The sequence below is a fragment of the Ideonella alba genome (assembly GCF_018069845.1).
Classification (GTDB): Bacteria; Pseudomonadota; Gammaproteobacteria; order Burkholderiales; family Burkholderiaceae_C; genus Ideonella; species Ideonella alba.
The window spans coordinates 227,834-339,652 of sequence record NZ_JAGQDD010000001.1 but is presented as its reverse complement, the minus strand read 5'-3'; the positions used below and the strand labels follow the sequence as shown (position 1 = coordinate 339,652).

Genomic DNA, 111,819 nt, shown 5'->3' with positions numbered 1-111,819 from the left:
GGCGCTCAACAGCACCGGCGACGGCGTCTGGGACTGGAACCTGCAGACCGGCGAGGAGACCTACTCCGAGCAGTTCCTGGCGATGTACGGCTACACCGAAGCCGACCTGGCGCACAACCCGCGGGTGCTCGACAGCCTGACCCACCCCGACGACGTGCCGGCGATGCTGCGCGACCGCGAGGCCCATTTCAGCGGCCGCGCGCCCACCTACGTCAACGAGCACCGGGTGCGCTGCCGCGACGGCCAGTGGAAATGGGTGCTGTCGCGCGGCCTGGTGATCGAGCGCGACGCCGAGGGCCGCCCGGCCCGCATGATCGGCACCCACACCGACATCACCGCACGCCGCCAGGCCGACGCGCTGCGCATGGAACGCGACCGCGCCGAGGCCGCCAACCAGGCCAAGACCCAGCTGCTCTCGCGCGTCAGCCACGAGCTGCGCACGCCGCTCAACGCGGTGCTGGGTTTCGCCCAGCTGCTGCAGCGCGACCTGCCGGCCGGCAGCACCGCCACCGAATGGACCGGCCACATCCTGCAGGCCGGCCGCCACCTGCTGGACCTGGTGGACGAGGTGCTGGACCTGTCGGCCGCCCAGAGCGGCCAGCTGCAGCTGAGCCTGAGCGACCTGTCGGCCGAGCCCCTGCTGGAGGAGGCCTGGTCCATGGTGCAGGCCGCCCCGCTGGCTGGCCGGCCGCCCTGCTCCCTGGTGCGCGACATCCCGCCGGCGCTGCCGCCGGTGCGCGCCGACCGCCGCCGCCTGCTGCAGGTGCTGGTCAACCTGCTGAGCAATGCGGTCAAGTACAACCGCCCGGGCGGTGCGGTGCACGTGACGCTGCGCGCCGACGGCCCGGCCATCGTCTTCGAGGTGCGCGACGAGGGCCAGGGCCTGACCCCCGAACAGATCGCCCGCCTCTTCAGCCCCTTCGAGCGCCTGGACGCCGCGCGCCGCGGCATCGAGGGCACGGGGCTGGGCCTGTCGCTGTCACAGCAGCTGGCGCAGGCGATGGGCGGCACGCTGAGTGCGCACAGCGCGCCGGGCGAGGGCGCCACCTTCTCCTTGCGGCTGCCCTGGGCCTGAGCACGCCGCCCAGCGGGCCCCTCAGTGCGCTTCCAGGTGGCGCAGCAGCGGCGACGCCGCGCGCGCCAGGCGGCGGGCGTTGAGCAGCGCGCGGTGCAGCGCCGGCTGCGGCGCGCGGGCAGCGGCAGCGATCAGGGTCAGCTCGAGCAGGTCGCGCTGCAACCGGCTGCCGCCCAGGCGCGGCCAGTGCGGGCGGCTGGCGCGCAGCGCGCTGCAGGCGGCGCCGGCGTCACCGCGGGCCATCGACAGCAGCGCGCGCATCACCGGCAGGGCCACCTCGCGGGTCACCGCGTGGTTGCTGCGCCGGGCGTCCTCGGCCTGCATCGCGCGGGCGGCGACGCGCGCCACCCAGCGCTCGGCCCGCACCAGCTCGTCGGCGCCCAGCAGGCACAGCAGCACGTGCAGGTCGTGGAAGGCGCACAGCCCGGCCTCGCCCTCGTCGGCCGGCCAGGCCGCCAGCAGCTGCACCAGGCGCGCGCCGACGTCCTCGCCCAGCAGATGCAGACGCCACAGCAGGGCGACGGCATCGCGGTGGTCGGCATCGCCAACCAGGGCGGTGCCGCTGAGGTGGGCGTCGATCAGGCGGTGCACGCCGGACAGGTCCAGCGCCTCCAGCCGGAACAGGCCCATGTGCCACCACAGGTGGGCGGCCAGCGCGGAGTCGTCGGCCCAGCCGGCCTGGTGCTGGCGCAGCCAGGCGGTGCCGTCGTCGAAGCGGCCCTGGCTCTCCATCACATGGGCCACCGCCAGCACCGCGCGCGGCACCTGGGGCTCGCGGGCCAGCGCCCGCCGGGCCACTTCCTCGGCCTGGGCATCGCGCTGGTTCTCCTGCAGGCCGAAGGCGTACAGGCCCAGCAGGTGGGGGTGCAGCGGGTCCTCGGGCGACCACTCGGGCAGCACCTCGGCAGGGCGCGTCTGCAGGGGCGGCAGCTCGCCGCGGCGCAGGTCCCAGGCCTGCGCCCACAGCAGGGCCAGCGCATCGTGCGGGTGGTCCAGCAGCAGGTCGTCCCAGACCTGGCAGGCCGCTGCGCAGCGGCCCTCGGCCAAGGCCTGCAGCGCGGCCAGGTGACGCTGCTCGCGCGGCGGCGCGGCGTCGATGCCGCGGCTGGCGGCCACCAGCGCCGCGCGCGTGCTGTCGTCCAGGCGGCCGTCGGCCTGCAGCAGGCGCTGGCCGGCGCGCATCAGCGGCGGCCAGGCCCAGGCCGGGTCGGCCGCACAGGCCTGGTCCAGCGCCTCCTCGGGCGAGCCGATCTGGCTGACCAGGCGCCACAGCGCGGTCTCGGCCGCGTCGGCGGCAGCGCGCGAGGCCGTGCCCAGCCGCTGGTCGCGCTGGTCGCGCAACTGGGCCGGGTCCGCGGGCGCGCTCATGGCGTGATCTTAAGCCGCGGGCAGCTCGGGCCAGTCGCGCAGCGGCGGGCGGATCTGCTCCCAGGCGCGGGCCAGGCGCAGCACACCGATGTCGTCATGGCGCCGTCCGGCGATCTGCAGTCCGATCGGCAGGCCGCGGCGGTCATGGCCCGCGGGCACCGAGATCGCCGGCTGCTCGCTCATGTTGTAGGGCAGCGTGTAGGCGATGTGCTCGAAGGGCCGCTCGGGGTCGTTCAGCGGGCTGGCTTTGGTAGCCCCAAAGGCGACGTCGGGGCTGACCGGTGAGAGCACATAGTCCACACCGTGCGTGGCGGCGATCGCCGCGTCGCGCAGCGCAGCGATCTGGCTGAAGCCGCGGAAGACCTCCTCGCCGCTCATCTGCGCGCCGCGCTCGATCCAGCGGCGGATGTAGGGCAGCACCTTGGCCTGGCGCTCGGGCGGCAACGCGGCGTAGTCCAGCCACGAGCGCATGCGCCAGAAGCGGTCCAGGCCGTCGACCATGGCGCGGGTGGACATGGGTTTGAGCTCCACCAGCTCGGCGCCCTCGGCGGCGAACAGCAGCGCGGCCAGCATCACCGCGTCGCGCACCTCGGGCTGCAGCGGGTCGCCCCAGCCGGCATCGAGCAGCACGCCCAGGCGCAGGCCCTTGAGCGGGCGCTGCAGGTCCAGCCAGTCGATGTCGGCGGGCGGCAGGCTGCTGGCATCGCGCCAGTCGGGGCGGCTGAGCACGCTCATCGCCAGCGCGCAGTCGGTGACGGTGCGCGTCAGCGGGCCGGCCACGCGGCCGATGTACGGCGGCTTGATCGGGATGCGGCCCAGGCTGGGCTTGAGGCCCACCACGCCGCACCAGCCGGCGGGCAGGCGGATCGAGCCGCCGATGTCGGTGCCCAGGTGGATCGGTCCGTAGCCCATCGCGGCGGCAGCGCCCGCGCCGGCGCTGGAGCCGCCCGGGTTGCGGCGCAGGTCCCAGGGGTTGCGGGTCAGGCGGTGAAAGCTGGACAGGCCCGAGCTGAGCATGCCCCAGTCGGGCATGGTGGTGCGGGCCACGAAGACCGCGCCGGCCTCACGCAGGCGCGCGGTGGGCGGGGCGTCTTCGCGGGCGGGGTTGAGCAGCGAGGCGGCGCAGCCCAGCGGCTGCGGCACACCGCGCGAGGCGATGTTTTCCTTCAGCGTGACCGGCACGCCGTCCAGCGGCCCCAGCGGCGCGCGGCGCGCCCAGCGCAACTCGCTGGCGCGGGCCTGCGTCAGCGCGGCCTCGGGGTCCAGCGCCCAGGTGGCGGCGATGCGCCGATCACAGGCGGCGATGCGGTCCAGCACCGCCTGGGTGACCTCCACCGGCGACAAGGTGCGCCGGCGGTACAGCGGCGCCAGTTCGGCCGCGGGAATCGCGTGCAGTGCGGTCATCGGCCCCATCGGAGCGCCCGTCAGGGCGACAGGCCCGATGGTGCCTCAAAAACGCGGCCGGCCGTCAGTGCGGCGCGGCGACCGGACGATCAGTCGTCCAGGCCCTCGTGGCGGGCGGCGGCGGCGTACAGGTCGGCGGCGAAGCCGGGGTCGGAATGTTCCCAGTGACGGGCCATTTCGCGCACCTCGGCGGCTTCGTCCGAGCGGCTGCGGCGGCGCGGCGCGGTGACCTGGTGGGCCAGGTGACGCGAGATGCCCGACAGCAGCGCCAGGAAGGCGGTGGCGGCGATGCGCGCGCCGCGCGGCATGCCCAGGGTGGGGGCGGGATGGAAGGTCTGGGAGGTGATGGCAGCCATGGAATGCTCCTTCGGGGTGTCCGATCAAGCGGCTCGCCGCGTCCCGCGAGCCAGGGGAATGGGTCAGCGGTAACCGACCGGCGCACTGCGCAGTCGCCACGGCCAGCCGCGCAGCCACGCGGCGATGACTTGTCGCAGCGACGCGGCGCGGGGGCGGGCCAGAGGGGACGGGTGCAGGCTCATGGGGTGCAATCCTAGGGTTACCACCAGTGTTTGTCGACTGAATATTCTTCAAGTCAGATATAAATTTCAGGCATGTCTCGTCCCCAGGCCAATTTCCGCACGCTGGACCTGAACCTCTTGCGTGTGTTCGACACCCTGATGGCCGAGGGCAGCCTGACCCGCGCCGCCAGCCGCCTGGCGATGACCCAGCCCGCCGCCAGCCACGCGCTGCGCCGCCTGCACGACGCCCTGGGCGAGACCCTGTTCGAGCGCGGTGCGCGCGGCATGCAGCCCACGGCGCGCGCCCAGGCCCTGTGGCCACAGGTGCGCGCGGCGCTGGCGGGGCTGCAGCAGGCGCTGGCGCCGCAGGACTTCGACCCGGTGGCCGACCCGGTCAACTTCCGCCTGGCGATGGTCGACGCCACCGCGGTGCTGCTGATGCCGCACCTGATCGCCACCGTCGAGCGCAGCGGCGCGGCGGTCAACTTCCGCGTGCTGCCGCTGACCACGCGCGACCCGCGGGCGCTGCTGGCGCGCGGCGACGCCGACCTGGCGGTGGGCCATTTCCCCGACGCGATCACCGGCCTGGTGGCCGAGGGCGACACCGCCACGCTGCGCCACCAGCAGCTCTACGAGAGCCGCTATGTGTGCGTGATGCGCCGCGGCCACCCGCTGGCCGGGCGGCCGCTGGACCTGGACGCCTACTGCGCCGCGCAGCACCTGCTGGTGAGTTTCTCGGGCCGGCCGCACGGCTTCGTCGACCAGGCGCTGCTGGCGTTGGGCCGGCGTCGGCGCATCGTGCTGACGGTCAACCAGTTCTACACCGCCGGCCAGGTGGTGGCCGGCTCCGACCTGCTGACGGTGCTGCCGGTGTCCTTCCTGGGTGCCACCGGCGTGCCGGACGAATTGCTGACCTGCGAGCTGCCGTTCTCGCTGCAACCGATCCAGGTGGCGATGCTGTGGCACATGCGGCTGGACGCGGTGCCCGCCCAGGCCTGGCTGCGCCAGCAGGTGGCGCAGGCGCCGGGCCCGCAGTGATCAGGCCGCGGGCGGCCAGGCCACCTGCACCGACAACCCGCCCAGCCGCGCCGAGCGGCCCAGCGTGATGCCCAGCCCGCCCGCCTGGGCGATGCGCCGCACGATCGACCAGCCCAGGCCGCTGCCCGCCTGGTCCTGGGTGGCGCCAGCACGGAAGAAGCGCTCGCCCAGCCGCGCCTGGTCGGCCTCGGACAGGCCCGGGCCGCTGTCCTCCACGGTCCAGCGTGCGCCGTCCGGGCCGGCCTGGATCGTCACCTGCACGGTGGCGCCATCGGGGCTGTAGCGCAGCGCGTTGTCGACCAGGTTGCGCAGCAGCATCGCCGCCAGGGCCTCGTCCATCGCCAGCGCGCAGTGATCGGGGGCGTCCAGTTCCAGCGTCTGGCCCCGCGCCAGCGCCTGCGGCGCCAGCTCGCCCAGCAGCCGCCGCGCCATCACCGCGCCGTCGTGCACGCTGGCGGCGCGCTGGCCGGCGCTGCCGTCCAGGCGCGCCAGCGTCAGCAACTGCTGCACCAGGTGGACCGCGCGGTCGCAACCGGCGATCGTGGACTGCAGCGCGTGGCGGCGCTCGGCGTCGTCGGTGGCGCCCAGCGCCACCTGGGCCTGGGTGCGGACGATGGCGATCGGCGTGCGCAGCTCATGGGCCGCGTCGGCGGTGAAGCGGCGCTCGCCATCGATCAGCCGGCCGGTGCGCTCCAGCAGCGCGTTGAGCGCGTCCAGCGGCGCCTGCAGCTCGGTCGGTGCCGGATCGGACAGGGCCACCGGCGAGAGCTGCTGCGGCGCGCGCTGCCGCAGCACCTCGCCCAGCTCGCGCAGCGGCGCCAGGCCCTGGCGCACCGACCACCACACCGACAGCGCCACCAGCGGCAGCACCAGCAGCAGCGGCCCGAAGGTGCCCTGCAGCACCGGCCACAGCACGTCCAGCCGCACCTCCTCCTGCTCGGCCACGTAGACCTGCACGTCGTCCTCGGCGCCGTTGGCGGCAAACAGGCGCCAGGTGGCGCCGCGGTACTGGATGGTCTCGAAGCCTTCGCTCAGCGTGGACAGCGGCGCCCCGTCGGCGTTCGGCGAATGGGCGCCCAGGCGGCCCTCGTGCCAGACCTGGAAGGCGACCTTGCGCTCGTAGGGGTGGCCCTTGCGGCCCCCACCCAGTGCGTGTTCGATGGCCTCGCCGTCGTCATCGCCGTGTCCGCCCGACTGCTGTGCCACCAGCAGCGCGGCCGATTGCGACAGGTGGGCGTCGAACAGCTCGTCCAATTCGTGGCGTGCGTCCCAGGCGGTCCACAGCGCGGCCAGCAGCCACAGCCCGCCGACCATGGCCAGCGTGCGCAGCGCCAGGCGCAGCTGCAGCGAACGTGCCGTCATGCCGGCGGCGTGCGGGTGATGGTGTAGCCCACGCCGCGCACGGTGGTGATCAGCTCCGGGCGCAGCTTCTTGCGCAGGTGGTGGATGTGCACCTCCACCGCGTTGCTCTCCACCTCCTGGCCCCAGCTGTACAGGCTCTGCTCGAGCTGCTCGCGCGAGAGCACGCGCCCGGCGCCCAGCATCAGCGCCTGCAGCAGGTCGAACTCGCGCATCGACAGCGCCACCGGCTCGCCGTCCAGCGTCACCGTGCGCGCCGCCGGGTCCAGCGCCACGCCCTGGGCCTGCAGCTGTTCCTGCACCTGGCCGTGGGCGCGGCGCACCAGCGCGCGCAGGCGCGCGCCGAGTTCGTGCAGGTCGACCGGCTTGACGACGTAGTCGTCGGCACCGCCGTCGAGGCCGCGGATGCGGTCGTCGATGGCGTCGCGCGCGGTCAGCACCAGCACCGGCAGGTGGCCGCCGGCGGCGCGGGTCTGGCGCAGCACCTCCATGCCGTCCAGGCCGGGCAGGCCCAGGTCCAGCACGGCGGCGGTGTAGGCGCCGCTGCGCAGCTCGCGCTCGCCGGCCAGGCCGTCGCGCACCCAATCGACCTGGAAGCCCTGCTGGCGCAGGCCGGCGCGCAGGCCGTCGCCCAGCAGGGGGTCATCCTCGACCAGCAGGATGCGCATCAGTGACCTTCCTCGTCATCGTCGTCATCGTCGCCCAGCAGGGACTTCAAGGCCGCCAGCGGACCGGTGGCCGCGGGCGCGCCGACCGACGCAGTCTGCCACGACGCCCCCGGCTGCGGGGCGCTGTTCCACTGCCAGGTCCAGAAGCCCAGCACCGCCACCAGCAGGACAGCCCCCAGCGGCGCCCAGGCACGTTGCGCCGCCTCTTCAGGCCGGCCGTTCTTGCGGCCGGTGAACATCGCGCGCACCAGGTTCTCGCGGTGCGCCAGGCTGCCCACCAGCACACCCAGCAGGTGCACGCCCACCAGCAGCAGCATCAGGTTGGCGGCCAGTTCGTGGCCCTCTTCGGCCACATCGCCGCCCAGTTCGTTGTAGGTGGCCCAGCCCAGCGCGGTGGTCAGTACGGCCAGCGCCAGCAGGCCGACGATGGCCAGCGCCCCCGCCGGGTTGTGGCCGGTGGTGTGCGGCGCGCGGCCGGCCAGCAGGCCTTTCAGGTAGGCCAGCACCGCCGCCGGCCCACGCACGAAGCTGGCAAAGCGCGCCGGCTTGGTGCCCACCAGGCCCCACACCACGCGGAAGGCCACCAGCCCGGCCACGGTGTAGCCCAGCGTCACATGCAGCAGGCGCCAGCGCTCGCTCTCGGCGCTGAGCCAGGCGCCGGCGAAGCTCAGCACCAGCAGCCAGTGGAAGACGCGCACCGGCACGTCCCAGACGCGCACGCGGCTCATGGAGGTGTCCATCGCAGGCTCCTTATTTCGGGATGCGGATCTCGCGCTCGCGGAAGCTGCCTTCGGCGGCGCGGGTGTGGCAGGCGGCGCAGTTGCTGGCCGATTTGATCGAGGCGCGCTGGAACACGCCGGGGCCGGCCTCGTCGTGCTCGCGCACGAACCAGCGGCTGCGGGTCATGCGGTCCTCGGGCGGCGGATCGCCGCGGCCGGCGTTGGCCTGCAGCCAGTCGCCGATCGCCTTGGCGGTGGGCGCGTCCAGCGACGCATCGGTGCCGTAGTGCTTGCCCAGGCCACCCATCAGGTGCTGCCAGGACGAGGCCGGCAGGCCGCGCGCCGGGAAGGCCACGTGGCAGCTGCCGCACTCGGACTGGTAGGCCGGCAGCGGCGGGGTGCGGGAGCCGTGCTCGTCGGCCAGCGCCGACAGGGCGCTCAGGGCCAGCGCGGCGGTGGTGATCCAGGTCTTGATCATGGCCGGGCTCCTCACTTCAGCGTCAGCAGCCAGGCCAGCACGTCGGCCTTCTCACCGGCGGTGCACTCGCGGCCGACCACGTCGTTGCAGTTGCGGCGGAACCACTTCTCGGACTTGGCCAGCTCGGTGAAGCGCTCGGCATTGGCCGACGGCGCCAGCGGCTTGATCGCCTTGGAGGTGCTGGCGTGCTGGCCGGTGCCGGTGGGCGTGGCGCCATGGCAGCTGCTGCACGACCATTCCTTGCCGTGCTTGCTGGTGAAGAAGGCCTGGCCGCGCGCGGCCTGGGCCGGCGTGCCGGCCTGGGCGGTGTAGCCGGCCAGCAGCTCGGCGGGGGTGGCGGCCTGGGCCGCCAGGGCGCCGCCCAGCAGGGCGGCAAGGATCAGGGGCTTGAACATGGGCACTCCATCGGGAAGCGATGGTGCCCATGGTGGCCAAGGGGGCTTAGGCCCCTCTTAACGCCGGTCTGACGCGGATCAAACCGCCAGCACCGCCGCCATCGCCTGGGCCGTGCGCTCGACGTTGCCGGTGTTCAGCCCCGCCACGCACATGCGGCCCGAGCGCACCAGGTAGACGCCGAACTCCTCGCGCAGGCGGTCGACCTGGGCCGCGCTCAGGCCGGTGTAGCTGAACATGCCGCGCTGGGTCAGGAAGTAGCTGAAGTCGCGGCCCGGCACCTTGGAGCTGACCACCGCGTGCAGGCGCTCACGCATGGTCTTGATGCGTGCGCGCATGCCATCCAGTTCGGCCACCCACATCGCGTGCAGCTCCGGCGTGTTCAGGATGCTGGCCACCAGCAGGCCGGCGTGCAGCGGCGGGTTGGAGTAGTTGCGGCGGACCGTGGCCTTGAGCTGGCCCAGCACCAGCTCGGCCTGGGCCGCATCGGGGCAGACCACGCTGAGGGCGCCGCAGCGCTCGCCATAGACCGACAGGCTCTTGCTGAACGAGTTGGCCACGAAGAAGGACAGGCCCGAGGCGGCCAGCGCGCGCACCGCGTAGGCGTCGTCATCGACGCTGTCGCCAAAGCCCTGGTAGGCCAGGTCCAGGAAGGCGATCAGGCCGCGCTCCCTGAGCAGCGGGATCAGCGCGTCCCACTGCGCGGCGGTGAGGTCGACGCCGGTGGGGTTGTGGCAGCAGGCGTGCAGCAGCACCACGCTCTTCGCGGGCAGTGCACGCAGCGCTTCGCACATCGCCTCGAAGCGCAGACCGCCGGTGGCGGCGTCGTAGTAGGGGTAGGTGCCCACTGTCAGGCCGGCCCCCTCGAAGACCGCCTTGTGGTTGTCCCAGGTGGGGTCGCTGACCCAGATGCCGCTGCCGGGGAACCAGCGGGCGATGAAGTCGGCGCCCACCTTCAGACCACCGGACGAGCCCACGGTCTGGATGGTGGTGACGTGCCGCTCGGCCAGCGCCGGGTGGCCGGCGCCGAACAGCAGCGTCTGCACGCCCGAGCGGAAGGCCGCCAGGCCTTCCATCGGCAGGTAGGGCTTGGGGCCGACCTGGGCGGCAATGCGCGCCTCGGCCTCCTTCACGCAGGCCATCACCGGGATGCGACCGGCATCGTCGAAGTAGATGCCGATCGACAGGTTGATCTTGCCCTCGCGCGGGTCCTTCTGGAAGTTCTCGTTGAGGGTGAGGATCGGGTCGCCGCCGTAGGGCTCGATGTGCGCGAACATGGTGGGCTCGAAGAGAGGAAGGGGGCCCGGATTATCGCCGCCAGCGGCGTTTCGTCCCGCCGGGACCGCCCTTCGTCGCCCGGGGCTGGCGCCGCCGCCGCGACAGGCGCACAGTGCAGTCATCGAGTGATGGACCACCCCAAGGAGAACGCAATGTCCCTGCCCGACGACCTGGAACGCCTGGCCCGCCTGCATGCCGAGGGCCAGCTGAGTGACGACGAGTACGCCCGCGCCAAGGCGCAGCTGATCGCCGGCCCCTCGGTGGCCGGCCAGGTCAGCCGCGGCCTCAATGGCCTGCGCCGCCACCGCGATGACCGCTGGCTGGGCGGCGTCTGCGGCGGGCTGGCGGTGGCCACCGGCCTGGCCTCGTGGATCTGGCGTCTGGTCTTCCTGGGCCTGGCGCTGTGCGGCGGTACCGGCTTCGTGCTCTACCTGCTGGCCTGGTTCCTGGTGCCGCTGGCGGAGCGCCCGCTGCCGCCGTCGGCACAGATCGCCTGAGGAGCGCGGCCATGCTGAGCTTTCTGCTGTGGTGCCTGCTGTTCGTGCTGTGCTGGCCGCTGGCCCTGCTGGCGCTGGTGCTGTGGCCGCTGGTGTGGCTGATCACGCTGCCGTTTCGGCTGCTGGGGATGCTGATCTCCTGGCCCTTCGTCTGGCTGGCGGCGCTGATCTGGCTGCCGTGGCGCCTGATGCGCCACTGAGGCACGACCGAATGCGTACGATGGGCGGATGACTCCGCCCATCGCCGTTTCCGGCCCATGAGCCGCGCCGCACGCCTGCTGGATCTGCTGCAGCTGCTGCGCCGCCACCGCCGCCCGCTGACCGGCTTGGCCATCGCCGCCGAGCTGGGCATCAGCCTGCGCACGCTGTACCGCGACATCGCCACGCTGCAGGCGCAGGGCGCGGCCATCGACGGCGCGCCCGGCCTGGGCTACCAGCTGCGCGACGGCTTCCTGCTGCCGCCGCTGATGTTTGGTGCCGATGAGCTGGACGCCCTGGTGCTGGGCTGCCGCTGGGTGGCCGACCGGGCCGATCCGGCACTGGCCGCCGCCGCGCGTGACGCGCTGGCCAAGATCAGCGCCGTGCTGCCGCCCGAGCGGCGCATGGCGGTGGAGCACAGCGGCCTGCTGGTGGGCCCGGCCACGCCCGCCGAGCAGGACCCTGAGGCCCTGGCCACGCTGCGCCGCGCGATCCGCGCCGAGCACCGGCTGCGCATCGGCTACCGCGATGTCCACGGCGAGACCAGCCAGCGCGTGGTCTGGCCGCTGGCGCTGGGCTTCTTCGACCGCGTGCAGGTGCTGGTCGCCTGGTGCGAGCTGCGTGGCGCGCTGCGCCATTTCCGCACCGACCGCATCAGCACCGTGGACGACTTGACCGAACGCTACCCGCGCCGCCGCGCCACGCTGCTGGCCGAGTGGCGCGCCGAGCAGGGCATCACTGCTGACGGAATCTGACACGGCCCGGCGCGAGCATGGTGGCTCTTCAACGGAGATCCCCATGACCCACCCGAGCACCACCATCCTCTATGTCGCCGATCCGCTGGCCAGCGCCCGCTGGTGGGGCGAGCGACTCGCGCTGAAGCCGGTCGAGGCCTCGCCCGGTTTCGCGATGTTCGTGCTGCCCGGCGGCCTGCAGATCGGCCTGTGGAAGGCGCCCGACGTGCAGCCCGCCGCCGCTGCCCCCGGCGGCAGCGAGCTGACGATCACGCTGGCCAGCCGCGCCGAGGTGGGCGCGCTGCATGCCCAGTGGGCCGCGCAGGGCCTGCAGGTGCTGCAGCCGCCCACCGACATGGACTTCGGCCACACCTGCACCGTGGCCGACCCGGATGGGCACCGGCTGCGCGCGTTTGCGCCGCACGAGGCCTGATCAGCCCTGGGCGAGCCAGGCGTGCAACTGCGCCGGCTCCAGCGCCTTGGGCTGGCCCTTCCAGCGCACCACCTGGCCGCGATCCAGCAGCATCGCGTAAGGCAGCGCGCGGATGCCCAGCGGGCCCAGCAGGGCGCGCTGGGGGTCCAGCGCCACCGCCATCTGCAGCGGCACGCGTTCGGCGAAGCTGCGCACGGTGGCCGCCGGCTCGTCGGTCACCGCAACGATGCGCAGCGCCGGATAGCGCGTCAGCCAGGTGTTGAGCAGCGGCAGCGTCTGACGGCAGGGCTCGCACCATGTGGCCCAGAAGTACCACAGCGTCATCGTGCCGCCGGGTGGAGGCGGCGCCGCCAACCAGTCCAGCGGCGGCAGGTCGATGCGCGCATCGACACGCACGCCGTTGAACCAGTCCACCAGGCCCGCCTGCGCGGACACGGCACCCAGGCTGGCCAGGGTGGCCAGCGACGCCCTGCGTGTGATTGTCATCCAGGGCCAACGGCCTGGCTGGCGGGCGGGTTGACCGCCCACCACTGCAGCCACGCGCCATGCGGATGGCTGCGCGCGAGCAACGCCGTCTGCTGGCCCCAGCGCAGGCGCCAGAAAGTCTGCGCCGCCGGGTCGGCGCGGGCCTCGCCGGGCACCGGGTCGGTGGGCAGCGTGATGCCGCCAAGCGCCTGCGTGCAGCGCGCATCCTCGGCCGACAGCCAGGCCAGGCCGCGCTGGCGAACCAGCGTCTCGGCCTGCGCCGCAAAGCGGGCCAGTGCCGGGGCGTCGAAGTAGGCCAGCACCCAGCTGTGCAGCAGCACCGGCTGCACGCCGGGCGGCAGCGTGTCCAGCCAGCGGTTCAGCCGGGCCAGGCCGTCGTCGCAGCGCTCAACCGGGAACGGCCGCCGCCGCGCCAGTGCGGCGGCGGCCTGCAGACGGGTGTCGCGGTCGCGGTCGCGCGGCCACAGGCAGGCGCGCAGCCAGCGCAGCGCGTGGGGGTCGGCCAGGTCCACCGGCTGCAGGTCCACGCCCAGGCGGGCGTCGAGCTGCCAGGCCGGCGCGGTGGGCGGCACGGGGCCGTGGTGGCGGGCATCCAGGCGCAGCACGCCGTCGGCGGTGCTGCCGCACTCGTGCACGCCGTCGACGCCCTGGTAGCGGATGTGGCAGGCATCGACCTGCAGGTTCAGGCCGGCGCTGCAGCCGAAGTCGAACAGCGCCAGCCGCGTGCGGCCGCTGAGCGCCGCCACCTGCGCCAGGGCCGGCCACAGCACGCTGCAGCGGCCGACCTCGTTGGTCTGCGTGTGGCGGCGCGCCAGGGTGTCGGTCAGCGCGTGGTGGTGCTGCCGCACAAAGACATCGAGCGCCGCGCCCAGCGCCGGGTCCTCGGGCGAACGCGTGCCACCCACGCTGGCGTACCAGGCCCCCAGGCCCAGCGGCCGGCCATCGGCCAGCACGCGCTCGTGCAGCGCGGCCAGCAGCAGCGTGGCGCGGCGCTGGGTGGGTGGCGCAGCGTCATGCAGCGCGAGCAGCGCGGGCCGGCGCGCCACACGTCGGCACAGCTGCTGGTACAGCGGCTCTTCCTGGAATTCGTCGAAGCCGCAGCGCTCGTACAGCGCGGCGTCGGGGTGGTCAGCCAGGGGGCGGTGGAGGTCGTCGTCGTGCATGGTTCACAAGGCTAGCGGCCAGCGTCCCACCAGATTGTCCAACGTTGGACAATTGAGCACGATGGACGACGACGCCCGCCGCTTCCTGGACAGCCACTTCCCCGGCCTGCGCTGGCCGGCCGCGCTGGCGCCGCTGCTGCGCAGCCGCCGGGTGGCGCGCGGCGCGGTGATCGTGCCGCAGGGCGCCAGCGGCCACCCGCTGTACGGCGTGCTGTCGGGGGCGCTGGAGATCCGCCTGCTGGCGGCGGATGGCGGGGTGTCGGTGATCGAGCATGTCGGGGCCGGCCAGCTCTTCGGCCTGACCAGCCTGGCCACCGGCGCGCCGTCCAGCTACGAGGCGGTGGCCGCCGCAGCCACGCGGCTGCTGTGCATCGACGCCGCCGTCTACGCGCTGCTGATGGACACGGTGCCCGGTTTCGGCCGCGCACTGCTGCGCGAGTTTGCGCGGCGCCACGACGGCACGGTGCAGCAGCTGGCCGCCGCCCGGCTGCAGGGCGGCATGGAGCGGCTGACGCTGGCCCTGGCCCAGCTGCGCCGCGAGCAGGCGCCCGCCCCCGACGGGCACGGCGCGGTGCCGCTGCGCACCACCCAGCAGGCACTGGCCGAGCTGGCCGGGCTCTCGCGCCAGCGCGTCAACACCCTGCTGTCTCAGTTGGAATCCCAGGGCCGCGTGCAGCGCCGCTATGGCACGCTCTGGCTGCTGCCCGACTGACCGCCCCATGCGCCGCCACTTCCTCACCAGCCTGCTCGCGATGAGCCTGCCCGCCCTGGCCCAGCCTGCCCCTGCACCCGCCCTGCCCCGCCCCAGCCACGGCCGGCTGGAGCGCCTGCCCACCATTGCCTCGCGCCACGTGGATGCGCGCCCGGTCGACGTCTGGCTGCCCGACGACTACGACGCCCGTGTCGCCCGCGGTGAGCGCTTCGCGGTGCTCTACCTGCACGACGGCCAGATGCAGTTCGACGCCGCCACCACCTGGAACCACCAGGCCTGGGCGATCGACCGCGCCGTCACCCGTCTGGTGGCCGAGGGCCAGATGCCGCCGGTGATCCTGGTGGCGGTGTGGAACAACGGCCGCTGGCGCCACAGCGAGTACCTGCCGCAGAAGTTCCTGCCGCACCTGCCCGAGGCCTTCCGCGCGCGCTTCGTCGCCGAGGCGCTGCACGGCCAGCCGCAGTCCGACGCCTACCTGCGCTTCCTGGTCGAGGAGCTCAAGCCGCTGATCGACGCCCGCTACGCCACCCACACCGGCCCTGCGCATACCGCGGTGATGGGCTCCAGCATGGGCGGGCTGATCTCGGTCTATGCGCTGTGCGAGTACCCCCAGGTCTTCGGCGCCGCGGCAGGCCTGTCCACCCACTGGATCGGCATCTTCCAGCCCAACGAGGACCTGCCCGGCGCGGCCCGTGCCTACCTGCGCGAGCACCTGCCCGACCCGGCCACGCACCGGCTGTACCAGGACCACGGCACGACCGAGCTGGACGCGCTGTACCCACCCTACCAGCCGCCGGTGGATGCGCTGGTGCGCGCGCGCGGCTACACCGACGCCAACTACCTGAGCCGGGTCTTCCCCGGCACCGGCCACAACGAAACCGCCTGGGCCGAGCGGGTGCACATCCCGTTGGCCTTCCTGTTCAGGCGCTGAGCGCCAGGCCCTGCCCCGCCGCCATCCGCCCCACCACCGCGGCCTGCGCAAAGCCGTGGCGGGCGAACACCGCCTGCACCGCGTCCAGCGCCTCCGGGGCGCAGGCCACCAGCAGGCCGCCGCTGGTCTGCGGGTCGGTCAGCAGCGCGCGGTCGACCTCGGCAAAGTTGGCGGGCAGGCTCACCTCGGCGCCGTAGCCGGCCCAGTTGCGGCCCGACGCGCCGGTGACGAAGCCCTGCTCAGCCAGCGCCCGCACGCCCGGGTGCAGCGGCACCGCGCGCCAGTCGATCTGCGCCTGCAGGCCGGCGCCGCGCGCCATCTCCAGGCCGTGGCCGGCCAGGCCGAAGCCGGTGACGTCGGTGATCGCGTGCACGCCGTCGATCTGCGCCAGGTCGGGGCCCGGGGTGTTCAGCGCGGTGGTGCTGGCGATCATGCGGGCGTAGCCCTCGGCGTCGAGCGCGCCCTTCTTCAGCGCCGCGCTCATCACGCCCACGCCCAGCGGCTTGCCCAGCACCAGCAGGTCGCCCTCGCGCGCGTCGGCGTTGCGCTTGACGCGCGCCGGGTGCACCAGGCCCAGCGCCACCAGGCCGTAGATGGCCTCGACCGAGTCGATCGTGTGGCCGCCGGCCACCGGAATGCCGGCGGCACGGCAGACGCTGGCGCCGCCTTCCAGGATGCGGCCGATGGTGGCGGTGCTGAGGCGGCCGATCGGCATGCCCACCAGCGCCAGCGCCAGGATCGGCCGGCCGCCCATCGCGTACACATCGCTGATCGCGTTGGTGGCGGCAATGCGGCCAAAGTCGAACGGGTCGTCGACGATGGGCATGAAGAAGTCGGTGGTGGCAATCAGCGCCTGCTCGTCGTTCAGGCGGTAGACGGCGGCGTCGTCCGCGGTCTCGATGCCCACCAGCAGCTCGGGCGGCAGCGGCATCGCTGCGGTGCCGCGCAGGATCTCGGACAGCACACCCGGAGCGATCTTGCAGCCGCAGCCCCCGCCGTGCGAGAGCGAGGTCAGGCGGGGTTCTTCCAGGGAGGTCGGGAGCATGTCGGTCATCGCGCGATTGTCCCGGATGGGCGTCAGCGCAGGTCGCGCGCCAGCCGCAGGCCGGTGAACTGCCAGCGCGCCTCGGCCGGGAAGAAGTTGCGGTAGCTGGCGCGGCCGTGGCCCCCGGGCGTGGCGAACGAGGCGCCGCGCAGCACCGACTGGTTGGCCATGAACTTGCCGTTGTATTCGCCCACCGCGCCGCCCCAAGGCCGGTAGCCGGGGTAGGCGGCATAGGCGCTGGCGGTCCATTGCCAGGCCTCGCCGAAGGCCTGGCGCAGGCCACCGTCGGCCCCGGCCGCACTGGCATGCAGCCACTGCGCAGCGGGGTCGCGCAGCGCGCGGCGTTCGGGGTCGGCGTGCAGGCGGCGCGCGGCGTGCTCCCACTCCTGCTCGGTGGGCAGGCGCAGCGGCAGGCCGGTCTGCGCGGCGGCCCAGCGGGTATAGGCATCGGCCTCAAACAGGTTCAGGTGCAGCACCGGCTCGGCGGGGTCGGGCTGCTGCACGCCATGCAGCGTGAACAGGCCGTCGCCGGGCGCCGGGCCCTCCCAGTACAGCGGGGCCTGGGCACCGCTGCGCTGCACCCAGGCCCAGCCGTCGGACAGCCACCAGCGCGGGCTGCGGTAGCCGCCATCGGTGATGAAGGCGGCGTACTCGGCCACGCTGACCAGGCGGTCGGCCAGCGCGTGCGGCGCCAGCCAGTGCGGGTGGCGCGGGTCCTCGTTGTCGAAGCCGAAGCCGGTGCCGTCGTGGCCGATGTCCACCCGGCCGCCGTCGCAGACCAGCCAGCCCATCGCCTGCTCGGCCGCCGTCGCGGGCCGCGGCGGCGCATCACGGTACGCCGGGCGCAGCGGGTTGGCCGACAGCAGGTGCTTCAGGTCGGTCAGCAGCAGTTCCTGGTGCTGCTGTTCGTGGTGCAGGCCCAGCTCGACCAGGCCGGCGCTGACGCGCTCGGGCTGCTGCAGCAGCAGCCGCGCCAGGCGCTCGTCCACCGCCGCGCGGTAGGCCCGCACCTCGGCCAGCCCGGGGCGGGTGATCAGGCCGCGCTCGGCGCGCGCATGCTGCGGGCCGATGGCCTGGTAGTAGCTGTTGAACAGCACGCGGTAGGCCGGGTGGTGGGGCCGGAAGCCAGGCTCGGCGGCTTCCAGCACCAGGGTCTCGAAGAACCAGGTGGTGTGCGCCAGGTGCCACTTGGCCGGGCTGGCGTCGGGCATGCTCTGCGCCTGCGCATCGGCCTCGCTGAGCGGCGCGGCCAGCGCCTCGGTCTGCGCGCGCACGGCGCGCAGGCGCTGCAGCAGCGTGGCGGCGTCGGCGGGAGACGGCGGTTCGGTGGACAGCGGCGGCACGCTCGGCCCGGTGGAAGCTCGATCGGCGGCCAGTATCACCGAAGCGCCTCGCCCAGCTGTAAGGAATCGCCCCGCTCGTGCGACAGAGGGGAATCACCGGCCGTCGGCCGGAGCTGTGTCCACCGATCGAAGGAGTCCCCATGATGAACCGCCGCTGGCTGCTGGGCAGCCTGTTCGCTGCCGCCCTGTCCACCCTGGCCCCGCTGGCCCAGGCGCTGGAGACCCTGCCCTACACCGCCCAGGCCCTGGCCGCGGCCCAGCAGGCCGGCCAGCCGGTGGCCCTGCACTTCCATGCCGACTGGTGCCCCACCTGCCGCCAGCAGACCACGGTGCTGAAGCAGCTGAAGGCCGACCCGGCGCTGAAGCTGACCGTGCTGGTCGTCAACTACGACAACGAGAAGGACCTGCGCAAGGCGCTGCAGGTGCGCACCCAGTCCACCGTCATCGTCTACCGCGGTGCCACCGAAAAGGCCCGCATCGCCGGCGAGACCGCGCCCGACAAGATCCGCGCCGCGCTGCAGGCCGCGCTCTGATTGGTCAGCGATGCTGTCCTTGCCTGAACTCGGCCTGAGCCTGGCCGCCGGCAGCCTGACCACACTCAGCCCCTGCGTGTTCCCACTGTTGCCCTTGGTGCTGGGCGGCGCGCTGCAGGCCAGTCGGCTGGCGCCGGTGGCGCTGGGCCTGGGCATGGCCAGCGCCTTTGCCGGCATCGGCATGCTGCTGGGCGCCGCGGGCCCGGCCCTGGGCCTGGATGGCGATGTGGTGCGGGTGGCCGGCGCCTGGCTGCTGATCGGCTTCGCGCTGGTGATGCTGATCCCCGCCTGGAACGAGCGCTTCACGCAGCTGATGGCGCCGCTGGCCAGTGGCGCCAATGCGGCTTCATCGCGCCTGTCGGGCGGCTCGCTGGCCAGCGCCTTCGGCCTGGGCGCCGTGCTGGGCCTGGTCTGGAGCCCCTGCTCCGGCCCGCTGCTGGCCTCGGCGCTGACGCTGGTGGCCAGCGAGGGCGGTGTGGCGCGCGGCGGCCTGATCCTGGGTGCCTTCGGCCTGGGGGCGGCGATCCCGCTGGTGGCGGTGGCTTATGCCTCGCGGGCCGGCTTCCAGCGCGTGCGCGGCTGGGTGCTGGGGCGCATCGGCCTGGTCAAGAACGCCTTTGCACTGCTGCTGGGCGGCATGGGCGTGCTGATCCTGACCGGCGGCGACAAGTGGCTGGAAGCCCGCGTCAACGCCTGGTTGCCCGAGGGCTGGCTGGCGCTGACGACGCTGTTCTGATCAAGCCGCCAGCACCACCGAGAACCAGCCTGCGTCGTCGCTACAGTGCTGGCAGCTGCGGTAGCCCGCGTCGTGCAGCAGCGCGTCGAACGCCTCGGGCGTCCACTTGTAGGAATGCTCGGTCAGCAGGCGCTCGCCGGCGGCGAAGCGGCGCTCGCCGCCGGGCCAGTGCACGGTGGTGGCGAGGCGGGCCTCGAGGTGCATCTCGATGCGCGAGGCGGCCGCGTCGTAGAAGGCCACGTGGCGCCAGTCGTCCAGCCGGAAGTTGCTGCCCAGCACCCGGTTCAGGTGGCGCAGCAGGTTCAGGTTGAAGGCCGCGGTCACGCCCAGCGCGTCGTCGTAGGCCGCTTCCAGCACCGGGATGGCCTTGACGCGGTCGACGCCGATCAGCAGCGCCCCGCCCTGGCTGAGCGCACGCGCCTCGCGCAGCAGGCGCAGCGCCTGCTCGGGCGCGAAGTTGCCGATGCTCGATCCTGGGTAGAAGACCAGCGACGGCCCGGCATCGGTGCCCAGCGCCTCGGGCGGCAGCGCCAGGCGGGCCGAGAAGTCCAGGCCCACGCCCACCAGTGCCAGCGCCGGGTGGGCCGGCTGCAGCGCCCGCAGCGCCTCGCGCAGGTAGTCGACCGAGATGTCCAGCGCCACAAAGCGCCGCGGCCGCAGCACCCCGAACAGCGACGCGGCCTTGCGGCAGCTGCCGGCGCCGGGCTCGATGATCACCGGCCGCGGGCCCAGGCGCGCGTGCACCGCCGCCGCGATCGCGGCGCCGTGGCGCTCGAAGATCGCCGCCTCGGTGCGGGTGGGGTAGTACTCGTCGAGCGCGGTGATCGCCTCGAAGAGGCGCGAGCCCAGCGCGTCGTAGAAGAACTTGGGCGACACCGCCGCCGGCTGCGCCAGCAGGCCCAGCGCGGCCTCGCGGGCCAGTGCGCCGGGATCGATCCGGTGCAGCTCCAGGAACAGCGGGCTCATCGGGCCGAGTCGCTGTCCGGGCGGTCCGCTCAGAGCGCCGCTTCGATGTCGGTGGCGATCTTCTCGGGGGTGTCCTGCGGCGCGTAGCGCGCCAGCACCGCGCCGTCCCGGCCGATCAGGAACTTGGTGAAGTTCCACTTGATGGCCTCGCTGCCCAGCAGGCCCGGCTTGGCCTTCTTCAGGTACTGCCACAGCGGGTGCGCGCCGCTGCCGTTGACCTCGACCTTGGCCATCATCGGGAAGCTGACACCGTAGTTCAGCTCGCAGAAGGACGAGATCTCGTCATTGCTGCCCGGGTCCTGACCGCCGAACTCGTTGCTGGGAAAGCCCAGCACCGTCAGGCCCCGCTCGCCGTAGCGCTCCCACAGCGCCTGCAGGCCCTTGAACTGCGGCGTGAAGCCGCAGGCGCTGGCGGTGTTGACGATCAGCAGCACGCGGCCGCGGTAGTCGGCCAGCTTCACCGGCTTGCCGTTGATGTCGGTGGCGTCGAAGTCGTAGAGGCTGGGCATGTCGCGCTCCGCAGGGCAGGGCCCCGATGCTAGCGCCGAAGCCAAATCCCCGTCAGGGCCGCAGCGCCGCCAGCGCCGCCGCGCCCAGGATCAGGCCACCGCCGATCAGCAGTTGCGGCGTCAGCACGCCGGCGCCCAGCAGCAGCGCCGAGCCGCTGGCCCACAGCACCTCGGTCAGCATGATCACCGCGGTCACGTTGGCCTTCAGGCGCGACACGCCGTACTGCAGCGCCAGGTTGCTGGCCAGGAAAACGCCGCCCATCGCCACCGCGCCAGCCAGCCAGGGGCCCGGCGGCGGCGGCGGCGGGGCCTGCAGCGTCAGCGCCAGCACGGTGGAGACCAGGCAGCCGCCGACGAACATCGCCAGGCCGCGGCCGCCGCCACTGCGGTGCGCCTCGCGCCGCAGCAGGATGTTGTTGACCGCGAAACTGAAGCCGCCCAGCAGACCCAGCAGGTCGACCGGCGCCACCGCCAGCGCGCGGCCGGGCTCGGTGGGCCACAGCACGGTGGCCGCGCCGGCCAGCCCCAGGGCCACGCGCAGCACTGCGCTGCGCGTGATCGGCTCATGCAGCACCAGGCGCGCCAGCACCACCGCCCACAGCGGCATCACGTAGAACAGCAGGATCACCCGCACCACGTCGCCCGCGGTGACGCCCCAGTTGAAGCTGGCGTTGGTGGTGCCGGCCGCCAGCAGGATGCCCCACAGCGGCGGCGAGCCGGCCAGCTCGCGCCAGGCCCCGGGGCTGCGCCAGCTGATCGCGGCCGACGCGACGGCAAAGATGATGGCGGTGGCCCACAGCGGGTGCAGACCGGCGTCGTGCAGCTGGCGCATCGGCCACCACGACAGGCCCCAGGTCATGGCATTGAACAGCAGCCCGCCGACGGCGGCGGGCTGGAGCGCACCGTGCGGCACTGTCAGAGCTGCCGCTCGCGCTGGCGGCGGCGCCACCAGACCACGCCCACGACCACGAGCACCACGCCCAGCAGACCGAAGATGCCGTACTGGAAGTTGTGCACCATGCGCCACATCCAGTCCCAGTTGCGCGCCCCGAAATAGCCCAGGTAGACCCAGATCGGCACGCTGATCAGCGCGGCCAGGCCGTCCATCAGGAACCAGGTGCCGAAGCCCACGCGGTGGCTCATGCCGGCGGTGAAGAACACCGGCGTGCGCAGCCCGGGCAGGAAGCGGGCGACGAACATCACCCAGCGGCCGTACTTGGCGAAGGCGCGCTGCGCCAGCTCGAAGCGCTCGGGCGTCAGCACGCGGCGGAAGAAGGGCCAGCGCATCACCTTGGCGCCCTGGAAGCGGCCGACGGTGAAGACCAGGCCGTCGCCGATCAGCACGCCGGCCATGCCCACCGCGAACATCGTGTGGGGGTCGGCATAGCCCAGGCCGGCGATCACGCCGCCGGTCACCAGGGTCACGTCCTCAGGCACGGGAACACCGAAGCCGCAGATCAGCAGCATGGTGAAAACCGCCAGGTAGCCGTATTCGGTGAAGAGGGGAAGCAGCGCGTTGAAGACGTCCATGGCGGCGGTGGCGTCGACCCCGCGCGGGCGGCCGCTGCAAGACGGCCAGCGGCCCGGCAGGCGGGCCGGAAACCGCGAATTTACCCCAGCCGGGGCACCAGCCGGGTGCGCCAGACCCGCACCGAACCGAGGAAATCACGCCCCACCCTCTGGCACACTGCCCGGCGCCCCCCTGTCCCGACACCCCTTTTTTCCCCGCCCGGCCATGCCCCGCCCGATCGAAGCCCTCGTCCACACCGCCGCCCTGGCCCACAACCTGGCCCGCGCCCGCGAACAGGCCGGCGATGCCCGCGTCTGGGCGGTGGTCAAGGCCAATGCCTACGGTCACGGCATCGAGCGCGCCTTCGAGGGCCTGCGCGCCGCCGACGGTTTCGCGCTGCTGGATCTGGCCGAGGCCGAGCGCCTGCGCGCGCTGGACTGGCGCGGCCCGATCCTGCTGCTCGAAGGCGTGTTCGAGCCGCGCGACCTGGAGCTGTGCTCGCGCCTGAACCTGTGGCATGCGGTGCACTGCGAGCAGCAGATCGACTGGCTGGCCGCGCACAAGACCCACCAGCCGCACCGGGTGTTCCTGAAGCTCAACAGCGGCATGAACCGCCTGGGCTTCACGCCGCGCGCCTTCCGCGCCGCCTGGGCGCGCCTGAATGCGCTGCCGCAGGTGGACGAGGTCTCGCTGATGACCCACTTCTCGGACGCCGATGCCAGCCGCCACGGCGGCGACGGCATCGCCCACCAGCTGGCCGCCTGGGACGAGGCCACCCATGACCTGCCCGGCGAGCGCAGCCTGGCCAACAGCGCCGCCACGCTGCGCCACCTGGAACGTGCCGGCGTGCGCGCCGACTGGGTGCGCGCCGGCATCATGAGCTACGGCGGCGTGCCCGATTACCCCGAGCACGACGCCGCCCACTGGCGCCTGCAGCCGGCGATGACGCTGCGCTCGCGCCTGATCGGCATCCAGCACCTGCAGCCGGGCGACACGGTGGGCTACGGCAGCGCCTTCACCGCCGAGGTGCCGATGCGCATCGGCATCGTCGCCTGCGGCTACGCCGACGGCTACCCGCGCCATGCCGGCACCGGCACGCCGGTGCTGGTCGACGGGCTGCGCACCCGCAGCATCGGCCGGGTGTCGATGGACATGCTGGCGGTGGACCTGGAGCCGGTGCCGGCGGCGCAGCTCGGCAGCGAAGTGACGCTGTGGGGCCAGGGCCCGCGCGGCACGCGGCTGGACATCGACGAGGTGGCGCGCGCCGCCGGCACCATCGGCTACGAGCTGATGTGCGCAGTCGCGCCGCGCGTGCCCATCCACGCCGAGCCGCTCTGAGGCGCGCGCAGCGATGGCGCGCCGGCCCTGGCACCGCGACCCCGACGGCTTCGAGCAGGCCACCCGCGCCGACCTGCAGCAGCGCCGCTGGCTGCGCCTGCATGTGCTGCTGCTGGCGGCGCTGACCACCGCGCTGTGCTGGGGCGTGTCGGCGCTGCTGCGGCGCGCCGGGGTCGAGTCGCTGGCCTGGCGGCCGCTGGCCGCGGTGCTGCTGACCTGGCCGCTGTACCTGGGGCTGCTGTGGGCCTGGGGGCGCTGGCTGCTGTCGCGCGACAGCGCCGACCTGGGCGATCTGGTGGACGGCGCCGACCTGGTCGATGGTGCCGCCGACCTGGTGGCTGCGGGCGCCCGTGCGGCCGGCCGCGGCCTGCCGCGGGTACCGGGCAGCGCGGTGTCCGAAGCGGCCGACGACGCGGCCTCCGGCGCCCTCGATGCGCTGGGCACGCTGGGCGAGGCCGACGAGGCCGTGCCGCTGCTGGTGGTCGTCGGCGTGGCGCTGTCACTGGCCGCAGCGCTGGGCTTCGCGGTCTTCGGCCTGTTCGGCGTGGACGTGCTGCTGGGCGTGGCGGTGGAGCTGGCCTTCGCCTCGATGGGGGGTGCGCTGGCCTGGCGCGCCCGGCGCGAGGGCTGGCTGATGCACGCGCTGCGCCGCACCACCGCCCCGATGCTGGGCCTGGCCGGGGGTGTGGCCGTGGCCGGCGCCCTGCTGCATCACTGGCTGCCCCAGGCGCGCACGCTGCCCGAGGCGCTGCGCCTGCTGCTGGGCTGAGCAGGATTTGGCGCCCCAGTCGCCCTGGCGCCACTGCCGCGCCGGGTCTGCCGCAAGGCGATGTCGATCGTTTTCACGCCGCTCGCCCGGCCCGCTAGGGTGTCGGGTTGAACATCGCAAGGCGAGGACAACACGATGACGAACATCCTGATGACGCTGCTGGTGGGGCTGGTGGTGGGCGCGGTGGCGCGCCTGCTGCTGCCCGGCGACCAGCGCATGGGCTGGATCATGACCAGCCTGCTGGGCGTGGCGGGCTCCTTCCTGGCCAGCTTTGCCGGTCAGGTGGCGGGCTTTTACGTGGCCGGGGACAAGGCCGGCTGGATCGCTTCGGTGCTGGGCGCGATGGTGCTGCTGTTCGTGGTCTCGCGGCTGCAGGGCGCCGGCAACGACCAGGCCTGACACTTACCGCTGGCCGGCGCGGCCAGGTCAGACGCTCAGCGCGGCAGTTGCGCCGCGTGGTCCAGCCACTGCCCCAGTGCCTGCACCAGGTCGGAGCGGCTGAAGGAGCAGCTCTCCTCGCCCAGCATCACCGCGGTGTCCAGCGGCTGCAGCAGCCGCTCCAGCACCTGCGCATAGCGCTGCGGCAGGCCGTTCCACTGCAGCGCCGCCAGCCGAAAGCGTGCGCACACGGCCTCGGGGCTGATCTCGCCGGCGTCCAGCTGACTCAGCGTCAGGCGCAGGTGGTGGATGGTGGCGTCAAGGTCGTTCATCGGTGTGGCGCGCGAAACAGGCGCCCCAGGGCAGCGCACTTCCGGCCATTGTGCCGCGCCCGGGCGCGCTGAAATAGCGCCGGGTGCAGCCCCCGCCGGGGGACCGGGCACCCACCCTACCCGGAGCATCCGATGAGCATCAGCAGCATCCAGGGCGGCCGCACCGCCATGATCACCGAAGGCGACCGCGTCAAGCCCGGCCGCCAGCAGGCCCGCGAGGCCCTGGCCGAGGCGCTGGCCAGCGGCAACCTCGACGCCGCGCGCAGCGCCTTCGGGCAGCTCAGCGAGGCCGCCGCCGACGACCGCGTTCGGCGCACCGATGGCCCCTTCGCCCGCCTGCAGGCCGCGCTGGCTGGTGGCGACCTGCAGGCCGCCAGCACGGCCTTCGAGCAGATGGTCACCAAGCAGCGCAAGGACCCGGGCACCGAGAAGGCCACCAGCCGCCCGCTGGCCCAGGAGGGCACGCTGGGCCGCCACATCGACCTCAGCGCCTGACCCCCCCACGCCGGTCACGGAACCGGCGGCGCAGGACGGGATCCATCCGGGTCGGCCGCGCGGGCGTATGCTCGCCGGCACCGATCAGGAGACCCCACCCATGCCTTGTTTCGATCGCCGCCAGCTCCTCGCGGGCCTGGCCGGCGCCCCGCTGGCCAGCCTGGCCGGCGGCTCCGCCCTGGCGGCCACCCCGCTGGCCGTGCCCCCCCTGCCTCTGCGACAGCGCCGCCTGGCCAATGGCCTGCAGGTCATCAGCCTGCGCGCCGGTGGCGTGGGCACGGTGGCGATCAATGTCTGGTACCGCGTCGGCGGCAAGGACGACCCCGAGGGCCGCTCGGGCTTCGCCCACCTGTTCGAGCACCTGATGTTCAAGGGCTCGGCGCACATGCTGCCCGAGCAGTTCGACCGCCTGACCGAGGACGTCGGCGGCGAGAACAACGCCTTCACCGCCGAGGACGTCACCGCCTACCACGCGGTCGTGCCCTCGCACCACCTGGAGCGCATCTTGTGGGCCGAGGCCGACCGCCTGGCCAGCCTGCGCCTGGACGAGGCCAACTTCCGCAGCGAGCGCGCGGTGGTGCAGGAGGAGTTCCGCCAGCGCGTGCTGGCCGAGCCCTACGGCCGGCTGTTCAACGCGATCCCGGCTGCGGCCTACCAGCGCCACCCCTACCGGCGCCCGGTGATCGGCAGCATCGAGGACCTGGACGCCGCCACGCTGGACGACGTGCGCCGCTTCCACGCCACCTACTACCGGCCGGACAACGCGGTGCTGATCGTCACCGGCGACTTCGATCCGGCGCAGCTCGATGCCTGGGTCGACCGCTACTTCGCCCCGATCGCCCGTCCCGCCACCCCGGTGCCGCGCGTCGACGTGGCCGAGCCGGTCTGGCGCAGCAGCCGCCGCCAGGCCGTCACCGGCCCCAGCGTGCCGCTGCCGGCGGTGGTGGCGATCTGGCAGGGCCCGAAGGCCGGCCACCCGGACGTGGCGGCACTGTCGGTGACCCAGGCGCTGCTGTCCTCGGGTGAATCGTCGCGGCTGAACCAGTCGCTGGTCTACCGCCAGCGCATCGCCCAGGCCGCCGCCTTCCAGGCCGACCCGCACACCGACGCCGGCGCGATCTTCGCCTACGCCATTGCCGCCGGCCGCAGCACGCCGCAGCAGCTGCTGCCGCCGCTGCTGGCCGAGCTGCGCCGCCTGGCCCAGGGCCCGATCCCGGCCGAGGAGCTCGACAAGGTCAAGACGCAGATGCTCACCGCCTCGCTCGGCGCGCGCCAGAGCGCCCAGGGCCTGGCCGAAGCCATCGGCTGGGCGGTGATCCACCGCAACGACCCCGAGGCCATCAACCGCGAGCTGGCCGAACTGCAGGCCGTCACCGCGGCCGATGTGCAGCGCGTGCTGCGCCAGTACGTGCTGGGCCGCCCCAGCACGGTGCTGCACTACACCCAGGGCCGCAGCGCGCGGCCCCGCACCCCGACCCGCCAGGAGAGCCGCTGATGTCCCCCGCCTTGCCACAGCGCCTGCCCCAGCGTCTGCGCCGCGCCACGCTGCTGGCCAGCCTGGTGCTGGCCACCCTGCCCGCCGCCGCCACCCCGGGGGTCGACGAGCCCCCGGTGCCCGGCACGCCCCCGGTGCTGGCCCTGCCCGACATCCATGAAGACCGCCTGCCCAACGGCCTGCGCCTGGTGGTGGTGCCGCGCCACTCGGTGCCGCTGGTCAGCGTGGTGCTGCACCTGGCGCCCGGCAGCAGCGCCGAGCCCGCTGGCCGCGCCGGCCTGAGCAGCCTGACCGCGCAGCTGCGCCTGAAGGGCGCGCGTGTCGGCGGCCAGGCCCTGGGCGCCAGCGCGCTGGCGCAGCGCGCCGAGGCGCTGGGTGGCGCGCTGGAGGCCGGTGCCGGCCGCGGCGGCCTGAGCACCAGCATGACCGTGGTCACGCCCCACCTGCCCGAGGCGCTGACCCTGGTGGCCGCGGTGGTGCGCGAGCCGCTGCTGGCCGCCGACGAGCTCGAACGCCTGAAGGCCCAGACCCTGGACGGTCTGAAGATCCCGCTGGCCGATCCGATGCAGCTGGCCAACCTGGCCGCCACCCAGGGCGCCTGGGGCGCGTCGGTGTTCGGCAGCCAGGCCACGCCGGCCAGTGTCGGCCGCATCACGCTGGACGACATCCGCGAGCTGCAGCGCCGACTGGCCCAGCCGCAGCAGGCCACGCTGGTGATGGTGGGCGACATCACGCCCGAGCAGGCGCGCCGCCTGGCCCAGCAGACGCTGGGCGACTGGCGCGGCACCGACACGGCGCCGCCGCAGGCCCGGCGCGAGCCGCCTGCGCCGCAGACGCCGCGCACCGTGCTGGTCAACCTGCCCGGCGCCGGGCAGAGCGGCGTGGTGGTCACCGCGCCCGGCGTGGCCGTCGATGCCCCCGATCGCCGCGCGGCCCAGCTGGCCACCGCGGTGCTGGGCGGCGGCTACTCGGCCCGGCTGGGCGCCGAGCTGCGCATCAAGCGTGGCCTGACCTACGGCGCCACCGCCATGCACGACAGCCAGGCCAGCGGCGGCATCCTCAAGGCCGCCGCGCAGACCAAGCCCACCACCGCCGCCGAGCTGGCCCAGGTGACGATGGACGAGATGCAGCGCCTGGGCCGCGAAGCCCCCGCTGCCGACGAGCTGGCGGCGCGCAAGGCCTCGCTGATCGGCGGCTTCTCGCGCCAGTTCGACACCACCGGCGGCATCGCCGGCATCGTCCTGGGCGAGATCGAGCGCGGCCGCCCGCTGGCCCAGCTGCGCCAGGTGGTGCCCGAGATCGAGGCCGTCAGCGCCGAGCAGGTGCGCGACTACGCCGCCCGCCACTGGCGCGCCGATCAGCTGCGCACCGTGATCGTCGGCGACGTGGCCGCCAGCGGCCCCACGCTGAAGGCGCTGGATCCGCAGGCGCTGAGCATCGAGGCCAGCGCGCTGGACCTGGAGTCGCCCACGCTCAAGCGTTGACGCCGCCGTCGGGGCCGCTATCATCGCGGCCCCGGTCGGCAGTTCACCGAGGCGTTGCCGCGCAGCCCGTCTGCGAGCTGAACCTGCCCTGATTCCACCGCCTGTTGTTCACCCCTTGTCTGGTGTGCACCGCGGCTGCAAGTCGGCAACCCCAGCCGGCGCGGGCCTGACTCGCGCCACTCCCCGGTGCATGCAGGAGACATGCATGAACACGGACACCTCCCTTCCCGCGCGGCGAACTGAGCGCCAGCGCGTGCCCCTGCACAGCCCCGACCTGTCGGGCTTTGCCAAGGCGCTGCGGCGCCAGCTGGTCGGCCACCACGCCGAGCACGCCGAGCCGCCCAGCCACACCCAGCTGCTGCAGATGCTGGCCCACGCCGCCGGCCACCGCAACTGGCAGGCGATGCGCGCGCTGGCGCCGATGCTGGCCCCCGAGCCGCCCGCCGAGGCGCCGCCGGTGGTGGACGACGCGCCCGATACCCCGGCCGCGCCGCTCAGCGCCGCCGCGGCCAAGGCCCTGACCCAGTTCGACGACTGGGGCCGGCTGACCCGCTGGCCGCACAAGCACAGCGTGCAGCGGCTGGCGATGTGGGTGCTGTGGACCCGCTTCGACACCGGCCGGCGCTACACCGAGCGCGAGGTCAACGAACTGCTCAAGGCCTGGACCATCTACGGCGACCACGTCACCCCGCGGCGCGAGCTGATCAACATGGGCCTGCTGGCGCGTGAGGACGACTGCTCGGCCTACTGGAAGCAGCCGCAGCGCCCCGGCGACGAGGTGCAGGCGCTGCTGCAGGCGCTGCGCGAGCGCAGCCGGCGCGGCCTGCGCCTGCCGCGCTGAGCGACCGGCCTGGCGGGAGCGGCGACAATCGCCGCTCCCGTCGTTCCACCGCTGCACTGCGCCACCATGCCCGTCACCCGCGTCCTCACCGGCATCACCACCACCGGCACCCTGCACCTGGGCAACTATGTGGGCGCCGTGCGTCCCTGCATCGAGGCCAGCCGGCGCGCCGACGTCGACAGCTTCTTCTTCATGGCCGACTACCATGCGCTGATCAAGTGCGACGAGCCGGCCCGCATCGAGGCCAGCCGCCTGCAGATCGCCGCCACCTGGATCGCCGCCGGCCTGGACACCGACCGCGCCACCTTCTACCGCCAGAGCGACATCCCCGAGATCCCCGAGCTGACCTGGCTGCTGACCTGCGTCACCGGCAAGGGCCAGATGAACCGCGCCCACGCCTACAAGGCCGCCACCGACGCCAACACCGCCGCCGGCGAGGACGCCGACGCCGGCATCACGATGGGCCTGTACTGCTACCCCATCCTGATGGCTGCCGACATCCTGATGTTCAACGCCCATGTGGTGCCGGTGGGCAAGGACCAGGTCCAGCACATCGAGATGGCGCGCGACGTGGCGCAGCGCTTCAACCACCTCTACGGCGCCGCCATCGGGCGCGAGTTCTTCGTGCTGCCCGAGGCGCAGATCGACGCCGAGATGGAGCTGCTGCCCGGCCTGGACGGCCGCAAGATGAGCAAGAGCTACGACAACGTCATCCCGCTGTTCGAGGGCGGCGAGAAGGCGCTGCGCGACGCCATTGCCCGCATCGTCACCGACAGCCGCCTGCCCGGCGAGCCCAAGGAGCCCGAGGGCACCGCGCTGATCCAGATCTTCGACGCCTTCGCCACGCCCGAGGAGCGCGCCGCCTTCCGCGCCGAGCTGCGCGCCGGCCTGGCCTGGGGCGAGGCCAAGCAGCGCCTGTTCGAGCAGATCAACCGCCAGATTGCGCCGATGCGCGCCCGCTACGACGCGCTGATGGCCGAGCCCGAGAAGATCGAGGCCATCCTGCAGGCCGGCGCCGCCAAGGCGCGCGCCATCGCCCGCCCGCTGCTGGACGAGCTGCGCCACGCGGTGGGCCTGCGCCGCTTCCAGGCGCTGGCCGCGCCGGTGGACACCGCGGCCAAGCCCAAGGTCCAGCTGCCGGTGTTCAAGCAGTACCGCGAGGCCGACAACCGCTTCTACTTCAAGCTCAGCGCCCACGACGGCCGGGTGCTGCTGCAGAGCCAGGGCTTTGACGGCGGCCGCGACGCCGGCGCCTGGGTCAAGCGCCTGAAGACCGAGGGCGCCGCCGCGCTGGACGGCGCGCCGGTGGCGCTGGGCGAGGGCGTGTCGCCCGACGAGGTGGCCCAGGCGCTGGCCGCGCTGGTCGCCGCCGAGCAGGCCTGAGGGCCCGGCCGCCGGCAGGCGGCGTGAAGCAGTTCACGGTCGAGGGACCGCCGGCTTATTCGCTGCGCTGCGGCGCCGATAGCCCATAGGCCCCCAGGCGGGGGTGCGCCTGCGCGCGTCCGCGCAGGCGCCTGTCCAGCCCGAAAGACCTGCCGTGACGACCAGCACCGCCTTCACCACCCCGGAAGACACCCCGTTCGTGCTCGATGCCAGCCTGCTGGGCTGGCCGCAGACCGAGGACGCGATCACCCTGCACATCGCCGCGCTGAACCTGCGCGGCGAGCTCTACAACGGCGACGAGTTCCTGCAACCGGGCTCGGACATCCCGCTGGCCGACGTGCTGGCCGGGCGCGTGCGCTTCGTGCCCGAGGCGAACGACAACGGTGACCGCCTGTCGCTGACCCTGCAGTGGCTGGATGCCAGCGGCACCGCGGTGGCCGACGGCACGGTGCAAGGCACCGTCACCCCGGTGGACGACGCGCCCGCGTTTGGCGAGTTCGGCGGCCAGGGCGTGCTGATGCTGGCCCAGCATGGCCACGATGAATGGGCCACCGGTGCCCAGCTGCTGAGCGACGGCTCGCTGGTGCTGGGTGGCCACCAGCGCAACCTGGCCGGCTTTGACTTCCGCGCCTGGCGGGTGGACGCCGACGGCCGCCCTGCCGCCGACTGGGCCGATCGCGGCACCACCACCGTGGACGCGCTGCCCTTCTCGGTCGACCAGGCCAATGCGGTACTGGTGCTGGACGACGGCCGCACCCTGCTGGGCGGCTTCGTGGGCGACGGCTGGCGCTACGAGTTCGCGGTGCTGTGCCTGAACGCCGATGGCAGCCGCGACAGCAGCTTCGGCGACAACGGTCTGGTGCGCGTGCCCCTGGGCGCGGGCGACGCCTACGGCAGCAACCTGGTGCAACTGGCCGACGGCCGCATCGTGCTGGGCGGCTGGTCGGCCGACCACAACGGCGCCAGCCTGCTGTGCCTGAACGCCGATGGCAGCATCGCCACCGGGTTCGGCGGCAACGGCAACGGCACGCTGGACGTGCCGCGCATCGACACCGCCGAGGGCCTGCGCGGCCTGGTGGCCAGCGCCGACGGCGGCCTGATCCTCGACTGCAGCGGCTGGACCGAAGGCATGCAGGGCACCCACCGCGTGCTGACCAAGCTGGACGCCAGCGGCGCGCTCGACCTGACCTGGGGCATCGACGGCAAGGTGGTCCTGCCGCTGCGGATGCCGCAGCCCGGCGACCACAGCCTGGTGCAGATGGCCGACGGCTCGCTGCTGATGTGCGGCTTCACGATGGTCGATGGCCATCCCCGCGGCACCGTGCTGCGCCTGCATGCCGACGGCAGCCTCGACACCAGCTTCGGCCAGGACGGCATGGTCGTGCTCGACACCGGCCTGACCGAATCCACCGCCATGCACCTGGCCGTGCTGGCCGACGGCGGCGTCGTGGTGGTGGGCCACGGCGGCACGCTGCTGGACGGCGCCGACGCCGACAGCTTCGCCATCCGGCTGGGCGCGGACGGCAGCCTGGACACCCAGTTCGGCAACGGCGGCGTGGCGCTGCTGCCGGTCAGCAGCGGCCAGGACATCGCCCGCCAGGTGCTGGTGGATGCGCAGGGCCGGGTGCTGATCGTCGGCGACGCGGTCAATGGCGACAACCGCGACAGCTTCGTCGTGCGCCTGCTGGCCGACGGCCAGCTTGACGCCAGCTTTGCCGACACCACCGCCCACTGGCATGTCGGCGACGCGCCGGTGGCCATCGGCCGCTTCGTCGCGCTGCACGACGCCGACCTGGCGGCCCTCAATGGCGAGCAGGGCAACTACGGCGGCTGCACCCTGACCCTGAGCCGCCTGGGCGGCGCCGACCCCGGCGACCAGTTCGCCGTGGCCGCCAACGACGCCGGCCTGCCGGTGGTGGACCTGAGCGGCTGCACCTGGACCCAGGGCGGCGGCACCGTGCAGATCACGCTGGCGCCCGGCTTCACGCAGGCCCAGCTCGATGCGCTGCTGGCCGCGCTGACCTTCCAGCCGGCCGATGGCACGGCTGCCGGCCAGATCGGCCTGCAGTGGAGTTTCAGCGGCGCCGAGCCGGACGCGGTGCCGGTGACCCATGTGACGATGGTGGACGTCCAGCCCTCGCTGACCGCCGGCCTGGGCGTGGACCTCAACGGCCAGAACCCGGGCACGCTGTCCTACTACGACTTCGGGCCGCACCTGGCCTGGGCGGTGGACGGCGGCTTCGTGCCAGGCCAGCCCAACCCCTTCTGGAACGCGCACATCGGCCTGGACGCCGGCATCTCGTCGATCCTGATCCACACCGACCGCGCCGCCACCAACCTGGACGTGTCGCTGCAATGGCGCCTGGGCTGGGACTCGGTGGACCCCGTCACCGGTGAGCTGCAGCACGACGCCCCCACGCTGGCCTATGCCAGCGCCCAGGACCCGGTGGACTTCACGCTGTGGATCGACGGCCAGAGCGTGGCCCTGCGCGCCAGCAGCGTCGAGGGCGTGGCCGAGGACGGCCAGCCGACCTGGGACCTGCGCATCGACAGCGCCGACGGCAGCGCGCTGGACAGCGCCACGATGCAGGCGGTGCTGCAGCAGATCGGCGTGTCCTATGTGCCGGGGGTGGACCAGCCCTCGCACGCCAGCGTGATCCGCTGGACGGTGTCGATCTCGGCCGACGGCCAGACCTGGGTGGGCGCCGCGGGCGACCAGGCCGGCACGGTGCAGATCGGCATGACCGACCAGGCACCCACACTGATCGCCGCCTTCCACCAGGGCGACCAGGTCAACCTGCACTTCGACACGCCCAACTGGCAGGGCCTGGACAGCCTGCCCAACACCGCGTCCAACGGCTGGCGCGCCGACATGGGCCAGCCCGACCCCTCGCTGTTCACCGTCAGCGTCACGGTGAACGGCCAGACCGAGACCTACGGCGTGCTCAAGGCCGAGATGAACCGCGGCGTGCTGCTGACACTGGACCGCAGCATCCCCGACAACGCCCAGGTCAGCGTCAGCTACCACCCGCCGGCCACCGACCAGGGTGGTCAGGTGGTGCAGGACTGGGTGGGCAACGACGCGCCCGCGGGTGAGGTGGCCTCGCAGCACTACACTGGTCTGCAGTTCGAGGCGCTGGACGGCGCCGCGCGCGGCCTGTCCGGCGGCATGCTCGATGCGCTGCGCGGCTACGCCAGCGCCGATCCGGCCTTCGCCAATTTCGACCAGGCCGGCCAGGTGGTGGCCGAGGCCGACGGTACGCTGACCATCCAGTTCCGCCCCTCGACGCTGGTGGCCAATCCGAACTTCGATGCCAACGCCACCGAAGGGCTGGACAGCCACGCCTTCATGAATGCCCAACTGACGGTGCAGATCGTGCAGTGGGAAGGCATGGGTTGGCACCTGGGCGACTCGGTGATGATGTCCGACCTGTTCTCGCCGGCCCTGGGCATCCAGGCGCTGTCGAACACCGTGTCCTGGCTGGTCGGCGACAGCGCCGACAACGCCACCGACACCCTCGACTTCCTGCGCATCAGCAGCCCCGAGGGCGGCAGCTTCTCGCTGTGGGCCTCGATGAACGAAGCCACCTTCTGGGGCAATGACGTGATGGCCGGCAGCACCGGCAACGACAGCCTGATGGGCTACCAGGGCCAGGACACGATCGACGGCGGGGCTGGCCGCGACTCGATCGACGGCGGCCTGGGCCACGACCAGATTGACGGCGGCGCCGACAACGACCTGCTGATCGGCAACGCCGGCGACGACGTGCTGCAGGGCGGCGCCGGCGGCGACACCCTGCTGGGCGGCGCGGGCGACGACTACATCGACGGCGGCGTGGTCAGCGACCGCATCAACTACACCGACGGCAACGCGCTGAGCTATTCGGGCGTCAACGCCGCGCTGACGATCGACCTCAGCGGCCTGACCGGCAACGGCAGCACCGGCAGCGGCACGGTGACCAGCGCCGACGGCAGCGTCGGCACCGACACCGTGGTGAACGTCAACTTCATCACCGCCGGCAACGGCAACGACGTGATGATCGGCAGCGCCGCCGAGCAGTTCGAGATGTTCTACGGCGGCGTCGGCAACGACACCATCGATGGCGGCCAGGTCAGCGATTTCGGCAACAACCGCCTGAACTACCTCGGCGCCCGCGCCGGTGTCACCGTGGACCTGGCCACCGGCCGCGCCGACACCCGGGATGACACGGTGAGCGGCAACGCCGGCCACGACCAGTTCACCAACATCAACCAGGTGCGCGCCTCGGCCTACGCCGACGTGCTGCTGGGCAGCGACGCCACCGCCTACACCGAGTCCTTCGAGGGGATGCAGGGCGACGACACGATCGACGGCCGCGGTGGCTTCGACATCGTCAGGTACGACGCCCCATCGACCACCAGCGCGGTCACGGTGGATCTGGCGGCGGGCACGGCCCAGGGCAGCTTCATGGGCACCGACACGCTGCTCAACATCGAGGGCGCCTTCGGCACCAGCTTCGATGATGTGCTGCTCGGCGGCGCCACGGCCAACGGCACCGACTACAGCAACAGCGGCAAGAAGGAGGTGCTGCGCGGCGGCGCCGGCAACGACACGATCGACGGTGGCGCCGGTTTCGACCGCGCCGACTACGCCAGCAGCACCAGCGGCGTCGAGGTCCACCTCAGCTGGGATGCGCAGACGGCCACGCTGGGTGGCTGGGCCCAGGACGGCCTGGGCGGCACGGATGAGCTGCGCAACATCGAGCAGGTGCGCGGCTCCGACTTCAACGACCTGATCGTCGGCTCCGACCGCGACACCAAGGCGGTGGATGGCCACTTCGAGCTGCTGGAAGGCCGCGCCGGCAACGACACGATCGACGGCGGCGCCGGCTTCGACATCGCCGACTACGGCACCGCCCGCCAGGGCGTGGTGGCCAGCCTGGCCACCGGCCGCGTCAGCCAGGACGGCTACGGAAACCAGGACCAGTTGCTGCGCATCGAGGGCCTGCGCGGCTCCAACTACGCTGACCTGCTGACCGGCAGCCTGCGCTCGGGCGAGTACCTCGAAGGCGGGGCCGGCAACGACACGCTGGATGGTGGCGCCGGCAGCGACCGCCTGAACGGCGGCATTGGCGACGACACCTATGTGGTCGACCAGGCCGGCGACATCGTCACCGAAGCCGCCAGCCAGGGCACCGACACCGTGCGCAGCGCGGTCAACTACACGCTGGGCGCCAACCTGGAGCGGCTGCAGCTGGCCTCGGGCACGCTGGCGCTCAGCGGCACCGGCAACAGCCTGGCCAACACGCTGCTGGGCAACAGCGGCGCCAACCTGCTGGACGGCAGCACCGGCGCCGACACCATGAGCGGCTACGCCGGCGACGACATCTACGTGGTTGACCAGGCCGGCGACGTCGTCACCGAAAGCGTCAGCCAGGGCACCGACACCGTGCGCAGCGCGATCAGCTACACGCTGGGCAGCAACCTGGAGAACCTGGCGCTGCTGGGCAGCGCCGCGATCAACGCCACCGGCAACAGCGCGGCCAACCTGCTGAGTGGCAACAGCGGCGCCAACCTGCTGGACGGCAAGGCCGGTGCCGACACCCTGGACGGCGGTGCCGGCGACGACACCTACGTCGTCGATCAGGTCGGTGACGTGGTCACCGAAGGCAGCGCCACCTACGGCATCGACACCGTGCAGTCCAGCGTCAGCTGGACCCTGGGCAACCACCTGGAGAACCTGGTGCTGCTGGGCAGCGCGGTGATCGACGGCACCGGCAATGCGCTGGCCAACCAGATCACCGGCAATGCCGCGGCCAACCTCCTGGACGGCGGTCTGGGCGCCGACACGCTGAACGGTGGCGCGGGCGACGACTGCTACATCGTCGACCACGTCGGCGACGTCGTCGTCGAGAGCAGCGCCAGCGGCGGCATCGACACGGTGCAGTCCGGCGTCAGCTACACGCTGGGCGCCAACCTGGAGCACCTGGTGCTGGGCGGCAGCGGCGCGATCAACGGCACCGGCAATGCGCTGGGCAACCAGATCACCGGCAACGCTGCGGCCAACACGCTGGACGGCGGCCTGGGCAACGACACGCTCAATGGCGGCGCCGGCAACGACACGTACATCGTCGACAGCACCGCCGACGTGGTGGTCGAGAGCAGCAGCAGCGGCGGCCTCGACACCGTGCGCGCCTCGGTCAGCGTGACGCTGGGCGCCAACGTCGAGAACCTGGCGCTCACCGGCAGCGCGGCGATCAACGGCACCGGCAATGCGCTGGCCAACCAGCTCACCGGCAACGCCGCCGCGAACACGCTGGACGGTGGCATCGGCGCCGACACGATGGCCGGCGGCGCGGGCGACGACACCTACCTGGTCGACCACCTGGGCGATGTCGTGACCGAACTGGCCGGCGAAGGCACCGACACCGTGGCCTCGCTGCTCAGCAGCTACACGCTCGGCACCACCATCGAGAACGGCCGCATCGCCAGCACCGGCAGCGCCAACCTGACCGGCAATGCCGGCGCCAACCTGCTGGGTGCCGGCGCCGGCAACAACACCATCGACGGCCTGACCGGCTTCGACACGGTGGACTACGGCAACGCCACCGGCGCGGTCACGGTCAACCTGGCCAGCACCAGCGCGCAGCTGACCGGCGGCAGCGGCACCGACACGCTGCGCAACATCGAGGCGGTGCTGGGCAGCGGCTTCTCGGACCGCCTGAGCGGCACCTCGGGCGACAACCTGCTGAGCGGCGGCGCCGGCCACGACACGCTGGCCGGCGGGCTGGGCAACGACACCCTCACCGGCGGCCTGGGCTCCGACACCTTCCGCTTCGACACCGCCCCCTCCGCCACGCTGAACGCCGATACCATCACCGACTACAACGTGGCCGACGACAGCTTCTCGCTGGAGAACGGCGTGTTCACCAAGCTGGTCACCACCGGCACGCTGTCGGCGGCCTACTTCGCCGCCAACACCGCCGGCGTGGCGATGGACGCCAACGACTACCTGGTCTACGACAGCGACGGCGGCCAGCTCTACTACGACGCCGACGGCAACGGCGCCGGCGCCGCGGTGCTGGTGGCCAAGCTGGGGCCCGGACTGGCGCTGAGCGCGCTGGACTTCATCATCACCTGACCCAGGGCCCGGGATCGGGCGGCTGGCGGGCCGCTTTTCCGGGCATTGGCGGGGGGGCAGGCGGCCTAGGATGGCCCAGCCTGGTGCTGCGGCCTGCCCGCGCGCCGCTGTCCCCTGCCCCGACATGCCCGCCCACGACCGCCCCCCGATGCCCCTGCGCGCCTTTCTGGCGCGGCCGATCGGCGCCGTGCTGGGCCTGAGCCTGGCCGTCAACATCGCGCTGCTGGCGCCGTCGATCTACATGCTGCAGGTCTACGACCGCGTGCTGGTCACCCACAGCGTCGAGACCCTGGCCATGCTGGCCATCGCCGCGCTGCTCACGCTGGTGGCGATGGGCGCGCTGGAGCAGTTGCGCTCACGCATGCTGGCGCTGACCGGCCATGCGCTGGAACGCCAGGTGGGCCCCGGCGTGCTCAGCCGCCTGATCACCGCCAGCGCCCGCCAGGAACCCGGTGCCCCCACCGACGGCCTGCGCGATCTGGGCACGCTGCGTGCCTTCATCGGCGGACCCGCGGTGGTGGCGCTGTGCGACGCCCCCTGGGCCCCCGTCTACCTGGCGCTGATCGCCGCCTTCGACCTGCGGCTGGGCGGCCTGGCGCTGCTGTGCGCCGCCGCACTGCTGGGCCTGAGCTGGGCCCAGGACCGCAGCCTGCGCGGCCATCAGGCGCGCGTGCAGGCCCAGGCCCGGGCCACGCAGCGGGTGGCCGAACGCAGCCTGCACAACGCCGAGGTGGTCACCGCGCTGGGCATGGGCGACGCCCTGGCAGCGCAGTGGTTGCGCCAGCTCGACCAGCAACAGCAGACCGCCGAAGACGGCGGCCGCCTGGCCGCGCGTCTGGGCAGCCTCACCCGCACGCTGCGCCAGGCGGTGCAGATCCTGATGCTGGGCCTGGGTGCCTGGCTGGTGATCCGCGGCGGCGCCACGCCGGGTCTGATGATCGCCTGCACCGTGCTGCTGGCCCGCGCGCTGGCGCCGGTGGAGCAGCTGATGGCGCAGTGGCGCCTGCTGGCCGATGCCCGCGCCGCCTACCGTCGCCTGGACCAGTTGCTGCAACAGCCGCTGGAGGCCACCGCCGCCACCGCGCTGCCGCGCCCCAGCGGCGCGCTCACCGTGGAACAGCTCAGCGCCAGCGTGCCCGGCGGCCAGCGCCTGCTGCTGCGCCAGGTCAGCCTGTCGGCGCGTCCGGGCGAGGTGCTGGCGGTGATCGGCGGCAGCGGCGCCGGCAAGACCACGCTGGCCCGCCTGCTGGTGGGCGTGCTGCGCCCGGCCGCCGGGGCGGTGCGTCTGGATGGCGCCGATATCCGCCACTGGGACCCGGCCCGCCTGGGCCCGGCCCTGGGCTACCTGCCGCAGGACGTGGAGCTGTTCGCCGGCACCGTGGCCGAGAACATCGCCCGCTTCGGCAACGCCCAGGCCGAGGCGGTGATCGCCGCCGCGCAGGCGGCCCAGGTGCATGACTTCATCCTTCGCCTGCCGCAGGGCTACGACACGCCGGTGGGCGAGCGTGGCATGGCCTTGTCGGGCGGCCAGCGCCAGCGCATCGCGCTGGCCCGCGCGCTGTACGGCGAGCCCGCGCTGGTGGTGCTGGACGAGCCCGACGCCAGCCTGGACGGCGAGGGCGAAGACGCGCTGGTGGCCGCCATCGCCGGCCTGAAGGCCCGCGGCGCCACCGTGGTGGCGGTGACCCAGCGCCGGCGCCTGCTGTCGGTGGCCGACCAGGTGGTGGTGCTGAAGGAGGGCAGCGTGGAGCGCACTGTCGCCCGCAACGAGGCCCCCCAGAACCCGCCCGGCGACGTGCCGCGCGACCCGGCGCAGAGCGCGCCGCACAACGCGCCGCGCGACACACCCCAAGACACCCCGAACAACGCCGCCACCCCGGCGGTGCCCGCATGACCGCCGCCGTCGCTCCCCTGCCCGCCGACCCGGTGCCCGGCCTGCGCCCGCTGCAGCGCCAGGCGCTGTGGATCATCGGCGCCTGGCTGGCGCTGATGACGGCCTGGTTGACCCTGGCCCCGATCGCCGGTGGCGTGGTGGCCCAGGGCGTGGTGAAGGTGGACGCCAACCGCCGCACCGTCACCCACCGCGACGGCGGCACCGTCGCCCGCATCGCGGTGAGTGAAGGTCAGCTGGTGCGCCGCGGCGAGCTGCTGGTGGAGCTGGAGGACGTGCGCGTGGACGCGTCGCAGGACCAGCTGCGCGCCGCCTTCGCCGCCGACCGGCTGCGCCAGTCGCGGCTACAGGCCGAGGTGGCCCAGGCCGCGCAGTGGCAGCCGCCAGCGGCCCTGCTGCGCGAGTTCGCCGATGTGAAGCGCCTGCCCGAACTGGCCGCCCAGGAACGCGCCGCCTTCGCGGCGCGCCGCGCCAACCTGGTGGCCCAGACCGACGGCCAGTCGCAGCAGATCCGCGACACCCGCACCGAGATCGAGGTGCGCGAGCGCGAGCGGGTCAACTCGCAGCGCGCGCTGGCCCTGATGACCGAGGAGTTGCGCGCCAACCAGGCGCTGGAGGCACAGAACTTCGTCGGCCGCGCCCGCGTGCTGGGGCTGGAGCGCAACGCCAGCGAATACCAGTCGCGCCACCTGGCCAACGAGGCCGAGCTGGCCCAGGCCCGCCAGCGCCTGGGCGCGCTGGACGCGCGCAGCCGCAGCCTGCGCGACAGCTATGTGCAGACCGCCAGCGACGAGCTGCGCGAGCTGGGCCCGCGCCTGGCCGAGACCGAGCAGCGCCTGCGCGCCAGCAGCGACGACCAGAGCCGCCAGCGCGTGCTGGCGCCGGTGGACGGCCGGCTGCTGAACCTGCGCGTCAACACCCCCGGCTCGGCGCTGGGCCCGCGCGAGCCGGTGGTCGACATCGTGCCGGCCGATGCGCCGCTGTTCGTCGAAGCCCGCCTGCCGCTGGACGCCGGCGCCGACGTGCGCGAAGGCATGGCCGCCGAGCTGAAGCTGCTGACCGGCGCGCAGCGCTTCGAGCGGCTGCTGGCGGCGCGCGTGCAGCGCGTCTCGGCCGATGCGCTGACCGACGAGCGCAACGGGAGCGCCTACTTCACCGTGCTGCTGCAGGTGGACGCCGACGAGGCCCGCCGCGCCGCGGTGCCGCTGCGCCCCGGCATGGCCGCCGAGGTCTACATCCGGGTGACCGAGCGCAGCGCGCTGGACTTCCTGCTGGAACCGGTGGCCGGCTTCTTCCGCCAGGGCTTCCGCGAACGCTGATCAGCCGGGCGGTGCGCGCCGCCGTGTCAGTCCGGACACCGCCGCGGCCACGGGCACCATGGCGCGGGCGGCTCGGCACCCGCGCCCGGCAGGTCCAGCGCCGCGCCAGGATCTTCTTCACCCGCCACCGACGAGTCGGACTCATCGGGCACGTCGGGTCGATCGGGCTGGTTGGATGGGATCGTGGCGGCGGCGGCGGGCCGCCCGGCGCGGTGCGCCAGCGTCTCAGCAGGACCAGCCACGCTCGTCTCCACCGGCCTGGATCATGGCCGGACGTTGACCTGCCCGCGGGCCTCCCCGTTCGGGTGGGCGGTCGTGTGCAGGTTCAGGTACCACTTGCCGGCGATGAGGTCTGCGGCCTGGCTCGGCGTCAGCGTGGCACGGCCCATGATGGGGCTCAGCAGCGGGCCGCCGATCGGGACGACCGGCGCCGCGTTCTGGCCAGCCATCGCCGGTCCATGGAAGTGTGCGGCCGTGACCGGTCCGCTCAGGCCCGAGTAGCTGATCCGCCAGGTCAGGACCCGGCTGTCAGGTTCGAGGCTGGCGTCGACCGTGCCGGTCGCGTCCGACATGACGTTGGGCACCTCACTGGCGCCGGACAGCCTGGCCGACAGCATCGTGGACATCGGCGCCATCGGGGGCGCGCTGCAGGCACCGACCAGCAGCAGGGCGCCCATCGAGGCAACGGTCATGGCAAGGCGGTGGTGCGTCATGAGGAACTCCTGTGGGGGCATGGGCCTGTCGAAGGCGACACAGGCGCGATCGTGCACGCGGGCCGTGGGACCGTCGGTGCGCTGCCGCACCCTTCAAGGCAGCCGGCGCTCAGGTCCGCAGGAACGACAGCAGGGCCTCGTTGAAGGCCTGCGCAGGAGGCACGCACCTCCAGCGACGGCCTCACCCTGGGCCCGCCAGCGGGACCGGGTCTGTGCGGCAGCCGACACCGAGGGCCCGACGGTCACCGATGGCTGACGGCGTCGCCCACCGGTCGCCAGCCACGGCTGGCGCCTGCTGCGGCGTCAACCCGCCAGCGCCGCCTTCGCCGCCCGTGTCACCGCCCGCGTCAACCCATCCAGCAGCCCCGACGCCGCCCGCGCCTGGTGCCAGAACAAGGGCACCTCCAGCACCGTCCCCGACACCAGCTCCACCAGCGTGCCGCGCCGCAACGCGTCGGCCACCAGCGGCAGCGGGTGCATGCCCCAGCCCATGCCGGCCAGCGCGGCAGTGACAAAGGCCTGGGACGAGGGCAGGGTGTGGCGCGGCAGCTCCACGTGGCGGTGGCAGACGCGGCGGGCCCAGCGCTGCTGCAACTCGTCCTTGGTGCTGAAGACCAGGCTGGGCGCGCGGGCCAGGCTGCCGGCGCCCACGCCGTCGGCGAAGTGGCGCGCCATGAAGGCGGGGCTGGCGGCGGCCAGGTAGCGCATCGCACCCAGCGGCTGGCTGTTGCAGCCGGCGGGCGCGCGCGGCGCCGACGACACCGCCGCCAGCACGGCGCCGCTGCGCAGCCAGCCGGCGGTGTGCTCCTCGTCGTCCACCGCCACCTGCATCAGCACCGGGGCGTCGGCCGCGAAGGCCGCCAGCGCAGGGGCGAACCAGGTGGCCAGGCTGTCGGCATTGACGGCCACCGGCAGCGGCACGCGCACGCCGTCCTGCGGCGCCAGCGTGGGCAGCGCGCCCTGCAGCTCCTGCTCCAGCAGGCGCACGCGGTCGACGTGCTGGCACAGGCGGCGGCCGGCCTCGGTGGCGGTGCAGGGCTGGCCGCGCAGCACCAGCGCGCAGCCGCTGCGCTCCTCCAGCCAGCGGATGCGCTGCGACACCGCCGAGGGCGTGACATGCAGTGCGCGCGCGGCGCGCTCGAAGCTGCCTTCGCGCACCACGGCGGCCAGCGCGGCGAGTGCGGCGTAGTCCAACATGGATTCAGTTTTCCTTATGTTCGGTTAGCGGATTGAGTTTGTCTTCATCGACGGTCGCTGGCAAGCTGTCCCCATGAATGACGACTTCCCGGCCGCAGCGCCGGTCTTCCTGCAGGGTCTGGCGCTGGGCGGCAGCCTGATCGTGGCGATCGGCGCGCAGAACGCCTTCGTGCTGCGCCAGGGCCTGCGGCGCGAGCATGTGGGGCCGATCGTTGCGTTCTGCGCGCTGGCCGATGTGGCGCTGATCGCCGCCGGCGTGCTGGGCCTGGGCCAGGCACTGGGCGATCGGCCGGGGCTGGCGCGCGCGCTGGCGCTGGGCGGCGCGCTGTTCCTGGCGGGGTACGCCTGGCGTGCGCTGCGCCGGGCGCTGCACACCGAATCACTGCAGGCCGCACCCGGCGGCGCGCCGATGGCGCTGGGCGCGGCGCTGGCCCAGGCCGCCGCCTTCACGCTGCTCAATCCGCATGTCTACCTGGACACGGTGCTGCTGGTGGGCAGCATCGGGGCGCAGCAGCCGCCGGCACTGCGCGGCGCCTTCATTGGCGGCGCCGGCAGCGCCAGCGCACTGTGGTTCGGCGCGCTGGGCTACGGCGCGCGCTGGCTGGCACCGGTGTTTGCGCGGCCGCGCGCCTGGCAGTGGCTGGACGGTCTGATCGGTGCCACGATGGCGCTGCTGGCCGCGCTGCTGCTGCGCGAAGCCCTGGCCTGAAGGACCGCCGCCGATGTACATCCCCCGCCTGCATGCGATGCCCGAGCGCGCCGACGCGCTGGCGCTGGTCGACGCCCACCCGCTGGGCACCTGGGTCACGGCCGCTGGCGGTGAACTGCAGGCGCACCACCTGCCCAGCCTGCTGGAGCCCGACCACGGAGCGCACGGTCGCCTGTGGGCCCACGTGTCGCGCGCCAACCCGCTGTGGCGCGCGCTGGGCGACGGGGCGCCGGCGCTGGTGGCGTTCCGCGGCCCGCAGGCCTACATCACGCCCGGCTGGTACCCGGGCAAGGCCGCGCACGGCCGGGTGGTGCCCACCTGGAACGACGTGGCCGTGCACCTGCACGGCAGCGCCCGCGCAGTCGATGAGCCGGCCGCGCTGCGCGCGCTGCTGGACCGCCTGAGCGCGCGCCATGAGGCCGCCCAGGCCCGCCCCTGGCAGCCCGCCGACGCGCCCGCCGACTACCTGGACGGGCTGCTGCGCGGGATCGTCGGCATCGAGTTGGTGATCGATCGCATCGAGGCCCGCCGCAAGGCCAGCCAGGACGAGGACCTGGCCGACCGCCACGGCACGGTGGCCGGCCTGCGCACCCAGCCGGGCGACGACGCGCGGGCGATGGCGGACATCGTGCAGCGCACGCTGGATTGACGGGCTGTCACCCGAGCGGCAGCGCCGGGTCGGCGCTTCATGGTCGAATCAGGGCCATGAGCACTGCCAACCCCCTTCGCTTTGATGGCCGCGTGGCCATCGTCACCGGTGCCGGCGGCGGCCTGGGCCGCCAGCATGCGCTGGCCCTGGCGGCCCGCGGCGCCAAGGTCATCGTCAATGATTTCGCGCCCGCGCATGGCAGCGACAGCCCGGCCGACGCCGTGGTGGCCGCGATCCGCGCCGCCGGTGGCGAGGCGCTGGCCAACGGCGCCTCGGTCACCGACTTCACCGCCGTGCAGGCCATGGTGCAGCAGGCGATGGATGCCTGGGGCCGGGTGGACATCCTGGTCAACAACGCCGGCATCCTGCGCGACAAGAGCTTCGCCAAGATGGACCTGGACGATTTCCGCCTCGTGATGGACGTGCACCTGATGGGCGCGGTCCACTGCTGCAAGGCGGTGTGGGAGATCATGCGCGCGCAGAACCACGGCCGCATCGTGATGACCACCTCGTCCTCGGGCCTGTACGGCAACTTCGGCCAGAGCAACTACGGCGCCGCCAAGATGGCGCTGGTGGGGCTGATGCAGACGCTGTCGCTGGAGGGCGCGAAGAACAACATCCGAGTCAACTGCCTGGCACCCACCGCCGCCACCCGCATGACCGAAGGCCTGATGCCGCAGGCCGTGCTGGACCTGCTCAAGCCCGAGGCGGTGACGCCCGCGCTGCTGCACCTGTGCCACGACGACGCACCCACCCGCGCGATCGCCTGCGCCGGCGCCGGCACCTTCGAGCGCGCCTACATCACGCTCACCCAGGGCGTGCACCTGGGCCTGGCGCCGGACACGCCCGAGCAGGTGGCCGCGCAGTGGGAGGAGATCTCGCAGCGCGACGAGGGCGAGGTGGTGCCCGAATCGGGCTCGGCCCAGGGCACCAACGAGGTCGGCCAGGCGATGCGCGCCGCGCGCTGAGCGGCGGCTGCGCTACTCGCGCAGGCGCGTCACGCCGCGCAGTTCGCAGGCGTGCACCGCGTTGCGCAGCGCGGCAATCGCCTCGTAGCGGGTGAAGCTGCGCCGCCAGGCCAGCACCACGCGGCGGCTGGGCACCGGGGCCTCGAAGGGGATGAACTTCAGGTGCGGCTGCGCCTCGCGCGGCACGCTCAGGCGCGGCACCACGGTCACGCCCATGCCCGAGGCCACCATGTGCTTGATGGTTTCGAGCGAGGAGCCCTCGAAGCTCTTGCGGATGCCCTCGGCGTCGCTGGAGAAGCGGGCGAACTCGGGGCAGACCTCCAGCACCTGGTCGCGGAAGCAGTGGCCGGTGCCCAGCAGCAGCATGGTCTCCTGCTTGAGCTCCTGGCTGCTGATCGACTTGCGCTTGGCCAGCGCGTGGGTCTTGGGCACGGCCACCATGAAGGGCTCGTCGTAGAGCGGCGCCACGGCCAGGCCGGCGTCCGGAAAAGGCTCGGCCATGATGGCGCAGTCGAGTTCGCCGGTGCGCAGCATGTCCAGCAGCTTGACGGTGAAGTTCTCCTGCAGCACCAGCGGCATCTGCGGCGAGCGCTCGATCGCGTGGCGCACCAGCTCGGGCAGCAGGTAGGGGCCGATGGTGTAGATGATGCCCAGGCGCAGCGGGCCGGCCAGCGGGTCCTTGCCGCGCTGGGCGATCTCCTTGATGGCCGCCGCCTGCTCGATCACCTGCTGGGCCTGGCGCACGATGGCCTCGCCCAGCGCGGTCATCGTGACCTCGGTGCTGCCGCGCTCGAAGATCTTGACGTCGAGCTCCTCCTCGAGCTTCTTGATCGCCACCGACAGCGTGGGCTGCGAGACGAAGCAGGCCTCGGCGGCGCGGCCGAAGTGGCGCTCGCGGGCCACGGCGACGATGTAGCGCAGTTCGGTCAGGGTCATGCCGGGATTGTGCGCACAAGCCACCGGGCACGCACAGTGCGGGAAAAAGAAACGCCGCCCGAAGGCGGCGTTGACGTGGCCGGCGAGGCCGATCAGTTGCGGTTCACGGCCGACCAGGCCGCGGCCACCGCGGCTTCCTCGGCCGAGCCGATGCCGTACAGCTCCTGCGCGGCCGCGATCGTGTGGGTGCGCGCGGCGGCGAAGGTTTCGCTGGCGGTGAACTTGGTGGTCAGCGCGCGGTACCAGATCTTCTCGGCCTTGGCGCGACCGATGCCGGCGACCGTGCCGTTGCCGGTGGCCACGCGGGTGCCGCTGGTGCAGGTCTTGGACGGCACGCCGTTGGTGGTGCCTTCGGCCAGCAGGAAGAAGAAGTGGTTGGCCACGCCCGACGAGTAGTGCACGTCGATGTTGCCCACGCCGCTGTACCAGCAATCGGACGAGGCACCGTCGGCGCTGGGCTGGATCATCGTGCGCAGGTAGGCGCGCGGGGCGATCGAGATCTCCTCGCCGATCAGGTAGTCGCCCGGGTCATTGCCGTTGGCCGCGTAGTACTCGACCATGGTGCCGAAGATGTCCGAGGTGCCCTCGTTCAGGCCACCCGACTCGCCCGAGTAGATCAGGCCGGCGGTGCGGCTGGTCACGCCGTGGGTCATCTCGTGGCCCGCCACGTCCAGCGAGACCAGCGGGTTGAAGCCCGGGTAGCTGCCGCTGCCGTCGCCATAGGTCATGCAGTAGCAGCCATCGCTCCAGAAGGCGTTGTTGTAGCTGCTGGAGTAATGCACGCGCGAGCGGGCCGGGGTGCCGGCGCCGTCGATGCCGCTGCGGCCATGCACGTTCAGGTAGTAGTCCCAGGTCATCGCCATGCCGTAGTGGGCATCAGCGGCGGCGGACTGGGTGTTGGTCTTGAGGTTGGTGCCCCAGATGTTGTCGGCGTCGGTCATCGTGGATTCGACGCCGGTGCCGTTGTTCATCGTCACCGTGTACTGCTTGCCGCGGGTCAGGTCCTTCAGCTCGAACTTCGTGCCGGCCTTGTTGCCCTTGGTGTTCAGCACCACGTCACCCGAGTACAGCGTCTTGCCGGTGCCGACATAGGCCTTGGTGTGCACGGTGTCCCACTGGTCGACGACCTTGCCGCTGTCGGCGTGGACGATCAGGCGGGCCTGGCTGGGCGTGCCGTCGCGCTGCACGCCGTCCACCGCCACTTCCCAGGCCAGGTGCGGCACGTCGCCGCGCGCATAGACCACCAGGCGCTGGCCGCTGACCTGGCCCTGCAGGTGCTTGAAGGCCTTCAGCGCGCGCGACGACGCGGCGCCGGCCGACAGCGCCGGCGTGGTGCTCAGCGCCAGCGGACGCTGCAGCGTCTGGATCACGCCATGCAGCGAGCCATCGGGATGGCTGCGCACGATCAGGTCACCGGCGATGACCGGCAGGCCCTTGTACTGACGGTCCAGGCGCACATGCTCGGTACCGTCGGCATCGACCACCACATCCTTGGCGACATAGCTGTCATCCAGCGAGGCACGGGCCCCGGTGAAGGCGCCACCGCTGAGGTGCTGCAGCGCGCGCTGCACGGCGGGGTGCGAGGCATCCGGCGCGGCGAAAGAGGTACCGGACAGGCCGACCAGGGCGGCCAGCGCCAGGGTCAGGCGGCGAAGGGCAAAGCGAGGGGTCATGGGACTTCCAGGTGGGGTCGATGTTCGTGGCATCGGCCGTGGGTTGAGAACAGACCGCTAGTCTCGCCCCGCGCTGGTGCGCCGACCACCCCCCTGTTCTAGGCATGTGCAGTGCGCCCATCAGGCCTTCATGAACTCCGCCGCCGCGCCCAGCCAGCGCCGCACCTGGGCGGCGGCCACGGCCGGGTGCTGTTCCAGCAGGCGCGGGGCGTGGCGGCGGGCAGCGGCCAGCAGCGGGGCGTCCTCGGCCAGGTCGGCGAAGCGCAGCAGCGCGTCGCCCGACTGGCGCTGGCCCATGAATTCGCCGGGGCCGCGCAGTTCCAGGTCGCGGCGGGCGATCTCGAAGCCGTCGGTGGTCTCGGCCATGGCCTTCAGCCGCGACTTGCCGGTCTCGGACAGCGGCTGGCTGAACAGCAGTACGCACACACTCTCCACCGAACCCCGTCCCACCCGGCCGCGCAACTGGTGCAGCTGGGCCAGGCCGAAGCGCTCGGCGTGCTCGATCACCATCAGGCTGGCATTGGGCACGTCCACGCCCACCTCGATCACCGTGGTGGCCACCAGCACGGCCAACTCGCCGGCGGCGAAGCGCGCCATCACCGCTGCCTTCTCGGCAGGCGCCAGGCGGCCGTGCAGCAGGCCCACGCCAATGCCGGCCAGCGCCTCGGACAGCTGGGCGTGGGTCTCGGTCACGTTGGCCAGCTCGGCCATCGACTTGCCGCTCAGGTCCTCGGCCTCGCTGGCCTCGACCAGCGGGCAGACCCAGTAGACCTGCCGCCCCTTGGCCACCTCGTCGCGGATGCGGCCGATCACCTCCTCGCGGCGCGACTCGGCGAAGACGCGGGTGACGATCGGGCTGCGGCCGGGTGGCAGCTGGTCAATCGTGGAGACCTCCAGGTCGGCGTAGTAGGTCATCGCCAGCGTGCGCGGGATCGGCGTGGCGCTCATCATCAGCAGGTGCGGCTCCAGCGCGCCTCCGTCCGGCAGGTCCTGGCGCAGCTTGTGGCGCAGCGCCAGGCGCTGGGCCACACCGAAGCGGTGCTGCTCGTCGACAATGGCCAGGCCCAGGCGCTCGAAGTGCACGTCGTCCTGGATCACCGCATGGGTGCCCACCACCAGGCGCGCGCGGCCCTCGGCGATGGCCGCCAGCTGCTCGCGCCGGACCTTGCCCTTGCGGCTGCCGCTGAGCCAGGCCACCTGCAGGCCCAGCGGCTCCAGCCACTGCACCAGCTTCTTGAAGTGCTGCTCGGCCAGGATCTCGGTGGGCGCCATCAGCGCGCACTGCCAGCCGGCGTCGATGGCCACCGCCGCGGCCAGCGCGGCCACCACCGTCTTGCCGGCGCCCACGTCGCCCTGCAGCAGGCGGTGCATGGGCTGGGGGCGGGCGATGTCGGCGGCGATCTCCTCGGCCACGCGGCGCTGGGCGTCGGTCAGGCCCCAGGGCAGCGCGGCCAGCAGGCCGTCGCGCACGCCGCCGGGGCGTACGGCCAGCTCGGGCGCGCGCAGCCGGGCACGCTCGCGCCGGGCCTGCTGCTGGCTGAGCTGCTGGGCCAGCAGCTCCTCGTACTTCAGGCGCTGCCAGGCGGGGTGGCTGTGGTCCTCCAGCGTGGCCAGCGGCGTGCCGGGCGGCGGGTGGTGCAGGAATTCCAGCGCCGCGCGCAAGCTGGGCAGCTTCGGCGGCACGGCGTCGGGCGGCAGCAGCTCGCGCAGATCGGCGCGCTGCAGGCCGCCGGCCACCGCCTTGCGCAGGTAGGCCTGCGGCAGCTGGGCACTGGCGGGGTAGACCGGGGTCAGCGCCTGCGGCAGCGCGTCGCCCGGTTCGGCCACGCGCACCTGCGGGTGCACCATCTCGCGGCCGAAGAAGCCGTGGCGCAGCTCGCCGCGCACGCGCAGGCCAATGCCCGGCGCCCAGGCCTTCTGCTGCGAGGGGTAGAAATGCAGGAAGCGCAGCAGCAGCTCGTCGCCGGCCTCGTCGCGGCAGCGCAGCACCAGCTGGCGGCGGCTGCGCTGCTCGACCTGGCTGTGCTGCACCGTGACCTGCACCTGCACCGTCTCGCCCGCGCGGGCCTGGGCCAGCGGGGTCAGGCGGGTCTCGTCCTCGTAGCGCAGCGGCAGGTGCAGCGCCAGCGCCAGCGGCGTGTCCAGGCCCAGGCGCTGCAGCGCGCGCGCCGGCCCGCTGAGGGCGGCAGGGGCGGGGGCGGGGGCGGGGGCCGGCGTGACCATGGGGTGATTGTGGCGGTGTGCGCTGCTCTGCGCGTCTGTCGGTCGGCGGCCGCAGTGGCCCGGTCCGCTGCCCAATTCGCCACGGCCTGAGGACCTTCCCCTAGGCCGGCCACCCCGCCGCAGCAGACAATCAGATCTGACGCGCACTCCCGCGCCGTCTGCTGCCCTGAATCCTGCCCACCACCATGCGCCTCATTGCCCGTTTTCTGCTGCTGCTGTCGCTGGTGCTGGGTCTGAGCCTGGCCTTTGCCTGGGCCTGGGACCGCAACGACCCCGACGCCCCGGCCGCCGCGATCCGCTGAGTCGGCCCGGCAGGGCCCCGGGTGGGCCTGCCGCGCACGGTCAAGGGGCCCGACAACGGCCCTGCGCCGCCCAGGGCTGGCGTGGTGCATGGAACAATCGGTGTCTTCCGAGATCCTTGAAGGCCGGTACAGCCTGCAAGCCATGCCCTCTTCTGCCCTGCACCCCCACGGTCGGCCCTTCCAGCTGGCCGATTTCGACTTCCACCTGCCCGCCGAGCTGATCGCCCAGCACCCGGCCCCGGAGCGCAGCGCCTCGCGCCTGCTCGACGGCACCGGGCTGCTGCCGGTGGACCGCGTGTTCCGCGCGCTGCCCACGCTGCTGCGGCCAGGCGACCTGCTGGTCTTCAACGACACCCGGGTGCTCAAGGCCCGCCTGTTCGGCGAGAAGCCCACCGGTGGCGCGGTCGAGGCGCTGGTCGAGCGCCTGCTGCCCAGCACCGACGCGCGCCACGGCGAGATGCTGGCCCACCTGCGCGCCAGCAAGTCGCCGCGCGAGGGCAGCACGGTGCGCTTCGGCGGCGCCGACGGCTTCGACGCCCTGGTCCTGGGCCGCGCCGGCCCCGACGGCAGCCTGTTCCACCTGCGCGTCGAAGGCGACCCGCTGGTGCTGCTGGAGCGCCACGGCCATGTGCCGCTGCCGCCCTACATCACCCACGACGATGCGCCCGAGGACGCCGAGCGCTACCAGACCGTCTTCGCCCGCCAGCCCGGCGCGGTGGCCGCGCCCACCGCGGCGCTGCACTTCGATGAAGGCGTGCTGGCGGCGCTGGCGGCGGCCGGCGTCGCGCGCGCGCATGTGACGCTGCATGTGGGGGCCGGCACCTTCCAGCCGGTGCGCACCGAGAACCTGTCCGAACACCGCATGCACAGCGAGTGGTACGACGTGCCGCAGACCACGGTGGAGGCCATCGCCGCCTGCCGCGCGCGCGGCGGCCGCGTGGTGTCGGTGGGCACGACCACGCTGCGGGCGCTGGAGTCCGCGGCGCGCCATGCGGGCCGCGGCGGCCTGGCCCAGGCGGTCAGCGGCGAGACCGACATCTTCATCACGCCGGGCTTCCACTTCCAGGTAGTGGACGTGCTGCTGACCAATTTCCACCTGCCCAAGAGCACGCTGATGATGCTGGTCAGCGCCTTCGCCGGCTACCCGCAGGTGATGGCGCTGTACCGCCACGCGATCGAGACCGGCTACCGCTTCTTCAGCTACGGCGACGCGATGTTGCTGCAGCGCGCCTGACGGTCAGGGCGCCCGATCTGCTGTCGCGCGCTGGCGCAGCCGTCGCGCCGACGCTGCGCGCCAGGTGTGCCAGGGTGTTCCATCCTGGCAAAAGCGCCAGCAGTCTTGACGAGGCTCAACTCTGCTGGCGCGCCGGCTCCCAAGATGCGGTCCAAGGGTTCACCGCTATCAAAAGGAGTCCACCATGCTGCGCACCCCGCACCTGATCGCCCTCGCTGCCGCGCTCGTCGCCGGCCCGGCCCTGGCCGCCGGCAATGACGACGCCATGCTCAAGCTGGCCAACACCAGTGGCTGCCTGACCTGCCACCACATCGATCCGGGCGGCAAGGGCCCGGACGGGCTGGCCCCGATCGGCCCGGCCTGGAAGGATGTGGCCGCGAAGTACAAGGGCCAGAAGGACGCCCAGAAGACCCTCACCGCCACGGTGATGGCCGGCTCCAACCCCTACGAGAGCCACTGGAAGGGCAAGGTCAGCGGCCTGGCCATGCCGCCCAACAAGGTGGCGATCACCGAAGCCGACGCGTCCAAGCTGGTCAGCTGGATCCTGCAGCTCAAGTGAGCCTGGGCGGCTGTCGGCCCTGGCCGACGGCCGCGCTGCAGTTCAGTCGACGCGCACGCAGCGCTCGCGCTGCTGCGCGGGCAGGTTCTGTCCGCCCACCTGCAGGCTGACGCCCCGGCGCACGTAGATCTGGTCGCCCTGGCGCAGCAGCGTGCCGGGCAGCGCCTCGGTGATCTGGCCGCTGGGCAGTTGCAGCTCGGCCGGCCCGCTGATGCGCTGCAGCGGCACCGCCTTGCCGGTGACCAGGGCCTGCACCGGCACGCTGTCGCTGGCGCGGCCGCTTTGCTGCACCAGCCACTGCGACCAGCGCCGGATCGCGGCGCGGCGCTCGTCGGGCGTGCGGCCCAGTTCGGCCGGGAAGCTGTTGCCTTGCATCAGGCTGCGGGTCTCGGCGTCGCACACGCCCATCAGCATGCCGGCCAGCTGGGTCTCGGCCAGCTTGTGCTCGGGCTGCTGCTGCAGGGCCTGGCGGAAGCAGGCGCGGATCGGCGCCCAGGCCGGGCCTTCCGGATCGGTCTGGGGCAAGGGGCAGGGCGGGCCGTTGAGGGTGAGCTTGGCCGTGGCCGGTCCGACCAGCGGCACCGCCGAGGGCTTGGGGTTGGTCAGCACCGCACCGTTGTCGCAGCGCACCGCGCTGTCGGAGTAGGTGGGCGTGCCGCCGCCGTCGCAGCGGTAGATGGTGGCGCCGCGCGGCGCTTCGTCCGCTGCTGCCGCCGACACGGACGCGGCCAGCAGCGCCAGAGGCAGGAACCGGGGAGCAGCGAACATCCGGTCATGATGCCTCAAACCGGCCGGGATCCGGCGCCGGCTCGGGTATCGTCGCGTGATGACCTCGCCCTGGAACGCTGTGCGGCGGCTGCTGGCCGCCACCTTGTGGATGGCGCTGGCGGCCCAGGCTGCCCTGGGGGCACCGATGCGCCTGGCCGTGGACGCCACCGACCTGGATCGCCGCGTGCTGCGCGTGCAGCAGCAGATCGACGTCGATCGGCCCGGCCCGCTGACCCTGCGCTACGCCCGCTACCTGCCCGGCGGCCACGGGCCCTACGGTGACGTCACCCGCCTGGCCGGCCTGCGCGTGCAGGCCGGCCAACAGGCGCTGGCCTGGCGCCGCGTGGCCGGCGACCCCTTCGCCTTCCTGATCGACGTGCCGCCGGGCGTGTCGACGCTGGAGCTGGACTTCCAGTACCTGGCGCCGGTGCGCGGCAGTGGCGAGCGCATCAGCATCACGCCGGCGCTGCTGGGCATCGAGTGGGAGACGGTGCTGCTCTATGTCGACGGACGGGCGGTCGATGCCCAGCGCATCACGCCGCGGCTGCGCCTGCCCGCGGGCTGGCAGGAGGCCAGCGCGCTGCGCGACGCCGCCGGCCAGCGCGCCGAGCCTGATGCCCGCGGCTGGCGACAGTACCGCGAGATGTCGGTCGAGACCCTGGTGGATTCGCCCTTGTTCGCCGGCCGCCACCTGCAGCGCCATGCGCTGGACGACACGCCCGGCGCGCCCCCGGTCAGCCTGGCCCTGCTGGCCGATGAGCCGGGGGCGCTGAGCGCCACGCCCGCACAGCTGGCCGCCCACCGCGCGCTGGTCACGCAGGCCGACCGCCTGTTCGGCGGCATGCGGCCCTTTCGCCACTACGAGCTGATGCTGGCGCTGTCCGACGATTTCGGCGGCATGGGCCTGGAGCACCACGAGTCCAGCGAGAACGCGCTGCGCCCCGACTACTTCAAGGACTGGCCCGACGCGATCCGCGGCCGCGAGCTGCTGCCGCACGAATACGTGCACAGCTGGAACGGCAAGGCCCACCGCCCGGCCGACCTGCTGACGCCCGATTACCACCAGCCCATGGGCACCTCGCTGCTGTGGGTCTACGAGGGCCTGACCGAGTACTGGGGCCATGTGCTGGCCGCGCGCGCCGGCCTGTCCACGCCCGAGCAGGCGATGGACCGCCTGGCCACCACCGTGGCCGAGGTGCAGGCGCGCGCCGGCCGCCGCTGGCGTGCGCTGGCCGACACCCAGATCGACCCGGCGATCGGCCCCGGCCACACCCGCGAATGGGAGGACCAGCAGCGCCTGCAGGACTACTACGACGAGGGCCTGCTGCTGTGGCTGGAGGCCGACCTGGCCATCCGCCAGGCCAGCGGCGGCCAGCGCTCGCTGGACGACTTCGCACGCGCGTTCCATGGCCGCGCGCCGGGCCGCCACGCCGATGGCTCGATCCGCCCGCAGCCCTACACCGAGGACGCGCTGATCGCCGCGCTGACCGCCGTGCAGCCGCTGGACTGGCGGCGTTTCCTGCGCGAGCGCCTGGACCAGCCCGGCCGCGACGCCGCGCTGGCCCTGACGCACAGCGGCTGGTCCCTGGGCTGGCAGGCCGAGGAGAGCCGCTTCCAGCAGCACGAACGCGGCTGGGAGGGCGACTCGGGCACCGAGCGCCCGCAGAACCTGGCCCATTCGCTGGGCCTGCGCGTCATCGGCAACGGCACGCTGACCCAGGTCTTCTGGGGCAGCCCCGCCTATGCGGCCGGCCTGACCAAGGGCATGACGCTGCTGGCGGTCAACGACCTGGCCTACAAGCCCGAGCGCCTGGATGCCGCGCTGCGCGCCAACACCGGAGGCGAAGCGCCGCTGCGCCTGCTGGTCAAGGACGGTGAGCGCTACCGCAGCGTGACGATCGACTGGCGCCAGGGAGCGCGCCACCCGGTGCTGCAGCGCCTGCAGGCGCAGACCGACGGGCTGTCGGCCATCTACCGTCCGCGCTGACCCCGGCGCAGACGCGCCCGGCCCTGAGGTATGGTCGCGCTTCCTTCCACGGACGCCCGACCCATGCCCCGCATCCTCGCCCACAAGGCCAGCCTGCGCGCTGTCCTGGCGGCCGCGCTGACCGCGCTGGCCACCACCGCCGCCCCACCGGCGGCCATCGCCGCCGCCCCCACCTCGCCCGGCCCCTGGCCCGGCACGATCACGCTGGCGGTGGACGCCACCGACCTGGACCGCCAGATCCAGCGCGTCACCCAGACGCTGCCGGTGCCCGGCCCCGGGCCGCTGACGCTGCACTACCCGCGCTTCCTGCCCGGCACCCACGGCCCCTATGGCGATGTGGCCCAGCTGGCCGGGCTGCAGATCAGCGCCGGCGAGCGCCGGATCGAGTGGCGCCGCGACACGCTGGACCCCTACGCCTTCCTGATCGACGTGCCTGCCGGCGTGCGCGAGCTGACGCTGCGCTACGAGCACCTGGCACCGCAGAACAGCAGCCAGGGCCGACCGACGATGACGCGCCAGATACTGGGGGTGCAGTGGAACCAGACCCTGCTCTACCCCACGCGCGTGCCCGCCGCCGCGGTGCGCGTGCAGGCGCAGGTGAAGCTGCCCGAGGGCTGGCAGGCCGCCACCGCGCTGCGCGACGCGCAGGGCCGGGTGGCCCAGGCCGATGGCCAGGGCTGGGTGCGCTTTGCGCCGGTGTCGGTGGAGACGCTGGTCGACTCGCCGCTGTTCGCCGGCCGCCATGCGAAGCGGGTGGAACTCGACCCGCCCGGCACGCCGCGCCCGGTGGCGCTGAACCTGCTGGCCGACGAGCCTGGCCTGCTGGACGCCAGCGACGCCCAGCTGGAGGCCCACCGCCGCCTGGTGCAGCAATCCGACCGCCTGTTCGGTGCGCGCCACTGGCGCCAGTACGACTTCCTGCTGGCGCAGTCGAAGCACTTCGGCGGCATCGGCCTGGAGCACCACGAGTCCAGCGAGAACGGCGTGCGCCCGGGCTACTTCAAGGACTGGGACAAGGCGATCGCCGCGCGCGAGCTGCTGCCGCACGAGTACGTGCACTCCTGGAACGGCAAGTTCCGCCGCCCCGCTGACCTGCTGACGCCGCACTACAACGTGCCGATGCAGAACAGCCTGCTGTGGGTCTACGAGGGCATGACCCAGTACTGGGGCCATGTGCTGACCGCCCGCTCGGGCCTGGCCACGCCCGAGCAGTCGCGCGATGCGCTGGCCTACGTGGCCGCGTACCTGGATGCGCGCGCCGGCCGCACCTGGCGCAACCTGCAGGACACCACCAACGAGGGCACGATCCGCAGCAGCCGCGACAAGGCCTGGCGCGACTGGCAGCGCAGCGTCGACTACTACGACGAGGCCACGCTGATCTGGCTGGACGCCGACACGCTGATCCGCGAGAAGAGCGGCGGCGCGAAGTCGCTGGACGATTTCGCCAAAGCCTTCTTCGGCGTGCCCACCGGCTTCCGGCCCGATGGCAGCATCGCGCCCCTGCCCTACACCTTCGACGAGGTGGTGGCCGCGCTGAACGCGGTGCAGCCGCACGACTGGGCCGGCTTCCTGCGCCAGCGCCTGGACAGCCACGGTCCTGGCGCACCGCTCGACGGCCTGGCCCGCGGCGGCTGGACGCTGGGCTGGAGCAGCACCGAAAGCCCCTTCGCGAAGAACGCCCCGTCGCGCGACGGCAAACCGCGCCCAGCCGACTTCCGCTGGTCGCTGGGGCTGATGGTCACGCACGAGGGCAAGCTCGAGCAGGTGGCCTGGGACAGCCCCGCGTTCAAGGCCGGCCTGGCGCCGGGCCTGACGCTGCTGGCGGTGAACCTGCAGGCCTACACCAGCGAGCGCCTGGCGCAGGCGATCGACGCCAACCGGGACGGCCGCGCGCCGATCCAGCTGCTGCTCAAGGAGGACGATCTCTACCGCCTGGTGACGATCGACTGGCGCGGCGGCCAGCGTTTCCCGGTGCTGCAGCGCGCGGACGGACAGCCCGACCGCCTGTCGGCGATCTACAGCGCCCGGTGAGCGCGCCCGCCGCCCTGCCCGCCAAGGCGCTGGCGCCGCTGGGCGGCTACCCGCCCGAGCTGATCGCCCAGGTCACGCCCACGCTGCTGGCCGGGCAGATGCACGCGCTGCTGCAGCGGCGCTACGCCGAGGCGCACGCGGTGCGCGACGACCGCGCGCTGTTCGACTTCGTCAACGAGCGCAAGCAGCGCTTCCTGCGCAACGCGCCGCCGATCGCCCGCATCGCCTATGACGCCAAGATCCGCCTGCTGCAGCAGGCGCTGGGCACCCACACCCGGCGCACGCAGGTGCAGGGCGGTCAGCTGAAGTCGCGCCGCGAGATCCGCATCGCCACGCTGTTCCGCGACCTGCCCGCGGCCTTCCTGGAGATGATCGTCGTGCACGAGCTGGCCCACCTGAAGGAGCCCGAGCACGACAAGGCCTTCTACAGCCTGTGCACCCACATGCTGGGCGACTACCACCAGCGCGAGTTCGACCTGCGCCTGTGGCTGGCGGCCGACGTGCTGAAGGATCAGACCGCCAGCAGCTGAGCCCGCACGGCCGGCGGAATGTCCACCGGCTTGCGTGTGGCGCGGTCGATGAAGACGATGCCGCTCTGGCCGCGCGCCACCGGCCGGCCGCTGGCCTCGTCGCTCATCTGGAAGGCCAGCGCGAAGCCGCAGCGCGCGAACTCCACCGGCTGCATGCGGATGCGCATGGTCTCGCCATGGAAGCCCTCGCTCTGGTACTGCGCCTGCAGCTCGGCCACGACGATCGGGCAGCCGCCCACATCGCCCTCGCGCCAGCCCAGCGCGCGAAAGAAGCGCAGGCGCGCCTCCGACACCAGCGTGATGAGCTGCGCGTTGTCCAGATGCCCGCCCTGGTTGACGTGGCTGATGTAGATCTGCACGGCGGTCTCGAAACCGAAGCGCTCGGGGGGCTGAAGCTGAAGTCGGGGCATGGACCGATTTTCGCGCGCCGTAAGATCGGTGCATGAAGGTCGATTTCGATGGCGTGCAGGCCTTCGTGGCGGTGGCCGAGCTGGGCGGCTTCAGCCGCGCGGCACGCGAGCTGCACCTCACGCAGACCGCGCTGACCCGGCGCGTGCAGAAGCTCGAGGCCTACCTGGGCCTGAAGCTGCTGGACCGCACCACGCGGCGCGTCGCGCTGAGCACCGTGGGCCGCGAGTTCCTGCCGCAGGCGCGCGCGCTGGTGCAGGACATGACCAGCGCCGTCGAGCGCTTGAAGGACATGTCGCGCAGCGGCAGCGGCCAGCTGGCGCTGGCCTGCATCCCCTCGATGAGCTCGCACGTGCTGCCCGGCCTGATCCGCCAGTACGCGCAGGCACACCCGGACAACCGCATCCGGCTGCACGACGGCTCGTCCACCGAGGTGCGCCAGGCGGTGCTGGACGGCCAGGCCGACCTGGGCATCGCGCTGCATGGCGAGCCGCACCCCGACCTGGAGGAGCGGCGGCTGTTCAGCGACCCGCTGGTGTTCCTGTGCCGCACGCCGCATCCGCTGGAGCAGGCGGCCGAGGTGCGCTGGAGCGACCTGCGTGACACCGAGCTGATCGGCGTGAGCAGCTTCATGGCCACGCGCATCTTCATGGACTACCAGCTGGCCAAACGCGGCATCCGGCTGCAGGGCCGCTATGAGGTGCAGCACCACGCCACGGCGATCAACCTGGTGGCCGCCGGCGTGGGCGCGGCCATCCTGCCCTCGTCCACCTTCCAGCCGGGCGACCGGCCCGGCGTGCGCAAGATTCCATTGACGCACCCGGTGGTGCGGCGCCAGGTGGTGCTGCTGCAGCGGCGCGAGCAGGCGCTGTCGCCGGCGGCGCTGGCCTTCAGAAAGCTGATCGAGCAGGCGCTCTTCAAGCCCTGAACCGGCGGGTCGGCCATTGATGCCCAGATCGCAATAATCGATCCGTCTTTTTCATTTCACGAATCAATCGCCGGTTTCCACAATCGCCCCCTGTTTCATCGGCTGTGGGGCGGTTCATGGGCACGGACGTGCTGGTCATCGGTGGGGGCAATGCGGCCCTGTGCGCGGCGCTGACGGCGCGCGAGGCGGGTGCGCGCGTGCTGCTGCTGGAAGCCGCGCCGCGCGACCTGCGCGGCGGCAACTCGGCCCACACCCGCAACCTGCGCTGCATGCACGACGCGCCGCAGGACGTGCTGGTCGACGCCTACCCCGAAGAAGAGTACTGGCAGGACCTGCTGAAGGTCACCGGCGGGCGCACCAACGAGGCGCTGGCGCGGCTGGTGATCCGCGCCTCGTCCACCTGCCGCGGCTGGATGCAGCGCCACGGCGTGCGCTTCCAGCCGCCGCTGTCGGGCGCACTGCATGTGGCGCGCACCAACGCCTTCTTCATGGGCGGTGGCAAGGCCCTGGTCAACGCCTACTACCGCAGCGCCGAGCGCCTAGGCGTGCAGGTGCGCTACGACACGCCGGTGCAGCGCCTGGAGTTGCAGGACGGCCGCTTCGTCGCCGCCTGGGCCGGCGGTGAGCGCATCGAGGCCGCCAGCTGCGTGCTGGCCGCCGGTGGTTTCGAGTCCAACCGCGACTGGCTGCGCGAGGCCTGGGGGCGCAACGCGCGCGGCGAGTGGCCGGCCGACCAGTTCCTGATCCGCGGCACGCGCTTCAACCAGGGCACGCTGCTGCGCCACCTGATCGACGAGCAGCACGCCGACGCGATCGGCGACGCCACCCAGGCCCACATGGTGGCGATCGACGCCCGCGCGCCGCTGTACGACGGTGGCATCTGCACCCGCATCGACTGCGTCAGCCTGGGCGTGGTGCTCAACCGCGACGGCGAGCGCTTCTACGACGAGGGCGAGGACTTCTGGCCCAAGCGCTACGCGATCTGGGGCCGGCTGGTGGCCCACCAACCGGGGCAGACCGCCTGGTCGGTGATCGACGCCAAGGCCGTGGGCCGCTTCATGCCGCCGGTCTTTCCCGGCGTGGTGGCCGACAGCCTGCCCGAGTTGGCGCGCCGCCTGGGCCTGCCCGAGGACCGCTTCATGCAGACCCTGGACGACTACAACCGCGCCTGCCGCCCCGGGCGCTTCGACCACACCGTGCTCGACGACTGCGCCACCGAGGGCCTGGCGCCCGCCAAGAGCCACTGGGCCCGCCCGATCGACACGCCGCCCTTCTACGGCTACGCGCTGCGCCCCGGCGTGACCTTCACCTACCTGGGCCTGCGCACCGACGAGACCGCCGCGGTGCGCTTTGCCGACCAGCCCAGCCCCAACCTGTTCGTGGCCGGCGAGATGATGGCCGGCAACGTGCTGGGCCAGGGCTACACCGCGGGCGTGGGCATGTCGATCGGCACGGCGTTTGGCCGCATCGCCGGTGAGCGCGCCGCGGCCGCAGCCCGGACGCAGGAGGTGCGCCATGCAGCCGCTTGAGTCGCTGGCCGCGCAGGCCGTGGCGCTGGCCGAGGGCACGCCCACGCCCGAAGCCGAGGTGGCGCGGGTGATGCAGATCTGCAATGCCTGCCGCTATTGCGAGGGCTTCTGCGCCGTCTTCCCGGCAATGACCTACCGGCTGCGCTTCGAGCCGGCCGACGCCCACTACCTGGCCAACCTGTGCCACAACTGCGGCGCCTGCCTGCACGCCTGCCAGTACGCGCCGCCGCACGAATTTGCCGTCAATGTGCCGCGGGCGATGGCCCAGGTGCGGCAGCGCACCTATGCGGTCAACGCCTGGCCAGCCGCGCTGGGCCGCGCGTACGAGCGCAACGGCCTGGTGCTGTCGCTGGCGCTGGCCGCCGCGCTGGCGCTGGTGCTGGCGATCGCGGTGGTGCTGGGCGGCGGGCTGCAGGTGCCCACCGGCGCCGGCTTCTACGCGGTGCTGCCGCATGGCCTGCTGGTGGCGCTGTTCGCGCCGGTGCTGGGCTTTGCGGCGCTGTCGCTGGCAATCGGCGTGCGCCGCTTCTGGCGCCAGGCCACGCCGGTCAGCAGCGGCCTGCCGCTGGGTGCCGACGCGGCGCGCGAAGCCACCGGCCAGGCGCTGGTGCTGCGCTACCTGGACGGCGGCCATGGCGAGGGCTGCCACAACGCCGACGACGCCTGGACCCACGCGCGCCGGCGCTTCCACCACCTGACCTTCTACGGCTTCATGCTGTGCTTTGCGGCCACCGCGGTGGCCACGCTCTACCACTACGCCTTCGGCTGGCACGCACCCTATGCCTGGCCGGCGCTGCCCAAGCTGCTGGGCGTGCCCGGCGGCGTGGCGCTGACCGTGGGCACGGCCGGGCTGGGCTGGCTGCACCTGCGGCGTCACCCGATGCACGGCGATCCGGCGCAGCGACCGATGGACCTGGGCTTCATCGCCCTGCTGTTCCTGGTGGCCAGCAGCGGCCTGGGCCTGTGGCTGGCCGGCGCCAGCGCGGCCATGCCGTGGTGGCTCTGCGTGCACCTGGGTGCGGTGCTGGCCCTGTTTGCCACCCTGCCCTGCGGCAAGTTCGCCCATGGTCTCTACCGCACCGCCGCGCTGCTGCGCGCTGCGGTGGAGCGCCGCCAACCCAACCCCGTCGGCCTGGGCGCCGACTGACGACCCCAAGGAGACACCCATGAACCGCCGACCTCTGCTGGCCACCCTGGCCATCGCGCTGATGCCACTGTGCGGCCAGGCGCAGGACCTGCCCGCCAAGAAGAACCTCACCATCGTCGTCGGCTTCGCCGCCGGCGGCGCGGCCGACACTGCCGCGCGCATCATCGGCAAGAAGCTGGCCGACAACACCGGCTTCACCGTGGTGATCGACAACAAGGCCGGCGCCGGCGGCAACATCGCGCACCAGTTCGCCGCCACCGGCCCGGCCGATGGCTCGGTGCTGCTGTTCGGCTCGGTGGGGCCGCTGGCGATCGCGCCGCACCTGATGAAGCTGCCCTACGACCCGGTCAAGGACCTGGCACCGGTGACCATGGGCGTGAACTTCCCCAACGTGCTGGTGGTGCACAGCGGGCTGAAGATCAGGACCTTTGCCGAGTTCATCGATTTCGCGCGCAAGAACCCCGGCAAGCTCGACTACGCCTCCACCGGCGCCGGCTCGGCCTCGCACCTGGCGGGTGAGCTGATGGACGACATGGCCAAGATCGACACCGTCCACATCCCCTACAAGGGCGGCGCACCGGCGCTGCAGGACCTGCTGGGCGGCCGCGTGGCGGCCTATTACTCGACGCTGTCCACCGCACAGCAGCACATCGACGCCGGCAAGCTGATCCCGCTGGCGGTGACCGGTGCCAAGCGCATTCCGCAGCTGCCCAACGTGCCCACCATCGCCGAGTCGGGCTTCCCCGGCTACCTGGCCACCAACTGGTACGCCTTCGTGGCCTCGTCCAAGGTGCCCAAGCCCATCCTGGACCGCTGGAACACCGAGCTGGTCAAGGTGCTGAAGTCACCCGACGTGGTGGCCGAGCTGAACCAGCACGGCATGCCGCCCGCGCCGGGCACGCGCGAGGAGCTGGCGCAGGAGATCGCTCGTGAGTCGGCGATGTGGGGCCGTGTGATCCGCGACCGCAAGATCAAGATCGACTGAGTCGTTCAACAGAACAGGAGACAAGCCATGAACACCCTGCACCGCCGCGCACTGCTGCGCCTGTCGCTGCTGGCCGGTCTGGCCCTGGCCCAGGTGGGCGCCTGGGCCGCCGAGATCCGCGTCGTCACCTCGGGCGCCTTCACCGAGGCCTACAAGCAGCTGATCCCGATCTACGAGCAGGCCACCGGCCACACCGTGATCAGCAGCTTCGGCGCCTCGATCGGCAATGCACCCGATTCCATTCCCAGCCGCTTCGCCCGTGGCGAGGTGTTCGACCTGGTGATCCTCTCCGAGGGCGGGCTGGAGGCGCTGGTCAAGGCCGGACAGGTGCAGCCCGGCTCACGGGTCGATCTGGCGCGCTCGAAGATCGGCGCCGCGGTGCGCAAGGGCACGCCCAAGCCCGACATCAGCACCGTCGAGGCGCTGAAGAAGACGCTGCTGGACGCCAAGTCGGTGGCCTACTCGGCCAGCGCCAGCGGCACCTACCTGTCGACCGAGCTGTTCCCGAAGCTGGGCGTGGCCGAGCGGCTGAAGGAGACCGGCAAGCGCATCCTCAGCGAGCGCGTGGGTGCGGTGGTGGCGCGCGGCGACGCCGAGCTGGGCTTCCAGCAGGTCAGCGAGCTGATCTACTTCAAGGAGCTGGACTTCATCGGCACCCTGCCGGACGAAGTACAGCAGACGATCTTCTTCTCTGTCGGCCTCGTCAAGGACAGCAAGCAGGCCGAGCTGGCCACGCACCTGGCGCGGTTCCTGGCCTCTGCCGCGGTGGCCGAGATCGTGCGCGCCACCGGCCTGGAGCCGGCCGCGGTGAAGCGCTGAGCGGGGCCATGAGCGGCCCGCTGCAACGCCCAGCCCACCTGGGCGAGTTGTTCCTGGTCTTTACCGGGCTGGCGCTGCAGGGCTTCGGCGGTGTGCTGGGCGTGGTGCACCGCGAACTGGTGGAGCGCCGCGCCTGGATGGATGAAGCCGGCTTTGCGGGTGACTGGGCCACCGCCCAGGTGCTGCCCGGCCCCAACGTCTGCAACCTGGCCCTGATGTACGGCTGGCGCCAGTTTGGCTGGCGCGGCGCGCTGAGCGCCCTGGGCGGTCTGCTGCTGGCCCCGACGCTGCTGCTGGTGTTGCTGGCCACCGCCTTGGCCCAGGTGGAGTCCTGGCCGGTGGTGAAGGGCGCGATCGCCGGGCTCTCGGCGTTGGCGGCGGGCCTGGTGGCCGGGGCCGGCCTGCGCCTGGCCGCGGGCCTGTCGGCTCACCCGCTGGGCCGCGCGCCGGCACTGGCGCTGGCCGCCCTGGCGCTGGCGACCCTGTTGCTGGGCCTGCCGATGGTGGGCGTGGTGCTGCTGGTCGGCCTGCCGGCCTGCGGGCTGACCTGGCGCTGCCTGCGCCCACCGCGCTGAGCTGCCGATGGCTGCACCCCTGGACCTGGGCCAGCTGTGGCTGATCCACCTGGGCTTGTCGCCGTTCACGATCGGCGGCGCGATGACCGTCGCCCCCGACCTGCACCGCCTGCTGGTCAGCGAGCAGGGCTGGCTCAGCGAAGCCGACTTCACCCGCAGCCTGACGCTGGCCCAGGCCGCCCCCGGGCCGAATGTGCTCTACGTGGCGCTGGCCGGCTGGCTGATCGGCTGGCAGCACGCCGGGGAGGGCCTGGCGGTGCAGGCCGGGCTGGCAGCGGCCGCCGCGGGCACCGCGCTGTTCGGGCTGCTGCTGCCCAGTTCTGTGTTGGCCTGCCTGGCGGCCCATCTGGCACAGCGCTGGCACGCGCATGCGCTGCTGCAGGCCTTTCGGCGCGGCATGGAGCCGGTGGTGGTGGCCGCGATGCTGGGCACGGCGGTGTTCATCGGCCGTGGCGCCGGGCTGGGCAGCGATACCCCGGTCGCCCTGGCCCTGGCGGCGGGCACCGCGCTGGCCGTGCTGCGCACGCGCTGGCCGGTGTGGGCACTGCTGGCGGCGGGGGCGCTGGCCGGCGCGCTGGGCGCGGTCTGAGCCAGCCCGCCGCGCGCGCGCAGACCGTGCGCATCGCACGGCGGACCCGCGCGCCGGCTGCCACGCGCCGCCACCTTTGACGACAGTCAAGCCCTCACGCGGCACTTCGGCCAACCATGGCGGCCCCGCCATCACTGGCGGGCGCCGAGTGTCGCCATGCCGTTCCGCCCTACCCTGATTGCTGCGCTGGTGCTGCTGTGCATCGGCCTGTGCATCGGCTGGATCCTCGGCGGCGAGGAACGCGAGGCGCCGCCCATGCCGCCACCCGGTCCCACGCCGGCCCTGCCCTTCCAGGCCCTGCAGCCGCTGCCGCCAGTGCCGGCGCTGCCGGCAGAGCGGGTGGCGCTGGGCGAGCGCCTGTTCCACGAGACCCGTCTGTCGCACGACAACAGTCTGTCCTGCGCCAGCTGCCATGACCTGGCCCATGGCGGCGCCGACGCCCGCCCGGTGTCACTGGGCGTGCGGGGTCAGCCCGGGCAGCGCAACGCGCCCACGGTGTTCAACGCCAGCCTGAACTTCGTGCAGTTCTGGGATGGCCGCGCCGGCTCACTGCGCGAGCAGGCCGCCGGGCCGGTGCACAACCCGGTGGAGATGGCCTCCAGCTGGCCCGAGGTCCTGGACAAGCTGCGCGCCGACGCCAGCTACCGCGAGGCCTTTGCCAGCGCCTATGGCGGGCCGCCCACGGCCGAGCACATCGTGGACGCGCTGGCCAGCTTCGAGGAGACCCTGCTGACGCCGGACAGCCCCCTGGACCGCTTCCTGCGCGGCGAGCCCGGGGCGCTCGATGCGCGCCAGCGCGCCGGGCTGCAGCGCTTCATCGAGCTGGGCTGTGTCAGTTGCCACCAGGGCGTGGGCATCGGCGGCAACATGTTCCAGCGCTTCGGGGTGATGGAGGCTCCGCCGCCCGCCGTCGCGCGCGACAGCGGACGCCAGGCCGTCACCGGCCGCGAGGCCGACCGCGGCGTCTTCAAGGTGCCCGGCCTGCGCAACGTGGCGCTGACCGCGCCCTACTTCCACGACGCCTCGGCGGCCACGCTGGAGGACGCGGTGCGCACCATGGCGCGGGTGCAGCTGGGACAGGACATGGCGGCGCAGGACGTGGACCTGATCGTCGCCTTCCTGCACGCGCTGACCGGCCGTTGGCAGGGACAGGCCCTGCAGTGAGCGGCACGACAGCGCCACGCTTTGGCGGGCCGGCAGGCCGCGGCTGGCGTGCGCGCGCCGGGATCGCGCTGCTGATGGCGCTGGCGGTGGGGCTGTTCGCGGTGCTGGAGCGCGGGGCCAGCGCGGTGCCGGCAGGGGTCCATGCCGCGTACTCGGAGCGGCTGCACGATGTGCGCAGCCTGAACGCCGCGGTCGACCGCGACCTGCTGGCAGCGCGCTGGCAACGCAACCGCCACTACGATGACCTGACCAGCCACACCGGCCAGCTCTCGCAACTGGCCGGGCAGCTCGCGCCGCCGCCGAGTTTCCTGCTGGACCGGGACGCACCGACGGTGGCCGCCGAGGCCGACGCGCTGGCTGCGGCGCTGATCGAGAAAGCCGATCTGGTCGACCAGTTCCGCCGCGAGAACGCGGTGCTGAGCAACTCGCTGAACTACCTGGACGCGCTGACGCGTGAGCTGCTCGACGGGCCCGCGGCCGAGCGCCTGAGCGCGACCCAGCGCGAGGCGATCGGGCGCTACGCCCGCCAGCTGAGTGCGGGCACGCTCGGCGCCGAACGCCACCCGCCGCCCCCGCTGACCCTGGACGGGTCCGGCGTCCTGGCCGAGCCGGTGGCCCAGTTGCGCCGCCACGGCGCGGTGCTGGTCGAGCGCGAGGCGCGCCTGGATGCGCTGGACCGGCAGTTGCTGGCCCTGGGCACCGACGCGCGCGTCGATGCGCTGGCCCACCACTACACCGCGGGCCACGCGCGCGCGGCGGCGCAGGCCACGCGCTACCGCCAGGCGCTGTCGGCGGTCAGCGTGCTGCTGGCCGGCGCGGTGGGCTGGCTGCTGTGGCACCTGGCGCGGGCGCGCCGCAGCCTGCAGCGCACCCATGCCGAGCTGGCCCGGCTGTACGACGCCCAGCTGGCCGCCCAGCAGTTGCTGACGCTGCACGCCACCGCCTTTCGCAACGCCCACGACGGCATCACGCTGACCGACGCGCAGGGCAACATCCTCGACGTCAACCCGGCCTTCACCCGCATCACCGGCTGGACGCGCGAGGAGGTGATCGGCCGCAACCCGCGCGTGCTGAAGTCGGGCTACCACGACGACGCGTTCTACCGCGCGATGTGGCGCTCGATCGCCGACACCGGACGCTGGTCGGGCGAGATCTGGAACCGCAACCGCGAGGGCGCGATCTACCCCGAGCTGCTGTCGATCGCCGCGGTGCGCGACGCCGAAGGCCAGACGCGCAACTTCGTCGCGGTGTTCGCCGACATCGGCCACCTCAAGCACCAGGAGCGCCAGCTCAAGCAGCTGGCCTATTTCGATGCGCTGACCGAGCTGCCCAACCGCAAGCTGCTGGCCGAGCGCCTGGGCCATGGCATCGCCCAGGCGCGCCACGGGGGTCGCCTGCTGGCGGTCTGCCTGCTCGACCTGGACGGCTTCAAGCCGATCAACGACCAGTGGGGCCACGAGGCCGGTGACCGCGTGCTGGTGGAGATCGGCCAGCGCCTGCTGCGCGCGGTGCGCGGCGGTGACACCGTGGCGCGCCTGGGCGGCGACGAGTTCGCGCTGCTGCTCAACGGCCTGGGCTCGGTGGACGAGGTCGAGGAGGTGCTGCGCCGCCTGATCGCCGTGGTGGCCCAGCCGCTGGCCGGCCTGCCGCAACCGACCACGGTGTCGGCCAGCGTCGGCGTGACCCTGTTCCCCGCCGACGACGAAGGCCCCGACACGCTGCTGCGCCACGCCGATCAGGCGATGTACCAGGCCAAGCAGGCCGGCAAGAACGGCTACCGCTTCTTCAACGCCGAGGAGGATCGCCACCAGCGCCACCGCCACGGCCATGTGGCGCGCCTGGCCGATGCGCTGCGCCAGGGCGAGCTGGTGCTGCATTACCAGCCGCAGGTGGACCTGCGCGCCGGCCGCGTGGTCGGCGCCGAGGCGCTGATCCGCTGGCAGCACCCGCAGCGCGGGCTGCTGGCGCCGGGCGATTTCCTGCCGCAGATCGACGACGCCGAGCTGATCGAGTCGGTCGGCGACTGGGTCATCGAGCAGGCGCTGAGCCAGCTCGATGCCTGGCACGCCGCCGGCCAGCGGCTGCCGGTGAGCGTCAACATCGCCGGCCGCCACCTGCAGCAGCGCGACTTCATCGACCGCCTGCAGGCGGCCCAGGCCCGGCACCCGGCAGTGGCCGGTCTGCTGGCGCTGGAGGTGCTGGAGACCACCGCGCTGGAGGACATCGTGCGCACCGCGCGGGTGATTGACGACTGCCGCGCGCTGGGCGTCAGCGTGGCGCTGGACGACTTCGGCGCCGGCTACTCCTCGCTGAGCTACCTCAAGCGCCTGCCGATCGAGCTGATCAAGATCGACCTGGGCTTCGTGCGCGAGCTGCCCACCGACCTGGACAACCTGATCATCGTGCGCGGCGTGATCGAGCTGGCGCGCGCCTTCGGCCGCCAGGTGCTGGCCGAGGGCATTGAATCGGCGCTGCACGGCCGCATGCTGCTGCAGCTCGACGGCGACCTGGCGCAGGGCCACGGCATCGCCCGCGCGATGCCGGCCGGCGACTGGCTGCCCTGGCTGGCCGCCTGGCGGCCCGACCCGTCCTGGCAGGCGGTGGCGCCGCTGCACTGGAGCGACACCGACCGGCAGCTGCTCACTGCCGAGATCCAGCTGCGCGCCTGGGTGGAGCAGGTGCAGCGCGCGGTGCTGGAACAGCGGCCGATCCCGCACCAGCATTTCGGCGACCCCACCCGCTGCGCCTTCGGCACCTGGTTCGAGGCCGATGGCCGGCTGCGCTACGCGGCACACGGGGCCACCGCCCGGATCGACGCCCTGCATCGCCAGCTGCACCGCGAGGTGGACCAGCTCGACGGCCTGTGGCGCGAAGGCCGGCATGCGGCGATGCGCGCCGGCCTGTCGGCGCTGCTGGCGGTGCAGGACGAGCTGGCCGCCGCGCTGCTGTCGCTGCAGCTCGCGGTGGGGCGCCCGCGCGAGGACGCGCGCCCCTGATCAGACGCCGCTGCGCCGCAGCTCGCGAAAGGCGCCGAACAGCCAGCTGCGCAGGCCGATCAGCAGCGTGCAGGCCTGCTTCTGGTCGGGTGGCAGCTTCTGGTCGGCCAGGTGCTGCTGGGCAAAGTCCTGGGCCAGGCGCTGCAGGCGGTCGTTGTACGAAGCCACCAGCGCCGGGCGGATCTGGCCGTGGACCAGCGTCAGCAGCTCGCCCTCGCCGTCAAAACCGCCGCCGAAGAAGTCGCCCACCACCTGCTCGCGGAAGAAGGCCATCACCGGACCGTGCGGCCGCCAGCGAAAGGCCTTGGCCAGCTTCAGCCGGTAGCGGTTGTGCGGCCGCAGCTCGATGATGCCCAGGCGGTCCAGCTGGGCCAGCAGCGCGATGCCCTCGGTCTCGCTCAGGCGGTAGTGCGCCACCACCTGCTCCAGCGTCCACTGGCTCTGGCAGCACACCGCCATCAGCAGCAGCTTGCGGTCGGCCACCACGGCGCGCTCCTGCTCCAGCGTCAGCTCGTGGCGCTCGGGCTGGGCGGCGGCCACGCGGCGGCTGAGCTCGGTGAAGTCGGTCTTCAGCACCTCGCAGATCGCATCGATGCGGGCCAGTGGCATGTCGCCGCGGGCGAACATGCGCTTGACGCTGGATTCGGCCAGGCCCAGCTCACGCGCCAGCGCGGCGTAGGTCCAGCCGGCGGCCTTCAGCTCGGCCTTCATCACCTGGATCAGGGCCTGGGTGGTCGACATGGCCGAAGTATCACCAAACGATACCGCCAGGGTCAAGCGACGGCACACGGCATTGATTCAAGCCACTCCTGGCCGCCCTCGCGCCAAGATGAAGCCCTGTTCAACAACGGACCCGACCCCCTCGGGACCCCACCATGGCCCGTCGCCCTCTGCGGCCCCTGCTGCCGCTGACCCTGGCCCTGCTGACCGTGCTGTCGGCCACCCCGGTGCGCGCCCACCGCGGCGGCCCGTCCGAGGCCTCGGCGGCACTGTCGGCGCTGCCGGTGCTGACCCTGGTGGGCGCGCCGCTGCTGCTGTCGGTGGGCACCGGCGTGCTGCTGGTGAAGGCCGTGGAGGTGACCGCCGAGGGCAGCGTGTGGGTGCTCGAGCGCAGCGCCGATGGCGCGCGCATCGTGCTGACCGCCGCCGGCGCCAGCGCGCTGGCGGTGGGCCAGGCGCTGACGCTGGTGGCGGTCGAGGCTGGCTGGCTGCTGGTGGACGGCAGCCGCGCCGTGGCGGTGCTGCCCGATGCGGCGCACGCCCGCCTGTTCCACCACCAGCCGCTGTCGCGATGAGCGCCCTCTGGCGCACCGCTGCGCTGGTCGTCGCGCTGCTGACAGCACCCACCGCCCTGGCGGGCCGCCCCTGCACGTCCGAGCCGCCCACGGTGGCCGAGGTCCAGCAGGGCCTGGCCCTGGCCGTGCGCACCGAGGCCGCGCTGCAGGCCAGCGGCGCCAGCGTGGTCCTGCTGGCCCGCGCCGGCCAGGACCTCAGCGCCTACCGCCTGCGCTGGTCGCACATGGGCTGGGCCTACCGGCAGACCGATGCCAGCGGCCAGACGAGCTGGCGCGTGGTGCACAAGCTCAACCACTGCGGCAGCGACCAGGCCCAGGTCTATGGCCAGGGTCTGGCCGAGTTCTTCCTGGACCGGCCGTGGCGCTACGAGGCCGCGTACCTGGTGCCCACGCCGGAGCTGCAGGCCCGCCTGCTGCCGCTGCTGCAGGACGATGCGCGCGTGCTGCGCTGGCACGAGCCGCGCTACAACATGCTGGCCTACCCCTGGGCCACGCGCTACCAGCAGAGCAACCAGTGGGCGATCGAAACCCTGGCCGGCGCCGCCGACGAGGGCGCCAGCGACCGCCCGCGCGCCCAGGCCTGGCTGCAGTTGCGCGGCTTCACGCCGACGGTGCTGCACCTGGGCCCGCTGACCCGCCTGGGCGCGCGCGCCACCCGCGCCAACATCGCCTTCGACGACCACCCCAACGACAAGCGCTTCGCCGACCGCATCGAGACCACCACCGTCGACGCCGTTGTCGACTGGCTGCAGATCGCCCATCTGGGGGGCCCGGTGCAGACCGTTCGCTGACCACCAAGCCGCTACAGTCCAGACACCCTCAGGAGGAGCCCCGCGTGAGCGCCCAGCCGCACCCCAACCAGTTCGCCCTGCTGCGCCAGCGCCGCTTTGCGCCCTTCTTCTGGACGCAATTCCTGGGCGCCGCGAATGACAACGTCTTCAAGTTCGCCTTCACGATGCTGGTGACCTACCGCATCGAGGTGGCCTGGCTGCCCCCCGAGCTGGCAGGCCTGGTGATCGGCGCGGTCTTCATCCTGCCCTTCCTGCTGTTCTCGGCCACCTCGGGGCAGCTGGCCGACAAGTACGACAAGGCGCGCCTGGCGCAGCTGGTCAAGAGCCTGGAGATCGCCATCATGGTGGCGGCGATGGTGGGGCTGCACCTGCAATGGCCATCGCTGCTGCTGGGCTGCATCTTCGGCCTGGGCCTGCACAGCACGCTGTTCGGCCCGGTCAAGTACGCCTACCTGCCGCAGCACCTGGACGAGCGCGAGATCACCGGCGGCAACGGCATGGTCGAGATGGGCACCTTCGTGGCCATCCTGCTGGGCAATGTGGTGGGCGGCGTGCTGATCGCGCTCCCCGACGGCTGGTGGCTCACCGGCGCCGAGGCGGTGGCCTGGACGGCGCTGACACTGGCGGTCATCGGCCGCGCGGTGGCGCAGCGCATCCCGCCCACGCCGTCCACCTCGCCGAACCTGGTCATCAACTGGAACCCGGTCACCGAGACCTGGCGCAACCTGCGGCTGGCGCACGGCAACCTGGTGGTCTTCCGCTCGCTGCTGGGCATCTCGTGGATGTGGTTCTTCGGCGCGGTCTTCCTGGGCCAGTTCCCCAGCTTCGCCAAGGACGTGCTGCATGGCGACGAGCACGTGGCCTCGCTGCTGCTGGTGGTGTTCTCGGTGGGCGTGGGCCTGGGCTCGCTGATGTGCGAGACCTTCAGCCGCCGCCATGTGGAGATCGGCCTGGTGCCGCTGGGCGCGATCGGCATGAGCGTGTTCGCCGCCGACCTGTGGTGGGCCGCGTCGCAGGTGCCCGCCAGCGATCGCCTGGGGCTGGGCGCCTTCCTGGGGGTGGGCGCGAACTGGCGCGTGCTGGCCGATCTGTTCGCGCTGTCGTTCAGCGCCGGCCTGTACAGCGTGCCGATGTACGCGCTGATCCAGCTGCGCTCGCCGGCCAGCCACCGCGCGCGCATCATCGCCGCCAACAACATCCTCAACGCGATCTTCATGATCGTCAGCGCCGTTGGCGCCGGCATGCTGCTGAAGGCGGGTTTCAGCATCCCGCAGGTCTTCGGCCTGCTGGCGCTGGCGAATGCGCTGGTGGCGGCCTATGTGTTCCTGCTGGTGCCCGAGTACCTGCTGCGTTTCGTGGCCTGGGTGCTGAGCCACTTCATCTACCGCTTCCGCGTGCAGGGCGACGAGCACATCCCGGCCCAGGGCCCGGCGATCCTGGCCTGCAACCACGTGAGCTTCATCGACGCGGTGCTGCTGATGGCCGCCAGCCCGCGGCCGATCCGCTTCCTGATGGACCACCGCATCTTCCAGGTGCCGGTGCTGGGCTGGCTGTTCCGCCTGGCCAAGGCCATCCCGGTGGCGCCGCGCGGCGAAGACCCGGCGGCCTATGAAGCCGCGCTGGCCGCGGCCGACCAGGTGCTGGCCGAGGGCGACCTGCTGGGCATCTTCCCCGAAGGCGGCATCACCCGCGACGGCCAGCTGCAGCCCTTCAAGGGTGGTATCGCGAAGATCCTGGAGCGCCGCGCGGTGCCGGTGGTGCCGATGGCGCTGACCAACCTGTGGGGCTCGTTCTTCTCGCGCGTGGAAGGCGGCACCGCGATGGTCAAGCCGCTGCGCCGTGGGCTGTTCAACCAGGTGGGATTGAAGATCGGCCCCGCCATGGCTGCGGGTGAGGTCACGCCGCAGACCGTGCAGACCAGCGTCGCGCGCCTGCTGGACCCTACTTCGTCCATGGGGGCGTGATGTTCGGCTTGATCAAGTTCTTCTGGTACTTGCTGCTGATTGTGGCCACGTGCGGCTTCGGGCTGTGCGGGGCGACATGGGTGGGCATCGGGATCCGCGACCTGTTGCGAGGCCACACCGGTGGTGAATTGGGTGGCGCCTGGGCAGCTCTCAGCTTCGGATCGATCGCTTTGGGCCTGGCCTGGGGTGCCTACAAGTTCGCCACGGTTTTCAACGACTCGGACCATGACGACACGGATGCCCCATGATCACTGACCTCGTGGTGGCTCATGCGACCCACGCGCTGTTCGAGTACGGCGGCATCGCGCTGGGCGTGGCGCTGTACCGGCGCGCCCGGCAGCGCAGCGGCCTGTCGGCGCTCACCGCATCGGGCAGCTTCGCGCTGTTCACCGGCCTGCTGCTGGGCGCCGCCATCGGCAACAAGGGGGTGTTCGCGATCGAGCGGCCCGACCTGATCGCCGCCTGGTGGGCCGGCGGGCCGCTGGTGCTGGGGCAGTCGATCGTCGGCGGCCTGCTGGGCGGTCTGCTGGGCATTGAAGCCGCGAAGGCGCTGACCGGCCAACGGGCCTCCACCGGCGACCTGATGGTCACGCCCCTCATCGCTGGCCTGGTGCTGGGCCGCGTGGGCTGCTTCCTGGCCGGCCTGCACGACGACACCTACGGCCTGCCGACCACGCTGCCCTGGGGGGTGGACCAGGGCGACGGCGTGCCGCGCCATCCCAGCGCGCTTTATGAGATCGGCTTCCTCGTGCTGCTGGGCACGCTGCTGCACCGCGGGCAGGCGCGCTGGGCGGCCGTGCCGGGCCTGCGCTTCAAGCTCTTCCTCAGCGCCTACCTGCTGTGGCGCTTGATCGGAGACAGCCTGAAGCCGGTGCGCGTCGAGTACGCTGGCGGCCTCTCGGGCATCCAGTGGGTGTGCCTGGTCGCCCTGATGGCCTATGCCCCACTGCTGGCGCGTGCCTGGCGCCGGCACCCCAGCGCGCTCACCGCCTGAAGACCACGATGGCTTACCTTGCGTTTGTGCTGATGGCCCTGGCCATCTGGTTCCTGCGCCGCGCGCAGGCCGATCCGACGATGCTGTCGGGCCCTGGGCGGACATGGCAGTGGCTCGCCCGGGCGCTGCTCGCGTTGGTGGTGGCGCAGGCACTGTTTGCGCTGGCGATGCTGGGCTGGCAGTTGGCCACCCATCCGGACATCCAGACCTGGACCCCGATGCTGCTGTTCACCCAGTTGCCGGGCCTGCTGATCTCGGGTGTGGCGGGCTGGACGCTGTGGCAGGACCTGCGTTTCCAGAGCCGTGGCGGCCCGCAGCCCAGGCCAGGGGCCCCGGCCCGCCCACTGACCCGCCTGTGGCGCGGCCTGGTGGTGGTGACACTGGTCGTGCTCATGGCCGGCTTCGGCCTGTGCGGCAGCTGGGGAGTGATGGAAGGCATCATCATCCTGCAGAGCGGCGGTGACGCTGCCGGGTTGGCGATCGGACTGGGGTCCGTGGGCCTGCTCATTGCCGGGGCGCTGGCCCGCCAGTTGTTCAAGACCTCGCCCGCGGAGGACCGCTGATGAGCCTGCTGATCGGATTCCTGCTGAACCCCCTGGTCATCCTGCTGCTGGTCATCGGCGCCGTGGTCTACCTGCGGCGTGCCCGGCCGGGTGAGCGGTCGGGAGAGCGCTTCCTGCGCGGTCTGTGGCTGACGCTGCTGGTGCTCAGCACCGCCGGCTTTGGCCTGTGCGGCGGCTTCGGGGTGGTGGCTGGGCTGGTCTCGGTGACCGAGGGCGGCGAAAGCGGCGCCTATGGCGCCATGTTCCTGGCTGTGGGTGGCGTGGGCGTGGCCATCGCCGCGCTGACCGGCTGGCTGCTACGGCGGGCGCTGCGCGCCGATCGGCAACTGTCCGCAGCGCCCGAGCCGGACGATGTCGATCTGTCCCCGTTCTCGCCCGCCGCGCCACCCCCCGCCACGCCGCCGTCCCCCCGCGACAACGGACAGGACGGCCCATCCTGAGCCCCCGATGAACTCTCCCGCCCCCACGAACGGCCTGTGGCCGGTGATCCTGCTGCTGCGGTTGGCCATGGCGTTCCTGCTGCTGTGTGGCCTCCCGGCCGTGGTCTTCGGCCTGGGTGCCGCGCTGGGCGGTCCGCCGGGCCACCGTGACGAGTTCGGCGAATCGCTGGCGCTGACCGGCCTGCTCAGCCTGGTCCTGGCAGCGGCCTGCCAATGGGCCGTGCGCGCCTGCCAACGGGCCCAGCACAGGACAGGCGCATGAGCCGCAAGACCCGCCCCTGGCTGTTCTACGACACCACCAGCTCGGTCTGCACCACCTGCCTGCGGCCGGTGGAGGCGAAGATCGTGCTGAAGGACGACCAGGTCTTCATGGACAAGTGGTGCCCGGCGCACGGCACCGAGCGCGTGCTGGTGAGCGACGACGCCGCCTACTACCGGCTGTGCCGCGAGGTGTATGTGAAGGCACCGGAGATGCCCGAGCGCTTCGCCACCCCGATGCAATACGGCTGCCCGTTCGATTGCGGCCTGTGTCCCGACCACATGCAGCACAGCTGCCTGACCATCGTCGAGCTGACCGACCACTGCAACCTGCGCTGCCCCACCTGCTACGCCGGCAGCGGGCCTGAGCGGCTCACCCACCGCAGCTTCGACGAGGTGCTGGCCATGCTCGACGCCGCCGTGGCCAGCGAGGGCGAGCCCGACGTGGTGCAGCTCAGCGGCGGCGAGCCCACGCTGCACCCGCGCTTCTGGGACATCCTGGACGCGGCCAAGGCGCGGCCGATCCGCCACCTGATGCTCAACACCAACGGCATCCGCATCGCGCAGGAGCCGGGCTTTGCCGAGAGGCTGGCGGGCTACGCGCCGGGCTTCGAGGTCTACCTGCAGTTCGACTCCCTGCGCCGCGAGGCCTTGATGGACCTGCGCGGCGCCGACCTGCGCCGCGTGCGCGACGACGCGCTGCGCGCGCTGGACGCGGCCGGCGTGTCGACCACGCTGGTGGTCACCGTCAAGCGAGGGATCAACGACGACGAGATCGGCGAGATCATCCGCCACGCCCAGGGCTGGCCCTGCGTGCGCGGCGTGACGCTGCAGCCGGTGCAGGACGCCGGCCGCTGTGACGGCTATGACCCGGCCCAGCACCGCCTGACGGTCAGCGAGCTGCGCCGGCGCATCGTCGACCAAAGCGGCGTGTTCACCGCCGAGGACGTGGTGCCCGTGCCCTGCAACCCCGACACGCTGGCCATGGCCTACGCGATCCGCACGCCCGGTGGCGGCCTGCAGCCGCTGACGCGCTTCCTGGACCCCACCACGCTGGTCGAGGCCAGCCGCAACACCATCGTCTTCGAGCGCGACGAGTCGCTCAAGTCCCAGGTCTTCAAGCTCTTCAGCACGAATCACTCACCTGAATCGCAGGCGAGTTGCCTGAGCGAGCTGATGTGCTGCCTGCCGCAGATCGCCGCGCCCGAGGGGCTGGACTACCGCAGCGTCTTTCGCGTGCTGATCGTGCAGTTCATGGACGCGCGCTCGCTGGACATCCGCGCGCTGAAGAAGAGCTGCATCCACATGGCCCTGCCCGACGGCCGCATGGTGCCCTTCGAGAGCCACAACCTGTTCTACCGTGACGGACAGCAGGCACTGCTGGCGCAGATCAGGGGCGAGCTGGCGGCGCAGCGGGCGCAGCGCGAGCGCGTGGCGCCGCAACCGATCCACCGGGTGGACCGCTGAACCTCAGCGGCGCCACAGCGTACGCAGGCGCGCCTTCAGTGCCTGGGCCGCGCGCCAGGCGGCGCTGGCATGGACCCAGGCCAGCAGCTCGGCCTTCCAGCGGCTCCAGCGCCCGTAAATCCGAGCGAACCAGTCCAGGCGCATCAACGCGTCATGGGTCAGCGTGAACAGCCGCGCGACGATCGCCGTGCCCACCAGCTTGGCGATGACGATCACCGTCAGCCCCAGCAGCGCATGGCCCTGGCGGATCGCCCACAGCGCGGCCAGCTTGATCGGCAGCAGGGCCAGCGCCGGCAGCGCGAACAGCGCCAGCGCAGCGTAGGGCGGCAGCCGGCGCACCCAGGCCTCGATCCAGCGAAAGCCCGGCCAGCGGCCGATCGCCGCCACCACCCGTTGCAGCGGCTCCCAGCCCCATTCCTCGAACAGGATCAGCAGCGCCAGCAGCCATTTGAGCGGGGCCAGCAGGCCCTGGCGCAGACGCGCCGTCCAAGTGTGCATGGCCCGATTCTGACCACACCGCGCAGCGACCAGCGCAGCGTGCGACGTTTTGCCGCCGCAAAAGCGCCATCGGTCCTAGGGAGCGACGAGTTGCGCACTAGGGATGTGTTTGCTCAGCGTCCGCGAGCCCAATGCCACAGGCGCCGGGGCCACCCCACAGAGACTGCCCGGGCCGTCCTCCCCAACCACCACCCGCCAGGAGAACCCCATGCGCATCATTCGTTCGCTCGCCGTGCTGAGCCTTGCCGCCGCCGCTGCCGCGACCTTCGCCGCCACGCCGAACGCCGGCAAGGCGGGCGCCGCCCGCATCAAGGACGCCGCCACTGCGGCCACCTATACCACCAAGGCCAAGGTGGCCTTGTACTACTCGCCGAGCTTTGGTGGCGTGATCCACTCCAAGGGCATCGCCGCCGTCAGCACCCCCTCCACCGGCATCCACTGCATCACCCCGTCGATCGCCGTGGACCTGACGAAGGTGACCCCGCAGGTCACCGTCGACTGGAATCTGTCGTCGGGCTTTGCGCTGCTGGCCTACACCAAGGACACGTCGGCCTTCACCGACTGCCCGGCCGGCGACCTGGAAGTCACGACCTATGACTTCAACGCCGGCGGCACGCCGGTGCTGAGCAACGTCGTGGCGTTCAACTTCGTTCTGGAGTGACGCCTGCGGGGCGGCGCCAGCCGCCCCGTGGCCCGTGTCAGGGCGCGATGGCGTCGGTCCGCAGGGCCGCCTGCAGCGCGTCCAGCCAGGCCGCCAGCGCGGCACCGCGCAGCAGCGCATGCGCCGGCACAGCCGGCAAGCCGGGCCAGCCCGGCACGCGCAAGACACGCACCGGCACCTCGCGCTCGCCGCGGGGCACGCGCACGCGCGCCAGGCGCGTGTGCCGCAAGGTCTCGTCCGTGGCGCCGTCGAGCAGGATCACCACCGGCCGGTGCGGGTGGGTGGCCAGGCGTGGCGCGTCCACGTCATCGGCCAGCACCAGCACGCGCGGGCCGTCGGCATCGCGCCACAAGCGCAGCGCCGCATCGGCCTCGTCACCGGCCGGCAGCGCCTGCGCGGGCAGGTACTCCCCTTGCAGCACCTCGGTGAGCGGCGCCACCAGGTCGGCATCGGCGGTGAAGACCAGCACCCGCTGCGCGCCGTCGACCAGCGCGCGCTGCACCGCGGGAACCAGCGCGCCGATGGCGGCCGCGCGGGCCAGTTGCTCGCAGGCACGGCGTTGGCGCAGCAGGGTCAGCTGATCGCTGTCGGACAGGAAGCCGCTGCGCTGCCAGCGCGCCAGGCCCTCGCGCATGGCGGCGAGCAGATCGCCGAGTTGAGCGGCCTCGTCCTCGCTGGGCGACACCGCTTCCTCGTGCACCGACCAGGCCGGCCATTGATCGGCCACGTCGGCGAAGCGCCGGCGCAGCAGCAGCGGCGCCAGCGCGCGCTCGTCGCGCTGCGCCTGCCAGGTGGCGACGGCGCCGGTGGCGGTGCGGTCCAGCGCGTCCAGCCAGTCGGCGGCGGCGGGATCGTCCAGCAGCGTGGGCGAGGCCAGCAGCCACAGCCAGGTCGTGGTGGGCAGCGCCGCCAGCGGCGGCAGGCCGGCGCGGGCGTCGATCAGCAGCACATCGGCGGCGGTGGCCTCGAGCGCCGGCTCCGTGCCCAGCAGCGCGGCCCAGCCGGCCACGGCCTCGGCCGGGGCCTGCAGCGCCAGACGCTGCGCGCCGAAGTGGCGCTGCACCAGTTGCCAGGCCAGCGCCAGCTGCTGCTCGGGCGCCAGCGCGGGCTCGTCGGCCAGCGCGCAGTGGCCCACGCAGGCGGCGTAGAACGCGCCCTCGCGCTGGCAGGCGCGCAGGCCGGCGGCGGCCGGCAGGTCCACCGCGTCCAGGCCGTGCGGGTAGAGCGCCGAGAGGTGGTCGATGCGCTGCTGCAGGTCACCGCGGCGCGCCAGCAGGGCCCAGACCGGCTCGTCCACCTCGACACGGCCGCCCAGCTCGCCCAGCAGGCGGGTCAGGGCGTCGGCATCGGGCAGGCGCAGCACGCCGTCCTCGTCCTGCCAGCGGGCCAGGCGCTGCAGGGTGTCGTCCGAGGTGTCGCGGCCGGCGGTGAACACCGGAGCGCGGCCGTCGCGCAGCGTGATCGTGGCGCGGATCGGCAGCGCGGGGGTGGGCTCGGGCGTGGGCTCCGTGGTGGGCTCTGCGGGCGTCTCGGGCAGGCTGTCCGGCGCTGGGCTCACGGTGGCGTCCGGCATTGCGGCCGGCGCCGGGGCGGGCGGCAACGCTGCCGGGTCTTCGCTGGCAATGGCCGGCACGGGCGCCGACTTGGCGGGTGCGGCAGGGCGCTTGCGCGTGCGCGGCGGGCGCGCCGGCGCGGGATCGGCGGCAGGCGCATCGGCCGCGACCGGTGGGGGCTCCGCAGCGTCGGGCTCGGTGGCCACGGTCGGCAAGACCGGCTCGGCGGCAGGCACGGTGGCCACGGAGCGGCGGCGGCGCGTGGGCGCCTTCGGGGCCGGGGTGGCCTCGATGGACGCCGCCGCAGGCGCGTCCGCCAGGACGGCGCTGGCCACGGGGGCGTCGGCCGCCGCCGCCTTCTTGCGGGGCGTGGTGCTGGTGCAGGTGCTGGTGCGCCGTCGTGGGGTCTTGGCGGGCGCCTCGGGGGCGGCGGTGTCCAGGGTGGCGGAGGGGTCGGAAGTGTCAGGGGTCGCCATCGGGCGTGCAGCAGGCAATCACGGCGCAGTGCGGGCCTGCGCCGTCAGTGGAGTGAAAAGGAGGGAGGAAGAGAGCGCGTCAGACGCCGCGCGCGCGGTCGGCGGCGAACTGGCGGCGGAAGCTGGCGAAGGTGCCGGCGTCCAGCGCCTCGCGCACCTCGCGCATCAGGTTCAGGTAGTAGTGCAGGTTGTGGATCGTGGCCAGCATCGGCCCGAGCATCTCGCCGCAGCGGTCCAGGTGGTGCAGGTAGGCGCGGCTGAAGCCGCCGTTGCTACCGTCGCCGGTGCAGGCATAGCAGCCGCAGGTCTCGTCGATCGGCCGGTGGTCGGTCTTGTGGCGGGCGTTGCGGATCTTCAGGTCGCCGAAGCGGGTGAACAGGTGGCCGTTGCGCGCATTGCGGGTGGGCATCACGCAGTCGAACATGTCGACACCGCAGGCCACGCCTTCCACCAGGTCCTCGGGCGTGCCCACGCCCATCAGGTAGCGCGGCTTGTGCGCCGGCAGCCGGTGCGGCGTGTGCGCCATGATGCGCAGCATGTCCTCCTTGGGCTCGCCGACGCTGACGCCGCCGATCGCGTAGCCGGGCAGGTCCATCTCGACCAGCGCCTGCAGCGATTCCTCGCGCAGGTGTTCGAACATGCCGCCCTGGACGATGCCGAACAGTGCATTGGGGTTGTTCAGGCGCTCGAACTCGGTGATGCAGCGCCGGGCCCAGCGCCGGCTCAGCTCCATCGAGAAGCGGGCTTCCTTCTCGGTGGTCAGGTGGCCCTTGGTCTCATACGGCGTGCACTCGTCGAACTGCATGACGATGTCGGAGTTCAGCACCGTCTGGATCTGCATGCTGACCTCGGGGGTCAGGAACAGCCGGTCGCCGTTGACCGGCGAGGCGAACTTCACGCCCTCCTCGCTGATCTTGCGCATCTCGCCCAGCGACCACACCTGGAAGCCGCCCGAGTCGGTCAGGATGGGCTTGTCCCAGCGCTCGAAGCCGTGCAGCCCGCCGAAGCTGGCCATGATGTCCAGCCCCGGGCGCATCCACAGGTGGAAGGTGTTGCCCAGGATGATCTGCGCGCCCATGTCGTGCAGCGAGCGCGGCAGCACGCCCTTGACGGTCCCGTAGGTGCCCACGGGCATGAAGATCGGCGTCTCGACGACGCCGTGGTTGAGCGTGAGCCGGCCACGGCGCGCGTGGCCGTCGGTCTTCAGCAGATCAAAACGGAGCATGGGCGCGATTGTCGCCCAGCGGGGGTGTCAGGCCGCGCGCAGGCAGTCGACGATGCGCAGCCGCGCCGCGCGCCACGCGGGGATGAAGCCGCCGGCCACGCCCATGGCCAGCGCGAACAGCAGCGTGGCGACGATGATGCCCGGTGTCATCCGGAACTCGAAGGCCAGCTCGGCAAAGGTCTGGAAGTTGGTGGTGCTGATGCGCACCGCCTGCATGCCGCTGGCCGCCAGCAGGCCCAGCACGCCGCCCACCAGCGACAGCAGCAGGCTCTCCAGCAGGAAGGCGATCAGCACCGCGCGGCGCCGGAAGCCCAGCGCGCGCAGCGTGCCGATCTCGCCGGTGCGCTGCGCCACCGCGGCGAACATGGTGATCATCGCGCCGACCACCGCCCCGATGCTGAAGATCACCGACAGCGCCGTGCCCAGCACGTTGATGAACTTGGCCAGCGCCTCGCTCTGCTCCTCGTAGAAGCGGGTCTCGACCTTGGCATCCACCGTCAGGCGCGGGTCGGCGGCGATCGCCGCCTGCACCGCCGCCGCACCGGTCGGGCCGTCGGTCAGGCGCATCACCACGGTGGAGAAGGCGTTGCGGCGAAAGCTCTGCATCATCAGCTCGACATCGCCCCAGATCTCGGAGTCGAAGCCGGTGCGGCTGGCATCGAAGATGCCCACGATGCGCCACTCGCGGCCACCGAAGCGCAGCGTCTGGCCCAGGTCGGCGCCCATGAAGCCCTCGGCCACCGCGCGGCCCACCACCACCTCGGCGGTGCCGGGGCGGAACATCCGGCCCTGGATCAGCTGCACCTGGGGCCGCAGCGCCAGTCCGGCGACCGAGGTGCCGCGCATCGACACATTGCTGGGCTTGCCGTTGCTGCGCTTGGCCAGGCTGTTGAGCACCACCGTCTCCTTGCTCAGGATCGGGCGGCCGCCGTCGCCGCGGGCCACGCCGGGCAGGGTCTCGAGCAGCGCGGCCTGGACGCGGTCGATGCCGCTGTTGATCTCGGCGCCCGAGCCCTTGCGCAGCACCAGCAGGTTGTCGGGCTGGCCGGTGGCCACCAGGGTGGCGCGAATGCCCTCGCTCATCATCTGCACCGTGGCGAAGGTGTAGATCACCAGCGCCATGCCGGCCGCGGTGAGCGCGGTCGTGACGCGCCGCACCCACAGGTTGCGGGCGATGTAGCCCAGCGGGATGGCGCGCGGTCGTTTCACCAGGGACATGGCCGCATTCTGCGCGATCTGGCACCATCGGTGATCTGCCGTCTGCCACCCGCCGAGTCACACCGCCGTGCCCGATCTGCCCGAGTTCCCCCTGGCGCCGCTGTTCGAGCACCTGGCCGACGCGGTCTACCTGATCGACCCCGAGGACTCCCGCATCGTCTGGGGCAACCGCGCGGCCTGGGCGATGCTGGGCCTGAGCCCGCGCGAGGTGATCGACCACAGCGTGCTGAGCCTGCAGATGGACGTCACCGGCCTGCCGCAGTGGCAGGACATCGCCCAGGCGATCCGCGCCAGCGAGTGCTTCACCTTTGTCGGCCGCCACCGCCATGCGGCCGGGCACGAGGTGCCGGTGGAGGTCAACACCACCCAGGTCGAGCTCAACGGCAAGCACTGGTTCCTGTCGGTGGCGCGCGATGTCGGGCGCCGTCTGGCGCTGGAGCGCGAGCTGCGCCAGCGCGAGCACCAGCTGTGGTTCGCCCTGAACGAGGCCACCGACGGCCTGTGGGACTGGGACATCGCGGCCGGCACGCTGTTCTTCAGCCCGCAACTCAAGCGCATGCTGGGTTACGGCCCCGACGAGATGCATCCCGTGCTGTCCACCTGGTCGGACAACATCCACCCCGATGACGCGCCGCGCGTGATGGCCGAGCTGCAGGCCCACCTGAACGGCCAGCGCGCCCGCTACGAGGCCGAGTACCGCCTGCGCAACCGCAATGGCGTGTACCTGTGGGTGCATGACGTCGGCCGCGTCTGTGACCGCGACGAGCGCGGCCAGCCCACCCGCGCCGTGGGCATGGTGCAGGACGTGACCGAGCGCAAGGAGCTGCAGCTGCAGCTCGAGCGGATCGCGGTGCACGACTTCCTCACCGGCCTGGCCAACCGGCGCGAGGGCATGGCCTACCTCGAGGCGCAGGTCGCCCTGTGCCGCCGGCTGGGGCTGCCGCTGGCGCTGTGCTTCATCGACATCGACCACTTCAAGTCGATCAACGACAGCCACGGCCATGCGGTGGGCGACGAGGTGCTGCGCTGCGTGGCCCACACCCTGCGCGCGCTGGTGCGCCGCGAGGACCTGGTGTGCCGCTGGGGTGGCGAGGAGTTCGTGCTGATCGCACCGGGCATCGACGCCCAGCAGGGCCTGCAGCTGGCCGAGAAGGTCTGCGCCGCGGTGCAGGCCCTGCCCGCCGACGGCCTGCCGGCGGTGACGGTCAGCATCGGCGTGGCCGCGCTGCCGGCGCATGGGCCCGAGCCGGCGCTGCTGATCGAGCAGGCCGACCGGGCGCTCTACCAGGCCAAGCGCTCGGGGCGCAACCGCGTGCTGCTGGGCGCCAGCGCGTCACAGGGCAGCGCCGAGCCGCAGGGCTGAACGCCCCAGGACGCCGCAAGGGCTGCCCCAAGACGCCCCCAGGCGCCCACCGGCCCGTCGCCCGACCCTTCGCATTGGGGGGACCGCGACGCGCGGCGTGAACTAGTTCCGGCCGGTGTGGGCGAAACATGTTTCAGATGGTTACCATTGACGCAACTTGTAGTTCTCACGCTCCACCGCGCCCATGCCCTCCCCGTCCACCCCTGCCGCCCCCGATGCTGCCGCGGCCGAGGCCTTGGCGGGCTGGCCGATCGAGCGCAGCCTGACCGTGGGCGCGCCGGTGGTGGACCTGCTCGACGAGCCCGGCCTGCCGGCCGAGATCGAGGGCCGCCAGGGCCGCCGCGTGGCCACCCGTCTGCTGAGCCTGCAGCATGACGAACAGGCCGCGCTGATCCGCATCCCGCCCAAGTGGCAGTGGATGTCGATGCCGCTGTCGCGCGTCACCTGCATCCGCATGGTCAGCCGGTCGATGCCGCAGCGGGTCGAGCCCTGCAGCTTCACGCTCAGCATGCGCCACGGCGTGTCGCTGCACGGCGAGGCGCTGGCGCTGGCCGAGCACCCGCTGGGTCTGTTCGTGGTGCAGGCGCTGGACGCCGGCGAGGGCTGCCAGCGCGTGTTCTACCCGCGCGGCGGCTGGTCGTCGCTGATCCTGGGCCACGGCACGCCGCCCACCACCCGTCCCTGCGACAACCCCGACGCGCTGCGCGTCAGCCTGCAGGCCGTGCAGGCCGCGGGGCCGCGGCTGGGCGGCGCGCTGGCCGGCCTGCAGCAGCGCCGCCAGCAGCGCCAGTGGCTGCACAGCCGCGCCCAGGACGCCTGGGCCGACGTGCCGCGGGTGGACGTGCTGAGCTACCCGGTGGAAGTGGCCGCGCTGCGCCACCTGGGCTATGAGCGCGCGCGCCGGCTGGACGCGCTGCCGCTGGGCGCGCTGGACGGCTCGCAGGTGGTGGTGGTCGACGACCCCGGCCGGCGCGACACGCTGCGTGAACTGGGCTTCCTGTTCGGCAGCCGCGTCACCGCGGTACTGCCGGCGCGCCACAGCACGGCCTACCTGGTGCAGGAGATCTACGAGCGCCACGGCCTGGCGCCCACGCGCTGGTTCGATTAGCCCCGGCTCACAGCGGGCGACGCATCGTCAGGCTGGTGGGGCGGTCGAAGCCCGGATGGGCGGTGCGCGCCACGGTGACGAAACCCAGGGCCTCGAAGCTGCGGTGGTTCTCGACCAGTTCCACCCGCGTCTGCAACTCCAGCACCGGCCGACCCGCCGCCCGCGCCAGCGCCGCGGCGGCCTCCACGATGCCGCGCGCCACCCCACGGCGGCGCCAGGCGTCGGCCACGGCCAGCTTGCCCAGGTAGGCGCAGTCGGGCCGCAGGTCGACAAAACCGCAGCCCACCAGCGTGTCGCCCTCATGCGCCACGATCAGCGTCTCGCGCCCGGCCTTGGCCTGCAGCGCGGCGGCGTCCAGCGCCTTCAGCGAGGAGGGCGGGTCGATCCGGCCGTCCATGTAGGCGAAGGCGTCCTGCAGCAGCGTCAGCAAGGCGCCCCATTCGGTGAAGCCGGCCGGGGCGGTCTGGTAGCGGATCGGCTCAGCCACCCTGGCCCTCCGACCAGCGTGCCGGATGCTCGCCCAGGGCCGGGGCCAGCGAGCGCAGGCTGCCCGGCGTGTCACTCAGGCGCGGCACCACGCCCGGCACGTCCAGCGCCAGGCCGTCGGCGGTGAGGATGCGCTGAATCATCCCGCGGGCGCGGTAGTGCGGGTCCTCGGCGATGTCCTGCACGGTGTAGATGCGGCCCACCGGCACGCTGGCCGCCTGCAGCACGGTCACCACCTCGGCCACCGGGCGCTGCACGGTCCAGGCGGTGATGGCGGCATCGATGCGGTCGACCTGGGCGGCGCGGCCGGCGTTGTGCGCCAGCGCCGGGTCGGTGCCCAGGTCGTCGCGGCCGATCGCGCTCATCAGGCGCTTGTAGATGCTGTCGCCATTGCCGCCGATCACCACCTGGCCATCGGCGCAGCGGTAGGCGTTGCTGGGCGCGATGCCGGGCAGCGCGCTGCCGGCCGGCTGGCGCACCGCGCCAAACGCGCTGTACTCGGGCAGCAGGCTTTCCATGCAGTTGAACACCGCCTCGTAGAGCGCCACATCCACCACCTGGCCGCGCCCGGTGCGTGCGCGCGCCTGCAGCGCCAGCAGCACGCCGATCACGCCATGCAGCGCCGCCAGCGTGTCGCCCAGGCTCACCCCCGCGCGCACCGGCACCCGGCCGGGCTCGCCCATCAGGTGGCGCAGGCCGCCCATGGCCTCGGCCACCACCGCAAAGCCCGGCAGGTCGCGGTAGGGGCCATCCTGGCCGTAGCCGCTGATGCGCAGCATGATCAGGCCGGGGTTGCTGGCGGCCAGGGACTCGTAGCCCAGGCCCCACTTCTCCAGCGTGCCGGGCTTGAAGTTCTCGATCAGCACGTCGGCCTCGTCGATCAGGCGGCGCACGTCGGAGCGGCCCTCGTCACTGCGCAGGTCCAGCACCACGCTCTTCTTGTTGCGGCTCTGCACCTGCCACCAGACGCTGGTGCCGTTGTGCAGCAGGCGCCACTGGCGCAGCGGGTCGCCGGTGCCGGGCGGTTCGACCTTGATCACCTCGGCGCCGAAGTCGCCCAGGGTCTTGCCGGCGAACGGCCCGGCGATCAGTTGGCCCAGTTCGAGAACCTTGAGGCCGGCCAGCGGGCCGGCGGTGGCGGATGTGTCGGCAGACATGGCGCGATTGTGGCGCCAGCCGCGGCAACGTTTTTTGGCCGCGCATCCGGACATGCCGTCGTGGGATGGGACGCCCCCTTGCGGCTGCGCACACTGCGACCCGCACCCACTTCCCCAACACGGAGTCCCGATGACGAATCTGTCCCACCGCCTGCGTCCCTGGCTGCACCTGCTTGCCCTGGCCGCCGCCAGCACCTGCGCCACGGCCCAGACCTGCCCCAACCAGGTGGGCTTCGCCTTCACCGTGTCCACCAATGTGTCGCCGTACCACATGGTGCTGATGGGCGAGCGCTACCAGGGCACGGGGCAATACGCCGCACAACTGGTGCTCAACCCCGAGATCATGGCGCATCTGGCCACCAGCCTGGCGGCCGGCTGCACCCAGCGCGTCAACTACGCCGGCGCCGGCATGGGCTCCTGGACCTGGAACCTGGGGCGCACCAGCCTGAGCAGCATCACCCGGCTGCAGGCCACCAGCCTGGCGCTGGCCCGCACCTGGAAACTGGGCGAGTGGGGCGCGCGGCATGTTGTGCTCCAGGGTGTCCAGGACCAGTACCTCTCCAACAGCTTCCAGTACCCGTTCGACCAGGAACTGCCGCTCAGAGTGGTCAGAACGCTGCAGGAGGGCGACCAGCTGGATGTCCTCGGCGAGGCCCGCGTGCGCGCGATCTCGGTGGGCGGCGGCATTTATGACCAGGCCAACGTCAACGCCTACTGGCCGGCCAGCTACTTCCCCTTCCTCATGATCGGACTGCCCTGAGAGGGACAGGACACTAGGGGGCGACAGCGCCGATCCACCGATCCATGATCGGGATGCGTTCTGTCGACATCCTGGGAGGGATTCATGAAGGCCATGGCAGCGTCAATCGGCCGCTTATGTGCTGGGGTGGCTCTCGCCTGCCTGCTCAGTCTGGCCGGGCCGGCGCGGTCCAGCAGCGTGCCGGATGAGCTGCTGGTGCAGTTCGCACCGCACAGCACCGAGTCCGCGCGGGAGGCCGCCCTGTCGGGCGTGCAGGCGCGGGTGCTGCAGACCCTGCGCCCCGGCCTGCTGCGCGTGGCGCTTGCGCCGGGTTTGTCCACCGATGCCGCGGCCCGGCAACTGGGCCGCCAGCCCGGCGTGGCCTTCGCCGAGGCCCATGTGGTCTACCGTCCGCTGGCCGTGCTCAATGACCCCTACTACCTGAACGGCTCGCTGTGGGGCATGGAGGGAGACCAGGACCCCGACCACTTCAACCCCTTTGGCAGCCAGGCGGCGCGCGCCTGGGCCCAGGGCCACACCAGCTGCGGCGACGTGGCGGTGGCGGTGCTCGACACCGGTGCCCAGCACCCGCACCCGGACCTGCGGGCCAACCACTGGCGCAACCCCGGCGAGATCCCTGGCAATGGCATCGATGACGACGGCAACGGCCTGATCGATGACGTCGACGGCTGGGACTTCGCGCACAACGACAACACGGTCTACGACGATCCGGTGGAGGACCTGCACGGCACCCATGTGTCAGGCACGATCGGCGCGCGCGGCGGCAATGGCCGCGGCGTGGTGGGCGTGTGCTGGAAGCTGCAGCTGCTGACGGTGAAGTTCATGGACGCAGGCGGCGGCACCAGCGCCAACGCGGTGCGGGCGATCGACTACCTGATCGACCTGAAGACCCGCCACGGCCTGCGTCTGGTGGCGATCAATGCCTCCTGGGGCAGTGCGGCCGAGTCCAAGGCGCTCAAGCAGGCCATCCAGCGCGCCGGCGAGGCCGGCATCCTGCTGGTGGCCGCCGCCGGTGGCAGCGGCAACGACAACGACACCCAGCCGATGTACCCGGCCAGCTACCCGCTGCCGACGGTGGTGGCGGTCACCTCGATCGACGCCGGTGGCGCGCTGGGGCCACGTGCCAACCATGGGGCCCAGTCGGTGGACCTGGGCGCGCCCGGCGAGGGCATCTGGTCCACCGTGCCCCGCGGCGGTTACGCCCAGCTCAGTGGTACCTCCATGGCCGCAGCGCATGTCAGCGGCGGGCTGGCGCTGCTCGCGCAGCGCGCACGCGGCGCGGATGCGCTGGCCCTCAAGCAGCAGTTGCTCGACGCCACCACGCCCACGCCCGCCCTGACCGGCCTGACGCTCACCGGCGGCCGCCTGGATCTGCGCGGCTTCTAGGCTGGCGCGGGACGGGCCGCCGGGGTCGACCGCATGGTCGGCTCCGACGGCCCGCGGGGTCAGCCCGGGAGGGCTTCAACGACGGTCCCGCCAGAGGCCTATCGGCCGCGCGCGGCCGGAAGTTGAGGCGGCGTCAGCGTCGGCCGCTGTCCGCCACCACCAGCCGCAGCTGGCGTGCGTAGAGCGCCTGCAGCGCGGGGCGGGTCTCCTTGTCGGCGCGGTCCTGGTACCAGGCCAGCGACTTCTCGCGGTTGGCCGACCACTGGTAGGCGATCCACAGCGCGGCATCGGCGTCGGCCGCGCGGCCCGACAGGGCCAGGGCCTCGGCCAGCGGCGTCCAGGTGGAACTGCGCCGGGGGTCCAGCACCAGCGCCGCCAGCAGCACGTCCGAGGCCTCGGCCGCGCGGTCTGCCTTGACCAGCGCATAGCCCAGGTTGCCGGCCACCTCCACGTCGCGCGGGTTCTCGCGCAGCGCCAGGCGCAGCGCGGCCACGGCGGCGGGCAGATCGTTGCGCTTCAGGGCGTCCAGCCCGGTGGTGTTGTGCTGGCGGGCCACCGCCTTGTTGCCGACGTCGGGCTTGGGCAGCGCGTCGATGCGCGAGGCCTGGGCGCGCAGTGTGTCGACGTCCTGCGCTCGGCCGGCAGCCAGGCTCTGGCGGACACAGGTCTCCAGGTCGCCGCATTCGGTGGCCACCGGCGTGGGGGCCATGGCCGGCGGCGGTGTCACGGCGGCCTCGGCCGCCGGCTCGGGCGCCGCAGCGGGCGCAGCGGCGGGGACCTCGGTCGCAGCGACCGGCACAGGCGCGGGGGCCTGGGCCACGCGCGGTGCCGACCATTCCGCCAGCTGGGCGGCGATGCGGGTGTCGGCCTCGGCCAGTGTCTGCTGGAAGCCACCGGCATCCAGCGTGCGGCCGTTGACCTTGAGCAGTCCGTCGGCGTAGTCGTAGCTGGCGCGCAGGCCGCTGGCCTGCTCCACCGCCATGCCCATGGCCAGCAGCGTCTGGCGCTGGTCGGGCGTCAGCAGTCCGGCGCCCACATCCAGGCGGCCGCTGGAGCGCAGCTGCTCGGCCAGGCGGATTTGCGCGCCGCGCGCGGGTTGCAGCTCGACGCTCCACTGGCCGTCGATCGCGCCCTCGCCGGAGCGGCCGCTGAGCTGCCCGATGCCAGCCGAGAAGCCGCGCGTGAGCAGACGCTGCACGGCATCACGCACCGCCTGGCCTTCGCTGGCGGTCAGCGCCTGCAGGCCGCAGCTGGCCGAGAAGGTGGTGGTCAGCGTCTCGACACTGCGGGTGTCCAGGCCCTTGACGTGCAGCTCCAGCGCCAGGCCCTCGAGCGCCTGACCGGCGGCCACCAGTTTGGCCACGGCGGGGCGGATGCTCATGTCCAGCCGGTCGCCGTTCTCGCGCGCCTCGGAGCGCAGCGTCAGGCCTTCGAGCTGGCCCAGCCCGGTGCTCATCGCACCCACCGCGAACTGCGCGCTGCCGGTGCCCAGGAAGCGGTTGCTGAGGTCCAGGTCCAGCGCCACGTCCTTCATCTCCACCGCCTGGCCGTCGCCGCGCGCCACCACCCGCGGCCAGGTCCAGCCAAAGCCCACCGCCTTGCCGTGCACGCTGATGAAGCCTTGCGAGGCCGCCACCTGCAGCGCCGAGCCGGCGCGGCGCACCGACAGCTCGGGCAGCGACATCTCCGAGCGCAGTGCGCCGCCGGGGGTGACGCTGCCGCGGCCGCTGAGCGTCGTCGCCTGGCCGAACAGCTCGGCGAAGGCGCGCCCGGTGTCGCCGGTGGGCAGGGCCTGCCAGTCGAAGCGCATCAGCGCCGTGGGCAGCGGCAGGTGGCTGGCCTGGTAGCGCACATGCAGCGTGACGGGTTCGTCCTGGCCTTCGGCAGCGTCGCAGCCGGGCTCCAGCCGCACCTCCAGCTCACCGCTGGACGACAGCAGGCCGCGCTGGTGCTTCAGGCCGCTGACCCGCACCGCGGTGCCCGCACCGGCGGGCCTGGCCTGCAGCGCCTGCAGTTCGGCCTCGAGTTGCTGTCCGGACCAGGCGCCTGCGCCCACCCATCCTGCCGCCGCCAGCGCGCACACCACGCCACCGGCCACGGCCATCGTCTTGCCTTGCATTGCTCGCTCCTAGATACCCACTTGGGCATCCAGGGCATCGTCAGCGGCAGGGGACCGATGAGTGTCGCGACACGGCGGTGTGTGACTTTCTTGGCAGCTCGCCGCGAGCGCCGCCCTCAAGGACAACGCCCCCGCGGCCGGTGGCACGCGGGGGCGTTGCGGGGTTCAGCGATCAGTTCACGCCCAGGCGCTTGTTGATCCACCACTGCTGGGCGATCGACAGGATGTTGTTGGTCAGCCAGTACAGCACCAGGCCGGCCGGGAAGAAGAAGAACATCACGCCGAAGATCAGCGGCATCATCCACATCATCTTCTGCTGCATCTCGTCGCCGGCCTTGGGGCCCAGCCAGACCTGCAGCAGGCTGGTGGCGGTCATCACCGCGGGCAGGATGTAGTACGGGTCGATCGCGGCCAGGTCGTGGATCCACCAGATCCAGGGCGCGCCGCGCATCTCCACCGTGGCCATCAGCACCCAGTACAGCGCCATGAAGAAAGGCATCTGGATGAAGATCGGCAGGCAGCCACCCAGCGGGTTGACCTTCTCCTCGCGGTAGATGCGCATCATCTCCTGCTGCATCTCCTGCGGCTTGTCCTTCAGTCGCTCGCGCAGCTCCATGATGCGCGGGTTGACCGCCTTCATCTTGGCCATCGACTTGTAGGCGCTGGCATTGAGCCAGTAGAAGGCGATCTTCAGCAGCACCACCAGGCCGACGATCGCCCAGCCCCAGTTGCCGATCAGCTTGTGCAGCTGGTCCAGCACCCAGAACAGCGGCTTGGCCAGGATGTGCAGCACGCCGTAGTCCTTGACCAGCTCCAGGCCCGGGGCCAGCGCGGCCAGCCGGTTCTCTTCCTGCGGGCCCACGTAGAGCTGCGCCTGGTGGGTGGCGGTGGCGCCCGGCGCCACGCTGCCCAGCGGCTGCACCAGGGCCACCGAGTACAGGTTGTCCTTGTCCTTCTTGGTGACGAACTCGCGCGCGCCCGGCGTGTTCACCAGCCAGGCGCTGGTGAAGTAGTGCTGCACCATCGCCACCCAGCCGTCCTGCGCCTTGGTGATGTGGCTGGGCGCCTCGCCGGGCTTGCGCTTGTCGATGTCCTTGAACTCGACCTTCTGGAACTTCTTCTCGTCGGAGTAGATGGCCGGGCCAGTGAAGGTGGAGTAGAAGCTCGAGCCCCCCGGCGGCGGCGTGCCGTCACGCTGCAGTTGCAGGTAGATCTGGGCGTCCACCGCGGCGGCGCCGGTGTTGCGCAGCTCGTTCTTGACGTCGATCGCGTACTGGCCGCGGCGCAGCGTCAGCGTCTTGGTCCACTGCACGCCGTTCGCCTCGGGCGACGCAAAGACCACGCTCAGCTCGCTGGCGCCGTCCTTCAGCGTGCGCTCGCCCGGCTGGGCGCTCAGCAGCGTGAAGTGGCTGGGCAGGCCGGTGCCGATGAAGCCGGTCTGCGCCAGGTAGGTGCGGTTGGCGCTGCGGTCCATCAGCACCACCGGCTGCGACTTGTCCTGGTCGTCGGGGTAGGCCAGCAGCTCGGCACGCACCACGTCACCGCCGCGCGAGGCCAGCGTCAGGCGCAGCACGTCGGTCTGCAGCACCACCAGCTCGCCGGGGTCGTTGGCGGGCGCAGCGGCGGTGGTGGCGGCCGCGGCCGCGGCCGGCTGGGTGGCCGACGCGGGCACACCGCCCGGCGCGGCCGAAGCGGCCGAGGCCGGGGTGGCGGCGATCGGCGCGCCGAACAGCGTGGGCTCGCCGTTGTGCTTGTTCCAGGCGTCCCAGAGCAGGACCAGGGACATCGCAAACACCACCCACAGGAAATTGCGGCGGATATCGTTCATGGCATGGGGGGTGTGGAAGTCGTCGGTGAGGTGTCGGCGCGGGTGGCACCGACACAGCAATGGGCGAACAGGCGCGGCCGCTGGGCCGGCACCGGGTCATGGCCGCCGTCGCACCAGGGCGCGCAGCGCAGGATGCGCCGCGCCGCCAGGTAGCTGCCGGCGGCGGCGCCGTGGCGCTCGAGCGCATCGATCGCGTAGCGCGAGCAGGTGGGCTCGAAGCGGCAGCCGCCGCCGATCCAGGGGCTCAGCAGCAGGCGGTAGGCCCGGACCAGGCCCAGCAGGGCCTGGCGCGGCCACATCGACAGCGGCGGCATCAGGCAGCCCTCCGGCGCGGGCCGCGGTCGCGCCGCGGCTGTGCCGCCAGCGGCGCGTGCGCGGCCTGGTGGAACAGCTGCTCGATCTCGGCGTGGGCGGCGGCGCGCAGGGCGTCGGAGCCGGGGCTGGGAAAGACTGCCTTGTCGAAGGGCGAGCGCAGCCGCACCACCCACAGCCCGGCGGGCAGGGTGGCGGCATGGCGGCCCATGGCCGCGCGCAGCTGGCGCTTGATCAGGTTGCGCGTCACGGCCCGTCGGGCGTGCCGCTTGGGCACCACCAGACCGAGCCAGCAGCGGTGGTCATCCACAGGCGCGCACCCGGCTGGGGCATCACCTGTGGATAACTCGGGGGACAAACCCGGGACAAGCGGTGCATCAGTGTCCGACGTGCGAGCGCCCCGTGCGCGAGAGGGCCCACCGGGCACATGGTGCACGGCGAAGTGAGCGCTTCGCGAACGGGGCGAGGTGCCGAGCACCCGCTCGAAATCGGCCGGACGCACGATGCGACCGACGTCCATCGCTGCCGGATCGGCGGCGGCGCCGATCAGACCTGGGTCAGCTTCTTGCGGCCCTTGGCGCGGCGGGCGTTGACCACCGCGCGGCCGCCACGGGTCTTCATGCGGACGAGAAAGCCGTGCGTGCGGGCGCGGCGGACCTTGGAAGGCTGATAGGTGCGCTTCATGATGAAACCTGCTGGTAGGAAAGGAGTCGGGGCCCTGAGCGGCCGCCACCACCACCACGGCGGCCGTACCGGCCGCAGTTGCAGTTGCAACAGCCCCCCACCGAACCGCCGGATGAGGGCTCCGGCGTTGCAGACCTGCTCGCTGCCTGGCCAGGCACCACCCCCCGCAGCCAGTGCCGCGAAGGTGTGTCGGTGCTTGTTGCCAGCGCTTACAACTGCCACCCCGAGTTCGGGAAACCCTCAATTAGAGCAAAAAGAGCATTGCCGGTCAAACACTTGCACCACAGCATGCGCCCGCCCACGGGGATTGACCCCCGCCAAAAAACTGTGGATAACCGGGTCTGCATCGGCCCTGACCATGCGTAGAATCCGCCCGCTCGAAAAGAACTTGTCCACATGAGCCCAGACCTCTGGCAGCGCGTTTGCGAGCGCCTCGCGATCGAACTGCCCGAACAGCAATTCAACACCTGGATCCGTCCCTTGCCCCCCGCCGAGGTGGGCGAGGACGGCGGCGTCGCCGTGGCCACGCTGCGCGTGCCCAACCGCTTCAAGCTGGACTGGATCCGCAGCCAGTACAGCGCCCGCATCGAGACCGTGCTGGCCGAGCTGGCCGAGCAGCCGGTGCGCCTGTCGCTGACCCTGGCCCCGCGCGACACCACGCTGGCGGCGCCGCGGCCGCTGGAGTCGCGCCCGCAGTCCGCCAGCCGCGTGATGGCCCAGGCCATGATGGGCGCGCAGGCCAGCACCCATCTGCGCCCGCCGCCCCAGCAGACCGCCTGGGTACCCGACGGCGAGCAGGTGCTGGCCAACGCCCCCGGCGCCCAGCCGCTGCCGCAGGCCGCCCCCGTTTTGCCAGCCCTGGCACCCGCCGCCAACCGCAACCGCCTGAACCCGGCGCTCACCTTCGATTCACTGGTGGCCGGCCGCGCCAACCAGATGGCCCGCACCGCCGCGCTGCACGTGGCCGGCGCACCGGGGGTCATGTACAACCCGCTGTTCATCTACGGCGGCGTGGGCCTGGGCAAGACCCACCTGGTGCATGCGGTGGGCAACGCGCTGCTGAAGGACAAGCCCGGTGCGCGCGTGCTGTACCTGCACGCCGAGCAGTTCATCTCCGACGTCGTCAAGAACTACCAGCGCAAGACCTTCGACGAGCTCAAGGCCAAGTACCACAACCTCGACCTGCTGCTGATCGACGACGTGCAGTTCTTCGCCGGCAAGGAGCGCACCCAGGAGGAGTTCTTCAACGCCTTCGAAGCGCTGCTGGCCAAGAAGGCCCACATCATCATGACCAGCGACACCTACCCCAAGGGGCTGGTGGACATCGACCAGCGGCTGACCAGCCGCTTCGATTCGGGCCTGACCGTGGCCATCGAGCCGCCCGAGCTGGAGATGCGCGTGGCCATCCTGATGGCCAAGTCGCGCGCCGAGGGCGCGCCCATGCCCGAGGACGTGGCCTTCTTCGTGGCCAAGAACGTGCGCGCCAATGTGCGCGAGCTCGAAGGCGCGCTGCGCAAGGTGCTGGCCTACGCCAAGTTCAGCCACAAGGAGATCACCATCGCGCTGGCGCGCGAGGCGCTGAAGGACCTGCTGTCCATCCAGAACCGCCAGATCTCGGTCGAGAACATCCAGAAGACGGTGGCCGACTTCTACAAGATCAAGATCGCCGACATGTACAGCAAGAAGCGCCCGGCCAGCATCGCCCGGCCGCGCCAGATTGCGATGTACCTGGCCAAGGAGCTGACGCAGAAGAGCCTGCCCGAGATCGGCGAGCTCTTCGGCGGCCGCGACCACACCACCGTGCTGCACGCGGTGCGCAAGGTGGGCGGCGAGCGCCAGAAGGACACCGAGCTGAACCAGCAACTGCACGTGCTGGAGCAGACGCTCAAGGGCTGAGCCTGCCGCGCCGGCGCGCACCATCGTCGCGCCTCCTGAAATCTAGGTCTGTCGGCCCGGCCCTTCTGCGTCGATCATCCCTTCCGGCCTGTCGCCTCGGGCCAGTCAGGGAGCATCGATGAACAACACACCGCGCCTTCGCGCGCACCCGGCCGCTGGGCGCATGACGGCCGCCGTCCTCAGCGCCCTGCTCGGCACGGCACTGGTGGCCTGCGGCAATGGTCAGGACACTGCCCCAACCGGGCCGGACACCCCACCCGCGCTGGCCGATTACCGGCTGGCCATTGCGGCCCACGACGGCAGCGTGTCGCACTGGGCGGTGGTCGATCCGCTGTCGGACGCCGCAGCACTGGATCTGCCAGGGGCGGCCGACCCGCCCTCGTCGGCCCGCAGCGTGGCCGTGCGGGTGGACACCGCCACCCGCAGCGCCACCCGGCTGGGTGACCGTCTGCTGGTCTATGTGGCGCAGGAGCAGCTGTACCTGATCGACCTGCTGGGCAGCGCCCAGCCCACGCCGCAGCGCATTGGCGCGGCTGATCGCCTGTGCACGCTGAGCGCCCTGGTGCCGCTGCGCGCCGACGGCGGCGTGGCGGCCCTGGCGGTGACCCAGCGGCCTGCAGGTGCGGGCGATTGCAGCGGCCCGCTGGACACGCTGCTGCTACGCACCGACAGTGCCGCCAGCGAACCTGGCCTGAACCTGGGCGGCGCGCGGCTGCTGGCTGGCTTGCCAGCGGCCGATCTGAGCGTGGGCGCGCTGCTGCTGTCGCGGCCGGGCACCGGCGGTGCGGGCGAGTCGCTGCAACTGCGCGACGCCACGCTGGCCGCACTGCCGGATCTGGCACTGGGCACCGCGCCGGCGGGTGCCACGGCCCGCTTCCTGGGCCTGGATCCGTCCGCGCCCGGCCTGGGCTACGCCGCGGTGGGCCGCCAGGTCCGAGCGCTGCGCTGGTCAGGCCCCAGCGTCACGGTCGATGCCACCGCGGTGCAGGCGCTGGCAGGTGACGCGCCCGTCGCGCAGGGCGCGGCCGACGGTGTCTACCTGGTCGATGACGGCGCCGTCCACCGCCTGGCTGGCGGCGTCAGCACGCTGCTGGGCCGCATCGACGCCCGCACCGGCCCGCCCTACGACCTGGCACGCACGTTCCGCAGCGTGCACCTGACCGATACCCATGTGCTGGTGGACAGCCGTGCCTCGGGCCTGGCGACCACGGGCAGCTACGTCGCCAACCTCGACGAGGTGCACGCGCTGCCGCGCAGCGGGGGCACGCCGCAAGCGCTGCTGAGCGCCATCACGACCGACTTCATTCCGCGCGTGAACGCCCTCACCACGCTGGGCAGCACCGGGCAGCGCCTGCTGGTGGCGCAGAGCAGCTGTGGCTCGCTGGGCTGCGCCCGCCAGCTCTACGACGTCGATCCGCAGGCCGGCACCGCGACCCTGGGCCCGCTGGTGGCGGGTGTACTGCAGGCCGCCAGCGCGCCCATCGGCACCACCGCCCCGGTGACCCGCCGGCTGGTGTGCCCGGTGGATTGCCGCATCGATCTGCAGGAGCAACGCGCCAGTGACGGCGGGGCCGCGGTCAGCCTGGGGCCGCTGGGCGAGCAGCAGGTCATTGGCTGGCTGGCGGGCATCGAGGGCCTGCCGCTGGGCTTCTCGGCCGGCAGTCTGACGACCGACGCCAGCGGCCGCAGCGACGCCTGGCTGCTGCGCCCCGGCGTGGCCGGCTCGCTGCGGCGCTTGACCCAGCACCTGCCTTGATCGGGCTCACGCCACGGCCGGTCCGCGGCAAGCGGCCCCCCCTTGAACAGGCGTTGTCGGCCGCAGGGCCGGGCGCCCACACTCAACCCACCGCTGAACACCCGCAACCCGACTCCATGAAGAAGCATCCCTTTCATTCCCCCCGGCGGCGCGCCGTCGCCACCCCCGTGTGGGCCATGGCGGTGGCTGTCCTGGCCGCTTGCGGAGGCGGCGGCGGTGGCGGTGACAGTGGCGCGAGTGACGAATCCGCCTACCTGCGCTTTGCCGTGGTGTCCAGCGGCGGCACCTACCGTGTGCAGGCCTGGGACCCGATCGCGCCCGACCAGCTGCTGGTGGATGTGGCCAGCGATGGCGGCCCGGTCCAGGTGGTGCGCCGGCGCATCGCCGACACCGCCGCCCGCACCTGGACCGACGCCGAGGTGGCCCAGGTGGTCTTCATGCACGACCACAAGGTCTACCGCATCGACCTGCGCGGTGGCCAGGCGCACGAGCCGGTGCAGCTGTCAACGCTGGCGGTAGCCTGTGCGATCGACCGGGTGGAGGCGCTGGATGCGTCCGGCGCCCTGGCGGTGGTGGGCGTGCGCGCCGCCGCCAGTGTCGACACCTGCTTCAGCAGCGAGCAGCCCCGGCTGCTGCACACCGGCATGAACGCCAGCAGCGCGCCGGTCAGCGCGTCGCTGGTGGCGGTGCTGGCCGGCGACGACGGCCAGGCCAGCGGGGTGCTGGCCTCCAGCGGCAACCCGGGGGCCGCGGGGCAGCTGTCGCTGCTGAGCCCCAGCCTGGCGGTGTCCAGCGGTCTGTCGGGCCCCCGCGATGCCACGGCCCCGCTGTGGCTGGGCTCCGACCCCGCCGTGGCCGGCCTGGCCTACCTGCATGACGGCGCCGCGCTGCGCGCCGTGGACTGGACCGCCGACGGCGCCCGCATCAGCGACCCGCTGCTGGCGCTGGCCGAGGCCCCGCAGGCCTGGCGCGCCAACGCCCAGGCGCTGTGGCTGGCCACCGCCCACGGCGGCTTTGTGCGCGCCCAGGCCGGCAGCGCCACGCTGGTGTCCGACCTGGCCCTGACCGAAGGCAGCGTGCCGGCCGTGGTGCCCACCGCCACCCGGGTGCTGGCCAGCTTCTGCGTGACCGACATGACCTACCTGATGCCGCAGTGCACCGTGCGCGCCATGCCGCTGGCCGGCGGCGCCTGGACCACGCTGATTGCCGACCAGCCGGGGGTGGATTCGGTGTCGCTGATGGGCGCGGTGGGCGAGCGGCCGCTGGTGCGCCACGACACCGGCTACTACTACGACTTCCACGGTTTTGGCGCCTACACCTACACGGCGCTGCGCCTGCTGGCGGCCGATGGTTCGGCGGGCGAGCTGGTGTCGCAGGCCACCGCGGTGCCGGTGTGGGCCGCCCGCCACCCGATCGGGCAGCCCGCGGCGCTGGCCGGGACGCTGGACTGCAGCTCCGCGCTGTGCACCAGCGGTCAGCTGCGCTACCGCCCGCTCGGCGGCAGCGAGCAGGTCCTGGGCGACTGGACCGGCACCGGTGCCGGCTACCTGTACGCCGAGCGCCCGCTGATTGAGGGTCTTCCCGGAGATCTGCAGCGTTACTTCACCCAGGGCCTGCAGCCGATGCAGCGCTACACCGTGGCGCCCGGCGTGGCCGGATCCCTGGGGCTGGTCAAGTAGCGTGCGGGTGGCGCCCGCCGGGGCGCCCGAATGGCCCGAAAACAGGCGAAAATGCGCAGTTGACGCCCATCGCCCGATCCGGCTCATTCGAAAGAGGAAGACATGATTGTTCTGAAGGCCGCACAACAGCAGCTGCTCGCCGCCCTGCAATCGGTGGCCGGCATCGTGGAGCGGCGGCACACCCTGCCCATCCTGGCCAACGTGCTGGTGCGCAAGTCGGGCGAGACGATCGAGTTCACCACCTCCGACCTGGAGATTCAGGTGCGCACCAGCGCCGCGCTGGGCGGCGACGCCGGCAGCTTCAGCACCACCGTGGGCGCGCGCAAGCTGATCGACATCCTGCGCACCCTGCCGGCCGACCAGCAGGTGTCGCTCACCGCCAATGGCAACAAGCTGACGCTGCAGGGCGGCAAGAGCCGCTTCACGCTGCAGACGCTGCCCTCCGATGACTTCCCGCTGGTCAACGAGGCGGTGGACTTCGGCCCCGCCTTCAGCGTGCCGCAGAAGACGCTCAAGCACCTGATCGACCAGGTGCACTTCGCGATGGCGGTGCACGACATCCGCTACTACCTCAACGGCATCCTGTTCGTCGCCGAGGGCCGCACCCTCACGCTGGTGGCCACCGACGGCAGCCGCCTGGCGCTGGCCCAGGCGCAGCTGGAGGCCGATATCCCCAAGCAGGAAGTCATCCTGCCGCGCAAGACCGTGCTGGAGCTGATGCGCCTGCTGAAGGACGGCAAGACGGCCGAGGGCGAAGACGAAGCCCAGATCGAGATGCGCTTCGCCGGCAACCAGGCCAAGTTCAGCTTCAGCGGCATGGAGTTCGTGACCAAGCTGGTCGAGGGCAAGTACCCCGACTACAACCGCGTCATCCCCAAGAACCACAAGAACATCATCACGCTGGGCCGCGCCCCGCTGCTGGCCAGCCTGCAGCGCGCCGCCATCCTGACCAGCGAGAAGTTCAAGGGCGTGCGCGTCAACATCGACCCCGGCACGCTGCGCATTGCCTCCAGCAACGCCGAGCAGGAAGAAGCCAAGGAAGAGCTGGAAATCGACTACGACGGCCCCGCCATCGAGATCGGCTTCAACGTCACCTACCTGATGGATGCCCTGGGCAACATGGGCCAGGAGATGGTGCGGCTGGAGATGCACGACGGCAGCTCCGCCGCGCTGATCACCATTCCCGACGACAACGGCTTCAAGTACGTGGTGATGCCCATGCGAATCTGACGCCCCCCGGCGTCACCTCCCACAAGCGGGTCTGTCCTTCACCGGGCACCCGCTTGAAGCGTTTTAGACAGGCCCCGTTTTTCACGCGGGCACGTTCCCGAAAGTCCCCATGAGCGACATCACCCCCACCCCCGACGAGCAGCCCGCGCCCCAGCCCACCCCGGGTTCCGGCAGCTACGGCGCCGAGTCCATCCAGATCCTGGAAGGCCTGGAGGCGGTCCGCAAGCGCCCGGGCATGTACATCGGCGACACCAGTGACGGCACCGGCCTGCACCACCTGGTCTTCGAGGTGGTGGACAACTCCATCGACGAGGCGCTGGCCGGCCACTGCGACGACATCGTCGTGACCATCCACACCGACAACTCGATCAGCGTGGTGGACAACGGCCGCGGCATCCCCACCGGCGTGAAGATGGACGACAAGCACGAGCCCAAGCGCAGTGCCGCCGAGATCGCGCTGACCGAGCTGCATGCCGGCGGCAAGTTCAACCAGAACAGCTACAAGGTGTCTGGCGGCCTGCACGGCGTGGGCGTGAGCTGCGTGAACGGCCTGTCGAAGTGGCTGCGCCTGACGGTGCGCCGCGACGGCAAGGTGCACCAGATCGACTTCAAGCAGGGCGTGCCGCAGGACCGCGTGATCGAAGTGGTGGACGGCGTGGAGACCAGCCCCATGCGCATCGTCGGCGAGACCGAGAAGCGCGGCACCGAGGTGCACTTCCTGCCCGACACCGAGATCTTCAAAGAGAACAACGAGTACCACTACGACATCCTGGCCAAGCGCCTGCGCGAGCTGAGCTTCCTGAACAACGGCGTGAAGATCCGCCTGGTGGATGAGCGCAACGGCGGCAAGGAAGACAACTTCGCCTATGCCGGCGGCGTGAAGGGCTTCGTCGAGTTCGTGAACAAGGGCAAGAAGATCCTGCACCCCAACATCTTCCACGCCATGGGCGACAAGCTCAGCGACCAGGGCACCAACGTGGGTGTGGAAGTGGCGATGCAGTGGAACGACTCCTTCAGCGAGAGCGTGCTGTGCTTCACCAACAACATCCCGCAGCGTGACGGCGGCACCCACCTGACCGGCCTGCGCGCCGCGATGACCCGCGTCATCAACAAGTACATCGACGACAACGAGATCGCCAAGAAGGCCAAGGTCGAGATCACCGGCGACGACATGCGCGAAGGCCTGGCCTGCGTGGTCAGCGTCAAGGTGCCCGAGCCCAAGTTCAGCAGCCAGACCAAGGACAAGCTGGTCAGCTCGGAAGTGCGCGCGCCGGTGGAGGACATCGTCAGCCGCCTGCTGACCGACTGGCTGCTGGAGAACCCCACCGACGCCAAGACCATCTGCGGCAAGATCGTTGACGCCGCCCGCGCCCGCGACGCTGCCCGCAAGGCCCGCGAGATGACCCGCCGCAAGGGCGTGCTCGACGGCATGGGCCTGCCCGGCAAGCTGGCCGACTGCCAGGAGAAGGACCCCGCGCTGTGCGAGATCTACATCGTGGAGGGCGACTCGGCCGGCGGCAGCGCCAAGCAGGGCCGCGACCGGAAGTTCCAGGCCATCCTGCCGCTGCGCGGCAAGATCCTGAACGTCGAGAAGGCGCGCTACGAGAAGCTGCTCAGCAGCAATGAAATCCTGACCCTGATCACCGCGCTGGGCACCGGCATCGGCAAGGGCATGGGCGGTGATGACTTCAACCCCGACAAGCTGCGCTACCACCGCATCATCATCATGACCGACGCGGACGTGGACGGCGCCCACATCCGCACCCTGCTGCTGACCTTCTTCTACCGCCAGATGCCCGAGCTGGTGGAGCGCGGCCACATCTACATCGCCCAGCCGCCGCTGTACAAGGTCAAGCACGGCAAGCAGGAGCAGTACCTGAAGGACGCCGCCGCGCTGGACGACTACCTGCTGAAGGTGGCCATCGACAGCGCCGCCATCGACCCCGGCAACGGCAGCCCCATCCTGAACGGCGAGGCCCTGGCCGAGAAGGCCCAGGCCTACGTCAAGGCCACCAACGTGATCGACCGCCTGAGCGCCTGGATGGACGTGGAAGCCCTGCGCGCCATCAGCGACGGCCTGACGCTGGACCTGGACAGCACCACCGCCGCCGAACAAAGCGCCATCGCCCTGAAGGCCGCGCTTCACGACGCCGAGGTGGAAGCCGTGTTCGACGAGCGCACCGACAAGCACCTGCTGCGCATCAGCCGCCGCCACCACGGCAACATCAAGAGCAGCATCATCAGCCCCGACTTCATCCACGGCGCCGACTACGATGCCCTGGCTACCGCCGGCCGCACCTTCAAGGGCCTGCTGGGCCCCAACGCCACCGTCAAGCGCGGCGAAGGCGAGAAGGCCAAGGAAAGCAAGTGCGGCGCCGACTTCCGCGCCGCCATGGCCTGGCTGATGGGCCAGGCCGAAAGCAGCGTGGGCCGCCAGCGCTACAAGGGCCTGGGCGAAATGAACCCCGGCCAGCTCTGGGAAACCACCATGGACCCCACCGTGCGCCGCCTGCTGCGCGTGCAGATCGAAGACGCGATCGAGGCCGACAAGGTGTTCACGATGCTGATGGGGGATGAGGTGGAGCCGCGGAGGGACTTCATTGAGACGAATGCGTTGAGGGCGGCGAATATCGACGCGTGACAATCGTTGGCTCGCGTACGCCGAGCTGAGTGCCGCGTTTGCTGGTTGACTAGGGCCCCGATTGGGGCCCTACTTCTTGGGTAAGCTCTTTAGGGAGGGGAGCCGAAGTTGTCACGAGCGCACTACCAGCGACCGATTTCCGAGTTTCTCGCTGACTCCGACGAAGAGGTACTTGGTCATCTGACCCAAGGGAGCAGCTTCGCGGTCGAGTCCACCCAGCGGATGGCATGGCTGGAGCAGATGCGCATCCTGCGCGCGGCGCTGCCGACCTATGCTGCTAGGGGCAACATCTACTTCGAGTACGTACTCCCCCGGCTGGGACGGCGAATCGATGCGGTTCTGGTCGTTGATCAGGTTGTCTTCGTTTTGGAATTCAAGGCGGGAGAGATAGAGTTCAAAGCGGCGGCTTTGGACCAGGTATGGGACTATGCGCTCGATCTCAAAAACTTCCACGAGACCTCGCACGACAAGGTCATCGTGCCCATCCTGATCGCCACTCGTTCAGACTGGACTGAAACCATCCTGCCACCGGCAGATGCTGACAGCGTCCTAAGGCCGGTGCGCGCATCCGTCCAAGGCCTCCCGGGCATTCTGAAATTAGCATTGCACCAGCTACCGGGAAAGCCCATCTTCGCCAAGGCCTGGGAGCAAGGACGATACAGCCCTACACCGACTATCGTTGAAGCGGCCAAAGCACTCTACGGCGGTCATTCAGTCAGCGACATCTCGCGCAATGACGCTGGTGCTACGAACCTTTCCATTACGTCCAGCTACCTGAGCGAAGTAATCGCGGACGCCAGATCGAGCAAGAAAAAGGTCGTCTGCCTGCTGACCGGCGTGCCGGGCGCTGGCAAGACCTTGGTTGGCTTGGACATCGCTGCGAAACACATTGACAAGCTGGATGACCTCCACAGCGTGTTCCTGTCGGGCAATGGTCCACTGGTAGCTATCCTGCGTGAGGCTCTTGTACGTGACAAGGTGGATCGCGAACGAATTGCAGGTCGCAAGCTGACTAAGTCCCACGCACGAAGATCTGTAGAGGTATTCATCCAAAATGTGCACCACTTTCGAGATGAATGTCTGCAGGACACCGCCCAACCTCCGACTGAGCACGTGGCCATCTTCGACGAGGCCCAGCGGGCATGGGACAGGGAGCAAACCACAAGATTCATGGCCCGAAAGAGTAACCACAGCCAGTTCAATATGTCAGAACCTGTGTTCTTACTGTCATGCATGGACCGGCACAAGGACTGGGCAGTGGTGATTTGCCTGATTGGCGGCGGCCAGGAGATCAATACAGGCGAGGCGGGAATATCCGAATGGATAAATGCACTGACAAATAACTTTCATGGTTGGCGCATCCACATGTCGTCGAGGTTGCAGGACAGCGAATACGGCGCGGGAGCCGCGGTATCAGCTGCTGCAGCATTGCCCACGACAAAATTCACTGATGCACTGCACCTAAACGTGTCGCTGCGGTCATTCCGGGCCGAGAGGGTTTCCGATTTCGTCAAGCAGTTGCTTGATATTGAAGAGGCGGCGGCTGCCGCATCGCTCGAGAAACTACTGCCTCGATTTCCATTAGTTGTGACCCGGGATCTAGATCGCGCTAGAGAATGGCTAAGAGGCAAGGCGCGCGGCACAGAGCGGTATGGGCTGGTTGTTTCATCACAAGCGCAGCGGCTGAAGCCGCATGCAATCGATGTCCGGGCGCCTGTTGAGCCGGTAAACTGGTTTCTTGGGTCGAAGGACGATGTCCGGTCCTCATACTATCTTGAGGACGTAGCCACCGAGTTCCAGGTGCAAGGTCTTGAGCTAGATTGGGTTGGTGTCGTCTGGGATGCAGACTTCAGATTCAATGGGTGCGAGTGGGACCCTTGGTCTTTCGTAGGTGACCGCTGGCAGAGAATCCGCAAGAGTGACCGGCGGACCTACTTGAAAAACGCCTACAGGGTTTTGCTAACCCGCGCTAGACAGGGGATGGTCATCGTCGTACCCCCGGGCAGTTCACGCGACCACACACGCATCCCTAGCTACTACGACTCAACTTTCCAGTACCTCCAGCGAGTCGGGATCCCACTCATTTGAATGGCGCTTGGTGTTCGCGGCAATATTGAAAACCGCCGAACCGTGCCTCATTGCCCCAGCAGAACTTCCCCTCAGAGAAGGTGATTTTCTGACGGCAGGTGATGCACACAAGCTTCTTGCGCAATTCCTCGGGCGGAGCTGATGATTGGATTCTTGCTGGTGCATCCACCGCGGCAGGAACAACAGCAGCCCGATGTATCCCAACTCGCTTCGACACGGGAAAATCCTTGGGCTTCATGAAGTCTGGCAAATCCAATGGGTCGGTCGGGCGATGCTGCCGCGCCAGTTTCTCGGCCCACTCCTTAGTTGTTTGCGGACTATGCACATTCAAGAGACCTGCAAATGCACTAACGACGCCAATCGTTCGATCAGAGTGAGACTGGTACCAAGAACCAATCTGGTCCGCTTTAAACACATCATCGGTATCAAACTTCATTTTTTCCGGTCGCGTGATGATGGACTTGGGGTGCAGCAGAACGGCATGGAAGAACTCTGCCTTCATCCCCATTCGACCGGTGATCTCCAGCTTTTCCAGTAGCTTCGACAGGATGCGCTCATGCCGTCGGCTCTGCTCAAGAGGCGACTCCACGCCAAAAGTCCGCTCACCCGAATAGCTGACCGTGAACTCCCCTCTATCATTAATTTGCACGTTGCCGTTGAAGCACTTGGTTTCAAGCAGATAGAACTTCATCATCCGGTTGATGATGAGGTGATCTATCTGGGCCACCTCGCCTTCCACCGAAATTCTTAGGTCGTGCAGAACCGCATTGTTTTCACTGTCCTTGAAATGGCTGTCAATGTAGAACGCAGCGTCCCGTTCTCCCTGTATGCCACGCTTGAGTCGCATCAGCTCGTCGCGCAGCCAATCCCTCTGCCTTGCGTCCAACATCGGGGACTTCTGCAAGTCGGTGAGCAATCCAATGCGCTTCGATTTGTCGTCGGCACTCTTAACGATCATGGGCCTACTCTGTTCAGACGATGTTCACGCCATTCTGCCGGGTAGCCACCAGCGACCTTGATGCCGCCTCATTCCCCAACCAACACCCCCACCGCCGCATTCACCGCCACCCTCTGCGCCTCATTGCACTCCGCCACGCTCGTTCGTGCACTGTCCGGATAAACCTCCGTGGTGGTCACGAACCGCGCCCCCGTCATCCCCCCGCACAGGCCCAGCGCCCGCTTGGCATAGGCGATGACGCCGGGCCGCAGCATCGGTGAGCCGATGAGCCGGCCGCTGTCGTCGGGCTCGGCGATGTGGGTGACCTGGCGCACGGCGTTGATCACCGCTTCCTGGAAGTCTAGTTCGGGCCGGTCGGTGTCGGCCACCAGGTAGAAGCCGTCGGGGATGGGGTGGAGGTCGGGTTGCTTGCCGTCGCGGGCGGCCTTGGCGGGTTCGAACTCGCTGTTGTCGGTGTCGGTGGTTTCGTGCAGGTCGATGTGCAGGTCCACGCGTGGGGCGTGGCGGGCCACGCAGGCCAGGGCCCAGGCGGCTTCGGGGACGGGGCTGTCGGGGCGGAAGTTGCGGTTGGGGTCCAGCGCGGCGGGGTTCCAGCGGTTGATGGTTTCGTAGCCCCAGGGGCTGATGCAGGGCAGCAGCAGGATGTTGACCTGCGCGGCGTGGCGCGCAAAGTCCTGCGCCAGCCAGCGCAGTGCGCCTTGCACGCCGCTGGTCTCGTAGCCGTGCACGCCACCGGTGACCAGCACGGTGGGGCGGTCGTCACGCCAGACTTTGCTGCGCACGGCGCGCAACGGATAGCGCGGCAGGCCCAGCGCGCTGTGGTCCAGCGTGCCGCAGTCCAGCAGTTCAGCCTCGGGCGGCAGGTGGGCCTGCAGCGGGGCCAGCACCTCGTCGGCGTAGCTGCGGCGCAGCGGCTGGCGGGCCAGCCAGGCGGCGCGCTCGGCGGCGCCCCAAGGGGTGCCGGGGGTGCCAATGGGATAGGGCGATGGTGGGGTCAGGCTCAACAGGGCACTCCGGTGGTCGGCGATGGCGCACAGCATAGTGGCGCGTGACTCTTCTGCGCCACGCCGGCGGCTGGCCTGCCGGGCTTTGGGGTAAGGTGGGGCTGTTCACCCACCCTGGAGCCGCCCGATGGCCAAGCCCAACTACTCGTTCGAGAAGCGCCAACGCGAGCTGGCCAAGAAGCAGAAGAAGGAAGACAAGGCCCAGCGCAAGGCGTCCCGCGGGACCGAGGGCACGGTCGGCGCCGCCGGCGCCGAGGTGCTGGGCGATGACCGCGACGCGCCGGAAGGCGACGCGGGTGGCGACACCGGCGGGGATGCCGGTGGCGATTCGGGTGGCGGTGACGGCGGTGGCGGCGGCGACTGAGTCCCGCACCGCACGGCACCCGCCCGAACGGCCCCCAACCGCCCCCAACCACCCCCAAGGGCCCCCTCCAGCCCTGGCCCATTGCTGCCCGCACTCGCCTGAGTCGGCTTTGCTACAATACCGGGTGGTCGCTGCGCTTTCGCTTTCCTGAGCAGCACCCCGAGGCCCGCGCACCGCAGTGCATCACTGCAACAGCGCGCCGCCCCGCAGGCCCTGGCGCCATCCCGGCCCCCTGCACCACCAGGCAAGCACGTCTGGCTCATCGACCCTGTCGGGCGCTCACTGCAGCGTCCTTCGTGACAGCAGGGTCCTGAACTGAACACCCGCCGCCAGCCCCCTAGAAAACGGGTGGCCTGGAGCCCCGGCGAACCACGGCAGGCCGCCGCGCGCAGTACGCACCGCCTGTCCAGTCACGATAATCACAAGACATGTCTCTCCAGTCTCTTTCGGTGGGTCGCTTCCTGCTGTCCACCGTCACCCGCCGCACCGATTGCGGCCAGTTCGCCGCCTCGCTGTCCATCCGCAGCGGCAGCGGCACGGGCACCCACGACCGGGTGTTCCGCTTCATCCCCCTGTTCCCGTCCCGGCGCGCCGCCCAGCGCTATGCGCTGGCCCAGGGCCGCGAGTACCTCGCCCTGCCCGCCCTGCCCGCCTGACCCCCTCACACCGCAACCAAGGAAGCCCCACATGGCCAAGGAAGAACTGATTGAAATGCGTGGCAAGGTCGACGAAGTCCTGCCCGACTCGCGCTTTCGCGTGACGCTGGACAACGGCCATCAGCTGATCGCCTACGCCGGCGGCAAGATGCGCAAGCACAGCATCCGCGTGCTGGCCGGCGACACCGTGTCGCTGGAGCTGTCGCCCTACGACCTGAACAAGGGCCGGATCACCTTCCGGCACCTGGCGCCGCGCAACAACGGCTGAGTCCGTGACGGCCGCCCGCTGACCGGCCCATGACCCATCCGCTGCGCACCTACCGCGGCAGCTGCCATTGCGGCGCCATCCGCTTCGAGGTCGACACCGACCTGCCGGAGTTGACGATGTGCGACTGCTCGATGTGCAAGCGCCGCAACGCGCTGATGGTCAAGGTGCATGAGTCGCGGTGGCGGCTGCTGGCCGGCGCCGAGTCGCTGGCCGAATACCAGTTCCACACCCACACCGCCCGGCACTTCTTCTGCCGGGTGTGCGGCATCTACCCGTTTCACCGCAAGCGGGTGACGCCGGACTTCCTGGGCATCAACGTGCACTGCCTGGACGACATCGACCTCACGGGCGTGCCCGTGCGCCAGGCGGTGGGCGCGGCGATGCCCTGAGTCAGCCGCCGCCGGCCAGGTCGGTCATGCCGCCGGGCAGCGGCTGGATGCCCGCCAGTGGCTGCACCACCTGGCTGACGAAACGCGCCAGGCTCGCGTCGTCGTCCGTGCCGCCCATCGACACCTCGAACACCGCGCGTCCATCGGGCAGTTGCCAGTGCTCGGCGGCGATGTCATTGTCGAAGCGGTGCCGCACCATCTGGCTGTACGCCAGCGGCGTGTGCTCCACCCAGGATGCCGGCAGTACCTGCACCGCCAGGGCATCGTCCACCGTCAGGCTCATCGACAGGGCACGCATGGGCGCATGGCCCAGCCACGAGACGTCCACCTCGAACTTCAGCTCGGCGCGGTGCGCCAGGCGGGGCGGCCAGTGGGCCACGGCGGCGGGCCAGGGGTCGGGGCCGCGCAGCTTGAGCATCACCTCGGGCTTCTCCTGACCCTCCTTCACGAAGATGCGTTCGCGACCAATCAGGCGGTAGCCAGAGGGCAAGCCCGCGGGCTGCGCCATGCGCAGAAAGCCCACACGCGCCTGCTGTGTCTTGCGCGGATTCAGGCCCAGCCGCTGGGCCACGGCGGCCAGATCGGTGGGCCCGCCCTGCGCGGTGTCCCAACGAACGGCGTACTCGGCGCTGTGCACGGTGGTGTCGCTCATCAGCGGCTCTCCTCGTTCAGGCCAGCAACCACGGCCGGCACACCAAGCTGGACCACTCGGGGTGGGCCGCCGAGTGGAAGCGGCGGAACAGCTCGACGTCGGTCTCGGCGATGCCGCTGTGCACGCGCGCGCCAGGTGGCGCGGGCAGGCGGTGGTTGTCCACCGCGCAATGGATCATCCGGGTGGCCGGGCCGTCCTGGCCGGGGCCGGCCAGGACCTCGGTGATCAGGGCCACGTGGCCGTGGTCGGCGCCGGGGTTGGGGCCGTAGACCAGCAGGTCGCCCGGGCGGCCCAGGAAGTCGCGGCCGGTGCTGACGGTGCGCATGCGCTGCTGCGCGCCGCGCGCGTCCCGGTGGATCCACGCGGTGTTGCGGTCGTGGCGCGCCTCGCCCAGGATCCACCACACCAGGCCCGAGCAGTCGCAGGCGGGCATCGGGCCCAGCGTCCAGGGGTCGATGCCCAGCTGGTGGGCCAGCGCGCGGGCCTTGTCGACCTGCTCGCCCTGGCCCTTGGCCAGGTCAATGCGGTCCTGGCCCGAGGGCGTGGGGCTGCCCGGGTCGCGGCCGCCCTGGCCCAGGAAGTACAGCGTGGGCAGCAGCAGGGCGGAGCGGGCGCGGGTGATCAGTCGGTCGGCGGCGGCAAAGGGCATGGGGGGCGGATGGGCGGGTGATGGACGGGCCGTGGCCAATGGGTCACGACCAATCGGTCGAGCGGAACCGGCAGCGGCAACCGATTGTTCGCGGTGCTCGTGACTGCCACGTCATCCGAATTGAGGAGGCAGCGGGGCCCCTCAGCCGTTCGGCCCATTCCTCAGGCGGGCGTTCCGCGCCATCATCCGCGAGCGCGGTGGGCGCGCCGGCGGGCTGGGGATGGCCTGTCGCCGAGGGAGTACAAGAACATGCGGTACCTGATGCGGTGGGTGGGCCTGTGCCTGCTCGGGGGATGGTGGCTGGGCTGGGCGCCGCCGGTGCTGGCCGGGCCCGACGACGACGGCGTGCAGACGTTGCGCGCCGCGCAGGTGCTGCTCAGCACCGATGACACCCGGCCCGCGGCCGACGATGCCCGCTGGCAGCCCGATGCGCTGCCGGCCTACCGGGCGGCGCCGGCGGCGTGGTTCCGGGTGGAGTTCACGGTGGCCGACCGCGCGCCCTCGCACGCGCTGTACCTGCCCTACCTGTACGGCGGCGGCTCGATCTGGCTGAACGGCCACCACATCGCCGAGGTCAACCGCACCGCCCCCGGCCTGCGCGTGCGCTGGGAGCGGCCCCACCTGCTGCTGCTGCCGCCCCAGCTGCTGCGCAACGGCCGCAATGAGCTGATGATCCACGCCTCGGCCGCGCACTACCCGCCCAAGACCATCCTGCCGCGCCTGCGCATCGGGCCGGTGCAGGCGCTGCAGACGGCCTACGAGTGGCGTTCCTTCGTGACGCGGGCGATGCCGGTGATCGCCATTGCGCTGTGCCTGGCCGGCGGCTCGGTGGCGCTGTTCGTCTGGTGGCGGCGGCGCTCGGAGGTGGTGTACGGCTACTTCGGCATGGCGGCGCTGTCCTGGGCGTTTCGCTCCACCACCTTCACGATCGACACCTGGCGCGACGACCTGTGGGACCTGTGGCGCCTGCTGTACTACGTGGGCACCGGCGGCCTGGTGATCGGGCTGTGCCTGCTGGCGCTGCACCAGGCGGGCTGGCTGCGGCCGGGGCTGCGCCGCGCGCTGCTGACCTACTGGGCGCTCGGGCCCATCGCCTACCTGGTGGGCACCGATCGCCTGGCCGACGGGGTCTGGGTGACCGGCCTGCTGCCGCTGGGCGGCGTGGCGCTGGTGGCGGCCATCGCGGGCGCTTTCAAGCGGCGCAACGTCGCCAGCACCACGATCGCGCTGACGCTGCTGATGACCTTCGTGGCCGGCGCCCACGACCTGCTGCTGGCACGCGACTCGGCGCTGCTGCTGCAGACGCTGCCCGAGTGGTCGGCGCACCGCTTCTTCCTGCTGCACCATGCCGCCACCCTGATGCTGGCGGTGATGGGCGCCACGCTGGCCGAGCGCTTCGTGCGCTCGCTGCATGCGTTGGAGCGGGTGAACGCCACGCTGGAGGCGCGGGTGCAGGCGCGCGAGCACGAGATCGCCCAGAGCTACCAGCGCATCGCCACGCTCGAGGCCGCGCGCGCCGCCGCCGACGAGCGCCAGCGCATCATGCAGGAGCTGCACGACGGCCTGGGCTCGCAGCTCTTCGCCGGGCTGGCGCAGGCCGAGCGGGGCGACCTGAGCGGCGAGCAGATGGCCAGCCTGCTGCGCGACTCGATCGCCGAGATGCGCCTGGCCATCGACGCACTGACCTCGGGCCAGGACGACTTCCGCGCGGTTTTCGGCAACTTCCGCTACCGCTGGGAGCCGCGCCTGCGCGATTTCGGCGTGCAGGGCCAGTGGGTGTTCGACCTGCCCGAGGCGCTGCCGCCGATCGAGCCGCACGCCGCGCTGCAGCTGCTGCGCATCGCGCAGGAGTCGCTGACCAACGTGATCAAGCATGCCCGCGCCCGCACGGTGGAGGTGCGCCTGGCGCTGCGCGGGCGCCACCTGCAGCTGACGGTGCAGGACGACGGCCGCGGCCTGGATGAGTCGGGCCGCAGCGGCCATGGGCTGCGCAACATGCGCGCCCGCGCGCAGCGGCTGGGGGCCGAGCTGCAGATTGGTGGGGGTCCGGGCGGCACGCGCGTGGCGCTGGAGCTGCCGGTCACCTGATCAGGCCCAGCTGGCGCGCCTCGAAGACCGCCTCGGTCTTGTTGTGCGCGCCCAGCTTGCCGTACACGCCGCGCACATGGGTGCGCACAGTGGACACCGCCACACCCAGCTGCGCCGCCACCTCCACATAGGTCAGGCCCTTGGCCACCAGGTCCAGCACCTCGGCCTCCTTGGCGGTGAGCGGCTCGATCTCGGGCGGGTGCGCCGCGGCGGCGGCGGGCCGGTGGCGCTCGGTATCGCCCTGCCAGCGCCGCAGCATCTGCCGCGCGATCAGCGGCGAGATCGGCGAGCCGCCGGCGTGCAGGTGCTGCACATGCTCGACCAGCTCGCGGTCAGA

The 111,819-nt window shown here is 71.8% G+C and carries 105 protein-coding genes (2 of these 105 only partly in view); 63 read left to right on the top strand and 42 right to left on the bottom strand.

Annotation, left to right across the window (positions count from 1 at the left end):
• Positions 1–1,075, top strand: the 3' portion of a protein-coding gene (locus tag KAK03_RS01440) for a PAS domain-containing sensor histidine kinase (RefSeq protein WP_210851349.1). 779 nt of this gene lie to the left of the window's left edge; the window shows 1,075 of its 1,854 coding nt (coding positions 780–1,854); its start codon lies beyond the left edge, outside the window; it ends in the stop codon at positions 1,073–1,075.
• A gap of 21 nt (positions 1,076–1,096) precedes the next feature.
• Here the strand turns inward: KAK03_RS01440 and KAK03_RS01435 are convergent, their stop codons facing one another.
• The 3 genes from KAK03_RS01435 to KAK03_RS01425 all read right to left on the bottom strand — a co-directional run bounded on the left by KAK03_RS01435 (position 1,097) and on the right by KAK03_RS01425 (position 4,203).
• A complete protein-coding gene (locus KAK03_RS01435; protein WP_247660859.1) occupies positions 1,097–2,443 on the bottom strand; it encodes a tetratricopeptide repeat protein in 1,347 nt (448 codons plus the stop codon).
• Between the two features lie 9 nt (positions 2,444–2,452).
• Positions 2,453–3,847 (bottom strand): amidase, encoded by a 1,395-nt coding sequence (locus KAK03_RS01430; RefSeq protein ID WP_210851348.1) that lies wholly within the window; start codon positions 3,845–3,847, stop codon positions 2,453–2,455.
• 89 nt (positions 3,848–3,936) lie between these two features.
• Positions 3,937–4,203: a hypothetical protein gene (locus KAK03_RS01425; protein ID WP_210851346.1), complete on the bottom strand. Its 267-nt coding sequence runs from the start codon at positions 4,201–4,203 to the stop codon at positions 3,937–3,939.
• A gap of 255 nt (positions 4,204–4,458) precedes the next feature.
• Between KAK03_RS01425 and KAK03_RS01420 the strand changes: the two genes are divergently transcribed.
• Positions 4,459–5,403, top strand: coding sequence for a LysR family transcriptional regulator (locus KAK03_RS01420; protein ID WP_210851344.1), 945 nt, complete (start codon positions 4,459–4,461; stop codon positions 5,401–5,403).
• Here the strand turns inward: KAK03_RS01420 and KAK03_RS01415 are convergent, their stop codons facing one another.
• The 6 genes from KAK03_RS01415 to KAK03_RS01390 all read right to left on the bottom strand — a co-directional run bounded on the left by KAK03_RS01415 (position 5,404) and on the right by KAK03_RS01390 (position 10,297).
• Positions 5,404–6,765 carry an ATP-binding protein gene (locus KAK03_RS01415; protein WP_210851342.1) on the bottom strand — a complete coding sequence of 454 codons (1,362 nt, stop codon included), beginning with the start codon at positions 6,763–6,765 and terminating at the stop codon, positions 5,404–5,406.
• On the bottom strand, positions 6,762–7,430 hold the full coding sequence (locus KAK03_RS01410) for a response regulator (protein WP_210851340.1): 669 nt from the start codon (positions 7,428–7,430) through the stop codon (positions 6,762–6,764). The genes KAK03_RS01415 and KAK03_RS01410 overlap by 4 nt, the downstream gene beginning before the upstream one ends.
• Entirely contained in the window at positions 7,430–8,170 is a 741-nt protein-coding gene (locus KAK03_RS01405; RefSeq protein ID WP_210851338.1) for a cytochrome b/b6 domain-containing protein, read from the bottom strand. Before KAK03_RS01405 ends, KAK03_RS01410 begins: the two co-directional genes overlap by 1 nt.
• A gap of 10 nt (positions 8,171–8,180) precedes the next feature.
• Positions 8,181–8,627 carry a diheme cytochrome c gene (locus KAK03_RS01400; RefSeq protein ID WP_210851336.1) on the bottom strand — a complete coding sequence of 149 codons (447 nt, stop codon included), beginning with the start codon at positions 8,625–8,627 and terminating at the stop codon, positions 8,181–8,183.
• 11 nt (positions 8,628–8,638) lie between these two features.
• Positions 8,639–9,022 carry a DUF1924 domain-containing protein gene (locus KAK03_RS01395; protein WP_210851334.1) on the bottom strand — a complete coding sequence of 128 codons (384 nt, stop codon included), beginning with the start codon at positions 9,020–9,022 and terminating at the stop codon, positions 8,639–8,641.
• Positions 9,023–9,100: 78 nt separating this feature from the next.
• Positions 9,101–10,297, bottom strand: a complete 1,197-nt coding sequence (locus KAK03_RS01390; RefSeq protein WP_210851332.1) for an amino acid aminotransferase — start codon at positions 10,295–10,297, stop codon at positions 9,101–9,103.
• A gap of 153 nt (positions 10,298–10,450) precedes the next feature.
• Between KAK03_RS01390 and KAK03_RS01385 the strand changes: the two genes are divergently transcribed.
• From KAK03_RS01385 to KAK03_RS01370, 4 genes are read left to right on the top strand one after another with little or no spacing between them, the layout of a single operon-like run.
• Complete coding sequence (locus KAK03_RS01385) at positions 10,451–10,795, top strand: PspC domain-containing protein (protein WP_210851330.1); 345 nt, start codon at positions 10,451–10,453, stop codon at positions 10,793–10,795.
• 11 nt (positions 10,796–10,806) lie between these two features.
• Positions 10,807–10,995, top strand: a complete 189-nt coding sequence (locus tag KAK03_RS01380) for a hypothetical protein (protein WP_210851328.1) — start codon at positions 10,807–10,809, stop codon at positions 10,993–10,995.
• 57 nt (positions 10,996–11,052) lie between these two features.
• Entirely contained in the window at positions 11,053–11,748 is a 696-nt protein-coding gene (locus tag KAK03_RS01375) for a helix-turn-helix transcriptional regulator (RefSeq protein WP_210851326.1), read from the top strand.
• A gap of 43 nt (positions 11,749–11,791) precedes the next feature.
• Positions 11,792–12,160, top strand: a complete 369-nt coding sequence (locus KAK03_RS01370) for a VOC family protein (RefSeq protein WP_210851325.1) — start codon at positions 11,792–11,794, stop codon at positions 12,158–12,160.
• On the opposite strand, the gene KAK03_RS01365 is transcribed toward KAK03_RS01370, so the two are convergent.
• Positions 12,161–12,646 carry a TlpA family protein disulfide reductase gene (locus KAK03_RS01365; RefSeq protein ID WP_210851324.1) on the bottom strand — a complete coding sequence of 162 codons (486 nt, stop codon included), beginning with the start codon at positions 12,644–12,646 and terminating at the stop codon, positions 12,161–12,163.
• A complete protein-coding gene (locus KAK03_RS01360; protein ID WP_210851323.1) occupies positions 12,643–13,809 on the bottom strand; it encodes a DUF2332 domain-containing protein in 1,167 nt (388 codons plus the stop codon). Before KAK03_RS01360 ends, KAK03_RS01365 begins: the two co-directional genes overlap by 4 nt.
• A gap of 61 nt (positions 13,810–13,870) precedes the next feature.
• Here KAK03_RS01360 and KAK03_RS01355 point away from each other — a divergent pair, with 61 nt between their 5' ends.
• Together KAK03_RS01355 and KAK03_RS01350 are read left to right on the top strand one after the other, a co-directional pair.
• On the top strand, positions 13,871–14,521 hold the full coding sequence (locus KAK03_RS01355; protein ID WP_210851322.1) for a Crp/Fnr family transcriptional regulator: 651 nt from the start codon (positions 13,871–13,873) through the stop codon (positions 14,519–14,521).
• A 7-nt stretch (positions 14,522–14,528) separates the two neighbouring features.
• Positions 14,529–15,452 carry an alpha/beta hydrolase gene (locus tag KAK03_RS01350; RefSeq protein ID WP_210851321.1) on the top strand — a complete coding sequence of 308 codons (924 nt, stop codon included), beginning with the start codon at positions 14,529–14,531 and terminating at the stop codon, positions 15,450–15,452.
• Here the strand turns inward: KAK03_RS01350 and selD are convergent.
• Both selD and egtB read right to left on the bottom strand, forming a co-directional pair.
• Positions 15,442–16,506 (bottom strand): selenide, water dikinase SelD, encoded by a 1,065-nt coding sequence (gene selD / locus KAK03_RS01345; protein WP_210851320.1) that lies wholly within the window; start codon positions 16,504–16,506, stop codon positions 15,442–15,444. The genes KAK03_RS01350 and selD overlap by 11 nt on opposite strands.
• 23 nt (positions 16,507–16,529) lie before the next feature.
• Positions 16,530–17,831, bottom strand: coding sequence for an ergothioneine biosynthesis protein EgtB (egtB, locus tag KAK03_RS01340; RefSeq protein ID WP_210851808.1), 1,302 nt, complete (start codon positions 17,829–17,831; stop codon positions 16,530–16,532).
• Positions 17,832–17,980: 149 nt separating this feature from the next.
• Here egtB and KAK03_RS01335 point away from each other — a divergent pair, with 149 nt between their 5' ends.
• The gene (locus KAK03_RS01335) at positions 17,981–18,373 is read left to right on the top strand and encodes a thioredoxin family protein (protein ID WP_247660858.1); all 393 of its coding nucleotides are present in this window, start codon (positions 17,981–17,983) and stop codon (positions 18,371–18,373) included.
• A 10-nt stretch (positions 18,374–18,383) separates the two neighbouring features.
• Entirely contained in the window at positions 18,384–19,109 is a 726-nt protein-coding gene (locus KAK03_RS01330; protein WP_210851319.1) for a cytochrome c biogenesis CcdA family protein, read from the top strand.
• On the opposite strand, the gene egtD is transcribed toward KAK03_RS01330, so the two are convergent.
• The 4 genes from egtD to KAK03_RS01310 are packed head-to-tail and all read right to left on the bottom strand — an operon-like array spanning position 19,110 to position 22,114.
• Positions 19,110–20,075, bottom strand: a complete 966-nt coding sequence (egtD, locus tag KAK03_RS01325; protein WP_210851318.1) for an L-histidine N(alpha)-methyltransferase — start codon at positions 20,073–20,075, stop codon at positions 19,110–19,112. It lies immediately after the preceding gene.
• Positions 20,076–20,104: 29 nt separating this feature from the next.
• Positions 20,105–20,584: a glutathione peroxidase gene (locus KAK03_RS01320; protein WP_210851316.1), complete on the bottom strand. Its 480-nt coding sequence runs from the start codon at positions 20,582–20,584 to the stop codon at positions 20,105–20,107.
• A 52-nt stretch (positions 20,585–20,636) separates the two neighbouring features.
• Positions 20,637–21,497, bottom strand: coding sequence for a DMT family transporter (locus KAK03_RS01315; RefSeq protein ID WP_310738434.1), 861 nt, complete (start codon positions 21,495–21,497; stop codon positions 20,637–20,639).
• Positions 21,498–21,499: 2 nt separating this feature from the next.
• Positions 21,500–22,114, bottom strand: a complete 615-nt coding sequence (locus KAK03_RS01310; RefSeq protein ID WP_210851312.1) for a DedA family protein — start codon at positions 22,112–22,114, stop codon at positions 21,500–21,502.
• A 205-nt stretch (positions 22,115–22,319) separates the two neighbouring features.
• On the opposite strand from KAK03_RS01310, the gene alr reads away from it, so the two are divergent.
• From alr to KAK03_RS01295, 3 genes are all read left to right on the top strand, one after another.
• Entirely contained in the window at positions 22,320–23,432 is a 1,113-nt protein-coding gene (alr, locus tag KAK03_RS01305; RefSeq protein WP_210851310.1) for an alanine racemase, read from the top strand.
• Positions 23,433–23,445: 13 nt separating this feature from the next.
• The gene (locus tag KAK03_RS01300) at positions 23,446–24,201 is read left to right on the top strand and encodes a hypothetical protein (protein WP_210851308.1); all 756 of its coding nucleotides are present in this window, start codon (positions 23,446–23,448) and stop codon (positions 24,199–24,201) included.
• A 135-nt stretch (positions 24,202–24,336) separates the two neighbouring features.
• A complete protein-coding gene (locus KAK03_RS01295; protein WP_210851306.1) occupies positions 24,337–24,600 on the top strand; it encodes a GlsB/YeaQ/YmgE family stress response membrane protein in 264 nt (87 codons plus the stop codon).
• Positions 24,601–24,635: 35 nt separating this feature from the next.
• Here the strand turns inward: KAK03_RS01295 and KAK03_RS01290 are convergent, their stop codons facing one another.
• Complete coding sequence (locus KAK03_RS01290) at positions 24,636–24,911, bottom strand: hypothetical protein (protein WP_210851304.1); 276 nt, start codon at positions 24,909–24,911, stop codon at positions 24,636–24,638.
• Between the two features lie 132 nt (positions 24,912–25,043).
• Here KAK03_RS01290 and KAK03_RS01285 point away from each other — a divergent pair, with 132 nt between their 5' ends.
• The 8 genes from KAK03_RS01285 (at position 25,044) to KAK03_RS01250 (ending at position 40,939) form a co-directional block, all read left to right on the top strand.
• The gene (locus KAK03_RS01285) at positions 25,044–25,406 is read left to right on the top strand and encodes a hypothetical protein (protein WP_210851302.1); all 363 of its coding nucleotides are present in this window, start codon (positions 25,044–25,046) and stop codon (positions 25,404–25,406) included.
• A gap of 100 nt (positions 25,407–25,506) precedes the next feature.
• A complete protein-coding gene (locus KAK03_RS01280; protein ID WP_210851300.1) occupies positions 25,507–26,901 on the top strand; it encodes a M16 family metallopeptidase in 1,395 nt (464 codons plus the stop codon).
• Positions 26,901–28,385, top strand: coding sequence for a M16 family metallopeptidase (locus tag KAK03_RS01275; RefSeq protein ID WP_210851299.1), 1,485 nt, complete (start codon positions 26,901–26,903; stop codon positions 28,383–28,385). Before KAK03_RS01280 ends, KAK03_RS01275 begins: the two co-directional genes overlap by 1 nt.
• Positions 28,386–28,590: 205 nt before the next feature.
• On the top strand, positions 28,591–29,226 hold the full coding sequence (locus KAK03_RS01270) for a DUF2087 domain-containing protein (RefSeq protein WP_210851298.1): 636 nt from the start codon (positions 28,591–28,593) through the stop codon (positions 29,224–29,226).
• Between the two features lie 66 nt (positions 29,227–29,292).
• Positions 29,293–30,609, top strand: coding sequence for a tryptophan--tRNA ligase (locus tag KAK03_RS01265; protein WP_210851297.1), 1,317 nt, complete (start codon positions 29,293–29,295; stop codon positions 30,607–30,609).
• A 154-nt stretch (positions 30,610–30,763) separates the two neighbouring features.
• Positions 30,764–37,729, top strand: a complete 6,966-nt coding sequence (locus tag KAK03_RS01260) for a SwmB domain-containing protein (protein WP_210851296.1) — start codon at positions 30,764–30,766, stop codon at positions 37,727–37,729.
• Positions 37,730–37,853: 124 nt separating this feature from the next.
• Positions 37,854–39,623 carry a type I secretion system permease/ATPase gene (locus tag KAK03_RS01255; RefSeq protein WP_210851295.1) on the top strand — a complete coding sequence of 590 codons (1,770 nt, stop codon included), beginning with the start codon at positions 37,854–37,856 and terminating at the stop codon, positions 39,621–39,623.
• Positions 39,620–40,939, top strand: coding sequence for an HlyD family type I secretion periplasmic adaptor subunit (locus KAK03_RS01250; protein WP_210851293.1), 1,320 nt, complete (start codon positions 39,620–39,622; stop codon positions 40,937–40,939). Before KAK03_RS01255 ends, KAK03_RS01250 begins: the two co-directional genes overlap by 4 nt.
• A gap of 263 nt (positions 40,940–41,202) precedes the next feature.
• Here the strand turns inward: KAK03_RS01250 and KAK03_RS01245 are convergent, their stop codons facing one another.
• Positions 41,203–41,652, bottom strand: a complete 450-nt coding sequence (locus KAK03_RS01245) for a CHRD domain-containing protein (RefSeq protein ID WP_247660857.1) — start codon at positions 41,650–41,652, stop codon at positions 41,203–41,205.
• Positions 41,653–41,955: 303 nt separating this feature from the next.
• Complete coding sequence (locus KAK03_RS01240) at positions 41,956–42,849, bottom strand: LysR family transcriptional regulator ArgP (RefSeq protein ID WP_210851291.1); 894 nt, start codon at positions 42,847–42,849, stop codon at positions 41,956–41,958.
• A gap of 73 nt (positions 42,850–42,922) precedes the next feature.
• Between KAK03_RS01240 and KAK03_RS01235 the strand changes: the two genes are divergently transcribed.
• The 3 genes from KAK03_RS01235 to KAK03_RS01225 are packed head-to-tail and all read left to right on the top strand — an operon-like array spanning position 42,923 to position 45,175.
• A complete protein-coding gene (locus tag KAK03_RS01235) occupies positions 42,923–43,558 on the top strand; it encodes a LysE/ArgO family amino acid transporter (protein WP_210851289.1) in 636 nt (211 codons plus the stop codon).
• Between the two features lie 13 nt (positions 43,559–43,571).
• Positions 43,572–44,207 carry an FMN-binding negative transcriptional regulator gene (locus tag KAK03_RS01230; protein ID WP_210851288.1) on the top strand — a complete coding sequence of 212 codons (636 nt, stop codon included), beginning with the start codon at positions 43,572–43,574 and terminating at the stop codon, positions 44,205–44,207.
• 56 nt (positions 44,208–44,263) lie between these two features.
• Complete coding sequence (locus KAK03_RS01225; RefSeq protein ID WP_210851287.1) at positions 44,264–45,175, top strand: SDR family NAD(P)-dependent oxidoreductase; 912 nt, start codon at positions 44,264–44,266, stop codon at positions 45,173–45,175.
• 12 nt (positions 45,176–45,187) lie between these two features.
• Here KAK03_RS01225 and KAK03_RS01220 read toward each other — a convergent pair whose 3' ends face one another.
• The 3 genes from KAK03_RS01220 to recG all read right to left on the bottom strand — a co-directional run bounded on the left by KAK03_RS01220 (position 45,188) and on the right by recG (position 50,007).
• Positions 45,188–46,111 carry a LysR substrate-binding domain-containing protein gene (locus tag KAK03_RS01220; protein ID WP_210851286.1) on the bottom strand — a complete coding sequence of 308 codons (924 nt, stop codon included), beginning with the start codon at positions 46,109–46,111 and terminating at the stop codon, positions 45,188–45,190.
• Between the two features lie 92 nt (positions 46,112–46,203).
• Entirely contained in the window at positions 46,204–47,784 is a 1,581-nt protein-coding gene (locus KAK03_RS01215) for a M4 family metallopeptidase (RefSeq protein WP_210851285.1), read from the bottom strand.
• 120 nt (positions 47,785–47,904) lie between these two features.
• Entirely contained in the window at positions 47,905–50,007 is a 2,103-nt protein-coding gene (gene recG, locus KAK03_RS01210) for an ATP-dependent DNA helicase RecG (RefSeq protein WP_210851284.1), read from the bottom strand.
• 444 nt (positions 50,008–50,451) lie between these two features.
• Between recG and queA the strand changes: the two genes are divergently transcribed.
• Both queA and KAK03_RS01200 read left to right on the top strand, forming a co-directional pair.
• Positions 50,452–51,543 carry a tRNA preQ1(34) S-adenosylmethionine ribosyltransferase-isomerase QueA gene (queA, locus tag KAK03_RS01205; RefSeq protein ID WP_210851282.1) on the top strand — a complete coding sequence of 364 codons (1,092 nt, stop codon included), beginning with the start codon at positions 50,452–50,454 and terminating at the stop codon, positions 51,541–51,543.
• Positions 51,544–51,727: 184 nt separating this feature from the next.
• On the top strand, positions 51,728–52,102 hold the full coding sequence (locus tag KAK03_RS01200) for a c-type cytochrome (RefSeq protein ID WP_210851280.1): 375 nt from the start codon (positions 51,728–51,730) through the stop codon (positions 52,100–52,102).
• 42 nt (positions 52,103–52,144) lie between these two features.
• On the opposite strand, the gene KAK03_RS01195 is transcribed toward KAK03_RS01200, so the two are convergent.
• Positions 52,145–52,870, bottom strand: coding sequence for a hypothetical protein (locus KAK03_RS01195; protein WP_210851278.1), 726 nt, complete (start codon positions 52,868–52,870; stop codon positions 52,145–52,147).
• Positions 52,871–52,928: 58 nt separating this feature from the next.
• On the opposite strand from KAK03_RS01195, the gene KAK03_RS01190 reads away from it, so the two are divergent.
• From KAK03_RS01190 to KAK03_RS01180, 3 genes are all read left to right on the top strand, one after another.
• Entirely contained in the window at positions 52,929–54,857 is a 1,929-nt protein-coding gene (locus KAK03_RS01190; RefSeq protein WP_210851276.1) for a M61 family metallopeptidase, read from the top strand.
• Positions 54,858–54,920: 63 nt separating this feature from the next.
• Positions 54,921–56,888 carry a M61 family metallopeptidase gene (locus KAK03_RS01185; RefSeq protein WP_210851274.1) on the top strand — a complete coding sequence of 656 codons (1,968 nt, stop codon included), beginning with the start codon at positions 54,921–54,923 and terminating at the stop codon, positions 56,886–56,888.
• Entirely contained in the window at positions 56,885–57,418 is a 534-nt protein-coding gene (locus KAK03_RS01180) for a M48 family metallopeptidase (protein WP_310738433.1), read from the top strand. The genes KAK03_RS01185 and KAK03_RS01180 overlap by 4 nt, the downstream gene beginning before the upstream one ends.
• On the opposite strand, the gene KAK03_RS01175 is transcribed toward KAK03_RS01180, so the two are convergent.
• Positions 57,400–57,828, bottom strand: coding sequence for an acyl-CoA thioesterase (locus KAK03_RS01175; protein ID WP_210802705.1), 429 nt, complete (start codon positions 57,826–57,828; stop codon positions 57,400–57,402). The genes KAK03_RS01180 and KAK03_RS01175 overlap by 19 nt on opposite strands.
• A 32-nt stretch (positions 57,829–57,860) precedes the next feature.
• Between KAK03_RS01175 and KAK03_RS01170 the strand changes: the two genes are divergently transcribed.
• The 9 genes from KAK03_RS01170 to KAK03_RS01130 all read left to right on the top strand — a co-directional run bounded on the left by KAK03_RS01170 (position 57,861) and on the right by KAK03_RS01130 (position 68,558).
• Positions 57,861–58,754 (top strand): LysR family transcriptional regulator, encoded by an 894-nt coding sequence (locus tag KAK03_RS01170; RefSeq protein WP_210851272.1) that lies wholly within the window; start codon positions 57,861–57,863, stop codon positions 58,752–58,754.
• Positions 58,755–58,870: 116 nt separating this feature from the next.
• On the top strand, positions 58,871–60,283 hold the full coding sequence (tcuA, locus tag KAK03_RS01165; RefSeq protein WP_210851270.1) for an FAD-dependent tricarballylate dehydrogenase TcuA: 1,413 nt from the start codon (positions 58,871–58,873) through the stop codon (positions 60,281–60,283).
• Positions 60,270–61,430 (top strand): tricarballylate utilization 4Fe-4S protein TcuB, encoded by a 1,161-nt coding sequence (gene tcuB / locus KAK03_RS01160; RefSeq protein WP_210851268.1) that lies wholly within the window; start codon positions 60,270–60,272, stop codon positions 61,428–61,430. Before tcuA ends, tcuB begins: the two co-directional genes overlap by 14 nt.
• Positions 61,431–61,449: 19 nt before the next feature.
• Complete coding sequence (locus tag KAK03_RS01155) at positions 61,450–62,415, top strand: Bug family tripartite tricarboxylate transporter substrate binding protein (RefSeq protein WP_210851266.1); 966 nt, start codon at positions 61,450–61,452, stop codon at positions 62,413–62,415.
• A gap of 27 nt (positions 62,416–62,442) precedes the next feature.
• Positions 62,443–63,234 (top strand): substrate-binding domain-containing protein, encoded by a 792-nt coding sequence (locus KAK03_RS01150; protein ID WP_210851265.1) that lies wholly within the window; start codon positions 62,443–62,445, stop codon positions 63,232–63,234.
• Positions 63,235–63,242: 8 nt separating this feature from the next.
• On the top strand, positions 63,243–63,809 hold the full coding sequence (locus KAK03_RS01145; RefSeq protein ID WP_210851263.1) for a chromate transporter: 567 nt from the start codon (positions 63,243–63,245) through the stop codon (positions 63,807–63,809).
• A gap of 7 nt (positions 63,810–63,816) precedes the next feature.
• On the top strand, positions 63,817–64,398 hold the full coding sequence (locus KAK03_RS01140; RefSeq protein WP_210851261.1) for a chromate transporter: 582 nt from the start codon (positions 63,817–63,819) through the stop codon (positions 64,396–64,398).
• Positions 64,399–64,554: 156 nt separating this feature from the next.
• Complete coding sequence (locus KAK03_RS01135; RefSeq protein WP_210851259.1) at positions 64,555–65,562, top strand: cytochrome-c peroxidase; 1,008 nt, start codon at positions 64,555–64,557, stop codon at positions 65,560–65,562.
• Positions 65,559–68,558, top strand: a complete 3,000-nt coding sequence (locus KAK03_RS01130) for an EAL domain-containing protein (protein ID WP_210851258.1) — start codon at positions 65,559–65,561, stop codon at positions 68,556–68,558. The genes KAK03_RS01135 and KAK03_RS01130 overlap by 4 nt, the downstream gene beginning before the upstream one ends.
• Here the strand turns inward: KAK03_RS01130 and KAK03_RS01125 are convergent, their stop codons facing one another.
• The gene (locus tag KAK03_RS01125) at positions 68,559–69,299 is read right to left on the bottom strand and encodes a helix-turn-helix domain-containing protein (protein ID WP_210851256.1); all 741 of its coding nucleotides are present in this window, start codon (positions 69,297–69,299) and stop codon (positions 68,559–68,561) included.
• A 134-nt stretch (positions 69,300–69,433) separates the two neighbouring features.
• Between KAK03_RS01125 and KAK03_RS01120 the strand changes: the two genes are divergently transcribed.
• From KAK03_RS01120 to KAK03_RS01080, 9 genes are read left to right on the top strand one after another with little or no spacing between them, the layout of a single operon-like run.
• Complete coding sequence (locus tag KAK03_RS01120; protein ID WP_210851254.1) at positions 69,434–69,853, top strand: hypothetical protein; 420 nt, start codon at positions 69,434–69,436, stop codon at positions 69,851–69,853.
• Positions 69,850–70,644, top strand: coding sequence for a DUF2145 domain-containing protein (locus tag KAK03_RS01115; RefSeq protein ID WP_210851252.1), 795 nt, complete (start codon positions 69,850–69,852; stop codon positions 70,642–70,644). Before KAK03_RS01120 ends, KAK03_RS01115 begins: the two co-directional genes overlap by 4 nt.
• Before the next feature lie 44 nt (positions 70,645–70,688).
• Positions 70,689–72,608 carry an MFS transporter gene (locus KAK03_RS01110; RefSeq protein ID WP_310738431.1) on the top strand — a complete coding sequence of 640 codons (1,920 nt, stop codon included), beginning with the start codon at positions 70,689–70,691 and terminating at the stop codon, positions 72,606–72,608.
• Positions 72,608–72,856: a hypothetical protein gene (locus KAK03_RS01105; protein ID WP_210851250.1), complete on the top strand. Its 249-nt coding sequence runs from the start codon at positions 72,608–72,610 to the stop codon at positions 72,854–72,856. The genes KAK03_RS01110 and KAK03_RS01105 overlap by 1 nt, the downstream gene beginning before the upstream one ends.
• Positions 72,853–73,602, top strand: coding sequence for a prolipoprotein diacylglyceryl transferase (locus tag KAK03_RS01100; RefSeq protein WP_210851248.1), 750 nt, complete (start codon positions 72,853–72,855; stop codon positions 73,600–73,602). Before KAK03_RS01105 ends, KAK03_RS01100 begins: the two co-directional genes overlap by 4 nt.
• Before the next feature lie 8 nt (positions 73,603–73,610).
• Positions 73,611–74,165, top strand: a complete 555-nt coding sequence (locus KAK03_RS01095) for a hypothetical protein (protein ID WP_210851246.1) — start codon at positions 73,611–73,613, stop codon at positions 74,163–74,165.
• Positions 74,165–74,605 carry a hypothetical protein gene (locus KAK03_RS01090; RefSeq protein WP_210851244.1) on the top strand — a complete coding sequence of 147 codons (441 nt, stop codon included), beginning with the start codon at positions 74,165–74,167 and terminating at the stop codon, positions 74,603–74,605. Before KAK03_RS01095 ends, KAK03_RS01090 begins: the two co-directional genes overlap by 1 nt.
• Before the next feature lie 7 nt (positions 74,606–74,612).
• Complete coding sequence (locus KAK03_RS01085; protein ID WP_210851242.1) at positions 74,613–74,867, top strand: hypothetical protein; 255 nt, start codon at positions 74,613–74,615, stop codon at positions 74,865–74,867.
• Complete coding sequence (locus KAK03_RS01080; RefSeq protein WP_210851239.1) at positions 74,864–76,330, top strand: radical SAM protein; 1,467 nt, start codon at positions 74,864–74,866, stop codon at positions 76,328–76,330. Before KAK03_RS01085 ends, KAK03_RS01080 begins: the two co-directional genes overlap by 4 nt.
• Before the next feature lie 3 nt (positions 76,331–76,333).
• On the opposite strand, the gene KAK03_RS01075 is transcribed toward KAK03_RS01080, so the two are convergent.
• On the bottom strand, positions 76,334–76,828 hold the full coding sequence (locus KAK03_RS01075; protein WP_210851236.1) for a hypothetical protein: 495 nt from the start codon (positions 76,826–76,828) through the stop codon (positions 76,334–76,336).
• A 208-nt stretch (positions 76,829–77,036) separates the two neighbouring features.
• Here KAK03_RS01075 and KAK03_RS01070 point away from each other — a divergent pair, with 208 nt between their 5' ends.
• Positions 77,037–77,489, top strand: coding sequence for a hypothetical protein (locus KAK03_RS01070; protein WP_210851234.1), 453 nt, complete (start codon positions 77,037–77,039; stop codon positions 77,487–77,489).
• Between the two features lie 37 nt (positions 77,490–77,526).
• Here KAK03_RS01070 and KAK03_RS01065 read toward each other — a convergent pair whose 3' ends face one another.
• From KAK03_RS01065 to KAK03_RS01055, 3 genes are all read right to left on the bottom strand, one after another.
• A complete protein-coding gene (locus tag KAK03_RS01065; protein WP_210851232.1) occupies positions 77,527–79,518 on the bottom strand; it encodes a hypothetical protein in 1,992 nt (663 codons plus the stop codon).
• Positions 79,519–79,597: 79 nt separating this feature from the next.
• Positions 79,598–80,743, bottom strand: coding sequence for a tRNA guanosine(34) transglycosylase Tgt (gene tgt, locus KAK03_RS01060; RefSeq protein ID WP_210851230.1), 1,146 nt, complete (start codon positions 80,741–80,743; stop codon positions 79,598–79,600).
• A 27-nt stretch (positions 80,744–80,770) separates the two neighbouring features.
• A complete protein-coding gene (locus tag KAK03_RS01055; RefSeq protein ID WP_210851228.1) occupies positions 80,771–81,961 on the bottom strand; it encodes an ABC transporter permease in 1,191 nt (396 codons plus the stop codon).
• 67 nt (positions 81,962–82,028) lie between these two features.
• Between KAK03_RS01055 and KAK03_RS01050 the strand changes: the two genes are divergently transcribed.
• Both KAK03_RS01050 and KAK03_RS01045 read left to right on the top strand, forming a co-directional pair.
• The gene (locus KAK03_RS01050) at positions 82,029–83,324 is read left to right on the top strand and encodes a sensor domain-containing diguanylate cyclase (RefSeq protein WP_310738430.1); all 1,296 of its coding nucleotides are present in this window, start codon (positions 82,029–82,031) and stop codon (positions 83,322–83,324) included.
• 184 nt (positions 83,325–83,508) lie between these two features.
• Positions 83,509–84,432, top strand: a complete 924-nt coding sequence (locus KAK03_RS01045; protein WP_210851226.1) for a GspE/PulE/PilB domain-containing protein — start codon at positions 83,509–83,511, stop codon at positions 84,430–84,432.
• 7 nt (positions 84,433–84,439) lie between these two features.
• On the opposite strand, the gene KAK03_RS01040 is transcribed toward KAK03_RS01045, so the two are convergent.
• Both KAK03_RS01040 and KAK03_RS01035 read right to left on the bottom strand, forming a co-directional pair.
• Positions 84,440–84,919 (bottom strand): GNAT family N-acetyltransferase, encoded by a 480-nt coding sequence (locus KAK03_RS01040; RefSeq protein WP_210851224.1) that lies wholly within the window; start codon positions 84,917–84,919, stop codon positions 84,440–84,442.
• Positions 84,912–86,075, bottom strand: a complete 1,164-nt coding sequence (locus tag KAK03_RS01035; protein WP_210851222.1) for a CaiB/BaiF CoA transferase family protein — start codon at positions 86,073–86,075, stop codon at positions 84,912–84,914. Before KAK03_RS01035 ends, KAK03_RS01040 begins: the two co-directional genes overlap by 8 nt.
• 130 nt (positions 86,076–86,205) lie before the next feature.
• On the opposite strand from KAK03_RS01035, the gene KAK03_RS01030 reads away from it, so the two are divergent.
• Both KAK03_RS01030 and KAK03_RS01025 read left to right on the top strand, forming a co-directional pair.
• Positions 86,206–86,835: a hypothetical protein gene (locus KAK03_RS01030; protein ID WP_210851221.1), complete on the top strand. Its 630-nt coding sequence runs from the start codon at positions 86,206–86,208 to the stop codon at positions 86,833–86,835.
• A gap of 126 nt (positions 86,836–86,961) precedes the next feature.
• Positions 86,962–88,221, top strand: coding sequence for a S8 family peptidase (locus KAK03_RS01025; RefSeq protein WP_210851219.1), 1,260 nt, complete (start codon positions 86,962–86,964; stop codon positions 88,219–88,221).
• Between the two features lie 133 nt (positions 88,222–88,354).
• On the opposite strand, the gene KAK03_RS01020 is transcribed toward KAK03_RS01025, so the two are convergent.
• The 5 genes from KAK03_RS01020 to rpmH form a co-directional block, all read right to left on the bottom strand.
• A complete protein-coding gene (locus tag KAK03_RS01020) occupies positions 88,355–90,340 on the bottom strand; it encodes a DUF945 family protein (RefSeq protein WP_210851217.1) in 1,986 nt (661 codons plus the stop codon).
• Positions 90,341–90,512: 172 nt separating this feature from the next.
• Complete coding sequence (yidC, locus tag KAK03_RS01015) at positions 90,513–92,168, bottom strand: membrane protein insertase YidC (protein WP_210851215.1); 1,656 nt, start codon at positions 92,166–92,168, stop codon at positions 90,513–90,515.
• The gene (gene yidD, locus KAK03_RS01010; protein WP_375140963.1) at positions 92,165–92,482 is read right to left on the bottom strand and encodes a membrane protein insertion efficiency factor YidD; all 318 of its coding nucleotides are present in this window, start codon (positions 92,480–92,482) and stop codon (positions 92,165–92,167) included. The genes yidC and yidD overlap by 4 nt, the downstream gene beginning before the upstream one ends.
• Entirely contained in the window at positions 92,482–93,000 is a 519-nt protein-coding gene (locus KAK03_RS01005; protein WP_210851213.1) for a ribonuclease P protein component, read from the bottom strand. The genes yidD and KAK03_RS01005 overlap by 1 nt, the downstream gene beginning before the upstream one ends.
• A 26-nt stretch (positions 93,001–93,026) precedes the next feature.
• Positions 93,027–93,164 (bottom strand): 50S ribosomal protein L34, encoded by a 138-nt coding sequence (rpmH, locus tag KAK03_RS01000; protein WP_210804599.1) that lies wholly within the window; start codon positions 93,162–93,164, stop codon positions 93,027–93,029.
• A gap of 396 nt (positions 93,165–93,560) precedes the next feature.
• Here rpmH and dnaA point away from each other — a divergent pair, with 396 nt between their 5' ends.
• The 6 genes from dnaA to KAK03_RS00970 all read left to right on the top strand — a co-directional run bounded on the left by dnaA (position 93,561) and on the right by KAK03_RS00970 (position 104,454).
• On the top strand, positions 93,561–95,060 hold the full coding sequence (gene dnaA, locus KAK03_RS00995; protein WP_210851211.1) for a chromosomal replication initiator protein DnaA: 1,500 nt from the start codon (positions 93,561–93,563) through the stop codon (positions 95,058–95,060).
• Positions 95,061–95,223: 163 nt separating this feature from the next.
• Positions 95,224–96,816, top strand: a complete 1,593-nt coding sequence (locus KAK03_RS00990) for a hypothetical protein (protein ID WP_210851209.1) — start codon at positions 95,224–95,226, stop codon at positions 96,814–96,816.
• A 176-nt stretch (positions 96,817–96,992) separates the two neighbouring features.
• A complete protein-coding gene (locus tag KAK03_RS00985; protein ID WP_210851207.1) occupies positions 96,993–98,495 on the top strand; it encodes a hypothetical protein in 1,503 nt (500 codons plus the stop codon).
• A 102-nt stretch (positions 98,496–98,597) separates the two neighbouring features.
• The gene (gene dnaN, locus KAK03_RS00980; protein ID WP_210851205.1) at positions 98,598–99,725 is read left to right on the top strand and encodes a DNA polymerase III subunit beta; all 1,128 of its coding nucleotides are present in this window, start codon (positions 98,598–98,600) and stop codon (positions 99,723–99,725) included.
• A 109-nt stretch (positions 99,726–99,834) separates the two neighbouring features.
• Positions 99,835–102,366, top strand: coding sequence for a DNA topoisomerase (ATP-hydrolyzing) subunit B (gyrB, locus tag KAK03_RS00975; protein ID WP_210851203.1), 2,532 nt, complete (start codon positions 99,835–99,837; stop codon positions 102,364–102,366).
• A 222-nt stretch (positions 102,367–102,588) separates the two neighbouring features.
• A complete protein-coding gene (locus KAK03_RS00970; protein ID WP_247660856.1) occupies positions 102,589–104,454 on the top strand; it encodes a DUF2075 domain-containing protein in 1,866 nt (621 codons plus the stop codon).
• Here KAK03_RS00970 and KAK03_RS00965 read toward each other — a convergent pair.
• Positions 104,447–105,412 carry a nuclease-related domain-containing protein gene (locus KAK03_RS00965; RefSeq protein WP_210851199.1) on the bottom strand — a complete coding sequence of 322 codons (966 nt, stop codon included), beginning with the start codon at positions 105,410–105,412 and terminating at the stop codon, positions 104,447–104,449. The two genes, KAK03_RS00970 and KAK03_RS00965, sit on opposite strands and share 8 nt — an antisense overlap.
• 68 nt (positions 105,413–105,480) lie before the next feature.
• Positions 105,481–106,416 carry a M14 family metallopeptidase gene (locus KAK03_RS00960; RefSeq protein ID WP_247660855.1) on the bottom strand — a complete coding sequence of 312 codons (936 nt, stop codon included), beginning with the start codon at positions 106,414–106,416 and terminating at the stop codon, positions 105,481–105,483.
• Between the two features lie 127 nt (positions 106,417–106,543).
• Between KAK03_RS00960 and KAK03_RS00955 the strand changes: the two genes are divergently transcribed.
• The 4 genes from KAK03_RS00955 to KAK03_RS00940 all read left to right on the top strand — a co-directional run bounded on the left by KAK03_RS00955 (position 106,544) and on the right by KAK03_RS00940 (position 108,093).
• Entirely contained in the window at positions 106,544–106,780 is a 237-nt protein-coding gene (locus KAK03_RS00955) for a hypothetical protein (RefSeq protein WP_210851195.1), read from the top strand.
• 428 nt (positions 106,781–107,208) lie between these two features.
• A complete protein-coding gene (locus KAK03_RS00950; RefSeq protein ID WP_210802571.1) occupies positions 107,209–107,436 on the top strand; it encodes a hypothetical protein in 228 nt (75 codons plus the stop codon).
• Between the two features lie 31 nt (positions 107,437–107,467).
• Positions 107,468–107,704 carry a translation initiation factor IF-1 gene (gene infA / locus KAK03_RS00945; protein ID WP_210851194.1) on the top strand — a complete coding sequence of 79 codons (237 nt, stop codon included), beginning with the start codon at positions 107,468–107,470 and terminating at the stop codon, positions 107,702–107,704.
• Between the two features lie 29 nt (positions 107,705–107,733).
• On the top strand, positions 107,734–108,093 hold the full coding sequence (locus tag KAK03_RS00940; protein WP_210851191.1) for a GFA family protein: 360 nt from the start codon (positions 107,734–107,736) through the stop codon (positions 108,091–108,093).
• Position 108,094: 1 nt separating this feature from the next.
• On the opposite strand, the gene KAK03_RS00935 is transcribed toward KAK03_RS00940, so the two are convergent.
• Entirely contained in the window at positions 108,095–108,745 is a 651-nt protein-coding gene (locus KAK03_RS00935; protein WP_210851190.1) for a hypothetical protein, read from the bottom strand.
• Between the two features lie 16 nt (positions 108,746–108,761).
• The gene (locus KAK03_RS00930; protein ID WP_210851188.1) at positions 108,762–109,394 is read right to left on the bottom strand and encodes a CHAP domain-containing protein; all 633 of its coding nucleotides are present in this window, start codon (positions 109,392–109,394) and stop codon (positions 108,762–108,764) included.
• Positions 109,395–109,643: 249 nt separating this feature from the next.
• On the opposite strand from KAK03_RS00930, the gene KAK03_RS00925 reads away from it, so the two are divergent.
• Positions 109,644–111,482, top strand: coding sequence for a sensor histidine kinase (locus KAK03_RS00925; RefSeq protein WP_210851186.1), 1,839 nt, complete (start codon positions 109,644–109,646; stop codon positions 111,480–111,482).
• On the opposite strand, the gene KAK03_RS00920 is transcribed toward KAK03_RS00925, so the two are convergent.
• Positions 111,475–111,819 carry the 3' portion of a response regulator transcription factor gene (locus tag KAK03_RS00920; RefSeq protein ID WP_210851184.1) on the bottom strand. The gene runs 342 nt beyond the window's last position, so 345 of the gene's 687 nt are visible here — the last part of the coding sequence; the start codon falls outside the window, past its right edge; it ends in the stop codon at positions 111,475–111,477. The two genes, KAK03_RS00925 and KAK03_RS00920, sit on opposite strands and share 8 nt — an antisense overlap.

Bases quoted from the DNA above. Each gene is read 5' to 3' on its own strand.
- KAK03_RS01435 (WP_247660859.1), bottom strand. From the start codon at position 2,443: ATGAGCGCGCCCGCGGACCCGGCCCAGTTGCGCGACCAGCGCGACCAG.
- KAK03_RS01430 (WP_210851348.1), bottom strand. From the start codon at position 3,847: ATGACCGCACTGCACGCGATTCCCGCGGCCGAACTGGCGCCGCTGTAC.
- KAK03_RS01425 (WP_210851346.1), bottom strand. From the start codon at position 4,203: ATGGCTGCCATCACCTCCCAGACCTTCCATCCCGCCCCCACCCTGGGC.
- KAK03_RS01420 (WP_210851344.1), top strand. From the start codon at position 4,459: ATGTCTCGTCCCCAGGCCAATTTCCGCACGCTGGACCTGAACCTCTTG.
- KAK03_RS01415 (WP_210851342.1), bottom strand. From the start codon at position 6,765: ATGACGGCACGTTCGCTGCAGCTGCGCCTGGCGCTGCGCACGCTGGCC.
- KAK03_RS01410 (WP_210851340.1), bottom strand. From the start codon at position 7,430: ATGCGCATCCTGCTGGTCGAGGATGACCCCCTGCTGGGCGACGGCCTG.
- KAK03_RS01405 (WP_210851338.1), bottom strand. From the start codon at position 8,170: ATGGACACCTCCATGAGCCGCGTGCGCGTCTGGGACGTGCCGGTGCGC.
- KAK03_RS01400 (WP_210851336.1), bottom strand. From the start codon at position 8,627: ATGATCAAGACCTGGATCACCACCGCCGCGCTGGCCCTGAGCGCCCTG.
- KAK03_RS01395 (WP_210851334.1), bottom strand. From the start codon at position 9,022: ATGTTCAAGCCCCTGATCCTTGCCGCCCTGCTGGGCGGCGCCCTGGCG.
- KAK03_RS01390 (WP_210851332.1), bottom strand. From the start codon at position 10,297: ATGTTCGCGCACATCGAGCCCTACGGCGGCGACCCGATCCTCACCCTC.
- KAK03_RS01385 (WP_210851330.1), top strand. From the start codon at position 10,451: ATGTCCCTGCCCGACGACCTGGAACGCCTGGCCCGCCTGCATGCCGAG.
- KAK03_RS01380 (WP_210851328.1), top strand. From the start codon at position 10,807: ATGCTGAGCTTTCTGCTGTGGTGCCTGCTGTTCGTGCTGTGCTGGCCG.
- KAK03_RS01375 (WP_210851326.1), top strand. From the start codon at position 11,053: ATGAGCCGCGCCGCACGCCTGCTGGATCTGCTGCAGCTGCTGCGCCGC.
- KAK03_RS01370 (WP_210851325.1), top strand. From the start codon at position 11,792: ATGACCCACCCGAGCACCACCATCCTCTATGTCGCCGATCCGCTGGCC.
- KAK03_RS01365 (WP_210851324.1), bottom strand. From the start codon at position 12,646: ATGACAATCACACGCAGGGCGTCGCTGGCCACCCTGGCCAGCCTGGGT.
- KAK03_RS01360 (WP_210851323.1), bottom strand. From the start codon at position 13,809: ATGCACGACGACGACCTCCACCGCCCCCTGGCTGACCACCCCGACGCC.
- KAK03_RS01355 (WP_210851322.1), top strand. From the start codon at position 13,871: ATGGACGACGACGCCCGCCGCTTCCTGGACAGCCACTTCCCCGGCCTG.
- KAK03_RS01350 (WP_210851321.1), top strand. From the start codon at position 14,529: ATGCGCCGCCACTTCCTCACCAGCCTGCTCGCGATGAGCCTGCCCGCC.
- selD (WP_210851320.1), bottom strand. From the start codon at position 16,506: ATGACCGACATGCTCCCGACCTCCCTGGAAGAACCCCGCCTGACCTCG.
- KAK03_RS01335 (WP_247660858.1), top strand. From the start codon at position 17,981: ATGATGAACCGCCGCTGGCTGCTGGGCAGCCTGTTCGCTGCCGCCCTG.
- KAK03_RS01330 (WP_210851319.1), top strand. From the start codon at position 18,384: ATGCTGTCCTTGCCTGAACTCGGCCTGAGCCTGGCCGCCGGCAGCCTG.
- egtD (WP_210851318.1), bottom strand. From the start codon at position 20,075: ATGAGCCCGCTGTTCCTGGAGCTGCACCGGATCGATCCCGGCGCACTG.
- KAK03_RS01320 (WP_210851316.1), bottom strand. From the start codon at position 20,584: ATGCCCAGCCTCTACGACTTCGACGCCACCGACATCAACGGCAAGCCG.
- KAK03_RS01310 (WP_210851312.1), bottom strand. From the start codon at position 22,114: ATGGACGTCTTCAACGCGCTGCTTCCCCTCTTCACCGAATACGGCTAC.
- alr (WP_210851310.1), top strand. From the start codon at position 22,320: ATGCCCCGCCCGATCGAAGCCCTCGTCCACACCGCCGCCCTGGCCCAC.
- KAK03_RS01300 (WP_210851308.1), top strand. From the start codon at position 23,446: ATGGCGCGCCGGCCCTGGCACCGCGACCCCGACGGCTTCGAGCAGGCC.
- KAK03_RS01295 (WP_210851306.1), top strand. From the start codon at position 24,337: ATGACGAACATCCTGATGACGCTGCTGGTGGGGCTGGTGGTGGGCGCG.
- KAK03_RS01290 (WP_210851304.1), bottom strand. From the start codon at position 24,911: ATGAACGACCTTGACGCCACCATCCACCACCTGCGCCTGACGCTGAGT.
- KAK03_RS01285 (WP_210851302.1), top strand. From the start codon at position 25,044: ATGAGCATCAGCAGCATCCAGGGCGGCCGCACCGCCATGATCACCGAA.
- KAK03_RS01280 (WP_210851300.1), top strand. From the start codon at position 25,507: ATGCCTTGTTTCGATCGCCGCCAGCTCCTCGCGGGCCTGGCCGGCGCC.
- KAK03_RS01275 (WP_210851299.1), top strand. From the start codon at position 26,901: ATGTCCCCCGCCTTGCCACAGCGCCTGCCCCAGCGTCTGCGCCGCGCC.
- KAK03_RS01270 (WP_210851298.1), top strand. From the start codon at position 28,591: ATGAACACGGACACCTCCCTTCCCGCGCGGCGAACTGAGCGCCAGCGC.
- KAK03_RS01265 (WP_210851297.1), top strand. From the start codon at position 29,293: ATGCCCGTCACCCGCGTCCTCACCGGCATCACCACCACCGGCACCCTG.
- KAK03_RS01255 (WP_210851295.1), top strand. From the start codon at position 37,854: ATGCCCGCCCACGACCGCCCCCCGATGCCCCTGCGCGCCTTTCTGGCG.
- KAK03_RS01250 (WP_210851293.1), top strand. From the start codon at position 39,620: ATGACCGCCGCCGTCGCTCCCCTGCCCGCCGACCCGGTGCCCGGCCTG.
- KAK03_RS01245 (WP_247660857.1), bottom strand. From the start codon at position 41,652: ATGACGCACCACCGCCTTGCCATGACCGTTGCCTCGATGGGCGCCCTG.
- KAK03_RS01240 (WP_210851291.1), bottom strand. From the start codon at position 42,849: ATGTTGGACTACGCCGCACTCGCCGCGCTGGCCGCCGTGGTGCGCGAA.
- KAK03_RS01235 (WP_210851289.1), top strand. From the start codon at position 42,923: ATGAATGACGACTTCCCGGCCGCAGCGCCGGTCTTCCTGCAGGGTCTG.
- KAK03_RS01230 (WP_210851288.1), top strand. From the start codon at position 43,572: ATGTACATCCCCCGCCTGCATGCGATGCCCGAGCGCGCCGACGCGCTG.
- KAK03_RS01225 (WP_210851287.1), top strand. From the start codon at position 44,264: ATGAGCACTGCCAACCCCCTTCGCTTTGATGGCCGCGTGGCCATCGTC.
- KAK03_RS01220 (WP_210851286.1), bottom strand. From the start codon at position 46,111: ATGACCCTGACCGAACTGCGCTACATCGTCGCCGTGGCCCGCGAGCGC.
- KAK03_RS01215 (WP_210851285.1), bottom strand. From the start codon at position 47,784: ATGACCCCTCGCTTTGCCCTTCGCCGCCTGACCCTGGCGCTGGCCGCC.
- recG (WP_210851284.1), bottom strand. From the start codon at position 50,007: ATGGTCACGCCGGCCCCCGCCCCCGCCCCCGCCCCTGCCGCCCTCAGC.
- queA (WP_210851282.1), top strand. From the start codon at position 50,452: ATGCCCTCTTCTGCCCTGCACCCCCACGGTCGGCCCTTCCAGCTGGCC.
- KAK03_RS01200 (WP_210851280.1), top strand. From the start codon at position 51,728: ATGCTGCGCACCCCGCACCTGATCGCCCTCGCTGCCGCGCTCGTCGCC.
- KAK03_RS01195 (WP_210851278.1), bottom strand. From the start codon at position 52,870: ATGTTCGCTGCTCCCCGGTTCCTGCCTCTGGCGCTGCTGGCCGCGTCC.
- KAK03_RS01190 (WP_210851276.1), top strand. From the start codon at position 52,929: ATGACCTCGCCCTGGAACGCTGTGCGGCGGCTGCTGGCCGCCACCTTG.
- KAK03_RS01185 (WP_210851274.1), top strand. From the start codon at position 54,921: ATGCCCCGCATCCTCGCCCACAAGGCCAGCCTGCGCGCTGTCCTGGCG.
- KAK03_RS01175 (WP_210802705.1), bottom strand. From the start codon at position 57,828: ATGCCCCGACTTCAGCTTCAGCCCCCCGAGCGCTTCGGTTTCGAGACC.
- KAK03_RS01170 (WP_210851272.1), top strand. From the start codon at position 57,861: ATGAAGGTCGATTTCGATGGCGTGCAGGCCTTCGTGGCGGTGGCCGAG.
- tcuA (WP_210851270.1), top strand. From the start codon at position 58,871: ATGGGCACGGACGTGCTGGTCATCGGTGGGGGCAATGCGGCCCTGTGC.
- tcuB (WP_210851268.1), top strand. From the start codon at position 60,270: ATGCAGCCGCTTGAGTCGCTGGCCGCGCAGGCCGTGGCGCTGGCCGAG.
- KAK03_RS01155 (WP_210851266.1), top strand. From the start codon at position 61,450: ATGAACCGCCGACCTCTGCTGGCCACCCTGGCCATCGCGCTGATGCCA.
- KAK03_RS01150 (WP_210851265.1), top strand. From the start codon at position 62,443: ATGAACACCCTGCACCGCCGCGCACTGCTGCGCCTGTCGCTGCTGGCC.
- KAK03_RS01145 (WP_210851263.1), top strand. From the start codon at position 63,243: ATGAGCGGCCCGCTGCAACGCCCAGCCCACCTGGGCGAGTTGTTCCTG.
- KAK03_RS01140 (WP_210851261.1), top strand. From the start codon at position 63,817: ATGGCTGCACCCCTGGACCTGGGCCAGCTGTGGCTGATCCACCTGGGC.
- KAK03_RS01135 (WP_210851259.1), top strand. From the start codon at position 64,555: ATGCCGTTCCGCCCTACCCTGATTGCTGCGCTGGTGCTGCTGTGCATC.
- KAK03_RS01125 (WP_210851256.1), bottom strand. From the start codon at position 69,299: ATGTCGACCACCCAGGCCCTGATCCAGGTGATGAAGGCCGAGCTGAAG.
- KAK03_RS01120 (WP_210851254.1), top strand. From the start codon at position 69,434: ATGGCCCGTCGCCCTCTGCGGCCCCTGCTGCCGCTGACCCTGGCCCTG.
- KAK03_RS01115 (WP_210851252.1), top strand. From the start codon at position 69,850: ATGAGCGCCCTCTGGCGCACCGCTGCGCTGGTCGTCGCGCTGCTGACA.
- KAK03_RS01105 (WP_210851250.1), top strand. From the start codon at position 72,608: ATGTTCGGCTTGATCAAGTTCTTCTGGTACTTGCTGCTGATTGTGGCC.
- KAK03_RS01100 (WP_210851248.1), top strand. From the start codon at position 72,853: ATGATCACTGACCTCGTGGTGGCTCATGCGACCCACGCGCTGTTCGAG.
- KAK03_RS01095 (WP_210851246.1), top strand. From the start codon at position 73,611: ATGGCTTACCTTGCGTTTGTGCTGATGGCCCTGGCCATCTGGTTCCTG.
- KAK03_RS01090 (WP_210851244.1), top strand. From the start codon at position 74,165: ATGAGCCTGCTGATCGGATTCCTGCTGAACCCCCTGGTCATCCTGCTG.
- KAK03_RS01085 (WP_210851242.1), top strand. From the start codon at position 74,613: ATGAACTCTCCCGCCCCCACGAACGGCCTGTGGCCGGTGATCCTGCTG.
- KAK03_RS01080 (WP_210851239.1), top strand. From the start codon at position 74,864: ATGAGCCGCAAGACCCGCCCCTGGCTGTTCTACGACACCACCAGCTCG.
- KAK03_RS01075 (WP_210851236.1), bottom strand. From the start codon at position 76,828: ATGCACACTTGGACGGCGCGTCTGCGCCAGGGCCTGCTGGCCCCGCTC.
- KAK03_RS01070 (WP_210851234.1), top strand. From the start codon at position 77,037: ATGCGCATCATTCGTTCGCTCGCCGTGCTGAGCCTTGCCGCCGCCGCT.
- KAK03_RS01065 (WP_210851232.1), bottom strand. From the start codon at position 79,518: ATGGCGACCCCTGACACTTCCGACCCCTCCGCCACCCTGGACACCGCC.
- tgt (WP_210851230.1), bottom strand. From the start codon at position 80,743: ATGCTCCGTTTTGATCTGCTGAAGACCGACGGCCACGCGCGCCGTGGC.
- KAK03_RS01055 (WP_210851228.1), bottom strand. From the start codon at position 81,961: ATGTCCCTGGTGAAACGACCGCGCGCCATCCCGCTGGGCTACATCGCC.
- KAK03_RS01045 (WP_210851226.1), top strand. From the start codon at position 83,509: ATGCCCTCCCCGTCCACCCCTGCCGCCCCCGATGCTGCCGCGGCCGAG.
- KAK03_RS01035 (WP_210851222.1), bottom strand. From the start codon at position 86,075: ATGTCTGCCGACACATCCGCCACCGCCGGCCCGCTGGCCGGCCTCAAG.
- KAK03_RS01030 (WP_210851221.1), top strand. From the start codon at position 86,206: ATGACGAATCTGTCCCACCGCCTGCGTCCCTGGCTGCACCTGCTTGCC.
- KAK03_RS01020 (WP_210851217.1), bottom strand. From the start codon at position 90,340: ATGCAAGGCAAGACGATGGCCGTGGCCGGTGGCGTGGTGTGCGCGCTG.
- yidC (WP_210851215.1), bottom strand. From the start codon at position 92,168: ATGAACGATATCCGCCGCAATTTCCTGTGGGTGGTGTTTGCGATGTCC.
- yidD (WP_375140963.1), bottom strand. From the start codon at position 92,482: ATGCCGCCGCTGTCGATGTGGCCGCGCCAGGCCCTGCTGGGCCTGGTC.
- KAK03_RS01005 (WP_210851213.1), bottom strand. From the start codon at position 93,000: ATGGACGTCGGTCGCATCGTGCGTCCGGCCGATTTCGAGCGGGTGCTC.
- rpmH (WP_210804599.1), bottom strand. From the start codon at position 93,164: ATGAAGCGCACCTATCAGCCTTCCAAGGTCCGCCGCGCCCGCACGCAC.
- dnaA (WP_210851211.1), top strand. From the start codon at position 93,561: ATGAGCCCAGACCTCTGGCAGCGCGTTTGCGAGCGCCTCGCGATCGAA.
- KAK03_RS00990 (WP_210851209.1), top strand. From the start codon at position 95,224: ATGACGGCCGCCGTCCTCAGCGCCCTGCTCGGCACGGCACTGGTGGCC.
- KAK03_RS00985 (WP_210851207.1), top strand. From the start codon at position 96,993: ATGGCGGTGGCTGTCCTGGCCGCTTGCGGAGGCGGCGGCGGTGGCGGT.
- dnaN (WP_210851205.1), top strand. From the start codon at position 98,598: ATGATTGTTCTGAAGGCCGCACAACAGCAGCTGCTCGCCGCCCTGCAA.
- gyrB (WP_210851203.1), top strand. From the start codon at position 99,835: ATGAGCGACATCACCCCCACCCCCGACGAGCAGCCCGCGCCCCAGCCC.
- KAK03_RS00970 (WP_247660856.1), top strand. From the start codon at position 102,589: ATGGCATGGCTGGAGCAGATGCGCATCCTGCGCGCGGCGCTGCCGACC.
- KAK03_RS00965 (WP_210851199.1), bottom strand. From the start codon at position 105,412: ATGATCGTTAAGAGTGCCGACGACAAATCGAAGCGCATTGGATTGCTC.
- KAK03_RS00955 (WP_210851195.1), top strand. From the start codon at position 106,544: ATGGCCAAGCCCAACTACTCGTTCGAGAAGCGCCAACGCGAGCTGGCC.
- KAK03_RS00950 (WP_210802571.1), top strand. From the start codon at position 107,209: ATGTCTCTCCAGTCTCTTTCGGTGGGTCGCTTCCTGCTGTCCACCGTC.
- infA (WP_210851194.1), top strand. From the start codon at position 107,468: ATGGCCAAGGAAGAACTGATTGAAATGCGTGGCAAGGTCGACGAAGTC.
- KAK03_RS00940 (WP_210851191.1), top strand. From the start codon at position 107,734: ATGACCCATCCGCTGCGCACCTACCGCGGCAGCTGCCATTGCGGCGCC.
- KAK03_RS00935 (WP_210851190.1), bottom strand. From the start codon at position 108,745: ATGAGCGACACCACCGTGCACAGCGCCGAGTACGCCGTTCGTTGGGAC.
- KAK03_RS00930 (WP_210851188.1), bottom strand. From the start codon at position 109,394: ATGCCCTTTGCCGCCGCCGACCGACTGATCACCCGCGCCCGCTCCGCC.
- KAK03_RS00925 (WP_210851186.1), top strand. From the start codon at position 109,644: ATGCGGTACCTGATGCGGTGGGTGGGCCTGTGCCTGCTCGGGGGATGG.